Origin of the sequence: Bacillus sp. 2D03 (genome assembly GCF_003946765.1) — a bacterium.
GTDB lineage: Bacteria > Bacillota > Bacilli > Bacillales > Bacillaceae_G > Bacillus_A > Bacillus_A cereus.
Genome location: NZ_RPSJ01000006.1, coordinates 1 through 114,769 on the forward strand (window position 1 = coordinate 1; position 114,769 = coordinate 114,769).

A 114,769-nucleotide genomic window follows, 5' to 3' on the forward strand; every position below is an offset into this window, starting at 1 on the left:
ATATTCATTACTACAATCACAAAAGAATTAAAACAAAACTAAAAGGATTGTCCCCTGTGCAATACAGAGTTCAATCCTTAGTAGCTGCTTAATATATTTGTCTAATTTTTTGGGTTCAGTTCAAATTCAAGCGGTCTTTTCATTAGTTTGCTTTATAAAATTGTTGGATGGCTTCGTCGATGTAAACCCAGCCTTTCCAACCTAAGTGCATATGATCTTTTAAGAAGTATTTATCGTATTCATGATTTGAGAAGTCGGCAATTGGATAACCAGCTTTTTCAATTTGCTCATGAACTTTCTTATAGTATGCTTCGCGGCGTTCTTTTGGGAAGCCAGCGTAGTCGTACCAAGGACCTTTGACAGGAACAGAAATGAAGAGTGGTTTTGCACCAGATTGTTTTAATAAATCAAGTACAATTTGTAAATCTTCATATTCTGGCGATTGGTCATAAGCATCATTTTTTAAGTAACCTTCACGTTGCTTTAATTTTTTCTTAATTTTGCTATTGAAGTAACCATCTTCGATACCATATTCATTAGATCCAGATTCTGCTGCACCTGTTTGATCCGCATGTTTACGAGCCTCTTCCCAGTTCATTTGTTTTAATGAAGGGTCAAGCTTCTCTTTGTGCGGTTTAATATTAAACATAGCTGTAAATAAATCTTTACGATCTAAAATGTTACGGTAAATATAAGCGAAAGGTTTAGCAGCAAGTGCTTTTACTTTATACTTCGTATCATCATAAGCGATACCTTCAAGCGAGATTTTTAATAAAGTTTCTTTTTTTACAATCTCAAAGTTTAATAAACGCTTTGCAATTTGTTTTTTCATTTCAGGTTTTAAATCATTGTTGAAAATGAAGTGGTAACCTTGTTGTTTTGAAAAGTTAGGTGCAAAGTGCGTCTCGTCAATACCTTGTGGTACAAACCATTGCGGAGAAAGAACGAATACCATTTTCTTATCTTTCAATTGATCCATTGTAGATGCGAAGTTTAACACATGTACAAGGTCTTGTGTTCCGCCGCGTCCAAGAAGGAATGGCGTAAATCCTTCAGGCTTTACTTTAAAATAATTAGATGGATGGAAAGCATCCATACGTGCGAATTCCGATGAACCGTACATCGGAAGATATTTTGGATCTGCTAACATCTTTTGCTGTAAAATCATACTTTGAATTTTTTCTTCTTTTAAAGAAGTAGCAGCTTGTTCTACTTTTTCATCACTTAAAAGTGGAAGTAGGAAGCGCGTTGGAATAAGTAAGAATACAGCAAAAAGGGCCAATGCTAAAAGCATCGGACCAAATTTTGCTTTGTTCATCGGATTTCTTCCAACTTTTTAATAACCATGTTTGGTGTAGCCCACTCGTCACGGTCAAAATCAGAAATAGAAACTTCAATATCTAAACGCTCTTGGAATTCAACTAATAAAGATACTACAGCGAAAGAATCAAGGATACCTTCCTCAAATAATTGAACATCTAAGTTTTCTTTCACAATATCGTTTTCACATACTTCTTCTAAAATATCTAATACTTGCTCTTTGAATTCTGCCATTTTTAAAATCTCCTTTATATCCGAAATTATTATATGTGCAACTTCTTAATGGAATAAGAAGGGTGCATTAAAAGTATCTGTTAAGGTGTCCAGAGAAGATTAGGAAACCGAAACATACAACGTGGAACGTAATTACAATCGCAAGGACGTGTGTAAATTTATTGTTTGGCCAAAACTTATGCTTTTTGTTTTTTCGTTCGAAAATATCGAATAAAATGAACAGTGCGGCATGATAGAGACCATAAATAACATATTGTGCAACAGCGCTTCCTTGGATGTGCCAAATTCCCATAATGAAGAAGTTTAAAAATGCACCGATATACGAAATTGTGTAACGGTTCTTAATTAACTTTTTCTTCGTTGCAAAAAAGACGAAACGCATGTAAATAAAATCACGGAACCAGAATGATAAACTCATGTGCCAGCGGTTCCAGAAGTCTTTAATATTACGACTAAGGAATGGCTTATTAAAGTTTTCTGGCGTTTTAATTCCCATCATGTAACTGATACCAATTACGAACGCACTATAACCTGCAAAGTCAAAGAATAATTGCATGCTAGTAGCGTACATAAAAATCACATTAGATAAAAGTGTATCTTGATTGGCGAATACGGCCTTTACAAGATATGTTGTTATCAAGTGTGCAATTATAAATTTGTACAGAAAACCTTGGAAAATACGGTTAAGTCCTGTATATAGTAACTTTTGATATTCTTCACCGCTAGGTGGCTTTTGAATATCTTTTTGGAATCTACGGTAACGATCAATAGGTCCACTTGAAATCGCAGGGAAGAATAAAACAAACTCCCAGAAATTAAAGAAGGAAAGTTCTTTAATTAAATTATCACGAACTTCAAAGACCATTTGTACAGCTCTAAATGTTACGTAAGACATACCTGCGAAAACAATAAAATGTAATTCAGGTACAAACGGTGCAATTTTTGCCAAAATAAGAGGCAAAATCGATAAAATAACAGCTATGCAAAACATGAATGTACTATTATTTTGTTTTCTTAAAATTAAATAGCCTTTAATAAGGGCATATTGCCAAATAATAAATGCGGCTAACATAATCGCTTGCTTCGGTTTATCTGAGAAGATAATAGCAATCATGACTAATGTTAATACTGCATTATATTTACGCAACATTTTACCTTTTAATCCAGCTATGATAGTAGGTATTAATAAAATGCCCACTATAGCGAAAAAATAAAATGATCCATATGCGGTCATGCTGTAACCTCACTCAATAATTTTTTGCGATCTACCTTTCCATTTGGTGTCATTGGAATAGAAGATTGATACATGAATTTACGTGGAATCATGTAGTTTGGTAATCGCTCATTGAGTTCTTTTTTGATTGCAGATGTTAATTTGAATTCTTTTTCAAATGAATGTTCTCCAGGAACAACAACCGCTAATAAATAATCGTATTTTTCACCTTTTTTAATTGGAACGATAACTGCACCTTCTACGTAAGAACACGCACGAAGGTGATGCTCAATTTCTTCTAATTCCATTCGATAACCATGCAGCTTAATTTGGAAATCAAGACGACCATTATAGAATAGAAGACCATTTTCAACATAGCCAGCATCGCCTGTTTTATAGGCGCGCTCACCGTCAATCATAGTAAATGCTTTTTCTGTTAATTCAGGGCTTCCTAAATATCCAACGCTTACGCTTGGACCGACAATTACGATTTCGCCTTTTTCACCATCAGGTGCAATCGTACCATCTTCTTTCATAATAAGAAGGCGACAGTCTGATTTACAATAGCCAACTGGAAGTGATTTGTATTGATCAAGCACTTCTTCTGTAACGTGAATACCTGTTACAGCGACAGTAGCTTCTGTTGGACCGTAAGTATTCATAATTGTTGCTTTCGGGAAACGCTCAATTAATTTTCTAGCCACTTCATTTGGTAACACTTCACCGCAGAATAAGAATGTTTTCATGTTCGGTAGCATACTCTCAGAGAAAGATGCTTCCATTAAACACATTTCAGCGAAAGAAGGTGTGGAAGTCCATACTTGAATATCCGATTGCTTTAAAGAAGCAAACAAGTCTTTTGGACGCGCAATCATATCTTTATCGATTGCCCAAAGTGTACCACCTGTTACTAATGATGGGTAAATATCCATTACAGATAAATCGAATGAGAAAGGTGCTTGATTTAAGAATACTTGCCCTGTTTGTAAGTTGAAATCTTCTACAGCCCATTTTGTAAAGCTAACAAGGCAGTTATAAGTAATCTGAACCCCTTTCGGATTACCTGTGCTTCCTGATGTGTAAATAATGTAGAAGTTCTCATCACCTTTTACCGCATGTTCAGGATTTGGAGTGTTCCCTTTATGAGTAAAGAAAATATCTTTTAAGTTGTCTTCACTTACGATGCGAACTGGTAAATCAGTTACAGTTACTGCTGTTGCCGATAAAAGTAATTTCGCACCAGAATTTTCAGCAATACGTTGTACACGATCAGCTGGGATAGATAAATCTACAGGAATGTAAGCATGTCCAGCTTTTACACATCCTAAAAAGTTAATAATCATTTCAGGTTGCATATGGCCATACACCATAATTGGTGAACGATCGTCTGGATACTCAGAAGAAATCCAATGTGCTAACGCATCAGAATCTTCCTTTAATTGTTTGTACGTAATTTTCGCATCTCGCCAAACAAAAGCGGTTTGATCAGGCGTTTCTGCAGCCCACTTTTCAATTTGTTCTAATAACTTCATAACGTTCCCACCCTAGAATTCATTGTAAATAAATGTACTTGTGTTTGTATCATGGAATCCATACAACCAAAGTAATGCAAATAAAATTGCAAGATAATAAACCGTCTTTGCAACCCATTGTGTGAGTGGTCGAGACCATATCTCTTTTAATCTTTCCATGTCTTTCCCTCTCTTAATGAAATAATAGCTCTTTGTAGGTATCATGTCCTACATTATTGTGAAAAAAACAAAATCCCACATTTTAGGTAAAAATAAGTCAAAAGGCTCTTTTTTGATATTAGCACTAAATACTAAAAAAGAAAATCCCTAACTTAGCAATTATATTACATTCAGCATGAATTTGTAATGGGTTTGACATGTAAATAGAAAGTGGATTGTGTGAATACATAAAAGTGGACTATAAGAATACGTAAAAATACAGTATTTGTTTTTATTAATCATTCAAGACGGAGTAAACTTTTAAATTTCTAGTTCTTTTGAAAAGGAGGAAATTATCATGAATAGAGTGTGGAAGAATCTAATTTCGGAAGAAAATATCGTGAAATGGAGAAGGCACTTCCATAAGTATCCGGAATTATCATTTCATGAAAAAGAAACTTCGCAATTTATATATGATACATTATGCTCATTTTCTTCTTTTGAAGTAACGAGACCGACGAAGTATAGTGTACTAGCAATTAAAAGAGGTGTGAAGCAAGGGAAAGTAATTGCGATTCGAGCTGATATAGATGCTTTGCCAATTCAAGAGGAGACAAGTAAATCTTATACATCTGTGAATAAAGGAATGATGCATGCATGTGGGCACGATGCTCACACAGCTATTTTATTAAGCACAGCAGAGGTGCTATCAAATATAAAGGAAGATTTTGCAGGTGAGATTCGTCTATTCTTTCAGCACGCAGAAGAGGTGTATCCTGGCGGGGGACAAGAAATGGTTGAGGCAGGTGTAATGGACGGTGTTGATTATGTAATAGGTTTACATGTTATGTCTGGATTAGAAAGCGGAAAGATAGGAATTGTGTATGGGCCGATGATGGCGGCACCAGACGTATTTACAGTTGAAATTCAAGGCAAAGGAGGACATGCGGCGCGGCCAGAAGAAACGATAGACCCTATTGCTATCGGAGCACAGATTATTACAAATTTACAACATATCGTATCAAGAAATACGAGTGCTTTTATGCAAAGGGTTATTTCAGTTACACAATTTCATGGGGGAACGGCTGACAATATTATTCCTAGTACAGCAACTTTAATGGGAACCGTTCGTTCATTTAATCAAGCATTGAGGGTGGAAGCAGAAGGGAAAATCGAGAAAATTGTGAAAGGAATTACAGAAGCACATGGAGGATCGTATACATATACGTATCGATATGGATATGATCCGGTTATTAATGATGAATATATTACGAAAATAGTAGAAGAAAGTGCACTACATTTGTTTGGGAATGAGCGTGTTGTGAAGCTTGAACCTTCTATGGGTGGGGAAGATTTTTCAGCATATTTAAGAAAAGCACCCGGTTGTTTCATTAAATTAGGAACAGGTAATGAAAATATATATACTTGTTATCCACATCATCATCCGAAATTTGACGTGGATGAATCAGCATTAATTTGTGGAGTGGAGTTATTTTTAGAGACGACTATAAGATTACTAAAATCATAGAAAAACAAAAAAAGGCAACTGCACTCTATTGCAGTTGCTTTTATTTCTTTCCGTCAGAGAGGGCTGAGAAAGAACTATGCTCATTCATAGTATATGAATAGCTAACGGACAAGCTTGTACATTTTAATCATTTTTTAAAAAATAGTTGTTGACATTGATAATCAATGTCAATTAATCTAAATGTAGTTGAAATTGATAATTATTATCAATAGGATGGATGCGACATATTAATGAGAAAAAATTTTCACCTTCTGCGGAGGGGATTAAAAGATAAAAATAAAGATAAAGATGTTGATCAGCATATGGAATGGCAAAGAAATGTAATTCGGTCTGAATATGTAGATGAGAAGAAGAGCATTCAAACAGAAAAAGAGATACAAAGTAAAGGGAGAGGTTCAGTTGAGTAAGTTAGTAATGATTTTTGCAAGTATGAGTGGAAATACCGAGGAAATGGCTGACCACATTGCCGGCGTAATTCGTGAAACAGAAAATGAAATTGAAGTTATTGATATTATGGATTCACCAGAAGCTTCTATATTAGAACAGTATGATGGAATTATTTTAGGTGCATACACTTGGGGAGATGGTGATCTTCCTGATGATTTCTTAGATTTTTATGATGCAATGGATTCTATTGATTTAACTGGGAAAAAAGCGGCAGTATTCGGATCATGTGATTCGGCTTATCCGAAATACGGAGTGGCAGTTGACATTTTAATAGAAAAGCTACAAGAGCGCGGGGCAGCAATTGTGTTAGAAGGACTAAAAGTAGAATTAACGCCAGAAGATGAAGATGTAGAAAAATGTATACAGTTTGGAGCTGAATTTGTAAAATACCTTTCTTAATGGCAGAAGGGAGATGAAGAGCAAGTGCATGAGAAAATCTCAATCAAAACGATGACAGATTATCATTTGTATGATTTTATGCGTTGTCCGCATAAATTTTATTTTCGTCATATAAAAAGAAGAGAACCTTCTTCATTTGAATGGCAACAAATAGCACAAATGATTGTCAATCAAATTATTAACGAGTATTACATGCTACCTGCGGGTCAACAAACGAAAATTGTACTTTTAATATTAATAGAAAAGTATTGGAAAAAAGTAAGGATTAATATGTTTGCTTCGAAGACGGAGTACTATATTGTATTAGCGAAGCTAACAGATCACTTATTACAGTTTGTTGAAAAGGATGATAGTCAGACACCACCATTGTTTTTATACGAGAAGTTTCAAACATATATGGAAGAGTTAGGTGTCCACATGTCATTGACATTTGAAGTTGGTGAGTGGAGTGCTGAGTCGTTTGTAATTAAAAAGTATGTTGTCGATGCAGATGAGGAAATGCTTGCTCTTTGTCAGAAGCTAATGACAGTATTCGGTTATAAAGCTTTCGGCGTTCTTCCAGGAAAGATTGAAGTTATTAATTTAATAGAAGGAACTAAGTATGAGTACATTCCGAAACAGGAAGATATTATAACTGGAATGGCTGATTTATCTAGAATGAAAGAAATGTTGCAACAACCTGAGCATTATACAGAGCGTCATTTTCGTTCTGAGTGTATAAGTTGTGCATTTCGTAGTGAATGCCAAGGGGAAGAAGTAAAGAAAGAAGCGGAGCAGAAGAAAAATATCGTACATTAAAGGATGCAACTTTGCATCCTTTTTTGTTGTTGACATGAAAAGCTTTTCATCATTTACCGTATATTTGTAGCAGATTTTAATAAAGGGAGGAATAATCAATGAAAGATGAAACGAAAGTATTTCAATGGTTAAAAGAACAGAATGCTCCTTTTGAAATTCAACTGCAAATTTTACAGGCATTTCAATTGTATAAAGTCATTGTTGAAATGGATAAAAAGTTAATGTTGTATGAGGAGAGAGTATATAGGGAGAGAATGTAATCTCATCCCTGTAATCTCATCCCTGTAATATCGTTTTTAGCTGTTCTGTGCCTGTAATGAATTCGAGTTTATTCTCTGACTCAAAGTTATAAATAATATTATGTAGTAAAGGACTGTATTGATAAAAGATAGTAATGCGATGAATGAGTAATGGATCATGATGAGAAATAAGTGTACTGTACTGTTCATATACAGATGTAGTAAACTCATGTCCGAAATCATAATATAGTCCTGCAAAATCAAAAGCAGGATCGCCAATTTGCGCATCACCAAAATCGATAACACCTGAAATGCTTTTGTTATGCTTGTTAAATAAAATGTGATGATGAGTAAAATCAGCGTGAATGATTGTATTTTGAAAAGTGGATGTAGCTAAACATGCAAAGAAATTTTCAAATAAGCGATTTAAGGCTAGTTTCTGTAATGAAGTAAGGCTAGTAGTGAGATATTGGTTTAATTTTGTTTGTAGCTCTTTCCAGTAGGTACATGTTTTTTCAATAGGGAAACATAGCGTTGTAACTTGGTGTAAAGGAATGCTATGTAGTACCGCAAGGAAAGTAGCTAATTGTGTAATAATTGCTTTCAGCTCTGGATCCTCCAGCGTGGCAACTGTGTCTGTTTTTAATGGTTCACCATGAATGAGAGTATAGTAACTACAAAGAGGAACCTCATCAGATTCATTTTTATAAATTAGGTGATATTGTGGAACTTCGATTTCTTGTAGTGATTGAGTGAGAATTGCGCATAGTTCTTTTTCTAACGGAATTCGCATCGCATATTCCTGTTTTCGTGGGAAACGAAACAATAGCTCATCATTTACTATAATTGCTACATTATCCCATCCTTCTTCATTTTGTTTATATGAATGTATAGAAAGATTAGGCAAAGCTTCTTTTATATAATGTTTGTAAGAGTCCATAATTGTTCCTCGTTTCTAAGTTAAGTTATTCCACTTTATGATATCAGAATTTTCTTTCTATATGTTAAAATATAGCTATCATTATGAAGAAGGACGGGAGTATTACGAAAAAAAGACTGTTAATCAGTTCTCTATGTATCGCTTTTGTATTGTTTTGGTCATATAAAGAGGAGGTTTTTGCTACCTTTAAACCGATTGATCAGTACGAGTTAAATAAGGAGTTAAAGAACAAAAGTATAGAAAATTTAACTCATAATGAAATGAGAAAGGTAGGAGAGCATTTTGTGACCGAGCAACTATCAGTGTTTGGGTCTACTAATAAAGAAGATGTGAAACGAAAAGGTGAAGAACTATTTTTAAATAGAGGGTATGAACAATTAATGGGAAATTATTATCCAAATCGTTTTCGAGATTTAGAGTATAAATTTACAAACGAGGAGGTACGTGAAGAGACCGATGAGAGTTTTCTTTATCAAGCTGTAGCGTACGTTGCGGGTACTGAAAATGGTAAGAGAAGTGAAATGAAATTGAATTATGAAGTGAAAATTGTAAAGGTTAATAATATATTTATGGTGCTAGAACAAAAGCAGAGCGTACAATAAAGGAAATTCATTGCTCAATAGAACATTTGGGGGGTGTATTACTTAATGCGGAATAAAAAGGCCCTCAAGGAATAAAGGGCCTTTAAAGATTTTCATTTTGTTGACCAAGTTCTTTTTGAGCAATATATAAATTTCCTTGCTCGACTTGTTTAAGGGTATGAACAGAATCTCCTGCATATCCTTTTTGTGTTTTAACAGTTCTTTTTGAACGATTGGAATCTTGTTTCTTCATATAATAGGCCACCTTTCATCAAAAATAAACGAAAATGATAAGTATGAGTAATACAGCAGCGAAAATGGTAATGCCCATTAAAAACGAAGTGTTTTTATATTTAGGTGGCTTATGTACATCTTGCCGATATCCAGGTGAAATTTCAGGGGCAAATTCTTCATCGAATGATTGCTTTTTTTCTTTGTCGTCCATATGTACCCACCTTTCTTTTTCATTATATTATACGTTACAAGAAAAAATATGATAAAGAAAACAGCCGCTTTATTATTAGCGGCTGTTTTGTGTTGTATATTTTCGTTGTACTTGAAAGAGACGGATAAGTAGGAAGGCAGCGCCAAATGCTAGACCGATAATAAGACCGATCCAATAGCCTTTTGCGGCCCATTCTGTATACGTTGCTAATATATAACCTAGTGGTAGACCTATTATCCAATAAGCAATTAAAGTCATAATTAGAGCGACATTTACATCTTTATAACCACGCAGAGCTCCTTGTACAGGAGTTGCAATTGCATCTGAAATTTGAAATAAAATCGCAAAGATAAGAAATTCTTTTGCTAAATGATGAACTTTTGCATCTGTCGTATAAATAGAAGCAATTTGATCATCAAAGAAGTAGAGAAGAATCGAATATAATAAAGCAAAGGCAAGGGCTAATCCAATTCCAATCAGTCCGTATTGTTTTGCATTATCGAAACGTTTTGCACCAACTTCGAATCCGACCGCAATAGTCATTGCCATTGCTAAACTTAGCGGAGTCATATATAACAAGGAAGCAAAGTTCATAGCTGCTTGGTGAGCTGCAATAGTTGTCGTACTAAAATTACTCATCATAAGCGTTACCGCAGCGAAAATACTCGTTTCAAAAAAGATAGCAAATCCGATAGGGACGCCAAGCTTTAAGAATGCTGTCCAACTCGAAAGAGAAGGGCGGTATAATTGTTTGAAAATGTTGAAAGAGGCAAAAGGCTCTTTCGTCTGAATAATAATGACTGTAATAATTAAAATGCACCAATATGTTGCAGTGGAAGCAATTGCCGCTCCGACACCACCAAGCTTTGGGAAACCGAAGTTACCAAAGATTAATAAGTAATTTAATATTACGTTAATTGGTAATGATAGTAATGTAATAATCATCGTTGTTCGAGTTTTTCCTAATGCATCAATAAATCCACGTAAAACCGTGTAAGTGAATAAAGGTATAATTCCTATTGCGATAATACTTAAAAATTGAGCTGCAATACGTTCCACAGGTTCTTCTAAGCGCATGCCGTTTAAAATAGGTGAAACGACGAAGAAACCGATGAGGATAACAACGAAGCTAGCACAAATTGCTAAATAAACTGCTTGTATGACAACGTGAGGAACGTCCTCTTTTTTCTTGGACCCAACGAGCTGGGCAACAATGGGAGTCGTGGCCATTAAAATCCCTGTTAACCCAGTACTAACTGGAATCCATATACTTGTTCCAATTGCGACACCTGCTAAATCAGTTGGGCTTGCATGTCCTGACATTGTTGTATCGAAAAAGCTCATCGCAAATAATGACATTTGCGTTACGAAAATCGGAAAAAATAGTAATACAAATTGCTTTAACTTTTGTGAGAATGAAGTAGTTTCTTTCATAAAATCCCCTTTCCGTATAAAAAAACAAACTCTTACTATCATACAATTTAATCAAAGATTAGAAAAGAAATACGCGCCTACAACATATGAAACCAATAAAAAAAAGGATGCACTTTGAAAAGGGATAAGGTATTATGATAAGGTGTGAAAAAATTACATATTATTTGTTATTAAGGAGGCACTACTTGTGGCTGATTGGTTAATTGGTTTAATCATGGGTGCTGTTGAAGGGTTAACAGAGTTTCTACCAGTATCATCAACAGGACATATGATTTTAACAGGACATTTAATTGGATTTGACGATGAGAGAGCGAAAGTTTTTGAAGTTGTTATCCAATTGGGATCGATTTTAGCAGTTGTTGTTATATTTTGGAAGCGTCTATGGTCGTTAGTTGGAATAGGTAAAGTAACAGACGGACCATCGTTAAATTTATTACATATTATTATCGGGATGATTCCTGCCGGGGTACTTGGCGTATTATTCCATAGCACTATTAAAGAGGTTTTATTTGGTCCAGGACCAGTTGTTATTAGCTTAGTAGCCGGTGGTATTTTAATGATTGTTGCTGAGAAGTTTTCAAAACCAAGTACAGCAAGAACGTTAGATGAAATCACATATAAACAGGCATTTACAATTGGAATGTTCCAATGTTTAGCTCTTTGGCCAGGATTTTCTCGTTCTGGTTCTACAATAAGTGGTGGTTTATTAGCTCGCGTGTCGCATACAGCGGCAGCTGAATATACGTTCATTTTAGCGGTACCGATGATGGTAGCTGCAAGTGGCTTAGATTTAATTAAAAGCTGGGATGTATTAAGCTCAGCAGATATAACGCTATTTGTAACAGGATTTGTAACTGCATTCGTTGTTGCGATGCTTGCAATTGTTTCATTCTTGAAATTATTATCTCGTGTAAAACTAACACCGTTCGCTTATTATCGTTTCATTTTAGCTGCGGTATTCTATTTCTTCATTATGTAAAATAAAAACCTGCCGAGCTCGGCAGGTTTTTATTTTACTAATTTTTCTATCATGTTTTCCATTACATGTTCCCAAAGAGAAGTATCATCAGCTAATGTAGCACGGAAATTAGCATACATTTCTTTTTGTTTTTCTTCGAATGTTGGATCTTCTTTTTCAGGTAATGTAGCGCGCATTGAAGTTACTAATTCTTGTACTTTTGGAGCGCGTGGTCCAAAGACGGCTTGTTCATTTCCATCTTTATCAATGAAAATAAAGATTGGAATCGCACGTGCTGTTCCATTTGTTAAATATTGATCCATTAATTCTAAGTTTTCATCGCGAATTAATAAACGCATATCAATATTTGCAACTTCAGAAATTCGTTTCATAACAGGTACGCATAAAAGAGCATCGCCACACCAATCAGCAGTTAATACGATAACACGCCAGCCATCATTTTGACGTTCTTCTAATACAGGAAGTAATTCATTTGGAATTAAAAAATTATTGTAAATGTGTAGTAGCTCGTATTGGTTTACTTGCATTTCATTCACATATGTATCAAAGGACATACCTTTATCAGCCCATTGTTGTAAGTTCATAATTAACACCTCTTTAGTAAGATTTGCTTTCATTGTACCAACTTTTATATAGAAAAGCTTGTATTCTTACTCTTTCTTGTCACTTAATAATTTATTTAATAGAAAAAAGAATAGTACGACACATAATTCAGTTAAGTTGGACATTTGTACGCTTTCTATCCAATCATCAGCAGTATGAATGACGAACCAATCTAGTGTAATTTCAATGAATGAGAAAAGAGTGAGAGAAATCCAATTTGGCATGTTTTGAGTTAATGGATATAGCAGCGCTTTGAAGAAACTGAAAATAAATAATGTAATACCATCTAAGAAAGTGATTAATAGAAAAAAGAGAAGTAAAGCAGTACGTGAACTATACGCTATACCTGTAATTTGAAAGATTCCTACATATACAAAAAATATAAATGTAAAAACTATAATGAGAAAAAGAGCAATAATACTAATGATAATTGTTTTATCTTTTAGGCTGAGATTTGAGAACCTATCCTCCTCATGCATTAAAATACCCCTTTTTCTGGAAGTTGACTTCATTTTATCATGAAATACATATTAAAAAACTACGAATTATGGGAAAATAAGGTGACAAAAAGTAAGATTTCATGTAAAATTATTAATAAGGTTTTTATTTAACTAAATGAAATAAAAGGAGCTGTCAATGTTGTCTCAAAATCGAGAGCAATTAATGGAAGAACTATCGACAAATGTGTTTGCTATGTTTCGCACGTTGCGTAATGATATCGGAAAAATATTCGGTGGTTACATACCGTGGAATGAATTCATCGTCCTAAGAATATTAAATCGTACGAATAAAGAAATGGTATCGCGTGTAGCAAATGAATTAAATGTGTCGAATAGTCATATTACAGCTGTTACAGAAAAATTAATTAATAAAGGTTTTGTAACTCGTTCACGTTCTACATCAGATCGCCGAGTTGTGTATTTAGAGATTACAGAACAAGGGAAAGATTTAGTTGCGAAAATGGAAGATGCGAAAAAACAATATTTACAAGAAAGATTCTCTGCACTTTCAGAAGATGAAATGAATGTAATGATTTCAATTTCCAAAAAACTTATTTAAGTGATTATAAACAAGAAAACGCTTACGTGATAAAATAGAAGGTCTTCCTTATAGATGGGAGATCTTCTTTCGTGTGTAATAGATGTTAATAAATAAAATGTGTATGAAAAAAGATAGAGCGCCATACTACTAATACAAGGAAGGAGGGAGAAATATGACGAATCGTAACGGTAGTAAAGGGAGCGGTAATCAAGGATCACCAAAGTCCGGCCAATTTAATCAGGAATTTAGCACTGAATTTGAAACTGGTAATGATAATAAAGGAAAAGAATATCGTTCTAAAAAAGGGAGTAAATCAAAAAAGGAGTGAAATAATTCACTCCTTTTTTGATTTACGATGCTGCCGATTGATCCGTATTATATTTTTCTTCTGATTTTGCGACAATCATTGCGCAAATTGCATCCCCAGAAATGTTTACAGCTGTTCTAGACATATCTAGAATACGGTCAATACCGATAATTAAAGCGATACCTTCTACTGGTAGATTTACTTGATTTAAAACCATTGTAAGCATTACAAGTCCAACACCAGGTACACCAGCAGTACCGATACTAGCTAGTACAGCAGTTAATACGACCATAGCTAATTGCGGTAATGTAAGTTCAACTCCGTATACTTGAGCGATAAATACAGTGGCTACTCCTTGCATAATGGCAGTACCATCCATATTAATAGTTGCCCCTAGTGGTTGTACAAATGAGCTTATCGCTTTTGGAACGCCAAGCTTATCTTGTGCTGTTTTCATTGCAAATGGAAGCGATGCATTAGAGCTAGATGTACTAAATCCAATTGCCATTACTGGTCCGAAATGTTTAAAGAAACGAACAATACTTTCTTTTGCTAATACCTTTAATAAGCCGCCATATACAAAGACCCCGTGAATAATGAGTACTAACATAACGACAATCATATACTTGAACATCGCAGCGACGCCTGCAAGACCCATTTTACCAACGGATGAAGCGAGCAAACCGAATGTTCCAATTGGGGCTAATTTCATAACGAGATTAACAAGATACATCATTAATTCGTTGCCCTGTTCAAGTAATGAATGGATACCTTGAACTCGTTTTCCTAAAATAGCTATACCGAGTCCAATCAATACGGCAAAGGCAATGATTTGTAACATGTTTCCGTCAGCCATGGCTTTTGCTGGGTTATCTGGTACGATATTTAACAATGTGTCGACGAAAGATGTTTCAGTTTTTGCACCTTCATACTTAAGACCTTCTGTTTTAAAATTACCGCCAGCTCCTGGTTTTATAATAAGTGCAAATGTAACCGCTATAGAGATGGCAACCGCAGTTGTTACGAGAAAGAATGAAATTGATTTTAAACCGATTCTTCCAAGTTGTTTCGGATCTCCAAGACCGGCAGCACCAAGTACGATAGAAATGAACACAACAGGAACAACTAGCATTTTAATAAGTCGAATAAATAATTGACCAATTGGGTTGAACACATATTGATTTAGTGGCTCAAAGATAGATGGAGCAGCTAAATTTAGAGTGAGTCCAACAACTAGACCTAGGAATAATGCGATTAAGATTGCTTTTGTTTGTTTCAATAAAATCCCCCCTTTTGTTTTTGCAAAATTTCTTTCTAAAGTAATTATACCGAAAAAATACCTAATTTGACAATATTTTCTGAATTTTTCGTTTTAATTTAAGTGTAGATAGACTGATTTTGTGTTTGGAAAATAAAATAGACCATCACATAGGATGGTCTAGGGAAGGGGACAATTTATGTCAATTTAATTAGGGATGGAAGTTGCTTTAAGACACTGGGGAATGTCTTATAAATTAGGGAGGAACAACTTCGATACATATACTATAAAAGGTAGGTGTGACTCTCATGTGAACATAGGGTGAAAGAGAGAGGGAGTTTTAAATAAAAGGTAGAAAGACAAAAAAATAAGACCATCATTTATAAGATGGTCAAGGAAGGGGACAATTTATGTCAATTTAATTAGGGATGGAAGCTGTTCAAAGACACTGGGGAATGTCTTATAAATTAGGGAGGAACAACTTCGATACATATACTATAAAAGGTAGATGTGACCTCTGTGTGAACATAGAGTGAAAGAGAGAGGGAGTTTTAAATAAAATGAAAATTTAATGAGTGTTTTTTGTTCATCCCCTGTTGATTATTAGCTTTAACCAATCGGGCGTTTATTGCCCACAAATAGTGGAATAAAAGATAGAGCAAACAAAAAATAAGACCATCATTTATAAGATGGTCAAGGGAAGGGGACAATTTATGTCAATTTAATTAGGGATGGAAGCTATTCAAAGACACTGGGGAATGTCTTATAAATTAGGGAGGAACAGCTTCGATACATATACTATAAAAGGTGGATGTGACCTCTATGTGAACATAGAGTGAAAGATATGGGGATTTGAAAAATAGTACATATGAAATTGTTATTGCTAGCAATATTGAGTTAGGATATAGAGTTTTCCAGCATAAAAACGAAAAGGAATCTGAATATAAATAAAAGTTGTAATCTATGAAAAAAAAGATTATGCTCAACTATATTATGAGAATATAAGGTTTGTCCCAATTATTTAAGGGCTTTTAAAAAGCTTTTTATTTATGAGGGGAAAGTTTCACTTTAATAAGGGAGTTAGTGATATGAACGTAACAAAAAAACAAGGGCTGTATAATCGTCTTATACGATTAAACCCACCACAAATATTAGCATTAGGCTTTTTCTGCTTAATTGTGGTTGGCGGTTTGTTATTAAAATTACCATTCGCAACGAAAGCACATATTAGTTGGGTAGATGCTTTCTTTACAGCAACTTCAGCAGCGACCGTAACTGGTTTGGGAGTAGTGGATACAGCAAGTACATTTACGATGTTTGGCGAAATTGTTATTATGTTTTTAATTCAAACAGGTGGTCTAGGTCTTATGACAATTGCCATTTTAATTGTTTGGGTACTAGGTAAAAAAATCGGATTACGCCATCGTTTATTAATTGGAGAAGCATTTAATCAAACCAATATAGGTGGTCTTGTAAAATTAGTAAAGCGTGTCTTTATATTTTCGATTTGTATTGAACTTATTGGGGTCATTTTTTTATCGTTTCGCTTTATTCCAGAGTTTGGTTTTGGAAAAGGTTTATACTATAGTATTTTTCATGTAATTGCATCTTATAATAATGCAGGATTTGCTTTATGGCCAGATAATTTAACAAGATATGTAGGGGATCCCATTATTAATATTGGGATTTGCTCTTTAATTGTAATCGGAGGACTCGGTTTTACCGTATTAATTGATATATGGTATAGTCGCAGTTTTCGAAAATTATCACTTCACTCAAAAATAATGATTATTGGAACAGTAGTGCTAAATGTTATAGCAATGATTGTAATTTTTGTATTGGAATATAATAATGTGAAGACGTTAGGGAATTTATCTTTAAATGAAAAACTATGGGCTTCCTTCTTTCAAGGTATTACTCCGCGGACAGCTGGATTTAATACGGTTGACTATGGAGGTATGGAAGAATCATCTATATTATTTACGATGATTTTAATGTTTATTGGTGCAGGAAGTGTATCGACAGGTGGAGGAATTAAATTAACGACGTTTGTTATCTTAATTACATCTGTCCTTTCTTTCTTTAGAAAAAAGGAGGAAATTGTTTTATTTCAGCGTACAATTAAAATGTCGACAGTAACGAGGGCATTAGCAATTGCTGTTGCCAGTCAAATACTTATTTTAGCAGCGGTATTCATATTAATGCTTACAGAAAACTTCAGCTTTATTCAATTATTATTTGAGACAATATCAGCGTTTGGCACAGTCGGATTAACGATGGGAATTACTGCACAGCTATCGGCATTCGGAAAATGTATTATTATGTTTGTTATGTTCTGCGGATTAATTGGACCATTAACACTTGTGTTCTCTTTAGCGCGACCAGCAAAACAAAAAATAAAATATCCATCGGAAGATGTGTTTACAGGATAAGGTATCCCGCGTTAAGCGAGATACCTTTTTCTTTTTTAGAACAGGGAGAACAATAGACCAATAAGTGCTACTCGGAATAAAATTGCGATAAGTGCAGCAATTCCACCGACAACTGCAGCGATACCGCCAGTTACAGTAGCTCCGCGATTATAAGCGTAAATACCGAGTAAAACAGAAACAAGACCAAATAGTGTTGGAAATGTAAATAGCGATAAGATAGATAGCGCAAGAGCGATAAAACCAGCAGTTGATCCAGCAGCGGACGATTTTACAACATCTTTATCGTCTTTATCATCGTAATTATAATCAATGCGTTGTGGTGCAACCTCAGCGGCGTACTCTTCTTTATAGTCACTATAATCACTATCTATTCTATCTCTTCTTTTATAATCATCAAATTTCTCAGTCAAAGTCATGACTCCTTTCATAACAAGGTTCAATAGTAGTATGTATCTCTTTTTCTTTTTTATCCCGCTATTTGTGGGAGTCGAGCTACGTACACATCCCACTGATTAAAGTTTCACTATACCGGAGCATGTACAGGGAGTAGTATCTTTTAAAAGAAGGAAAATGTTTTTTTGAAATAGGAAAAGTTAGTATGACTTCCTCTATTTTGGAAAATATAAAAAGGAATAATGAGGAAAGGGTGCAATACATAATGGAACATCCAATTGAAAATTTAATGAAAACGGCAATGACAAATTTAAAAGAGATGGTAGATGTAAATACAATTGTTGGGAGCCCGGTTTCAACAGCTGACGGAAATGTAGTATTAACAGTATCTCAAGTGGCTTTTGGTTTTGGAGCTGGTGGAAGTGATTTTAAAGGGGATTTCATTGCTGAAAAACATAACGGTGGGCAAAATCAGCATAAAGAGAACAAACAAGGGCATCCATTTGGAGGAGGAAGCGGGGCTGGGGTTTCCATTAGTCCAGTAGCTTTTTTAGTAGTTGGTTCTAATGGGGTGCAAGTATTACATCTCAACAGCAGTACACATTTAATTGAAAAGGCTTTAAATACTGTACCAAGCACTGTAGATAAATTTGTGAATGGTCGTCAAAAGTGAACTTGCATTTTTTAGGAATTATGATATATTAGAAAAAGTGCGCTTTAGGATGATCGGAATAATTGAAATGTAAATATATATGATGTGTGGAATAAGGGAGAGGAATTTATGATTAATATCAAAAACTTAGTAGTTGGCTTATTTATGTTAGTAAGCGGCTTTGTTGTATATGTAATAAAAGAAAAAGCTCCATTCTAAAACAGACAAACCGTTAATGTCTGTTTTTAATTTACCGAAAAAAATTGACAAGTTATTGTATTGGTGTTATAATTTTAATTCGTGTCTCGGTTACAGCTAGTGTAAAGTAAATATCTCTTATGAATGCAATACGAAAAGTTTGCGAAAGATCGGGTAATTTTATCAACAACTTTTGTGAACAAACCCTATAAATTGTATTTGTAAGCTATATATGTATACTAGTGAATCAAGGAGCGGTCAGTGGAACCGTAATGATGAGAGAGAGGTAGGGCTTTCATCCAGTATATGTTACTTTCCCGTTAGGTGAATATAAAAAAGAGGACTCCTTTTAAAAGGAGTCCTCTTTCATTTTTTAAGTGCGACTTTCAACTTGTTGACAAATTTCATCCGTTGTTAAACCGTGAGCTGTAATGACTGATCCTTTAATTGATGTATCTGCAATGCCCATCACATTAGAATCTTGCCCAGTTACAACGCAACAATCACACCCTTGTGCATCCTGTTCTGAGTTAAGTGTAACAACTTCATGACCTTGTTGTTGAAGAGCTTGTTGAACGTCTGTTAATGAGTTTTCAACGCCAATTCTAGCCATAATTCTCACCTCCTACCATCTAATTGCTAGTATGCTCAAGTTCACTGCATATATTTATGAAAAGACGGTAGGAAGTAAATCTTTGTTTAGTCGTTATATACGCCAGTAAGCATTTGACTAACGAATTGATCGTTTAATGTATCTTGTGCTGAAGAAGTATTTGAATGGATGTCGATTGAAGCAATAAAATGATTATGTTCTTTCGTATTTGGTTCTACCTCTACGTAATTATCGAATTTACAAAAACCTTTCGTATCCATTAGATCAAATAATTGCAGCATTTCTACTACCTCTTGTCTCGTTCCTTTAATTTGTACACACGCCATATTTATTTCCTCCTTTATTTTGACAAATTGTTTTTTAAAAATAGGATTATGATTACGAAATGAAAAATATGAATGTTATTTTTAGACAGCGCTATTTTTGTTATTTCCCCCCTTTTTCAGCAAAAGTCGTTATATATTCCCAGATTTATAAAATCGGACGTCCGTTTATTGAATACAATAGATTCGTATCAATTGATGAAAATCCTTCTTTTAAACAAATATTTTTTTAGTGGAAATTAGCGAAAAAAATTTTTGGTTTTTTTGTAAACGTTAACAATGTTGTTAAATCAGTATAAGCAAAGAAGTACGTACGATTAAAAATTATAAATTTTCTAAAAATTCACTTGATTTATTTAGAAAGGAGAGTAAACTAGGAAACAATAAAAAATTCATAGAACATAGGAGGCGCTTCTAGTGAATGAGCAATGGATTTTCTTAAATGGAGAATTTGTTCCAAAAGATGAGGCAAAAGTTTCAGTATATGATCATGGCTATTTATATGGCGATGGAGTGTTTGAAGGAATTAGAGTTTATAGCGGTAATGTTTTCCGTTTGAGAGAGCATCTTGTCCGGCTGTATGAATCAGCAAAATCAATCCTTTTAGAAATTCCATATTCATTAGATGAAGTAACAAATATTGTTGTTGAGACGATTCGACAAAATAAATTATCTAATGGATACATTCGCCTTGTTGTATCAAGAGGAGCAGGAAATCTTGGATTGGATCCCGATTCATGTAAGAAGCCGAATGTAGTAGTAATTGCAGAACAATTATCTTTATTCCCGCAAGAATATTATGAGAAAGGGATTCCAGTTGTAACAGTTGCAACGCGCCGAAATCGTCCCGATGTTTTATCCCCTCAAGTAAAATCTTTAAATTACTTAAACAATATTTTAGTTCGTATTGAAGCGAAATTAGCTGGAGTACAAGAAGCACTTATGTTAAATGATCAAGGATATGTAGCTGAAGGATCAGGAGATAACGTGTTTATTGTTAAAGGAAATAAATTAATTACACCACCAAGTTCTGCTGGAGCGTTAGAAGGTATTACACGAAACGCTATTTTAGAAATCGGCGAAAAACTTGGGTATGACGTAAGAGAAGAGTTATTTACAAGACATGATGTATATGTAGCTGATGAAGTGTTTTTAACAGGAACAGCTGCTGAAGTGATTGCTGTTACGACAGTAGATGGTAGAACGATTGGCTTAGGGCAAACAGGTCCACATACGAACCGTTTATTAGAAGAGTTTCGTAAGTTAGTTGTAGAAGATGGAGAGAAAATTTACGAAGAAAATAAAGTTGGATAACAACTTTTTTAACATAAGAAAGCGTTGATAGGGAGGAGTAGTTGATTGTGAAGCCTCACAGAGAGTCGGTGGTTGCTGAAAACCGATGGTTCACGTCGACGAACATCGCCCTTGAGTGCTAAGCTAAAGCATTTGTCTAGGCTTAGACGGTAGCTCCGTTATTAGCTAGATCCATTTATGGATCACTGAGGCAAGAGTATTCTTGCGAAGAAGGGTGGTACCGCGAAATCTTTCGTCCCTTCAGCACATAGCTGGAGTGTGGACGTAGGATTTTTTTATTGTATAAAAGTTTGAAAAAGGGGGCTTATAAGAACAATGTCTTCAAAAACGGAAGAGAAACTGGCAACTGGTGCACAGCTATTGTTAGAAGCGCTAGAAAAGGAAGGGGTAGAAGTGATTTTCGGTTATCCGGGTGGTGCCGTTTTACCTCTCTATGATGCATTGTATGATTGTGAAATTCCGCATATTTTAACAAGGCATGAGCAAGGGGCAATTCACGCTGCTGAAGGATATGCCAGAATTACAGGGCATCCAGGGGTTGTAATTGCAACGAGTGGACCAGGTGCTACAAATGTAATTACGGGTCTAGCTGATGCAATGATTGATTCATTGCCACTTGTAGTATTTACAGGCCAAGTAGCAACAACGTTAATTGGGAGCGATGCTTTTCAAGAGGCAGATATTATGGGACTTACGATGCCAGTGACAAAACATAACTATCAAGTGCGAAAGGCCTCAGATTTACCTCGAATTATTAAAGAAGCATTTCATATTGCTAAAACAGGAAGACCAGGACCAGTCGTTATTGACCTTCCGAAAGATATGGTAGTCGAGAAAGGTGAGCGATGTAGCAATGTACAAATGGATTTACCAGGATATAACCCTAATTATGAACCGAATCTACTTCAAATAAACAAATTACTCAAAGTAATTGAAACCGCAAAAAAACCGTTAATTTTAGCTGGAGCGGGTATATTGCATGCGAAAGCTTCGAAAGAATTGACAAGTTTTGCTCGTAAATATGAAATTCCTGTTGTGCATACATTACTTGGTCTCGGTGGCTTTCCACCAGATGATGAACTATTTTTAGGAATGGGAGGAATGCACGGTTCTTATACAGCCAATATGGCGTTATATGAATGTGACTTACTCATTAATGTAGGTGCGAGATTTGATGATCGGCTTACAGGGAATTTAGCTTATTTTGCTAAAGGGGCTACTGTTGCACATATCGATATCGATCCAGCAGAAATCGGGAAAAATGTGCCGACTGAAATTCCTATTGTTGCAAGTGCTAAGCGGGCATTGGAAGTATTACTTGAACCAGAAGGGGGAAAAGAAAATCATCATGAATGGATCACTTTATTAAAGGGGAGAAAAGAACAATATCCATTCTCTTATAAAAGAAACTCTGAAAGTATTAAGCCTCAATACGCAATTGATATGTTATATGAAATTACGAAGGGAGAAGCGATTGTAACAACAGACGTTGGGCAACATCAAATGTGGGCAGCGCAATATTATCCGCTGAAAAATCCAGATAAATGGGTAACTTCTGGTGGATTAGGAACGATGGGGTTCGGATTTCCAGCAGCAATCGGTGCGCAAATTGCAAAGCCTGAGGAACTAGTTATTGCAATTGTCGGTGACGCCGGATTTCAAATGACCTTGCAAGAATTAAGTGTGTTAAAAGAACACTCGTTGCCTGTTAAAGTATTTATCTTAAATAATGAAGCTTTAGGAATGGTAAGACAATGGCAAGATGAATTTTATAATCAAAGATACTCGCACTCTTTATTGTCGTGTCAACCAGATTTCGTCGCTCTTGCGAATGCGTATGGCATAAAAGGAGTTCGCATAGAGGATCCACTTCTTGCAAAGAAGCAAATACAGCAGGCGATTGAATTACAAGGACCAGTCGTAATTGATTGCCGTGTACTTCAATCAGAAAAGGTAATGCCGATGGTTGCGCCAGGGAAAGGTGTTCACCAAATGGAGGGAGTGGAAAAAAGGTGAAGAGAATTGTTACAGCGACAGTTCGAAATCAAAGTGGTGTGTTAAACCGAATTACAGGGGTTATGACACGAAGACATTTTAATATTGAAAGTATTTCAGTAGGTCATACGGAATCATCGGACATATCGCGGATGACGATTGTTGTACACGTTGAAAATGAACAGCAAGTGGAGCAGTTAATTAAACAACTTCATAAGCAAATTGATGTTCTGAAAGTATCAGATATTACAGAAGAAGCGATGATTGCTAGAGAACTTGCACTTATTAAAGTAGCAACATCAGTAGCAAGAGCAGAATTATATAGTTTAATTGAACCGTTTCGAGCCGCTGTAATAGATGTTGGGAAGGATTCCATAGTTGTGCAAGTAACAGGTACGCAAGATAAAGTAGAAGCGTTAATCGAATTACTTCGTCCATACGGTCTGAAAGAAATTGCTAGAACAGGTGTAACAGCATTTACGCGTAGTATGAAAAAACAAGATAAGCAAGTTATGTTAATTCAATAATCATTTAAATATAGGGGGAAATGAAAATGACAAAAGTTTATTATGAGAAAGATGTAACGGTAAATGTATTAAAAGAAAAGAAAGTAGCAATCATTGGATATGGTTCGCAAGGTCATGCGCATGCGCAAAACTTACGTGATAACGGATTTGATGTAGTAGTAGGTTTAAGAAAAGGTAAGTCTTGGGATAAAGCGAATGAAGATGGATTTTCTGTATATACAGTAGCAGAAGCAGCGGAAAAAGCTGATGTAGTAATGATTCTACTGCCTGATGAATTACAACCAGAAGTATATGAAGCTGAAATTGCACCAAATTTACAGGCTGGAAACTCTCTCGTGTTCGCACATGGATTTAATGTTCACTTTGGTCAAGTAAAACCACCAGCTAATGTAGATGTATTTCTAGTAGCCCCAAAAGGACCGGGGCATCTCGTACGCCGTACGTTCGTCGAGGGCGGAGCTGTTCCTGCATTATTTGCAGTATACCAAGATGCAGCAGGAGTTGCGACTGAAAAGGCACTTTCTTATGCTGATGGGATTGGAGCGACGAGAGCTGGTGTATTAGAAACGACATTTAAAGAAGAAACAGAAACAGATTTATTTGGAGAGCAAGCTGTGCTTTGCGGCGGAGTAACTGCGCTAGTAAAAGCTGGGTTTGAAACGTTAGTTGATGCGGGATATCAGCCTGAACTTGCATATTTTGAATGTTTACATGAACTGAAGCTAATCGTTGACCTTATGTACGAAGGTGGACTTGAAAATATGAGATATTCAGTTTCTGATACAGCGCAGTGGGGAGACTTCGTATCAGGACCACGCGTTGTTACTGAAGATACGAAGAAAGCGATGGGGGCAGTATTAGCAGAAATTCAAGATGGTACATTTGCAAGAGGATGGATTGCAGAACATAAAGCAGGAAGACCAAATTTCCATGCGACAAATGAGAAAGAGAATAAACATGAAATCGAAGTAGTTGGACGTAAATTACGTGAAATGATGCCTTTCGTACAGCCGCGAGTAAAGGTAGGGGTTAAATAATATGAAGCAGGTTTTGTTCATGGATACAACGCTTCGTGATGGCGAACAATCACCAGGAGTAAATTTAAATGAACAAGAGAAATTACAAATTGCTAGGCAATTAGAGAGGCTTGGTATTCATGTAATGGAAGCTGGATTCGCGGCAGCTTCCGAAGGCGACTTCCAATCGGTAAAACGTATTGCGAATACAATTCAAAATGCTACGGTTATGAGTTTAGCTAGAGCGAAAGAAAGTGACATTCGAAGAGCATATGAAGCTGTGAAAGGTGCTGTATCCCCTCGTCTACACGTATTTCTAGCTACGAGTGATATTCATATGAAATATAAACTTTGTATGTCAAAAGAAGATGTGTTAAATAGTATTCATCGCTCGGTTACGCTTGGAAAATCATTATTTCCGACAGTACAATTTTCTGCAGAAGATGCGACAAGAACATCGAGAGCATTTTTAGCTGAAGCAGTAGAAATTGCGATTCGAGCAGGAGCGAATGTAATTAATATTCCGGATACAGTTGGATATACGAATCCGGAAGAGTATTATTCTCTTTTTAAATACTTACAAGAATCCGTTCCTTCATATGAAAAAGCAATTTTCTCTTGTCATTGTCATGATGATCTTGGGATGGCAGTAGCAAATTCATTAGCTGCGGTTGAAGGCGGAGCGTTGCAAGTAGAAGGAACAATTAATGGAATTGGAGAAAGAGCAGGTAATGCGGCGCTAGAAGAGGTCGCAGTTGCTCTTCATATTAGAAAAGATTTCTATAAGGCGGAGTCTTCTATGATGCTAAAAGAAATTAAAACGACGAGTACATTAGTAAGCAGATTAACAGGTATGGTTGTACCGAAAAATAAAGCGATCGTTGGAGCGAATGCTTTTGCTCATGAATCCGGAATTCATCAAGATGGTGTTTTAAAAGAAGTGACAACATATGAAATTATTGAACCAGCGCTAATAGGCGAATCTCAAAATCTATTCGTACTTGGAAAACATTCTGGACGTCACGCGTTTACAGAAAAAATGAAAGAGCTTGGCTATGAATTTACAAAGGAAGAACGAGATGCGGTGTTTGAAGCGTTCAAAAAATTAGCTGATCGTAAGAAGGAAATTACTGAGGAAGATTTACGTGCGCTTATGCTTGGTGAAGCAGCATTTGCAGCTCAGCAATATAACATTACGCAACTACAAGTTCATTTCGTATCAAATAGTACACAATGCGCGACAGTTGTACTAAAAGACGAAGAAGGAAATGCATACGAAGATGCAGCCACTGGTTCTGGTAGTATTGAGGCGATCTATAATGCAATCCAAAGAATTTTAGGATTAGAATGTGAATTGGTGGATTATCGCATACAATCTATTACACAAGGTCAAGACGCACTGGCTCATGTTCATGTTGAATTAAAAGAAGGAACGCATCAAGTATCAGGTTTTGGTGTTGCGCAAGATGTATTGGAAGCGTCGGCAAGAGCATATGTCCATGCAGCAGGGAAATTAAAATCTCTTATAGCGCTTGTGAAATAAATATTTGATAGGTGAGAGAAGCTTTCCTCACCTATCAAATTAAAGTTCTGAAAATTCGGTTAAAAGGAGTGTTAAAAATGGAAAAACGTATCGTTTGTTTAGCTGGTGATGGTGTTGGTCCAGAAGTAATGGAAAGTGCGAAGGAAGTATTGCATATGGTAGAAAGGCTATATGGACATCATTTTCATTTGCAAGATGAGTACTTTGGTGGTGTTGCTATCGATTTAACTGGGCAACCATTACCACAGCGAACACTTGCCGCCTGTTTAGCGAGTGATGCGGTTTTACTTGGAGCAGTAGGTGGACCAAGGTGGGATAGTGCGAAAGAAAGGCCTGAGAAAGGATTATTAGCATTAAGAAAAGGACTCGGTGTATTTGCGAATGTTCGCCCTGTAACGGTAGAAAGTGCAACTGCACATTTATCACCATTAAAAAACGCTGATGAAATTGATTTCGTTGTCGTTCGTGAATTAACAGGCGGAATTTATTTTTCTTATCCGAAAGAGCGAACGGAAGAAGTGGCGACAGATACACTTACGTATCATCGCCATGAAATTGAACGTATCGTTTCGTATGCTTTTCAATTAGCGAATAAGCGGAAGAAAAAAGTAACATCTATTGATAAAGCGAATGTTTTAGAGTCTAGTAAATTATGGAGAACTGTGACAGAAGAAGTAGCAATTCGCTACCCAAATGTGGAAGTAGAACACATTTTAGTAGATGCAGCAGCTATGGAATTAATTCGGAATCCAGGAAGATTTGACGTTATTGTAACGGAAAATTTATTTGGTGATATTTTAAGTGATGAGGCTTCAGTATTAGCTGGATCATTAGGAATGCTTCCATCAGCAAGTCACGCTGAAAAGGGACCTTCATTATACGAGCCTATTCACGGATCAGCACCGGATATTGCGGGGAAAAATAAGGCGAATCCAATTGCGATGATGCGTTCTGTTGCAATGATGCTTGGGCAATCGTTCGGATTAACGAGAGAAGGATATGCAATTGAAGAAGCAGTTTCTGCAGTCCTTAAATCAGGAAAATGTACAGCAGATATCGGGGGGACTGAAACGACAACTTCATTTACAAAGGCAGTTATTCAAGAAATGGAAGAGCAAGCGTTAGTAGGGAGAGGAAGATAATGGGGAAAAGGTTACTAGATAAGCTTTGGGAAAGACATGTAGTTGCGACTAATGAAAATGGATTGGATTTATTATATATCGATCTACATCTTGTTCATGAAGTAACGTCACCGCAAGCCTTTGAAGGCTTGCGGCTTACAAATCGAACAGTCCGCAGACCAGATTTAACATTTGCAACGATGGATCATAATATTCCAACGAAAGATGTTTGGAATATTACCGACCGCATTGCGAAGCAGCAACTAGATACACTTCGGGAAAACTGTAAACAATTTCAGGTGCCATTAGCGGATATCGGAGATGAAGAGCAAGGGATCGTTCATGTAATAGGACCAGAACTTGGGCTTACGCAGCCAGGAAAAACGATTGTTTGTGGTGATAGTCATACAGCAACACACGGTGCTTTTGGCGCACTAGCGTTTGGTATTGGTACGAGTGAAGTGGAACATGTATTGGCAACGCAAACGTTATGGCAACGAAAGCCGAAAGCGATGGGCATTGAGTTAAAAGGAAAGTTACCGCAAGGTGTTTATGCGAAAGATATTATTTTACACCTTCTTTCAAAGTACGGAGTAGCAGTTGGAACAGGTTACGTAATGGAATTTTACGGAGAGGCCATTCATGCTATGGATATGGAAGAGAGGATGACGCTTTGCAATATGGCAATTGAAGGGGGAGCAAAGGCTGGCATTATTGCACCAGATGAAAAAACGGTTACTTACGTAAAAGGGCGTAAATATGCACCGAAAGACTATGAATCTATTAAGAAAAAATGGTCAGAACTTTATACAGATTTAGATGCAGTTTATGATTTACATATTCTAGTAGATGTTACGGATTTAGCGCCGTACGTTACGTGGGGAACAAATCCTAGTATGGGCGTTCGGATTGATGAGAAATTGCCAGAAAAGCATGATGCAAATGACGAAAGAGCGTTTTCTTATATGGGATTGAGTCCCGGACAAAGTACGTATGACATTCCAGTTCAACATGTTTTCATTGGATCTTGTACAAATTCCAGGCTTTCTGACTTAGAAATTGCTGCATCTGTCGTGAAAGGTAAAAAAGTAAAAGAAGGTGTGCGAGCACTTGTTGTACCTGGATCTCAAAGGGTAAGAGAAGCAGCGATGCATAAAGGGTTACATCGCATATTTGAAGAAGCTGGATTTGAATGGAGAGAGCCCGGATGCTCAATGTGTCTAGGTATGAATCCAGATCAAGTGCCTGAAGGGGAACATTGTGCCTCTACGTCAAATCGCAATTTTGAAGGAAGACAAGGAAAGGGAGCACGAACGCATTTAGTTAGCCCGGCAATGGCGGCAGCGGCTGCGTTATATGGTCATTTTGTTGATATTAGAAAGGAGAGTTATGATGGAGCCATTTCGTATTCATAAAGGTACGGCCGCAGTACTGATGAATGATAACATTGATACAGATCAAATTATTCCGAAGCAATATTTAAAGAGAATTGAAAGAACTGGGTTTGGGAAGTTTTTATTTGATGAATGGCGATATGATAATAATCGCCAAGAAAACCCTAATTTCCCGCTTAATGCACAAGAAAGAAAAGGAGCCAGCATATTAATTACAGGTGATAATTTTGGATGTGGCTCATCTAGAGAACATGCTCCATGGGCACTTGCTGATTATGGTTTCCGCGTTATTATCGCTGGAGGATTTGCCGATATCTTTTATATGAATTGTATGAAAAATGGCATGTTACCGATTGTAATGGATAAAGATATGCGTGAACAACTTGCTAAAACAGATGCGGGGGAACAAATTACAGTTGATTTAGAAAATGAAATAATGACAACGAATACGCATAGATTCCATTTTACAATCGAGAAAATGTGGAAAGAGAAGTTATTAAATGGTTTAGATGAAATTAGTATTACAATGCAATATGAACAAGAAATAAAAGAGTATGAAAGAAAAGTGGCTTTACATTAAAAAAATGACGGAATATTAAAAATGTATTTACATTCAAAATTAACTGTTATATACTATGTGAAAATCAGAGGAGAAAGGGAGTAAGTATTATGAATATCGTGCAATCTATTACAATGCTTACACAACTACATCATCATACATGAAACCCTTGAACCTAGCGTGAAAACGTGTAGGTACAAGGGTTATTCCCGTTGTACCTACACTCTACTGAAGAGCCTTGTAGGTATTTTGTCTACAAGGCTCTTTTTATTTTCGGCTTAGGGGAATGAAATAGGCATACATTAGAAGGGGAAAGGTGTGAAAATTTAGATGACAAAATGGAAACGAGCAAACCCGAATGGAACGAGAGATTATTTATTCGAAGAATGTACGTTAATTGAAGAAGTAGAACAAAAACTAAGACTTACTTTTTTAGAGAGAGGTTATGAGGAAATAAGAACACCTACAATTGAATTTTATGATGTTTTTGCATTTCAAAATAGACCGATAGATGAAGAGAAGATGTATAAATTTTTTGATGAAAAGGGAAGGATTATCGTTTTACGTCCAGATATGACAATTCCTTTAGCGAGAGTTATTGGAACACAGAGACGGGATACGCCACTTAAAGTGACGTATAGCGGGAATGTATTTCGAGCGAATGAATCCCATTCTGGAAAATATAATGAAATCGTACAAAGTGGTATTGAAGTTATCGGGATTGATAATGTAAGAGCTGAAATTGAATGTGTAATAAGTGTCATTCAAGCACTTCAAAAGTTGAAGGTGCAATCTTTTACAATTGAGATTGGGCAAGTACAGTTATATAAATGTATTGTAAAAAAACTCTCCATCCATGATGAAGAAGAAAGGGTACTTAGAACATATATAGAAAGTAAAAATTATGCTGCCCTCTCAAATTTTATCGGAGAAAAGAAATTAGATCGATGCGATGAGACAGTAAGGTTACTTGAGAAATTGCCAAGGCTATTTGGAAATTTAGAAGTTATTGAGGAGGCAGAAAAGCTTGCTTCAAGTAATGAAATGAAAATGGCAATTGCAAGAATAAAAGAAATGTATGAAACAATTGAAACGTTAGGATATGGTTCTTACATATCAATTGATTTGGGCATGATTCAACACTTAGATTACTATACGGGTGTTATTTTCAAAGGATATATATATGAAATTGGAGAAGAAATCGTTAGTGGCGGAAGATACGATGAGCTAATTGGCAATTTTGGAGAAATGCTGCCAGCTGTTGGACTCGCGGTACAAGTAAATCAAATTGTGAAGGCGCTGCAAGAGCAGCAAGAACCATATGAACGAAATCAAATTGATATTGTGATTCATTATGAGTTAAATACAATAGCGGAAGCAGAAAGGCTACGAAATTTACTTCGAAAGGATGGAAAAAATGCTTGGTTATCTCTATTCTCTAATTTAAGCGATACCTTTCAATTCGCAAGAAAAAATAAAATAGGAACGGTCGTTGAGGCAAAGAATGAATACTTAGTGGAATATGTATGGAATGAGAAATGGGTAGTCCAGAAAGAAGGAGAGGCTTCATGCGTAACATTCAAATTGCGTTAACGAAAGGAAGATTAGAAAAACATGTCATTCCACTTTTTGAGCAGATTGGAATTGATTGTTCCGAGCTCAAAAATAAAGGTCGGAAGCTTGTATTTCAAAGTAAAAATACAAATATTTCATTTATTTTAGTAAAAGCGGTTGATGTTGCTACTTATGTAGAACATGGGGTAGCTGATATTGGCATTGTTGGAAAAGATATTTTAATGGAAAACGAGAAAGATATTTATGAAATGCTGGATTTAGGAGTGGGGATTTGTAAGTTTTGTGTGGCATCTATTCCTACGTATAATCCGAAGAGTTACCGGAAGAAAAGAATTGCTACGAAATACCCGCATATTACTTCTACTTATTTTCATGATAAGGGAGAGGATGTAGAAATTATTAAAATAGAAGGTTCTGTAGAAATCGCTCCTCTTCTTGGATTGGCGGATGCAATTGTAGATATTGTTGAAACAGGAAAAACATTACAAGAGAATGGACTCATTGTATTTGAGGAAATGCACTCTATATCGGCTCGGATGATTGTGAATAAGGCAGCTTTAAAAACTAAAAAAGACGAAATATTCAGTATTGTAAATATGATGGAGCAAGAAATCTTATCAGGGAAATAGGAGGATTTAAAGTGGAAATCATTTATGAAGATTTTAAGGAGGCATTATCTAAAATAAAAGTGCTAAGAGAAAACGCTAATATAATAGAAGAAACTGTTCAAAGAAGTGTAAGAGAAATCATTAGAAATGTAAGGGAAGGAAAAGATGAGGCTTTATCTTTCTATACAAAAAAGTTTGATGGTGTAGAGATGAAAGATTTTCGTGTAAGTGAAGAAGAAATACAGCAAGCGAGTATGTTTGTAGAGAATTCATTTTTAGAAGCTTTAAAAGAGGCGAAGAAAAACATTGTTTCGTATCACGAAAAGCAAAAGAAGCACTCAATATTCGATTGTGAAAGTAAAGGGATAATTAGAGGGCAACTCATTCGGTCGTTAGAAAATGTAGGTGTATATGTACCGGGTGGGACAGCCTCATATCCTTCTTCAGTATTAATGAATGTATTGCCGGCGAAACTCGCAGGTGTGAAAAAGATTGTAATGGTAACACCGCCGAGGAAAGGAGGAATTGATCCGCATATATTAGCTGCTGCAGATCTTGCGGGAGTAGATGAAATTTATACGATAGGTGGAGCACAAGCAATTGCTGCGTTAGCATACGGGACGGAATCGATTCCGAAAGTGGATAAAATAGTTGGACCGGGAAATTTGTACGTCGCTCTAGCGAAACGAGAAGTATACGGAATAGTAAATATCGATATGATTGCTGGTCCATCAGAAATTGTAGTTGTCGCGGATGAAACAGGTAATGCAAAATATATCGCAGCGGATTTATTATCGCAAGCAGAGCATGATGAGAGAGCAACGGCGATTTGTATTACAACGAATATGGAACTAGCTAAAGAAGTAGAAAAAGAGGTAGAAAGACAGTTAGAAACGTTACCAAGAAGTGAAATTGCACGTGAATCAATAAATAGAAATGGAGCCATCTTTATCGTTGCTTCTTTAGAGGAGGCACTAAAGTTATCAAATAAAATTGCTCCAGAACATTTAGAGTTACATATAAAAGAACCGATGAATGCTCTAGATTATGTGAAACATGCAGGCTCTATTTTCCTTGGGCCATATGCACCTGAAGCGCTCGGGGATTATTTGGCGGGACCGAATCATGTATTACCAACGAGCGGAACGGCAAGATTTTTTTCTCCGTTATCAGTCGATGATTTCGTGAAAAAATCAAGTTTTATTTCTTATACAGAGGAAGCATTAAAAAATGTACAGCATCATATTGTAGAGCTTGCAAATAAAGAAGGGTTACATGCACATGCGAGAGCAATCCAAATAAGGTTTGAGGAGGAAAAATAATGCGTCAGTCCAGTCAAGCACGTGAGACGACAGAAACAAAAATTAAATTAAGTTTGCAGCTTGATGAAAGTACGAGTGTATCTATTCAAACGGGGGTTGGTTTTTTCGATCATATGCTGACTTTATTTGCTAGACATGGAAGATTTGGATTGCAAGTTGAGGCAGAAGGTGATGTATTTGTCGATGCACATCACACCGTTGAAGATGTTGGAATTGTACTCGGAAATTGCTTGAAAGAAGCATTGCAAAATAAAGAAGGAATTAATCGTTACGGTTCCGCGTATGTACCGATGGATGAATCTTTAGGATTTGTTGCAATTGATATAAGTGGACGCTCATATTGTGTATTTCAAGGGGAATTAATAAATCCGAAGCTTGGGGATTTTGATACAGAATTGACGGAAGAATTTTTTAGAGCAGTTGCACATGCTGCCAATATTACATTACATGCGCGCGTTCTATACGGAAGTAATACACATCACAAAATTGAAGCATTATTTAAAGCTTTTGGTAGAGCGCTTAGAGAAGCGGTCGAAAAAAATGCCAACATTACTGGTGTAAATTCAACGAAAGGGATGTTGTAATTGATTGCCATTATAGATTATGGAATGGGGAATATTCGCAGTGTAGAGCAAGCATTAAAATATACTGGCGCAGAGTACATTGTAACGAGTGATAAAGAAGAGATATTGAGAAGCGATGGCGTGATTCTACCGGGAGTAGGTGCATTTCCGAAAGCGATGGAAGTATTAAAAGAAAGAGATTTAGTGTGTGTACTAAAAGAAGTTTGTGACATAGGAAAACCACTCCTCGGTATATGTTTGGGCATGCAACTTTTATTTGAACGAAGTGAGGAACTAAAAGATTGTAGCGGATTAGGTTTACTACCAGGTGAAATTCGTAAGTTAAAAGTTTCGTATAAAATTCCTCATATGGGATGGAATGAATTAAGGAAGGAAAGAGAATTTCCGCTTTGGAATGGATTAGTGGATGGTTCTTTCGTGTATTATGTTCACTCATATTACGCGGATTGTCCAGATGAAATTGTATGCGGAGTAAGTGATTATGGAATGCAAATACCAGGGTTTGTCGCGAAAGGAAATGTATTTGGTGCACAGTTTCATCCAGAAAAAAGTGGCGAAATAGGCATGCAAATATTAAAAAATTTTCAAGGAGTGGTAGAAGCATGGAAATCTTCCCAGCTATCGATTTAAAAGAAGGGCGATGCGTTAGACTTTATCAAGGAGAGTTTAGTAAAGAAACGGTGATGAATGAAGATCCGGTAGCGCAGGCGATCATATTTGAAAAGCTTGGAGCGGAAATACTACACATTGTTGATTTAGACGGTGCAATTGCTGGCGAGTCGTTAAATTTGCCCGTCATTGAAAAAATCTGCAAGGCGGTACGTATTCCTGTGCAAGTGGGAGGAGGAATTCGTTCACTTGTAACGGTGGAGAAGTTATTGTCAGCAGGTGTAGAAAAAGTGATTTTAGGAACAGCAGCTCTTTATGATAAGTCATTTTTAGAGGAAGCAGTTCGTCTATATAAAGAGAAAATCATTGTTGGAATTGATGCGAAAAATGGTTTCGTAGCAACGAGAGGTTGGCTTGATCTGTCTGAAATTTCTTACGTTAGTTTAGCGAAACAAATGGAAAGTTTAGGTGTTCAAACGATTGTGTTTACAGACATTTCGAAAGACGGGACGCTTGCAGGTCCAAATTTTGAACAATTAGCGATACTTCAAAAAAGTGTGGGCATTCGTCTCATCGCCTCTGGAGGAGTGGCATCTATTCAAGATGTGAAAAAGTTAAATGATATGAATATATATGGTGTCATAATTGGAAAGGCGCTTTACGAGAAAACGATTGATTTAGAAGAAGTGTTACAGGTAACGAAGTTATGTTAGCGAAACGAATCATTCCATGTCTAGATGTGAAAGAAGGGCGAGTCGTAAAGGGTGTAAATTTTATAGGATTACAAGATGTCGGTCATCCGGTTGAAATAGCTGAAGCATATAACGAGGCAGGGGCAGATGAAATCGTATTTTTAGATATTACAGCGACTCATGAAGGAAGAAAAACGATTATAGATGTTGTAGAAAAAACAGCAGCTAAAGTATTTATTCCTCTTACGGTTGGCGGGGGGATTTCAAGTGTGAAAGATATGTACAATTTACTAAGAGCTGGAGCAGACAAAGTTTCAATAAACTCAGCGGCAGTGCGAAACCCGAAGTTAATAGAAGAAGGGGCAGAACACTTTGGATCACAATGTATTGTCGTGGCAATTGATGCTAGAAAAGTAGCAGAAGGTAAATGGAACGTATATGTCAACGGCGGAAGAGTTGACACAGGAATGGATGCTATAGAATGGGCGAAGCGTGTTGTTAAACTTGGGGCAGGTGAAATTTTGTTAACGAGTATGGATGCAGACGGAACGAAAAGCGGATATGACCTTCGTTTAACAGAAGAAATTTCAAAAAGTGTTTCCATTCCAGTCATCGCATCAGGGGGCTGTGGTCATACGGATCATATTATAGAAGTTTTTCAAAAGACAACAGTTGATGCAGCGTTAGCGGCATCCATCTTTCATTATGGTGAGGCGACAGTGCAGAGTGTAAAGCGAAAATTAAGAGATGCAAATGTTGAGGTGCGGTTATGAAACCTAATTTTTCAAAAGGATTAATACCAGCAATTGTCATCGAAGAAGGTACGAAAGAAGTTTTAATGCTAGCTTATATGAATGAAGAAGCATATGAAAAAACGTTAGAGACGAAAAGAACATGGTTTTATTCTCGTTCGAGGCAGTCGTTATGGAATAAGGGGGAAACATCAGGGAATGTTCAATATGTGCAATCTTTATATTTAGATTGTGATCAAGATTCAATTGTTATGAATGTGAAACAAGTAGGACCTGCTTGTCATACGGGAGAGAAGACATGTTTTCACTATCAAATTATATAGGGGGATACATATGGAAAATGCCTTTAAGTTGCTGTATAAAACAATTGAAGAACGAAAGGAAAGCCCACTTCCTGAATCGTATACAAATTATTTATTTTCAAAAGGAGAAGATAAAATTTTAAAGAAAATTGGTGAAGAGTGTGCTGAAGTAATTATCGCATGTAAAAATAATGATAAAGAAGAAGTAGTGAAAGAAATGGTTGATGTATTTTATCACTGTTTCGTTTTATTAGCTGAAAAAAATATTACATTGGAAGATGTCATGCGAGAGGTGAAAGAACGAAATGGAAAGCTTTCGAAAGTTGGGGATAGAAGGGAAATAGATACATTATAAGGGGGAATGTATATGAAAGTAGATTATCATCTTCACTTAGAAGAAGGACCGTATTCAATAGGATGGCTTTCTAAAATAAATGAAGCGCTGGAACGTTATGAACCGCTTCAAGAAAGGCATTCTATTGATTGGCTTATGAAAACACAAGAGCGTTTGCAAAAGCGTGTGAAGGAAGGGCCATTTACAACAGAATGGATGGACCTCTATTTAGAAGAAGCTGTGCGAAAAGGTATAAAAGAAGTGGGAATTGTTGATCATCTATATCGTTTTCATGAAGCGAAAGGATATTATGAAAAATATGTAGATATTAGTGATTCTAAGCTCGGTCGTATACAGAAGGAATGGTTAGATCAAGTAAGGGTAGTTTCACTGTATGATTTTACAAAGGTTATTGAAGAGGCGAAAGAACGATGGAGTAAAAGAGGTGTCACGCTTAAACTTGGAATTGAAGCGGATTATTTTATTGGTTGTGAAGGAGAGTTAAAAGAATTATTAGCGCTAGGAGACTTTGATTATATAATTGGTTCTGTTCATTTTCTAAATGGCTGGGGATTTGATAATCCAGATACGAAAGAATATTTTGAGAAGCATGACCTACGCGCATTATATGATATGTTTTTTAAAACAGTTGAGAGTGCGATTCGTACCGAGTTATTTGATATTATCGCTCATCTTGATAATATAAAGGTATTTAATTATCGATTGGATGAGAATGAACAGCTTTCTTATTATGAGGAAATTGCCTGTGCGTTAGTAGAAACGAATACGGCAACAGAAATAAATGCAGGATTATACTATCGTTATCCTGTTCGTGAAATGTGCCCAAGTCCACTATATTTACAAGTATTAGCTAAGTATGGTGTTCCAATTACGATTTCTTCGGATGCCCATTATCCAAATGATTTAGGGAATTATGTACAAGAAAATGTACAAACATTACGAGCTCACGGTGTTACTCAGGTTGCAACATTTACGAAGCGAGCAAGAGTAATGAGGTCGCTTGAAGAAGAAGTAACAAATTCAAAATGAAACGCAATTTTTTGATGAAAACCGTCCTTTTTGTTCAAAATAAGAAAGAATGAAAAGGAGGGTAAGAAATGGCGAAACAACAAAATAAACAAAATGTACAAGGTGCACAGCAACAAGCTTATACTTCTGAAACGAATGCTGTATCTCAATCGGTTATTGAGGAGCAAATTAGCGATACGGTTGCAGAAGGAACGATTGATGTGAAGCTTGGAAAAGAATCGCAGGAAAAAGCGTAAGAAAAGGGGAGAGTTGCATCTCCTCTTTTTTCATGGAAAAGTGTCGATTTTTAAAACTATAATCAAATTCCTTGGTTTTTATATGTGGATTTCTTACAATGAAATATAAGAGATATCTTATTTTCTATAGAAGAGGTGTTAGTAGTGGCAAAAATATTAGTAGCGGGAAAAATTCCGGAAATTGGATTAGAACTATTAAAAGATCATGATGTAGAAATGTACGATAAAGAGGAGTTAATTTCTATAGATGAATTAACAGAGCGTGTAAAAGATAAAGATGCATTGTTAAGTTTACTTTCGACAAAGGTGCCAAAAGAAGTTATTGATGCAGCGCCTCATTTAAAGATTGTTGCAAACTATGGTGCTGGTTACGACAATATTGATTACACGTATGCGGGCGAAAAAGGAATTGCAGTTACGAATACACCGAAAGTATCAACGGAAGCGACTGCAGAATTAACATTTGCACTTCTTTTAGCAGCGGCGCGTAGAATTCCTGAAGGGGATACGTTATGTCGTACGACCGGATTTAACGGATGGGCACCGTTATTTTTCTTGGGACGAGAAGTCCATGGTAAGACAATCGGAGTTATAGGTCTTGGAGAAATCGGGAAGGCTGTTGCAAAACGTGCGAAAGCATTTGGAATGGATGTTTTATATACAGGGCCAAATCGTAAGCTTGAAGCTGAAAGTGAACTGGGAGCAACGTATGTGACGTTGGAAGAATTATTACAAACAGCAGACTTTATTACAATTAACTGTGCTTATAATCCAAAATTACATCATATGATTGATGAAGAGCAGTTTAAAATGATGAAGAAAACAGCGTATATTGTAAATGCTTCACGTGGACCAATTATGAATGAAGCAGCACTTGCTCATGCATTAAAAACGAATGAAATTGAAGGAGCAGCTCTTGACGTGTTTGAATTTGAACCGAAAATTACAGAAGAGTTAAAAGAATTAAAGAATGTAGTACTTGCTCCACACGTAGGGAATGCAACATTTGAAACTCGTGATGCGATGGCTGAAATGGCTGTTAGAAATATTTTAGCTGTATTAAACGGCGAAGAGCCAGTAACACCTGTAAATGAAAAGGTATTAGTCACAAAATAAAAAGAAACCTTCCGGACTCGGAAGGTTTTCTTATTTTTCTTTATTTGTTTTTTTAGACGGTCTTTGTCTAATGAATTGAGATAACATGTACAAAATATATAGTGGAATGGCAATGAATAAGAAAACAGAAAAATTTCCAAATCCTGTTTGATACATTGTAATAATGATTCCAACTAAAAATAGTGTAATAATGATGCTATATCGTGGAATTGGTACATCTTTTAAACTTGGGATACGAATGCGGCTCACCATTAAAAATGCGAACGTTACAAATACGGTAATAAGAACGATTTTTGGAATGGTATGTGAAAATAACGTTAAGAAAGCAACAAGCCCTCCCGCTGCTGTAATCGGTACTCCAGTGAAATATTTCATTGAAGTAGAAGATGGTGTTACATTAAATCGTGCTAAACGATATGCTCCGAAAAGAGGGAATAATCCCGCTATGTATAATCCGATGATTCCGTAGTTTGAGAAAGATGTGTAATACATTAAAACAGCTGGTGCTGCACCAAATGTTACGACATCTGCAAGCGAGTCGAGCTCTTTTCCCATTTGTGAATCAACACGTAATAAACGAGCAACACGACCATCAAGACTATCTAACATCATCCCGATAAGTACTAAAATAGCAGCTGATTTATAATATCCTAAAGATGCATAGCCGATTGATAAAAATCCGCTATATAAATTTCCGAGCGTAAATAAGTTTGGAATAGCTGCTCTATACAAAATCTGATCCCTTGCTTTCTGTAATAAATTCTTAATTAGTGTATGAAAGTTTACTTATTTTATCATACCATAAATTTATTCCTCATACGAAAGAAATTACCAATTTGTGAAAGATTTCATAGAAGGATGGTTTGAAAATTAAGTGAAAATAAAAAGAGGAAGCAACTTGTATAAAGTTGCTTCCTTTACTATTCAAATTTCGTTGTCATCGTTCCAGTTTTATATCGATTATTAGGATCGAAGCGTAATAAATCTCCATAAATTAATTTATCGGAGAGTTTTAATTCTGTTTTTGCTTTTTCAATATACGGCTGACATAGCGTCATGTCAGCTTCTTCACCCGTACTTCTTTTGTAGCACATATTTTTTGTATAAACATACTCTTCAGAAACAAAGCTACCATCACGCATTACCATAAGCGGGTCTTTCTCTTTAATAAATAAGTCAGTTCCAAATTCAACGGATTTATTTGTTTTAATACCAAGTAAATGAAGGAGCGTTGGCTTAATATCAATTTGACCGGATACTTTAGAAACAACTTTTCCTTCTTGGCCAGGCACATGAATAATAAGAGGGACTCGTTGTAATTGCATAGAATCGAATGGTGTAATAGTATCTTTTCCTAGGAACTGTGCCATAGCTGCGTTATGGTTTTCGGAAATACCGTAATGATCACCATAGATGACAATAACGGAATTATCATACAATCCTTCTTCTTTTAATTGTTTAATAAATAATTTAAGAGCTTCATCTGTGTAACGAACAGTTGGGAAGTAGCGGTTTACAACACCACTTTCCGAGTTGAATTCATCAACATATTGATCTTCCGGATTTAGAAGAAATGGAAAATGATTTGTTAATGTAATAAATTTTGTATAGAACGGTTGCGGTAAAGATTTTAACTTTGGAATAGATTGTTCAAAGAACTCTTTATCTTTTAATCCCCAACCGACAGACATTTGCTCCGTTCCTGCGTAATCATTTAAATTAAAGTAACGATCATATCCAAGCGCAGGATACATTACATCCCGATTCCAAAACGTTTTATCATTTGAATGGAAGACGGCAGAAGAATATCCGTATTTCTTTAATTGTTCTGGTGTCGCTGTGTATTCATTTGTTGCATGAGTAAAGAATACAGAACCACGATCTAGCGGATAAAGTGAGTTTTCAACGATAAATTCAGCATCAGAAGTTTTACCTTGTCCAGTTTGATGATAGAAGTTATCGAAATAGAAACTATCCTTAATAAATTCATTTAAAAATGGTGTAATTTCTTTTCCATTTATTTTTTTATTAATAACAAAGCTTTGTGTAGATTCCATTGAAATTAAAATTACATTTTTACCTTTTGCAGCTCCAAATAAGTTTTTATCAACTTGTTTGTCTTTTGAGTCTGTATAGTTTTTAATTTCAGAAAACCCATCCCCACTTGCAAATACACGCTCAGCTGAGGACTTGGATTGAAGCGTAATATCAAATAGATGATATGTGTATAAACCTAAATTCTTCACGACAGTTTGACGGTCAAATGAGCGTGAGAACATTTGTGGTTTATAAATAACTGATACAACAATTTGTAGTGCTAATAAAGCTGTTACACCGCTAAAGAAAGTTCGCTTCTCTGAGCGGGAAAGTGGTGTTTTGTCCCCAAATGATGGGAATTTACGCGAAATAAACATTAAAATAATTGCATCTGCAAATAAAAGTAATGTTTTGTACGTAAAGAGTTCTTTTATACTTGTCCCTAAATCAGCCATATTGTTTGTTTGGAATAAAACCGGGAAAGTAACGAAATCGTTATAGAACCCATAAAACATTGCGTTTCCAAATAAAATAAATGACAGTATAAAACTGATTCCAATTATAATTCGGTTTCGGTGCTTAGATGCAAGTAAAGCTAAGCCGAAAAATAAAAGTAACGCAGCTAGTGGATTGATAAAAAGCATGAATTCTTCAAAGAAATTATCAATTTTAATATCAAATGCTAGCTTGTACACAATATATGTTTTAATCCATAGTAAAACGACTGCAACGAGTGCAAATCGCAGTTTTGGAAACAGATGTTGTAGCATAATATACTCCTCTCCTAAAAAGCATGACAGTTCTTGAGAGTCAGTTTGCTTAACGACTCATTTTATATATACGAACAGTCCTTTGTTATTATGATTATTATACTATGAGTATCATTATACGAAAATAAAAGAAGGTTGTGGGCTTTTTTATAATAATCGAGTAGAAAAAGAGTGGTGGGAGACAATAAAACAGAATTTCTATGTATGATAATTATCGTACGCAGAAAGAATCGCGTGATAATACGGAGGTTATAATGCGAAAATTATTATGTTTTATAGCATGCAGTAGTGTTATATTTTTTACTTCACCGAGTGTGTCGGTAGCCCAATATGATGCACCTCTTATGGAAGATGCACTTTATTCTGTTTTATTTCCAAAAATAAATAAAGCAATTGAAAAACAATATGGAAGTTTGAAACCTTATCAATGTCCTAAAATTATTAGTTTAAAAAAAGTGTATAGCGGTACATATTTATTTCAAGCAAGTATTGAAGTGACAAAGTATGAACGTGTTGCTGGGAAAATTGCTCCACCATTTGAGAAGGTAACGATTACATTTAATAACGAAGAAGGCGAATGGGAAGTAACAAAGGTATTAGTAAAGCGCTTACCAGACGATACGAAATTAAACTGCAAAAAAACAATATAAAAAATTGTTTGACAAATAAAATGGTCCTTTGGTATTGTTAATAGCAACAATTAGATGTTTGAAAATTAAATAGACTTACCTCATCTACTCTCAAAGGTAGAGGCCGCGATAGGAAAGAGTAAGCTATGGGAGATTTAATGGAATCTGTGATCATAGGTTGAAAGGGACTATTGCCGAAATATAAGAATAACCATCTTATTCATATATTGGGACTGCATTGAATAAATGTAGTACTGTCATAATATTTATTTTATGGAGAGCTATTTGGAGATGTTGATGCGGTTTCTTATTTTGAGGAGATAACAACTCGTTTATTTTTTCAATATATATTTTTCCTAATAAGAAACGCGTGTGAACATTGTTCCGCGCGTTTTTTGTCTATCTAAAAGCGTGCTGCAATGAATAGAAGATTGGGGTTATGAGTTTTAGAGGAAATAAGGGAGGAATTTAAATGTATTTACACGGCACAAGCCGAATTAATGGGCAAGGACACTTAGAAATTGGAGGGTGCGATACGACGCAGCTAGCAAAGCAATACGGAACACCACTTTATGTATACGATGAAGAGTCTATCCGAGGAAAATGCCGAGCATTTCATCGTGCTTTTAAAGAAAGTGGTTTCTCTTATCAAGTAGCATATGCAAGCAAGGCGTTCTTGTGCATGGAGATGTGCCGAGTAGCTCGTGAAGAGAGTATGTCATTAGACGTTGTTTCTGGGGGAGAATTATATACTGCGCTCCAAGCAGGATTTCCGGCATCACGTATTCATTTTCATGGAAATAATAAAACAGAAGAAGAAATAGTGATGGCTCTTCAGGCGAATATCGGTTGTTTTGTCGTAGATAACTTCTTTGAATTAGAAGTTTTACACGATTTAGCGATGCAACATGGGAAATTTGTGAACATATTAATTCGTGTAACGCCTGGAGTAGAGGCGCACACACATGAATATATTACAACAGGTCAAGATGATTCGAAATTTGGATTTGGCGTTTCAAACGGTCAAGCGATGCAGGCAATTAGATTTGCTGTACAAAAATCCAATTATAATGTGCTAGGGATCCATTCACATATTGGATCACAAATATTTGAAACAGCTGGTTTTGTTCGAGCGATTGAAGTTCTTCGCCAATTTTTAGAAGAAGTGAGAGAGCAAACAAACTATGTAGTAAAAGTGTTAAATGTAGGCGGAGGATTTGGAATACGTTACACAGAGTCAGATACACCATTAACTCTTGAGACATATGTGCGAGCTGTAACAAGTGCAGTGAGAGAACAATTTACTGTATGTGAATATCCATTGCCAGAAATATGGGTTGAACCAGGCCGTAGCATTGTAGGTGATGCTGGGACAACACTTTATACAGTTGGATCTGTGAAAGATATTCCTGGTATTCGGAAATATGTATCAGTCGATGGTGGAATGACAGATAATTTAAGACCAGCTTTATATAGCGCGCGTTATGAAGCGATGTTAGCGAATCGAGGGAATGATGAGAATGAGGAACTCGTTTCGATTGCCGGGAAATGCTGTGAGAGTGGAGACATGTTGATTTGGGATATTCATTTACCGAAAGTCGCTGCTTCTGATTTACTAGCAGTTTCCTGTACAGGAGCATACGGGTACTCGATGGCGAATAATTACAATCGGATTCGAAGACCAGCCGTTGTCTTTGCAAAAGGCGGAACATCGCAAGTAGTTGTGGAACGTGAAACATATGAAAATATTATTGGGAACGATCGCATACGTATTAAAGAGCTTGTCTAAATAGGAAAAGGAGTTGTTCGTATGGGCAATTCCTTTTTTATAAAATAAAATAATTAAAATATATCGGAAAACTAGGATTGAAAAAAATCAGAATTGTGATAAAATACAAATACAAAGCTTATCAAGAGAAGCGGAGGGAACTGGCCCGAAGAAGCTCGGCAACCTGCTTATAGAAAGCAAGGTGCTAAATCCAGCAAAATGGGATCCATTTTGAAAGATAAGGTAAAATATATTACCGAACAGTCTTTTCGAAATGGGAAAGATTTTTTTTATGAATAAAAAGGGGGGCTGTTTGCGTGAGTGTACGGGAACATTTTGATGAAGTATCCGAGAAGATTGAAGCGATGCTTGCTGATATGAAATATGGTTCAATTACAATTGTTGTGCAAGATGGAAAAGTAATTCAGTTAGAGAAAAGTGAAAAAGTACGTTTAAAGTGAAAAGCGCTGACTAGAAAAACTAGAGGCGGTTTTAACCTATTTTCATTAGGTTAAAACCGTCTTTTTGCTTTTACAGGGGGAAAAAACATGTTGACGTATGAAACGTGGGAAGAAAATGTTGTTTCATTTTCGGAAGAAGACGAAACAAAAGGCGCACTATCAGTATTAAAGTGGGCTTATGGAGAGTATAAAGATGAAATTGTCTACGCATGTAGCTTTGGGGTGGAAGGTATGGTATTGCTGCACCTTATAAACCAAGTAAATCCATATGCTAAAGTCGTATTTTTGGATACAAATGTTCATTTTCAAGAAACGTATGAATTAATTCGGAAAGTGCGGGAAAGATTTCCTTCATTGAATATTATAGAAAAACAGCCAGAACTTACACTTGATGAACAGGCGAAGTTGCATGGTGAAAAACTGTGGGAGAGCAATCCGAATCTTTGTTGTAAGATTAGAAAAATTTTACCTTTAGAAAAATCATTAGTAGTGGAAAAAGCATGGATATCAGGCTTAAGAAGGGAACAATCAGAAACACGTAAGCATACAAAGTTTATAAATCAAGATCATCGTTTTCAATCTATTAAAGTTTGTCCACTCATTCATTGGACGTGGAAAGAAGTTTGGCGATATGTATACAAACATAGCTTGCCGTATAACCCGTTGCATGATATTGGTTATCCAAGTATTGGGTGTGAGAAATGTACGTTACCTGTTGGGGATGGTGGCGATTCAAGAGATGGTAGATGGGCTGGAAAAGTGAAAACTGAATGTGGTCTTCATTATCAATAAGATGAATCTTGAAATAAAGCTAAGAGAGGATATAGAAAAATGAGCATAGTAAACGAATTAGTAAACCGTATAGATGAGGCATATGACGTATCACAAATTGAAAAAGAAATTAAGTTAGACAATATTGCGTTAAGTGATTTAGAACTATTGGCGACAGGTGGATATAGCCCCCTTACTGGTTTTTTAGGGAAGGAAGATTATGATTCAGTCGTAGAAACGCTTCGTTTAGCAAATGGTAGTGTGTGGAGTATACCAATTACATTACCTGTAACAGAAAAAGTCGCAGAAAGCCTGAAAGTTGGAGAGGAAGTAAAGCTTGTCAACAATGGAAATATATATGGTGTCATTCAAATAGAAGATATTTTTGTACCAGATAAAGAAAAAGAAGCGTTACTTGTATATAAAACAACGGATGGGGCTCATCCAGGAGTGGAAAAATTATATGAACGACCAAACGTTTACGTTGGAGGAACTATTATTCTAACAAAACGCTTTGAAAATAATCAATTTCCTTCTTATCATTTAGACCCAATTGAAACGAGGGAAGAATTTAAAAAACGTGGGTGGAAAACAGTGGTCGGGTTTCAAACGAGAAACCCGGTACATCGTGCCCATGAGTATATCCAAAAGTCTGCTCTTGAAATTGTAGATGGTCTCTTTTTAAATCCGCTCGTTGGAGAAACGAAATCGGATGATATTCCTGCTGATGTAAGAATGGAAAGCTATGAAGTACTCCTTCAAAACTATTATCCGAAAAAGCGTGTCTTTTTAAGTGTATTTCCTGCTGCCATGCGTTACGCAGGACCAAGGGAAGCGATATTTCATGCGTTAGTAAGAAAGAATTTTGGATGTACCCACTTTATAGTAGGGCGCGATCATGCAGGGGTAGGAGATTATTACGGTACTTATGAAGCGCAAGAAATTTTCACGAATTTTACGATAGAAGAGTTAGGAATTACACCACTATTCTTTGAACATAGTTTTTACTGCACGAAATGTGAAGCGATGGCTTCAACGAAAACATGTCCGCACGGAAAAGAAGATCATGTTATTTTATCGGGTACAAAAGTAAGAGAATTATTAAGAAACGGTGAGATTCCGCCGAGTACATTTAGTCGTAAAGAAGTAGTGGAAGTACTAATTAAAGGATTGAAAAAAGCAGTAGTAACAGAATAGGGAGAGAACGAGATGGATACGAATATTACTTGGCATACAGCGTCGGTTTCAAAAGATGAGAGAAGAGCGAAGAATGGACATCACAGTTTTGTAATTTGGTTTACTGGTTTATCAGCTTCGGGTAAATCTACAGTAGCGAATGCGGTCGCTCGTAAACTGTTTGAAAAGAATATTGGAAATTATGTGCTGGATGGGGATAACATTCGTCACGGTTTAAATAAAGACTTAGGATTTTCTGAAAGTGATCGCATGGAAAATATAAGACGTATTGGCGAAGTGGCAAAGTTATTTGTAGATCAAGGAACAGTTGTCCTTACAGCATTTATTTCACCATTTCGAGTAGACCGTAAACAAGTAAGAGATTTATTAGCGGCAGATGAATTTATTGAAATTTTTGTGAAGTGTCCGATTGAAGAGTGTGAGAAACGTGATCCGAAAGGGCTTTATAAAAAGGCAAGAAAAGGTGACATTAAGGATTTCACAGGTATTGATTCGCCTTATGAAGAGCCAGAGCAAGCGGAATTAATTGTAGAAACGCACAAATATTCTATTGAAGAATGTGCAGAACAAATCGTGAAGTACTTACAAGAGCGTAGTTTTATATAGGGGGATAAACAATGAGTTATGAAAAAGTATGGGCTAACAATGAAAAATTAAATCAGACCGAGAAAAATAAATTAGAAAAAGATGGCTTAGAAATTTTTAATGATATTCCTTACTATGCGGAAAATGGTTTCGAATCTATTCCGAAAGAAGAGTGGGATGCCTTTAAATGGGCAGGCTTGTATTTACAAAGACCGAAAGAAGCTGGTTATTTTATGATGCGGGTAAATATTCCGTCAGGGATTATTACAAATGCACAGGCAGAAGTACTTGCTTCTATCGCTGAAGATTATGGACGTGATGTAATAGATATTACGACGAGACAAGCGATTCAGTTTCATTGGTTAGAAATTCATCAAATTCCAGATATTTTTAATAGATTAGCGAGAGTTGGATTGTCTTCAGCTGGAGCGTGTGGTGATATAACGCGTAATATTACAGGTAATCCGCTTGCTGGCATTGATGCAAATGAATTATTTGATACAACGCATATTGTAAAAGAAGTATACGATTACTTCCAGCATAATGAAGAGTTTTCTAATTTACCACGTAAATTTAAAATGTCTATTAGCTCTAATATTTATAACTCAGCAAACGCAGAGATTAACTGTGTTGCATTTACACCTGCTACGAAAGAAATAGATGGTGAGAAAAAAGTTGGTTTTCATATAAAAGTAGGTGGAGGATTATCAGCCCGTCCGTATTTAGCTGAGGAATTAGATGTATTCGTTTTACCAGAAGAAGTGAAGGCGGTGGCGATTGCGATTGCTACTATATTCCGTGATTTTGGATATCGTGAGAAACGTCATTTAGCTCGGTTGAAATTTCTTGTTGCGGACTGGGGAGCAGAGAAATTTAAAGAGAAACTAATAGAGTATACAGGGCCTTTACAAAGTAAAGGGGAAAGTGCACTCAAAGGATGGAATGCAGGCTATTTTTATGGTGTTCAAGACCAAAAACAAGAGGGATTAAAATATGTAGGTTTTAATGTACCGGTAGGTCGTTTACATGCAGAAGAAATGTTTGAGATTGCAAGAATCGCAAAGCAATATGGAAATGGACAAATTCGTACATGTAACTCGCAAAACTTCATTATTCCGAACGTTCCTCCGGAAAATGTAAAAGGATTACTTAGTGAACCGCTGTTTGAAGCGATATCTGCTAGCCCGAAATCATTTATTGGTCATGCGGTTTCATGTACCGGTATTGAATATTGTAATCTTGCACTAGTAGAAACGAAAGAAAGATTACGAAAAATTGCAGAATACTTAGATACACAAATTGCACTCGATGTTCCAGTTCGAATTCATATGGTAGGCTGCCCGAATTCATGTGGTCAACGTCAAATTGCTGACATTGGGTTACAAGGTGTGAAAATGAAAACGAAGGAAAAAGGCATTGTTGAAGCGTTTGAAATATACGTAGGTGGAACATTATTAGATGGCGGTGCCTACAATCAAAAGTTAAAAGGAAAAATAGATGGCGAGGATCTACCTGATGTACTCGCATCATTTATAAGTTATTTCAAAGAGAATAAATTACCAGCCGAAACATTTTATGATTTTGTAGGTCGTGTTGGTGTAGATACATTACAAATAGCGTTAAATAACGTGCTAGAAGAAGTAATAGCGTCTTAGGAGGGACGATATGGATTTATATCGATTTGAAGCTGTATTAGTGAGTGATATTGTTCCGATAGTTGTTGTTGCTCAAAGTGAAGAACAGGCATTTAAGCTTGCGGAGATTGAGCTTGAAAAGCATTTTTTACCGTTGCCAGAGGTAAAAGAGATTTCTTTGTTTGAAAAAAAGAAGATTCGAAAAGGTGCGGCATTTGTTATCCATGAGTAGAGATCAGTAATACGAAAAAATAAAAACTTCCATTCTTATATACGAATGGAAGTTTCATTTTAATAGAAGAAATGAGGAGAGATGATGGGAAAGGTTTATATTGTTGGAGCGGGTCCTGGCGATCCAGATTTAATTACTGTTAAAGGGTTGAAATGTATTGAGAAGGCAGATGTTATTTTATACGACCGACTTGTGAATAAAGAGCTGCTTTCACACGCAAAGCCTGACGCGGATTTAATTTATTGCGGAAAACTCCCGAATTATCACACGATGAAGCAAGAGACAATTAACACGTTTCTTATTAAGTATGCGAAAAAAGGAAAAGTTGTAACGAGGCTTAAGGGCGGCGATCCATTTGTGTTTGGTAGAGGGGGAGAAGAAGCTGAAGCATTAGCAAAGCAAGGTGTACCATTTGAAATCATTCCTGGTATTTCAGCTGGAATAGCTGCTCCTGCTTATGCGGGCATTCCAGTGACGCACCGTGATGCAAGTGCAAGTTTTGCTATTGTGACTGGGCATAGGAAAGAAGGTGCTGAAGAAGAAGTGAAATGGGAAAGTTTAGCGAAAGGTGTAGAGACTTTAGCGGTATATATGGGGGTTAGTAATTTGCCCTACATATGTGAGCAACTTATGAAGCATGGAAAAGATAAAAGTACGCCAGCTGCTATTATTGAGCAGGGGACGACGTCTATGCAACGCACAGTTGTTGGAACGTTAGGGACAATTGTAGATGTTGCGAAAAAAGAGCAAATTCAAAATCCGAGCATGATTGTAATTGGAGAAGTTGTCCGTTTTAGAGAAAAAATTCATTGGTTTGAGAAGCAGACAGAAAATGCTTATCAAGTAAGTGGAGTGTTGTAAAATGAAAGCCGTTTTATATATATGTCATGGAAGTCGTTTGAAGACAGCGAAAGAAGAGGCGATTCAATTTATTACATCGTGTATGAGCCGTATAGAAGCGACTATTCAAGAAGTTTGTTTTTTAGAGTTAGCGAATCCTTCTATTGAAGATGGTTTTCGTACATGTGTGAAGCGTGGGGCCACAGAGATTATTGCTATCCCTGTTTTTTTATTAGCGGCAGGTCATGTGAAGAAAGATATTCCGTTTGAATTGGTAAAGCTCAAGAATCAATATCCAAATGTTAAAGTGACTTATGGTAATCCGTTTGGTGTATCAGAAACACTTGTTAAATCGGTGTATAGCGGAAGTGGCATCGAACAGGAAGATAAAAATGAAGTGACGTTACTTCTCGTTGCAAGAGGGAGTAGTGATCCTGAAGTATTAAGAGATATAAACTGGATTGCTTCTTTATTTCAAACAAAAGAGAAGGTTAAAAAAGTAGAAGTTTGTTATTTAGCGGCTGCAGAGCCAAAATTTGAGAAGAAGTTAAAGGAAGTAGTAGAACGAAAAGAAAAGAACATCGTTGTACTGCCTTACTTGTTATTTACAGGTTTACTTATGAAACATATTGAGAAAGAAGTGCGCCAACATGAATTGGAAGAGATAAAAATCAGTCCATATTTAGGGAAGAATGAAGCGTTTCAAGATATGTTAATTCAGAAAACGACGGAGTTATTGAAAGGAGATCAGTATGTATCCACTTACAGTGCGAGTTAATGAGAAACGCGTTGTTGTTATTGGCGGGGGAAAAGTTGCAGGATTTAAAATTATTCCTTTACTCAAACAGGGTGCGGATATAGTTGTGATCAGTCCAGAATTAGATGCGAATTTAGTAAAACTTGTGGAAGAAAAGAAAATTCGTTGGTATCAAAGAGAATATGAAAAAAGTGATATTAAAAGTGCTTTTTTAGTTGTTGCAGCGAGTAGTGATTCAATATTAAATGAACAAGTTGCTGAAGATGCCGCTGAGAATCAATTAGTAAATGTTATTACAAATCCGGAAAGTGGTAATGTTCATTTTCCGGCAGCGATTCATCGTGGTTCACTTAATATAGCAGTTTCTACTGGGGGAGCGAGCCCGAAGCTCGCAAAAAAAATTCGAGATGATATTGCAAATAAATATGATGAGACATATGAATCGTATTTAGATTTTTTATATGAAGTAAGGTTGAAGTTAAAAGATTTACAGTTAGAAAAGAGGGAACGAAATATATTGCTCCAAGAAGTGTTGAAATCAGTATATGTGCAAAACGAGGGGAAAAGAGAAAGTTTTTTACGAGAATTAGAGGAAAAGATTTTAAAATAATAAAAGATAAAGTGCGCTTTACAAATATAAAAATATAATTTATAATCACAAGTAACTTCAATAGATGAAATCGATGAGCAAGAAGAGTACGTATATTTGATGCGTTCAGAGAGCTGGGGTTAGGTGGGAGCCCGGTACGATAAAATATACAGAATGGGCTTGCGAGAGGTATGTTGAACATTGTAGTAGGCAACCCGGGTTCCGCCGTTAAAAGGATAGAGTATCGGAATTATTCCTGTACTTGAACAAGTGGGATTTATCAATCCAATTGAGGTGGTACCACGGTATTTATATTACATATATCGTCCTCTACATGCATATTTGCGTGTAGGGGACTTTTTTATTTTCTAAAGGAGGTGTGCGAGTATGAAATGAAAGTGTATAATTAACAAAAGTTTAAATATTCAGAAAAGGAGAATTTATGATGAAAGAAACACAGCAATGGACGTCGAAAATAGGCTTTGTACTCGCAGCAGCCGGAGCCGCAGTAGGTCTTGGTGCGATATGGAAATTTCCATATGTTGCAGGTAATGGCGGGGGAGGCGCATTCTTCCTTGTATTTTTACTATTAACTTTATTTATAGGTATGCCTCTTTTAATAGCGGAGTTTGTTATTGGACGTAGCACGCAAAAAGAGGCCGTTACAGCTTATAAAGTACTAGTACCAAATAGCAAAGTATATCCTTGGATTGGTCGTATGGGAGTTGTTACTTGTTTTAGTGTACTATCTTTTTATAGTGTTGTAGGTGGATGGATTTTACTTTATTTATATTATAGTGTGACAGGAAGTTTCTGGAATAGAGCAGCTGATTATGGACAATTGTTCGGTGAAACGATTTCAAATCCGTTAAGTGCGATTGGAGCACAATTTATCTTTATGCTTTGTACAATTTTTGTCGTAAGTAAAGGTGTAGAGAAAGGTATAGAAAAGGCAAGTAAGTACATGATGCCGCTATTATTTATTTTATTTATTGCGATTATTGTTCGTGCGTTAACACTCGATGGTGCTTTTGCTGGAGTAGAGTTCTTCTTAAAGCCAGATTTTTCAAAGCTTACAGCAGATACGATTTTATACGCGATGGGACAATCTTTCTTCTCACTAACAGTAGGTGCCTCAGTAATGGTCACGTATAGTTCGTATTTAAAGAAAGAGGAACATTTAGCGAAATCAGCAACATCTATTGTAAGTTTAACTGTTTTTGTTACAGTACTTGCAGGATTAGCAATTTTCCCAGCGATTTTCGCATTAGGAGTAAAACCAACTGAAGGACCAGGATTACTGTTTATCGTCCTTCCGGCAGTATTTGCAAAAATACCATTTGGTCAATTTTTCTTTATTATGTTTTTAATTTTATTCTTCTTTGCGACTTTAACATCAGCAATTTCAATGCTTGAAATTGTAGTAGCATCTGTTGCGAAAGGTAATGAGAAGAAGCGTCCGTCAGCATCATTATTAATCGGTATTCTTATTTTTGCAGTCGGTATTCCATCAGCTTTATCATTTGGGATTATGAGTGACGTGAAAATATTCGGGAAAACATTCTTTGATTTAGTTGACTTTTCGGTAAGTAACGTATTGCTGCCGTTAGGAGTACTAGCTATTTCATTATTTGTACCAAATAAAATGAGTAAAGAGTTATTGATGAAAGAATTAGAAGTGACGGAAACGAAGGGGAAAACGTTATTTAACATTTGGTTCTTCTTACTTCGTTATGTTATTCCGGTAACTGTAATAATTGTATTTTTAAATGCGATAGGTGTATTTAAAATGTTTGCATAAAAAAAGGCGGGGATCTCCCGTCTTTTTTTATGTGGATGTTGATGAGTGTAATAAACGATTATATGCTTTATAGGCTGTAGTGACTGCAAGGAATGAACCGATTAAAAATAACACTGAGCCGCCAAATGTAAATATCCGGCCAATATACGTCTCTCTAGCTTCTTCTATTTTTTGTTGTAATTGCGTATTCATATTGATCACCCCGTAAACTATAGGCATTTAGTTATAGTCTATGTAGAATGCCTATATTGTGTGAAGTGTAAATAAAAAACCTCGGTAGGCACCGAGGTTTTTTATAATCCGATATAAGGAGATGGGTCAACTGCGTTTGTCTTGCCGACATTCCATTCTCCAAGATGAAGTTCGAAGTGTAAATGTTGTCCGTATGATTGGCCCGTGTTCCCCATAAATCCAAGCTGATCGCCTTGTTTTACAGTTTGTCCATTCGATACAGAACGGCTATTCATATGAGCATATACTGTCGTATATGTTTTTCCGTTTATACGGTGAGATAAATACACTACGTTTCCGTAACTAGATGATAATTCTGAACGAATAACAACGCCATCTGCAGCGGCGATAATTGGAACCGTTCCCGAAGCAGCGATGTCAATTCCTTTATGGTTATCTAAAGAACGTACACCAAATCCGGAAGTTTTTGATCCAGCTGCTGGTTTGATAAAGCCACCGATGTTTGTATCATGTGGTGTTGGAGCTGCTTGAGTTGCTTGAGCAGATTTAGTAGCTTGTTGTTTGCGGGCCTCTTCTGCCTGGCGGGCTTCTTCCGCTTTACGAGCTTCTTCGGCCCGTTTTTCTTCTTCAATTGCTTTTTGCACAGCTTGACGTTGATTTTCTAAAATGCCTTTGGATTCTTCTAATCCTTCAATCTCTGAATCTACTTTTGCTACTTTCGTATGTAGATCGTTAATAAGAGTTTGTTGCTGTTGTTGGTTATTTTGTAATTCTTGCTGTTTTTGTTCTAGTTTTTGCTCAGATTCTTTCAGTTGTTGTTCTTTTTTCTCAACAGCCTCTTTTTCTGTAGTTACAGCATTTTGATCAGATGTTTGTTTTTTTACAATATCTGTATCGTTGTTTAATATTAAACTTACGGAGTACATATTATCAACAAGATCGGCAATATTTGAAGAATTTGTTAGTACCTCTGTAATGATATTTGTACGAGGTTTTTCTTGCATAGATTGTAATCGTTGTTTAATAACTTCCTGACGTGTATCTATGTTTGTTTGTAATTGTTCTATATGTTTCTTTTTGTCAGCAATTACTTGTTGAGTTTTGCTAATTTCTTTTTTTGTATCGTTTAATTCAGCTTCGTTTTTATTAATAGAAGTAGTTAATTCATCAATTTTCTTCTGTAATTCTTGAATTTCTTTTTCTATTTGTTCTTTCTCGACTGATTTATTTTGTAAGTCACTTTGTTTGCCTTCTAATTCAGATTGAATGTTAGATAATTTATCTTGATTTGTTTCAGCGTATACGGGTGAAAGTAACGGGGAAGCAAAAATCGTTCCTGCTGCTAAAACACTAAACGCTGCAAATTTCTTTTTCATAGTTGTCTGACTCCTTTCTCTATGAATGTTATATATCATAAGAAGAAGAGTGTCTATCGTTGTAATCATAATGTAAAGAAAACTTTATAAAATTGCTAAGTTTTGTCGGAATTTATCATTTTTCAACTGTAATTGTCATAGTACATACATTTTATTCATATGTGTAACAAAGGTATATTTTGGAATTAATCTGTAAAATGAAGAAGGAAAGTAATCGTTTTTATGAGGTAAAATATTACTTGGAAAGCTAATAAAACACTAGTGAGGAATCGTTCTCATGTTAGGTTTTCTGACATAGGTCTGCTTTTTGTCAAGAAAATTATTTGTGTTCGGGCAAAGTTATTTTGTTGTCAGATTTAAATTTTTGATTTATGATTTTTAACAGGGACAAAATGTAGTGAATTGTCGAATAATATGTAATACTCTTAATTTCTTAGTTTTATAGAGATAGAATGAGAGATAGAGTGACACATCGAAGAGGGGGTTACAACAAATATGAAAAGAATAGGACTTGCATGGCAAATATTAATAGGGCTTGCGCTTGGTATTGCGGTTGGGGCGATTTTCTTTGATAATCCAGCTGTTGTGAAGTACTTACAACCAATTGGTGATATTTTCATCCGATTAATTAAAATGATCGTTGTACCGATTGTTGTAGCAAGTATTGTTGTTGGGGTTGCTGGTGTTGGCGATGTTAAAAAACTAGGTCGACTAGGCGGAAAAACAATTCTTTACTTTGAAATTATTACAACAATTGCAATTATTGTTGGTCTATTAATAGCGAATATTTTCCAACCAGGAAAAGGCGTAAATATGGAGCAGTTAACAAAGACAGATATTTCGAAATATACACATACGACAGAGCAAGTACAAAGTCATTCATTTGCAGATACGTTTGTAAATATTGTTCCAACGAACATTATGAAGTCATTGGCTGACGGAGATATGCTTGCTATTATCTTCTTCTCTGTACTATTTGGTTTAGGTGTAGCAGCAATTGGTGAAAGAGGAAGACCAGTTCTTCAATTTTTCCAAGGTGTAGCTGACGCAATGTTTTACGTAACAAACCAAGTTATGAAATTTGCACCATTTGGTGTGTTTGCACTAATTGGTGTTACAGTTTCTACATTTGGTCTTGCTTCATTAATTCCATTAGGGAAATTACTAATTGTCGTATATGGGGCAATGATCTTCTTCGTCGTAGTTGTCTTAGGACTTACAGCGAAAATATTTGGAATCAACATTTTCCAATTCTTTAAGATTTTAAAAGACGAGCTGATCTTAGCGTATTCTACAGCAAGCTCAGAAACAGTTTTACCAAAAATCATGGAGAAAATGGAGAAATTCGGTTGTCCGAAAGCAATTACATCTTTCGTTATTCCGACAGGTTATTCATTTAACTTAGATGGATCAACTTTATATCAAGCAATTGCGGCTATTTTCTTAGCGCAAATGTACGGTATTGATTTATCTATTACACAACAAATTACATTATTGCTTGTATTAATGGTTACATCAAAAGGTATCGCAGGTGTACCGGGCGTATCATTCGTTGTATTATTAGCGACACTTGGTACAGTAGGTATTCCACCTGAAGGCTTAGCGTTCATTGCTGGTATTGACCGTATTTTAGATATGGCTCGTACAGCAGTTAACGTTGTAGGAAACTCTTTAGCAGCTGTAGTTATGTCTAAGTGGGAAGGTCAATATGACGCTGAAAAAGGACAAGCTTATTTAAAAGAGATTTCTGAAAAGGGTCAAGCGGCTTAATTATAATATGAACAAGCTCTCACATAATATGTGGGAGCTTTTCTGTATATAGAAGAGGAGCAGACATAATGAAACGAAAATATGGTGACGGTTCTTCGTGGAAGAGACTAATAGAAAAGAGTTATACGGTTAAGCAAATGGAAGAGGGAATGCTCGGAATACTGGATATAAAAAAGGTGAGAGAGCCTAGTTGTAAAGAATATGATGGTGAAGAACTTTGTATTGCAGCGGATCAGTATACGTGGATTCAATATTTCATAGACGGGAAAAACTTTGCGATTACCGCTATGTTAGATGATCAGAAAAAATTAGTGCAATATTATATAGATGTGGCGAAAGAATATAAAATAGACGATCGTGGTTTACCGTATTTTGATGATTTATATTTAGATGTAGTATTATTACCTAGCGGTAAGGTGTATGTATTAGATGAAGAGGAGCTAGAGTATGCTTATAAAAGTGGCGATGTCACGAAGGAAGAGTATGAGTTAGCTTCGTATACTACGAAATGGATATTAGCAACAATAAAAAATAGTAAATTTTATTGGATTTCAATATTGAAAGAAGAAATAGAAAAGTTGAAATGATTGTTGTATTCAAATTTTTGTATAATTACCAAAAAAATCTATACAAAAAATAATTGACTTTTGTTTTGTAAGCGAGTAAAGTTAGGGAAGAAATTATTATTAAAAAATAAATATGAAACCTTCTTATAAAGAGAGGCGGAGGGACTGGCCCTACGATGCCTCGGCAGCGGACTCGATTTCAGAGTGCTGTGCCAAATCCAGCAAGCGTGTGCTTGAAAGATGAGAAGAGTGTTTCTTATAGATGTATAAGACCTCTTCTCATCGGAAGAGGTCTTTTGTTATTCATTAGAAAAAGGTTGAAACTAGGGAGAGATGGTACTTTGAAAGAAACGAGAGAAAATGGTTTAGCTTTATTACCACTTGGGATATTTTTGGCGCTATTTATTGGTTCTGGAATTATTACAGGTGATTTCTATAAATTGCCGATACTTGTAGCGATTTCAATTGCTGTAGGAGTCGCTTTAGTGATGAATCGTAAAGAAAGTTTTAATGTGAAAGTAGAGCGGTTCGCTAAAGGTGCAGGAAATCCGGATATTATGATTATGGTATTAATTTTTGTGCTTGCAGGTGCATTTTCTGAAACTGCTAAAGGAATGGGCGGAGTAGACTCAACTGTTAATTTAGCGTTAACTATTTTACCGCCAGGATTTATCGTAGCTGGAATCTTTGTTATTGGTGCATTTATTTCATTAGCGATGGGAACTTCAATGGGAACAATTGCAGCATTAGCGCCGATTGCTGTAGGTATTAGTGGTCAAACTGATATCTCAATTGCGCTTGCAATGGCTACTGTTGTTGGCGGAGCGATGTTTGGTGATAATTTATCATTTATTTCAGATACAACAATTGCAGCTGTTCGTTCACAAGGAACAGAAATGAAAGATAAGTTTAAAACGAACTTTTTAATTGTGTTACCAGCGGCTATTATTACAATTGTACTATTAGTAATAGTTACTTCAGGAAGTGACACGCACATTAAAGCACATAACTTTGATTGGATAAAGATTTTACCGTACGCAGGAGTACTTATTACAGCGCTACTTGGCTGGAATGTACTTATTGTATTAACTGGTGGAACTGTACTATCTGGTGTTATCGGTCTTATAGATGGAAGTTACACGTTAGAAAGTTTCTTTAAAAGTGTAACGACTGGAATGGGCGGTATGATGGAGTTAGTATTACTTGCTATATTAATTGGCGGTATGGTTGAATTAATCCAATATAATGGTGGTATTCAATATTTGATGAATGTATTAACACGTAATATTCGTTCGAAAAAAGGAGCGGAATTTGGTATTGCTGGTTTAGTGAGTATGACGAATATGTGTACAGCGAATAATACGATTTCAATTATCTTTACAGGACCCCTTGCAAAAAATATTGCAGATCAATATGAAATAGACCCTCGTAAATCAGCGAGTGTATTAGATCTTTTCTCATGTTGTGTGCAAGGATTAATTCCGTACGGTGCCCAAATGTTAACGGCAGCAGGATTTGCAGCGTTATCTCCGGTTGAATTGTTGCCATATGCATTTTATCCAATGTTAGTTGGAGTATGTGGGATTGTTTCTATTTTAATTGGGTTTCCAAGGTTTTCGAAAGTAGCTGAGAAAAAAGAGTATCATAAAACAGCTTAATTTAATATGAATGTTAGTAATTAAAAAACGTGCAGAGAATAGATTCTGCACGTTTTTTTGCGTAAAGGGCTGAATATGACTCGGTCTTAAGTCTGAGTTAAAAACGGTTCTTAAGCTCGTTATGGGAAGACGAAAAATTAGTTAAGATAAGAGTATCAAATCGAAGGGAGGCAAGCACAAGATGAAACAATTTCTAGCGTTTATCGCAGCCGGTATTTTGGCTTTAATTACTCTTGGTAGTCTTGCTGGTATTGTAGGATTCGCAATCGGAGCAGGAGTTGTATATTGGAGCTATAAATCATTTGTGCGAGCTAAATCATTTTTTGGAAAGTTAGCTTGGGGTATTGTTGGTTTAATCGGTTTATCCATTGCACTTTCTCATTCACCAGCATTAATCGGTATCGCTGCTTTAGTGGTTTTATACTACGGATACCGTGAGTGGAAAAAAGAAAAAGATGTAGTTGTTGAATCTGCTCCAGAAAGTTCTAAACCATATAGCAACTTTGAAGATGAGTGGAACAAATTAATGAAAAACTAAAACAATAAATCAAATTATAAATAAAGTAGAAGAGAGGAAGATTTATAATGAAACAATCTTTATTCGGACGTGTACGCGATGCAATTTTAGCTGATTTTCATAACGTGTTAGATGAGAAGGAAAGAAAAAATCCAATTGCGATGTTAAACCAATATTTACGTGATAGTGAGCGTGAAATAACAAAAATTGAGAAGTTAATTGGGCGTCATAAAACATTAAAATCTAATTTTGCTCGTGAGCTTGAGCAAGCACGTTATTTCGTTAATAAAAGATCAAAGCAAGCTATCATTGCTCAAGAAGCAGGCGAATTACAATTGCACGAACGTGCGTTAGAAGAGGTAGCTTATTATGAAGGGCAAGTAACTCGATTAGAAGAAATGTATGCAGGTGTTGTAGAGCAAATTGATGAGTTAGAGCGTCGTCTTTCTGAAATGAAAAATAAATTAAAAGAAATGCACGCAAAACGAATGGAACTAATGGCACGTGAAAATATGGCACATGCAAATCGTCGTATGAATACTGCGATGCATAAAATGGATGAAAATAATCCGTTCTTACGATTTGAAGAGATTGAAGATCATATTCGTGACTTAGAAACTCGTATGAATGAAGAGCATGAACGTGACACGTTTGATATGAAAATTGCAAAACTTGAGCGTGAAATGAAAGAAAAGAATGATGTATCGTTAACGAAAGAGTTAACAAAATAATAGTGGTATATTATAAAACAGGCTTATGATATAGTGATAGGAGAAAAGGTGTTGGAAAGCAATGCCTTTTCTTCTATGTATATGTGACAAGAAGGGGGGAGCTGAAATGAAGAAACATTTTTCAAAGACACAATTAATGGGGATGCTCCTCATCATATTTGGATTCGGTCTTTTTCTTGATATGATACTTGGACATTTTGAACCAGGTGGTCTCATTTTTGCATTTATTATGCTTATGTTTGGAAGGCATTATCGTAAAAAGAATCGTTATGTACGGGGAAATGTATTTTTATTTGTTGGTGGTATCGTATTTTTATTCTTCTTATTTTCATCAGCAGCATTTGTTCTTGTCGTATTTGCTTGTTTAGCTTTAATAGGTTATCAATTGATTCAACAAGGACATCAGCAAAAAGCAATGAAGGTTGAAATTAAAGAAAAAGGGATTATAGACGAAGAGAAGCAAATATATCGTACAGAAACATATTTAAAAAATATGTTTGTAGGCAATGTACGAATGATGGATCATATTTATGAACTTGAGGATATTAATGTTCAATATGGTGCCTGTGATGTGGAAATAGATTTAACGACTGCTATGATTCCAGAAGGGGAAACGGTAATTGTTATTCGGGGTGTCGTTGGCAATATTCGTTTATATGTGCCATATGATATTGAACTTTCTTTAAATCATTCTGTTATTGTCGGACGTGTGCTCTTGCCAGGTCATGAAGAGACAGGGTTTAACCGCAATGTTACATTTAGAACAGAGCAGTATAAAGAGGCTCCTCGTCGTATTAAAATTATTTCTTCGCTTGTCGTAGGCGACACGGAAGTGAGGAAAGTATAATGAAGAAACAAAAAAATATTTCGTGGATGTATATTCGTTATTCTATGTTGTCCTCTGTTAGTATCGCACTCATTTGTACAATTGTATATGTATGGAAAAGCGAGCAACAAGTGTATGATTTATTATGGAAGGAATCCATCGCTTCTGTTCCAATTGGCTTGTTTATTATGACTACAAGTTTACTTATCGGGGGAATTGTAGGATATGCAATCGGTTACTATATAGAGCAGCGTATACAAGGATTAAATACGTTTCTATTTGAAGTAGAGCGAGGGAATTTTCCGAGCGATGTTTCGTTTACTGCAGATGATGAATTTCATGAAGTGGAACGAAAAGTAATCGTTCTGGCTCGTCGATTAGAGGAGCAAGCTGGACTCTTTCAAAAAGTAACGAATGAACGAGCTCATTGGAATGAAGAGATGAGACAAGAAGCGATTTCTCAAGAAAGGCATCGTTTAGCAAGGGAGTTGCATGATTCAGTAAGTCAGCAGCTTTTCGCAATGTCGATGATGATGTCAGCTATTAATGAACAAGTAGCTGAAATTCCAGAAACGACAAAAAAGCAGTTGCAGCTCGTTGAAAATATGGTTGTAAATGCACAATCAGAAATGAGAGCGTTGCTTCTTCATTTACGGCCTGTACAATTAGAAGGTAAGAAACTGACAGAAGGTATAGAGGAATTATTGACGGAATTATCGCGAAAGCAACATATGAAAATTGAATGGCTTATTGAGCCAATAGAATTAAAAAAAGGTGTAGAAGATCATTTATTCCGTATTGTGCAAGAAGCGCTATCAAACACGTTGCGACACGCGAAGGCAAAGAAAACAGAAGTGCGCCTTCGAAAAATTGATCAATATGCGATTTTAAAAATCATTGATGACGGCGTTGGGTTTGAAGTAGGGGTTAATAAGGCTGGTTCATATGGCCTAAGATCGATGCAAGAGCGTGTTCATGAAATTGGTGGGACACTCAAGGTACTTAGTTTCCCAGCAAAAGGTACACAAATAGAAGTAAAAGTACCGATTATGATTGAGAGAGGGGGAGAAGTATGATAAAAGTATTGCTTGTCGATGATCATGAAATGGTTCGTATGGGTGTATCGGCATATTTATCTACACAGCCAGATATTGAAGTAGTAGGAGAAGCTGAGAATGGAAGAAAAGGATCAGAATTAGCATTGCAATTAAGACCGGATATTATTTTAATGGACCTTGTTATGGATGAGATGGATGGTGTCGAAGCAACACGTGCTATTATTCAAGAATGGCCAGAAGCAAAAATTGTAGTTGTAACAAGCTTTTTAGATGACGAAAAATTGTATCCTGTTATTGAGGCTGGGGCGACCAGTTACTTATTAAAAACATCAAGGGCAAGTGATATTGCTGATGCTGTACGAGCTACTTATGATGGAGAAACAGTATTAGAGCCAAAAGTTACCGGGAAAATGATGTCCCGTATGCGTCAAAAGAAAGAGCAACCTTTGCATGATGATTTAACGGAAAGAGAGTTTGAGATTTTGTTATTAATTGCAGAGGGGAAAAGTAATCAAGAGATTGCGGACGAGTTATTTATTGCACTGAAAACGGTAAAGACACATGTGAGTAATATATTAAATAAATTGAATGTAAGTGATCGTACTCAGGCGGTTATTTATGCATTTAGGCATCAATTAACGAAGTGATAAAGTGAAACTTTAATCAGTGGGAGGGATTCATCCCCCACTGATTATCAGCTCTCACCAATCGGGTTTTTACGGGCAGTTAATGCGGGATAAAGTGAAGCTTTAATTGGCGGGGAATTCCTCGCTGATTATTGGCTCGATACAATATAGATTTGGCGTTAAAACAATTGAATGTTTTTATTGACGATAAATAATGTAAGCGTTATCATCGAGGTGTTAACAGTACATATAAAGGGGAGAATGTATATGTTAGTTCAAACTATATTCGGAATGGATAAGTCTAAAAAATTAGGGGATTATGTGAACGCATTACAAGCGCTTTGTGAACAATATAATGTTGAAACAGATAAAATTGCGATTATTGAGGCAACAGAGGAATACTATTTATTTTTAGTAAAGCAAGAAGAGCACTATGATGTTGTCAAGGTAGAAACAGTTGATACGAATATTGAATATTATACGAAAGCTTATAAAATAAGCAGTTTTAATCATGCTGCGTATCAAATGTAAAAAAACTCCCTTTTGGGAGTTTTTTTAGGAGGCTTTTACTTCGTGAGAGTCGGTTACTAATGGAACTTTTTTCGTACCGCTTAGCTTAGCCATTGCAAGACCAATAAGAGCTCCTACTAATGCTGGTATTAGCCAGCCGATTCCTTCATTATATAAAGGGATAAATTCAAAATATGGTGTGATAAATGAAACTGAAATACCACCTTGTTTTAATCCATCAAATACGCTTACTACAGCTGCTCCGATTAAAGCACCTACATAAACAGAGCGATATCCACCGAAGTATTTATGAAGCAATGATAGTAGTACAAGTACAATTGCAATTGGATACACAACAAGCAGAATTGGAACAGAGATTGCGATAATTTTCGTTAAACCTAAGTTGGCAACTAGTAATCCTAATGCGCAAATGATACTCGCGAACGTTTTGTATGAAAATGTAGTCAATAATGTTGAAAAATATTGGCTGCACGCAGAGACGAGTCCAACGCATGTCGTTAAACAAGCGAGTGTAACGATAAGAGATAATAGGAGCAAACCATATGGACCGAATAATTGTTGTACGATAACAGTAAGTAGCTGTCCGCCATTTTTTGCATATCCGAGCGAGACGCTAGTTGCCCCAAGCCAGCCGAGTGCACCGTATACAAGTACGAGCCCTGTAGCGGCAATAAGCCCTGCTTTTGCTGTGGCGATGGCAATGGACTTACGATCATTCACACCTTTAGAGCGAATTGCATTTACAACGATAATTCCGAATGCAAGTGCTGAAATGGTGTCCATTGTTAAGTAGCCTTCCATAAAGCCTTTGAAGATTGGAGAAGTTTGATACTCTTGCATTGCTGGTCCTGATTGTCCAAGTGGTGTAAATACACTTTTAACAAACAATAAGAAAATAGAGAGTAATAAAATAGGTGTTAATACATTTCCAATACGATCAACAAGTTTAGATGGATTCAAACTCAGCCAAAATACGATAGTAAAGAAGATGATTGTATATACAAATAGTACTAGGCTGCTAGAGCGGATTGTTTCTGGCAAGAAAGAACTAACACCCATTTCATAAGCGACATTTGCAACACGTGGGATGCCCATGGATGGACCGATGGCAATGTATACAACCACTGTAAAGAAAATTCCGAATAATGGATGAACATGACTTGCAAGTTGTTGCATTCCATTTCCTGATAGAGAAATTGCGATAACAGTAAGTAGTGGTAAGCCAACTCCTGTTAGTAAAAATCCAATCATTGCTGGCCAAAAGTTTTCACCTGCGTTTTGCCCAAGCATGGGAGGGAAAATTAAATTACCTGCCCCAAAAAATAAAGAAAATAGCATAAGACCCGTGAAAAAAATATGTTTTTTTGATACAGTGTTCATTGTTTTTCCTCCTTTTTCATTCATTTGTAAGAACACAAAAAACTCGTCCCTAAAGAAAGGGACGAGTTATATTTACCCGCGATACCACCCTAATTTACACATGTAGAAATAAATCTATATGTATACGGCTTTGCAACGTACAACATGATACGTGTTCCTTGTAACGGGGGACGGCCGGTAAGAACTTACTGTAACATTCGGTTCTACTTCTCGGAGATGATTTTCGGTTACGCGCTGAACGTTGGCTTTCAGCAAATCGCCAACTCTCTGGGGAACAGTTCTATAACGTACTCGTTCTCGTCAATGAATTTTTATTCAAGTATTCTGACAGTATTGTTGCATGTTTTTTTTAGAAAGTCAATATGTTTTTTGAAAGATATATTTATATACGGAAATATCGAAAGTGATATTCGTTGTTGCAAAAGGAATAATGAATTGTAAAATGGAAGTAAAAATTTGCGGAGAATTGTAAAATTTATAGAGAAAGTTGATATTTATAGGAGTAAAGAAGGGATTGTTTGAATTTACAGAGAATAATACAACAATCCACTTGCTGGAAAGAACAAACCAAAAGAGGTGACTGAAATGCTTGCGATGGGAGTATTATTTGGCATTATTGCTATAATTGGTTTTATGTGGTTATATTATTCGCGTTCGTTTAAACAAGCAGAAGTTTTACTCTTTCAAAAAGGTAGTTTGTTGACAAATCAGTCTAGATATTTAGTATGTCCGAAGTGTGGAAGTGCACAGGCCAGAAGTGGAGGATATCAAGAGTGTTGCAAAATTAGGTTATGAAAAAAGGAAGCCTCACATTATTTTGTGAGGCTTCCTTCCTTACAACTTCATCGCGCTCCAAATTGTCCATCGATCTCTTTCAATAATAGGAGAGACGTTTTGTAATGCGGTCTGTATATGTTGTAGAAGTTGAGAAAGTTCATCATCTGTTAACTCATATAGAATGGATCGACCTGTTCGAGGAGATAAATCTTGCAATAATGCTTCTACAGAATCATGTATTTTTCGTATTTCCCATTGTGTTTGTGTGGGAAGTACATGAAGAGAATGTTTTTGCAATTCAGTCTGTATAGTGTTGGTTTTTGGACGTCTTTTTGACTCTATTTCAATAAGTTTTGGAAATAAAGAGAAAAAATATCCGCGAATATGTTCGGGACTTCCTGGAATTGTACAATCTTCAATTGTTCGATCTTGTAAAATAAGTACACCGTTTTTATTTAATATACGAGAAGCTTCACGTAAAAATGTAGGAATGTCTTGTAAATGATGAATAACTGCACGCGAAATAACTATGTCAAATGTTTCATTAGGGTATGGGATATTATGTGCATCACCGTGGATGAATGAAATGTTTGGAAAGTTGTTACAATTTTCTTTTGCAGCTTGTAATATTTCTTTTGAAAAATCAAGTCCCACAACATTATTGGCTCCCATAAGAGCGAGTTCTTTCGTATAAATCCCACCACCACAGCCGATATCAATTATTTGCTTGTTTTGTATTTCTGTAATGTTTTTTACCATTTCAGCCCAAGAAATATGAGCGTTTCTTGTTGCATATGTGTACTTATTATTTTCATCATGAAAATTAATGGACATGATAAAGACCTCCTTTCAATGATTAGTATAGCGTATTTAATAGGATGTCACGTTTTTGTTTTATGTATGAAGGTTATAAGGATTTCTTATCGTAAGAGGAGGATTAATTTGAAAGGGAAATATGTATTGGTGTTGTTGTTTGTTATGTTACTAGCAGCTTGTGGTCAAGTTGAGCCGAAAAAAGAAACAAAAAAAGTAGAAGAGACGGTGAATGAAGTGAAAGAAACAATAGGGGTAACCGTTATACAAAAAAAACATAAAGAGAAAAAGTTGCAGGAATCAGAAGCGAAGTTAGTAATAGACATTTTGAATAAAGCTGAGAAACAAGAAATAACAGGAAGCTTCGGTGAACCTGAATATGAAATACAAATTAGTAGAGATGGGAAAAAAGAAACTTATTATGCATGGTTAAGGGGAGAAGATAGACGAGGATGGGTGCAATATAAGAAAGCTATGTATATGTTGAATGAAAAAGATACGGAAAAGCTTTTGGATATATTTCCAAATGTCTCAGAACAAAAAGAAGATGAGATGCAGGTAAGCCCTTTAACGGAAGTAACAAAAAAAGATTTGCAGATTACCGCGTTTCATATTAAAACAGGCGATCAAAACGTGAATTATACAGTACGGTATACGATTTCACAATCACTATACAATAAGTTAGTGAAGGAGCAAGAATATTATTTGCAACTCAATTTTCCAGAAAAAGTTCAAAAATTAATTGGAGCAAAAGAGAGTGAAATGATTTTAGGTGAAAAAGTAAAGGAAGGGTATAAGCAATATGAATTACATGCTACTGTTCCGATAAAAAGCGCTTCAGAATCACAATTAAAATCATTAGAAACATATTACGAAAATTATGATTTGAAAATATTAAACAGTGAAAAAGAAAAAATAGGTGTGTTTCAAAATATAATTCAGATTGTTAAAGATTATGGTGAAAAAATGAATTTTCAAAGATAAAGTGAGACTTTAATTAGCCCTTACGGATTGGAATGAATGTAAACTCGTCAAATCTATATGACCTTTCCTAGGAAATGATAATAGAGAGGGGAAAGCACCCCTCTCTATTACTTTGCTTTTGTAGATGGCTCATTCATTGATTTTCGTGTAATAAGAAAAGAAATCATAAGAGCGGAAAGGATGACAAGGGCAATAAATACGTGATTGGGCAACAAATCTAATAATAATACGTAACTAACGGTATAAAAAATAAGAGTTGAAGCTAAAAACGATAGAGCACCTATTATAAGAGATTGTAAATTCATTTGTGTACACCTCCTTTTATTTATATTTTTGGCTGAAAATGGATTATATAAACATTATTTCTAACAATAGAAAAAAATATGTCATAATAGAGAAAAGAACAAGCTTTGATGAATGATATGATTCATTAATGAGAGATAAAGGAGAGGAATATGAAAAATAATAAAAAAGGATTATGGGGAATTATTGTTGCGATAGGTCTATTTTTACTGTCTAAGTTAAAGTGGGTATTTGCAATTTTTAAATTAGCAAAGTTTTCAACGGTATTTAGTATGTTTCTATCGCTTGGCGCATACGCAGTTCTATATGGTTGGAAATTTGGAGTGGCGCTCATTTATTTGTTGTTTGTTCATGAAATGGGCCATTTATGGGCTGCGAAAAGAAAGGGGATCCCAACATCGCCAGCAATCTTTATTCCATTTATGGGGGCTCTTATTGGAATGAAAGAGATGCCGAAAAATGCGAAAGATGAAGCTTACATTGCATATATGGGTCCGCTTTTCGGACTTCTGTCATTTTTACCAGCGATACCGCTTTATATAATGACGAAAGAGCCATTTTGGGCGCTTGTTATTTTGCTTGGAAGTATGATTAATTTCTTTAATTTAATTCCCGTTTCGCCGCTAGATGGTGGGCGAATTATTTCAGTTGTCAGTACTAAAATTTGGGGAGCAGGCCTTATTTTATTACTTGGCTATTCAATTTACTTTAAAAGTATTTTGGGAGGGTTTATTGTTATTATCGGTTGTATGGAGTTATATAGAGTAATAAAGAGAGATGAGCCGATTAAGGAATTAGGGCATAAAATTGATGGAATGAAAGAATATGTTACTAGGCTTGAAGAGGAATTAAAAGAAACGGGTGCTGTACATCGGACTATATACGTGATGCATCATGAGATGAATGCATTAAGACAAAGAGAACGGGAAAAAGAGTTACAAATAGGTGAACTTCAAAAAATGGAAGTGTTAGAGTATCTTTTACCAAAGTTCGAACCGTTAGATTATGTTCCATATGAAGATGAAAAAGATGAGTATACAATTCACATAAGGGAAGCATTTGAAGCGTCAGAAAGAAAATTAAATGAATGGAAAACAGAAAAGGAACAACAAGAAAACTATTATAAAGTGGATGCGAAAACGAAATGGACAGTATTTGCTTGTTATATTGGATTAATGGCTATACTCGGTTACACAGCTTATGAAGGATATATTGTTCTACAAGAACATTTGCCAACGAGAAATGTATAGAAAAATATTGTCGAAATGATAGGAAGAATTAATACAGGAATTATATTTCTACAAGAGAATGTTACAAGTATAGTCATACGTTGTAATATTTTTAGTAGAGAAGGAGTTCTGTATATGAAGAAATTGTTAAATGTATTAGGTATTATTATCGTGATGATTATTGCGAGTTATAGTCTTATGAATGTGCTGTTACATTATGCGAATAAGCCTGCTGAGGTAAATACAATAGCTCAAATAGAAGATGTGCAAGAAGAGACAAAAGTGCTAGATTTTATTCGAATGACACATGAAAGCTATAATAATTTCTTAAATTACGGTAAAGCAGAGAATTATACAGATGGGGATTGGAATCAATTTAAGCAATGGTTTCAACAGCAAGAACAATCTTTAAAAAATATACATATGGAAATAAAGAATGAAAAAATAAAACGCGATGTAAATAGAAGCTATGAAATTGTAAAAAAAGGTGTGGAACTTCAAAATATTGAGTATGTAGTGTATGCCCACCGTGTATATCATGACTTGGATATCATCGTAAATAAATATAGAGGTGAAACGAATATCTGGGGGTATACGGAGTTTGGCGATGGGAAAGATATAAAAGTAATTGAACAAGCTATACAAACAAAATAATAAGCTAGCTAGAATTCTAGTTAGCTTATTTTCTTTTGTAAATATAATGTTCATATATTATTCACAAAAACACCGTGTTAATAGTGATTAAAATCACAATCTGCATTATAAGATTCAGTTAAACTAAAAATAGTTAAGGAAATAGAGGAGTGGGATACAATGTTAAGTGTAAAAACAATTGAAATCGTAAAGTCAACAGTACCATTATTACAAGAAAAAGGCGTTGAAATTACAACGAGATTTTACGAAATTTTATTTTCGGAACATCCGGAGTTATTGAATATTTTCAACCATACAAATCAGAAAAAGGGAAGACAACAACAAGCGTTAGCGAATGCTGTTTATGCAGCTGCAACGTACATTGATAATTTAGAAGCTATTATTCCAGTTGTAAAACAAATTGGTCATAAGCATAGAAGTTTAGGTATTAAAGCAGAGCATTACCCGATTGTAGGTACATGTTTACTGCGTGCCATTAAAGAGGTCGCAGGTGCACCTGATGAAGTTTTAAACGCATGGGGAGAAGCATATGGTGTCATTGCTGATGCATTCATTAGCATTGAAGCAGAGATGTATGAAGAAGCTGCACATAAAGAAGGTGGATGGAAAGACTTCCGCAACTTTGTGATTGTTAAAAAAGTGAAGGAAAGCGATGTTATTACGTCATTTTATTTGAAACCTGAAGATGGAGGGAAAGTTTCTTCATTCATCCCAGGTCAATATGTAACGGTTCAAATCAATATTGAAGGTGAGACATATACACATAATCGTCAATACAGTTTATCCGATGCTCCTGGGAAAGAATATTATCGTATTAGTGTAAAAAAAGAAAAAGGTGTAGATACACCAGACGGTAAAGTGTCTAATTACTTACATGAACATGTAAAAGAAGGAGATGTTTTACCAGTAAGTGCACCAGCGGGAGATTTCGTGTTAAATATGGATTCAACATTACCAGTTGTACTAATTAGTGGTGGAGTAGGGATTACACCGATGATGAGTATGTTAAATACGTTAATTGAACAAGATTCAAAACGTAATGTATATTTTGTTCATGCAGCAATAAATAGTAATACACATGCAATGAAAGAAGACGTTAAGGCAGTAGAAAATGAATATGAACAAGTTAAAGCATATACTTGTTATTCTGCACCGACTGAAAAAGATTTAGAAATGAAGAACTTTGATAAAGAAGGTTTCATTGAAAGTGAATGGTTAAAAACTATTATTCCGACAACTGAAGCAGAGTTTTATTTCTGTGGTCCAGTAGCATTTATGAAGCATATAAATGCTGCACTAACTGATTTAGGTGTGAAACAAGAGCATATTCATTATGAATTTTTCGGCCCAGCAACAAGCTTACAATAAGCAAAAAAACGAGGTATTTATTTTACCTCGTTTTTTATTTGTTCTCGTAATAAACGGTTTACTGTTTCACGGCGTATACCTATCAGTTGACCAATTTCGGTTTGTGTTAATATTTCATATATAGGAATGTCACCTAAATATAGGGTGAACCATTCTTGTAAACGATGAAGACGTTCTTTCGGAGAGACGGTTGTCAATTGATCAATTCGTTGTTGCATCATTCTTAATTTAGATTGTAATTGCATAGCGATGTTAGCATACGATTCGGGATTTGCTTGAAGTCTCTCGTACCATTCACTACTAGTGATCGGTTCCACTTCTGTTTTTATTAAAGCGATAGCTGTACCGTGATATTCTTTCGGTGAAATTAAAGAATGATGAGGTATCGTTTCACCTGGAACGATAATGTTGAATAAAAATGGTGTTCCGTCTTCTTCTAGCCGAACTACTTTTAATAAGCCTGTTTTTATAAAGTATAAAGGACCGTCCTCGCCTTGACGGAATAGTACATCTCCTTTGTGTAGAATCAATGTTAGCCCCCCATTAATATGTTTCTATTTCTTCTATTTTAGCGTATATGTATATAGACAATATGCTATTTCAACAGCAATTTCATTGACGAAATGTATGCTATTACAGTAGTATACTATTTAGTGTGTAATAGTACTAGCAATGAATACGCTGTAGGGGGTTTAGTATATTGTTAGATGCGATGAGAATGACGGATATGAGAATTCCGGCGAATGCTATCATTCATGTAGAAGAGATGAAAGGTGGAGTCGTTTTATCCGTTGAAGTAGACGGCCAAATTATTTATACGATGGCTTATGATGAAGAAACAGATAGCTATGCTGAATTATATGATCGAAACGATAAGAGGGCGTGCCAAGTACATGAAGACTTCATGGGGTGGTCACTTCTTCATTAAAAAAGATGTCAATATGACATCTTTTTTTATTAAATCGATAGAATATACAAAGAAATGAAATATAAGGATAAAATTTGTAATAATTGATTTTGCATTGTTAGCACTCTGTAACTGCAAGTGAACTATTTTTTCGCTATCATAAAGATAACAGTCGCAGTTATAGGAGTGGTCAACTTGAAGAAAGTACATATTTCAAATTATATGTTATTATGTGTTTGTTTAATTTTATTTGTTCTCCTCGGAGGATTTTTATATTCATGTGTATAAGAAAAACGCATTCTAAAAAGAATACGTTATAAAAGGGAAATAATGATTAATCTAGTTCCAAGAATAATCAACGTAATACGTAATAAATTAATTACGGCGTTACCACTTAGTTTTGTATTAATGTAAGCCCCGATTTTTCCGCCAATCCATGCACCCGGAATCAGGATTAATGCATAAATCCAGCTGACATTTCCAAGTGAGATGTGAGTTGCAGAACTTACAATTGCTGATAGAAATACGATGAACATTGAAGTTGCTACTGCAATATGTGCTGGGAATGCAAAAAGAAGCATCATTGCTGGAACAAGTAAGGCACCGCCACCAATTCCAAATAATCCAGATATAAACCCAACTATAAAGGCGATAAAGATAGCAAGAAACGGTGGGAATTGGTAGTGTACAGTATTTCCATCATTATCTGTAAAAGAACGCTTAATTACAGACGTATTTGAGAGGGAAAGAGGTTTTAATTTGTCTCGAAGCATAAGTAGAATTGAGACGAATATAAGGAAAATCCCAAAGTATAAAGAAAATGTGTCTTGGTTTAAAAATTTATTTGCCCATGATCCGATAATACCACCAGGGCCGCTTCCGATAAATAAAATAAGTCCACTTTTATAATCTACTCGCTTATGCTTCATGTAAGTAAGGGTGGAAGATAGTCCTGTGAAAACGACTGTTACCATAGAAGTCCCTACTGCAAGTTGTGGTGATAAACTGTGTAATCCAATTAATAACGGAACAATAATAATTCCGCCTCCAAGCCCAACTAGGCTGCCGACTGTTCCGGCGATTAGTCCGATGAAAAGTAACATGATGTATTCCAAAATTGCCAACTCCTCTAAATAACTTATCCATCAATTATTATACACGCTTTTTAATGAGAAATAGGCTTGTTCACAAAAAAGTCGTCTTCCTAGAAAAATAAGGAAGACGACTTTTGATTAGAAAACAAAATGTAATAGGTAGTAAAACAGAGCAGCTAAAGAAGCTGAAATAGGAAGTGTAATAACCCATGTAATTAACATACGTTTTGCAGTTCCCCATTTTACCCCTTTCACACGGTGAGAAGCACCAACCCCTAAAATAGAAGAAGAGATAACGTGCGTCGTACTAACCGGTAAGTGAATGAATGTTGCACCGAAAATAACAAGTGATGATGATAAATCGGCAGCTACACCATTTACAGGACGAATTTTCATAATTTGTCCACCGACAGTTTTAATAATTTTCCATCCACCGACAGAAGTACCAAGCCCCATTGCGACAGCACAAGATAATTGTACCCAGAACGGGATATCGCTAGAAGTATGATAGTTATTAGCCATAAGTGCCATCGTAATGATCCCCATTGCTTTTTGTGCATCATTCGTACCGTGTGTGTAGGCTTGTAATGCTGCAGTGAAAATCTGGAATATACGGAAGTTCTTATTCGTTTTCGTTAAGTTAAAGTTTTTAAATACTACTTTAAAAATACTGTATACGATATAACCAATAACAAAAGCGATAATCGGTGAAATGATTAAAGCTTCAATAATTTTAATGAATCCTTTAAGATTTAGCGAGCTAATCCCAGCGGCCGCAATTGCAGCACCTGCGATTGCGCCGATAATTGCATGCGAAGAACTACTTGGAATACCGTAGTACCAAGTAATTAAGTTCCAAGCTATTGCCGCAAGCAAAGCAGCTAAAATTACAAGAGAACCATTTTGTAAGGCGAATGGATCAACGATATCTTTTGTAATCGTTTTTGCTACACCTGTAAATGTCATTGCGCCCAAAAAGTTCATAATAGCCGCCATAATAATGGCATGTCTAGGCTTTAGAGCTTTCGTTGAAACAGCCGTTGCAATAGCGTTTGCTGTATCGTGAAATCCATTGATAAAGTCAAAAGCTAAAGCGCAAATGACTACTAAAACGGTCAGTATCAAGAGTGTATCCATGATCAAACTCCTTACGCGTTCTTCATAATAATTGTTTCTAATACGTTTGCAACGCTTTGACAGCTATCAGCTACTTCTTCAAGCTCTTCGTAAATCTCTTTAAATTGAATAATCTTAATCGGATCTTTTTCACGAGAGAATAAGTGCTTAATCGCATGACGGCGAATATCATCACACTGTGATTCATAATCCTTAATCTTAATCGCATTTGTACGAATGTCGACTAATTTTTTGTTAGACATTAATTCAACAGAGTTTGCAATCTCAATCGCACATTGATTAATTGCTTCTACGAATTTAATCATGTATTCATCAGCTTCTGTAATAGAATACATTTCGAACAGACCTGCACTGTGATCTAATCCGTCTAATACATCATCCATACTCATTGCAAGTTGTAGGATGTCCTCACGCTCAATCGGAGTGATAAACGCTTTGTTTAACTCCATAATGATTTCGTGAATAAATGAGTCACCTTTTGACTCATACTCTTTCATGCGCATAGAAAACTCTTTTAAATCGCTAGCATTTTTAATTTTATACTCCACGAAAAACTGCGCGCCTTCTTTTAAATTTTCGGAAACATTCATTAACATTTCAGAAAATTTATCTTTTTTTGATTTAAAGACCATTATTGTTACCCCCACAAAAGTAATATATGTAAAATATATTGGCTAATCAATTCTAACAAAAAACTGTCGTTTTTTAAAACATTTTATCGAAAAGTTTACAAAAACTTAACATAACTCTCGTTGTTCTATTAATAATATTAATATCCAATAGTGAATATCTTACTTGTAGAATGTCCTTTTCTTGCAAAAAGTATGAATGCAAAAGAAAAGCTTTACACTATAGGAATGACTACGTTATTATAATAAATTTAAAAGGCGGTGTATTCTTCCTTTTAAAAAGAAGAGTGTAAATAAATGAAGGAAGTGAACGAATGAAATTGAAGAACACTCATTTTAAAAAAATGCTTGAGTGGTTCAATAAGAGGAAGAAACTTCGTAATTCATTAATTGTATTGGGAAGTGTACTCGTTACTCTATTTATTGCTGTAAATATAATAATTTCCATTCAAGACATATCTGAATTAAAACAAGCTGTTCCACAACCGACTTTAATTTATGATGCAAATAATGAGGTCGCAACTAAATTAGCTTCTTCGAAAACAGAAGGCGTTAAAAGAAAAGATATTCCTGATATTATGGTTCAGGCAATTGTTGCAGTAGAAGATAAGGAATTTTTTAACCATCATGGTATTTATTATAGTGGAATTATAAGTGCGGTTTTTAAAAATATTACAGCAGGAGAAGTTGTAGCAGGGGGAAGTACAATTACACAGCAGCTTGCGAAGAATGTATTTCTGACACAAGATCGTACATTTTCTCGTAAAATAAAGGAATACTTTTTAACAAAAAAAATAGAACGTACTTATACAAAAGATGAAATTATTGAAATGTATATGAATCAAATTTATTTTGGGGAAGGTGCTTGGGGTATAAAAAGGGCAGCAAAATCTTATTTTAATAAAGATGTAAAAGATTTATCAATTTCAGAAGCTGCAACGATTGCAGGCTTGATTAAAGCACCATCTGCATATTCACCTTATAAAAACTTTAACAAGTCAATTGAAAGACGTAATGTCGTATTAAGCTTAATGAAAGAGCAAGGGTATATTTCTGACGAACAGTATAATAAAGAAAAAGAGAGTGGTCTTGTATTAAAACGTGGTGTGGATGATAAATACAAGGGAAAATATTCTCAATATGTAGACTATATTGTTAGAGAAGCGATGGACAAATACGAATTGACACAAAATGAAATTTTAGCGGGTGGTTATCGTATTTATACAGAGCTTGACCCGAAAAAACAACAGGCTGTAGAAGACGTTGTGAATAATGATAGTTATTTCAAAGATAATGGCTCAGACCAACTGATGCAAACGGGTGTAGTTCTTATGAATCCAAAAACAGGTGGTGTACCAGCTTTAGTTGGAGGGAGAGGACCGTACCAGTTTTTACAGTTTAATCATGCAACCCAATTAAAAAGACAACCTGGCTCAACGTTAAAGCCTTTAGCTGTATATGTACCCGCGTTAGAGCAAGGGTATGAAGTATACGATATATTGAAAGATGAACCATTTAATATTAAAGAATATAAACCACAAAATAGCGATCATACTTTTCACGGTGATGTGACAATGTATGAAGCTGTGGCAAAGTCGTACAATGTTTCGGCTGTTTGGCTATTGGAACAGATTGGATTAGATAAAGGATTGAAATCTTTAGAGCGATTTGGTATTCCATTAGTGCCAGAAGATCGTACGTATCCAATCGCTTTAGGCGGTATGCATGTAGGAACATCCCCATTTGTAATGGCTCAAGCGTATAGTACATTTGCAAATGATGGTGTTCAAGTGGAAGCTCATGCGATTAGAGAGATACAAAATGCGGAAGGTGAAACGATTGGAAAGTGGTATAAGAAAGAGACACGAGTGACAAGCGAGAAAATTTCTCAAAAGATGACATATTTATTAAAAGGCGTTGTCGAAAAGGGAACGGGCGAAAAGGCGAAAGTTAATAATGTTGATACGGCCGGTAAGACAGGAACTACTCAAATTGTAAATGGCCCAAGCACCGGCGCAAAGGATTCATGGTTTGTTGGATACACACCAGATTTGGTAGGTGCGATTTGGGTAGGATATGATAAAACAGATAGCGATCATTATGTTCCGGGTGGTAGTCAAATTACGACGACAATGTTCCGGGATATTATGAAAAAAGCGAACGCAAATCCAGCTCAAAAAGCATTTCAGTTATCGCTCATATCTGAGGCTGATTATAAAAAACAATTGACTACAATAGAAGAGGAAAAACGAAGAAAAGAAGAAGAGAAGAGAAGGAAAGAAGAGGAACAACAAAGAAAAAAAGAGCAACAAGAGTGGATTGATAAAGTGAAAGAATGGATTCCTTCATTTTGGTAAAAGAAAGAGGCGAATAATGAAATTCGCCTCTTTTTTGTATGAAAAACAAAATGAAATTTTAAACGATTGAAATTATCCCTTCTCCGTACTAGTTACTACTCGTTAAGTATAATGTTCGTATTGCCAAAGGATTGAGAATCGTATGTGACAATTATTTTTCCTTTACTAATAGGTTCGTAAGGTAATTCTTCTTCGTAATTACCATTATTTTCATTGTGGATAGAAAGTGTAATTTCATCGATTTTTTTATTTGTATACTGATCTTTAATCGTTTCAGCAATTTGAAGTAACGCTTCGGAACTAGAAGCTTTCGTAATAAGCATTCCCGTTATAACTTTCTTTTCATTTTTTGTTGCATTGGAATAAGGGATGTTGCTTTGTTTCGTATACAAAATTTTGTATGGAACAGTTTTTCTATCTGCTTTTGAAATAGTGGAATATTTTAGAGTTAAAAAAAATCCTACACATAAAATAATGCATACCATAAGAGCAATCCAAATGCGTATTAGTGACATAACTCTCATTTTCATCCCTCTTTCATATCTTTGACTTCACTATTTATCATACAAAATGAGGATTAAGATAGAGTAAATTTGAGGTAAAGAAACGTAAAGAAGGAGCACTTATCCTCCCAAATAAGTGCTCCTTTCTATATAAAGAGAGATTTAATGCACGGTTAATCAATACATACAATTATCAATATACTTATTGAGTGAAAATTAGTAAATTCGGAATATAGATAGTGTTGCAGTTGTATCGCCTGTGTTAGGAATAGAAATAGTGTTTGCCGTAGGCTGTATAGAAATTGTTGTACCAGCTTGTAAAGTAACGATTGTAGAGAACGAAACAGCACTACCGATAACATTAGTTGAGAAATTACGAGTAGGTGGTTGACCATTGAATGAAATACCGAATCCAAATGGTGAAGATCCTGGGAAAGTTGTAGACGCTGAGAAACTAATATCATATACTCCTGTTTCTAAAATTGTTAAAGTATCTGAAGTATCGTTGAAAGAGATATTAGTTAATTCAAAAACTTGATTGAATTGGAGGTTTGTTCCAGGAGATATAGTTTGTGGATTGGAGTTTCCAATTGCAGCGATAGTTACAGGAATTGGAGTACCCGCTGGTCCTTGAGCACCAGTAGCACCTGTTGCGCCCGCTGGTCCTTGAATACCTTGAGGTCCGGTAGCACCTGTTGCGCCCGCTGGCCCTTGAGGTCCAGTAGCACCAGTAGCACCTGTTGCTCCCCCTCCAAGGCAACCTGATCCGTATTGAACTAGGATAGTTTGGATTTCTGTTATAAGTTTAACTAATTTGTCGATCGTACAACAATCTACTTTGAATAATTTAGCGATATACAGTAAATAATTAAGCAGACTTTGTAGCTCAACGTACAATGCTCCGCATGAGAAAGGTGTTGTTCTTAAAATAGTTAATAGATTAGCAATAATAGAATTTCCAATTTGTTTTTGTGCTGGAGATAAATCTAAGCAATTAAGGAATTTTTGTAGATTATTTAGGGCCGCGATTAAGTTGTCGATATTATTTTGAGAAGGGTTTTGAAAGACAGCTTGAATAGCTTGACCAAGAGCTTGAAGAAGTCTAACAAATTCTGTAAGTTCTGACTTAGGGATGTTAATATGGCTACATGCTCTTACTTCGCAACAATCATTACCATAAAATACTTTTCCTTTATTTTTATTGTTCATCTTTTCATTCTTTTCTTTCATAGAATCATTAGTCATTACTATATATTAAAATGAAATTTATACTAAATTCGTGATGGACAAACTACCATTTCTAAAAAAATAAGAAATTGGCCCACCTACGAAAGAAATAAGTAAGATATAGAGAAAGGTTTATATAATGTAAAGAAGAAAAGTGCAACATAAAAAACTACATGCTAATTGTTGGGAGTGTTTAACAATTGGCATGTAGTTCGTGGATTAGTCCTCTATTTACATTGATTTAATTTTTCAAGGGTTGTTTTAGGTAAGATTGGAATTGAAATAGTGAAAGTTGTACCATCTTCATTACTAGTCATTTTTAATGTGCCGTTATGATTTTGGATGATTTTTTTTGTTACTGACAAGCCTAGTCCTGTTCCCGAATCCTTCGTTGAGAAGAATGGGTCAAAGATATATTCTTGAATAGCTGGAGGAATACCAATTCCATTATCTGTGAAAGTAATCCGAATGAAGTTATTAAGGCGATAACTAGTAATTTGAATAGAAAGAGGTTTGTCGCCTTGAGCATCGACGGCATTTTGAAATAGATTTAAAAACACTTGAACAAGTTCATGTCGATCAATATTGACTAAAATATCATCTAATTCATTAGAGAAGTTATAATCAATTGAAATATTATGCAAGGAAACTTCACTAGCTAGTAACTGTTGAATATAGTCACGTAAAAATGTATTGATGGGAAACGGTTCTCTTGTAAATTCCCGTGTTTTTGAAATGGCTAAAAATTTTGTAATAATATTATTTGCACGATCTAATTCAGGGATAAGCAAGTTTTTAAATAACTCTTTATTTGATGGAGAAACGCTTTCTTGTAAAAATTGTAAGTATCCTCGTACTGTTGTAAGAGGATTTCGTACTTCGTGTGCAATTCCAGCTGCGATTCGCCCTGCTAACGAAAACTTCTCTGCATCACGTTCTGTATTTAAATAATGAAAGACACTAATAACTCTAAAAATCTCCCCGTTATAATCGCGAATAATTCGGTTATTTATAATGCCATAGTTTTTGTCTAAAACTTCTTCATTATATATTTCTGTTCCCGTTTTTAATGTTTCAATCGCTTTAATTTTTTCTTCCGGCAAGTTTAGTAATTGTTGAATCGGTTTTCCGATAATATCATTTCGTATTATACCGAAATCATCTGCAGCAACTTGATTACATAAAGTAATATTCCCTTTACTATCGATAAAGGTTACATGATGTGAAAAGGCATCAAAAATATGTACAAAGTGTTTTTCAAGTTGTTCAAATAAAAATAATGAATCACAAGTAAGTTGAAAATGAGCCTCTTTATTCTCTTTTGGTATTTCTTGAATGGAATGAGTCGTTCTAGTTTTCTTTATTCGTAAACCAATATGTGGATTTTTGTATGTGAAATGATGTGGTAATTGATTCACAAGTTCTTCATAAAAACGTACTTTATTTTCTAGTTCTTCAATTCGTTTTTCATGAGATACAGTAGCATCGTTTGGAAGCATAAATAAATAACCCCTCATTTTAAAAATTCTTCCATATAGTATATCATATTTTTATAAGGATACCCTTAAAGAAAAGGCTACATGATGCAAAGTGAATAGAAGATGAAGTTAAAAAGGGAGGGGTATATGTGCTGTTTATTGGAGTGACAGGATGGGGAGATCATGATTCTTTATACATAAATCCCTATGAAAATAGAAATAAATTACGAACATACAGCGAGTATTTTCCTATTGTGGAAGTGGATAGTTCATTTTACGCAATGCAACCTGCACGAAATTATATAAAATGGGCAATGGAAACGCCGAAAGATTTTTCTTTTGTCGTAAAAGCGTATCAAGGAATGACAGGACATATGAAAGGTGAAATTCCTTTTTCTACGTTCGATGAGATGTTTAATGTGTATAAACAGTCTATTCTTCCTTTAATAGAAGCTGATAAATTAAAAACAATTTTATTTCAATATCCACCATGGTTTGATTGCAAAAAGAAAAATGTAGATTTTCTTCGATATACGAAAGAAAAAATGGAAGGTTTACCATGTGCAATAGAATTTCGAAATCAAACATGGTTTTATCCAGAAATGAGAGATAAGACGTTACAGTTTCTAGAACAGGAGAAATGGATTCATACAATTTGTGATGAACCACAGGCTGGGATAGGTTCTGTGCCACTCGTGTTAGAGGTTACGAATTCAGACATGGCATTAATACGTTTTCACGGTCGAAATGTTCATGGTTGGCTTGAGAAAGGGGAAAATTGGAGAGCGGTTCGCTGTTTATATCGCTACAACAATAAAGAACTGGAAGAATGGGTTGAACGACTAGAGCAATTAAAAAAGAAAACAAAGGATATATACGTACTGTTTAACAACAATTCAGGTGGGGATGCAGCAGATAATGCGAAACAGCTTATGAAAATGATGAACATTACATATGGTGAGCCGAAGCCGGAGCAATTAAATTTTTTTGAATGATAATAAACAAGAAAGGCACTGTACAAACAGGGGGAATGTACAGTGCCTTTCTATATGAAAAAGAGGGGTAACAATGTTACTGAGCGTTTGGTTGATTCATCAATTGTTGGCTTCATAATAAATGATAATGGTTATCATTATCATTGTCAATGGTTTTTCTAAAAATATATAAAAAACTTTGTGTATTTTAAATAGAGATAAAAAAAGAACAGCGATTAATGCTGTTCTTTTCCATTGACGAATTGTTGTAAATCAAAAGGAGTTATCGCTTGGATAAATTCTTTTGAGATAAGTGTTTGAACGAGAGTGCTCTCAGAGATAGAAGCACCTGTTTTCTTTTCATAAGCTTGTTTTAATAAATCAAGTTTTTCAGCCGTTTCTTTTGGTAATTCAATTGTAAGTGTGTTCATAATTTCTCCCCCTTATTATTAGAGTACCACTACAGTATAGGAGAGACAAGAAAAGAGAATATGAAATATAAAAAAGGTTACCAAATTTTAAAATGGTAACCTTTTTTATGTATAAGAGTTATTAAGCAATACCGATATACTTTAAAGTTTTTGATGGAGTACTGTGATCAAAGAAGTGTTGTAAAAACGCAATATCAACACCTGATTTGTATGCACAATAACCCCAAGTTTTTCGAAGTGTATGTGAGCTAATCCCTTCTAATCCAACTTCTTTTGCAGCTTTGTTTAAAATGTACCATGCATGTTGTCTCGTAATAGATTTTGTTCCTTTTTGAGATTTTAACAATGGTTCATTACGTTTCCAAGTTTTACGTTCTTTCATGTAGTCTTCGATTGCGTGCTGTAAGTCTTCATTTACAGCAAACCATTTATGTTTCTTCACTTTTTCATTGTAAAATAAAATGGAATGGCGAACATTTTCATTTTCATCGATTACATCACTAACTTTTAATTGTAAGATTTCACTTACTTTTAAGCCAGAATTTACAGCTAATACGAATAATAAGCCATCACGTTTCGAAGATTGTAAAAGTATATTTTTGATAGTTTCTAATTGTTTTTCATTTTGAATAGGTTGTCCTGCTTGTTTCATTTCACGCACTCTCCTCTTTTATATGTGTAAAGGAAAGGATTAACTTGTTTCTTACTATAAAGGGAGAGTGTGAATTTCATGTGAACTCCTAGTGAAATTAAGACAAATTATTTGACTTCTTTTACTTTTTGTAAATTGAAATAGAATACAACACTGTTAGTCGTATTATACACACCATACTCGGCATGATGGAGGTCTAAAATGTTTTTTACAATAGATAATCCGAGACCGGTACCTCCGGTGTGACGGCTACGTGATGCATCTAGACGATAGAAGCGATCCCAAATTTTTTCAAGGCTTTCTTCAGGGATAGGGTTTCCTGTATTTTCGATTTCGACTTTTACGGTATCTTCTGCTTCTATAATGGAGACTTGTATTTTTTCTCCCTCTGGCGTATAACGGATTGCATTACTTAGTAAGTTCACAACTACTTGTTCAATGCGACTGCGATTTGCTGTAACAAGTATAGAAGGGTCTGCATCGATGTTCACTTGTAAATGTTTTTCTTCCATGCTAAATAATAATTTTGTGTAGACTTGTTGCGTTAATTCACCGATTGAGAACGTCGTCATATCTAGTTTGTAAGTACCAGATTCCAACTTTGCTAATTCTAACATTTCAACAATCAGCCTGTTCATATTTTCTGTTTCTTCTAAAATAACATCAGTATAATACGAAGTATCCTTACTAACACCATCTTTAATTCCTTCTGCAAAACTTCTAATTACACTTAGCGGTGTTTTTAATTCGTGTGATACGCCAGAAATGAATTCTTTTCTTGTTTTTTCTAATTGACGTTCACGTTCAATATCTTGTTGTAACTTTGTATTAGCAACATTTAATCGATCGATTCGATCTTTTAAATTTACAGATAATGTATTGATACTGCCAGAAAGCCCGCCAATTTCATCGTCAGCTGTAACAGGTAATTTCTCGCTGAAATCAAAATTAGCCATTTTTTTTGTAACACGATTTATTTTAATTAATGGCTTTACAATAATTTTTGAGTAGTAGAAGGATAACAAAATAATTACGAGAAACACGATGATTAAGGCATAGACATAATAATCTTTTAAAACGAGCATCGCTTCATTAACAGGCTGCAAAGATGCTATCGCAAAAGCATATTCTGTAATCCTTCCATTTTCTATAATCGGTTTTACAAAGATACTATTTTTTATATTTTCTCCACCATCTAATATGAAAGTACTTAATTGGTTCGAGTTAGAAGTGCCCTCTCTAATCATATCAGCAAAATATTGAACGGCTTGTAATGTTTCAATATCATTTGCAAGACGAACCTCAGCTTTGGATGGGAGCTGTAACTTAGTTATAACACCTGTAAAGACGATTCGAGTTGTAGATTTGTATCGGCTTGCAAGTCTATTCTTAGAAGGGTTACCATTAATTGACTGAAAATCCGAATAGAAATGTTCGTTCTGCCATTGATTATAATTCGTTCCTAATTTTTGTGGTGTGATTATATTATTCTCTTGTACGACTCCATCAACATTGATTATTACATCTTTTTTTAAACCTAAATTTTCGAATTTATTATATTCTTCTGGTGTTAAAAGATTATTGAGTGGAATGGAATACTGTTTATTATTGTTGGGATTAAATACATCGATATAGTAATTGTTATCACTTTTAATAATACCGTTAGAGTCCAAAAACTGCATATCGGCATTTGTTTTATCATGAAATTCTTGTTTTAGTTTTCTAACCTGCTCATAACTTTTATCACTTTTATCATAATTATCTACGAATTTTTCAAAAGCAGTTTGGACTGTTTTTACTTTCTTATTAATATAAAATTTCTCTAAAAATAGAGATTGTCCTAGGAAAAAAAGTAGGAATATGATTGTAAATAAAGTGGATGTTAATAAAAATAGTTTAAAGACGATACTTCTGTTTTTCACTACGTCACCTCTTATGAGAAATACTGTAAATGATTTCTTTATCCCGCTTTAACGGGCAATAAGACTCCCACTTCAAAATTCGGCGAATACAAGGGAGTTAAGTGGGAAATCAATTGCCCGTAAAATCCGATTGGTTCAACTAATAATCAGTGGGGGATGGAAAAAACCTCCACTGATTAAAGTTTCACTTTATTATAACAAACGTTACAAGAAAGTAGAGGGGAGAAATCTGTCTCTTTATAAAGTAGTTATTTATAAAAAGTCACATAAAAAGAACTCGCCAGACGTATGACAAGTTCTTTAGTGTATTATTGTTGAATTGCTGCATCTAAAGCGATTTCAATCATTTCGTTAAATGTAGTTTGACGCTCTTCAGATGTTGTTTCTTCGCCAGTGAAGATGTGATCGCTAACTGTTAATACAGATAATGCATTTACACCGTATTTCGCTGCTAATGTGTAAAGAGCAGTTGTTTCCATTTCTACTGCTAATACACCGTAATCTCCAAGTTTTTTAACCATGTCCATGCTTTCACGATAAAACACATCTGCTGTTAAAACGTTACCGACACGAACGTGTAATCCTTTTTCAGTTCCAGCATCATAAGCTTTCTTTAAAAGGTCAAAGTTTGCAGCTGGTGCAAAATCAAATCCTGGGAATGTTAAACGGTTCATATTAGAATCAGTACAAGCCGTCATTGCGATAATAACATCACGAACTTTTACATCTTTTTGAATTGCACCGCAAGTTCCAACGCGAATTAAATTTTTAACTCCGTAGCTTTGGATTAATTCGTTTACATAAATAGAAATAGAAGGAACACCCATACCTGTACCTTGAACAGATACACGTTTTCCTTTATAAGTTCCAGTGAAACCTAACATACCACGCACATTATTATAGCAAGTAACGTCCTCTAGAAATGTTTCAGCGATATATTTTGCACGTAATGGATCACCAGGTAATAGAATAGATTCAGCGATTTCGCCTTGTTTTGCTTCGATATGTACACTCATAAAAAAGTCCTCCTTATAGTGTATTGATAGAAATCAATATCATTTGCATTATACACTACGAATCCTTTCAATTAAAATCTTTTTATTATTTGTAATATGTGCAAAATAGGAGGATTTCATAAATCATAATCTAGAATATATATCTTAAGAAGTTTTGTATGAATAGAGACAATAAAAATGGTAGGTGATGTTTTGAAAAATCTTGTCATCGGGCTTATTGCGTTAGTACTTATTGTGGCAGGAGGATTTTACATAAAAAAATATCAAGAAAACGAAGAGACTGTAGGAGATGTTCAGGAAGTAAAGTGGGATGTTTCAAATGGAAAGGGAAATGAGAAAGTAGATATTGTATTTTAGTTGTTAAACAACAAGAATAATGAAATTCGTGGTGTAAATGATCAAATGCGGGCAGTGATTGTAGATGGACAGTTAAAAAACATACAACAAATTAAACCCACATTTGCAGGGAACGGGTCATATAAGTTATCTTCCAAAATAGCGAAAGACGAAGAATATACAATATTTTTATACGAAGATAAAAATAAGTCCGTAGAGTCATTCGCTAGGAAGAATTTTGGTAGAACGAAAGAGGAGAACAATAAGAAAAAAGTGAAATTTCCAATCGACAGTGTACTTACAAAAAAAATAGGAGAGTATGAAGTTTCTCTTTTATTTGGCGCATTACATCCGAATGAACCAGTTACGTTAACATTTCAGTTTCAAGCGAAAAAGGGTGAAAAATTGAAATTGCATTCAGAGAGAGGAGAAGTAGAGTCACTCTATATAGTGGATGAAACGAAGGAGAATTTTTTATACGCTATGCCTGTAGATACGGATGAACAATTACAATACCGAATTACATTTCCTGCCGAGGGCACGTATAAAATGTGGGGGAATTTCTATATAAATGGTAAGAAGTATGAAAAAGAATTTATTGTACAAGTTCAAAAAAGAAAAAACAGCTAAGAATTTAGCTGTTTTTTCTTTTTCCTATTAATTTTGTTACAGAGAGCATTGTAATTGGTAAAGAATGATTCTTTCTAAATGCTAAATATTTACCGCTCCATGCTGGTTTATATTTTTCTTTAAAATGTCGTAATCCGCTGAAACTATACGTATAACGAACGTTATTAAAGATTGCAGCAGCCACTCGTTCAGACCAGAAAGACTGTGTGGATAAACCAACATTTGAAAGTGGTGCCATACCGATATTAAAGGAGTGGTATTCATTTTCTTTTGCCCACTGGAATAAGTGGATGAAAATTGCGTCCATAATGCCGCTAGGCGCATCTGGATAATATCGCATTAAATCGACAGATAATGATCCGTTTTGATATACAGGCATGAATGTTGTGAATGCAATAATTTTTCCATCCGAATCAGATAATGTTGCGATAGGAGCGCGACTAATATATTCACGATCGAAGTATCCGAGTGAAAAACCTTTCTCTTTTTTTCCACCAAGCCATGCATCTGAAACTTTTCTTAACTCTTCATATAATTCGTCGGAGAAAGGTGGCTCATGAATAGAGAATGTATAGCCTTCTCTTTCAAAACGGTTGAAAGTAGCTCGCATGCCAGCGCGTTTCTTTCCTGTTATTGTAAAGGTATTTAAATCAACAACAGCTTCTTCACCAAGCTTAAAGAAGTTATAACCAAAATCGTGGTATAAACTCATCCATTTACTTTCAATTTGATAGAATACACAAATGTATCCAAATCGATCAGCCTCAGCTAAAAACTCTTGCAATACAGTACGATAGGAGGAAGGGTCCCCAATTGGATCACCTAGTACAATAAGTCGTTTTCCAGTTATTGAGAAGAGAATGAGTGCTTTTCCATCACTACTGAAAAAGAACTGTTTATCTCCTAAAAAACCTAAATGACTAAGTACATTTCCACCATGTTCATCTAAGAAGTTTTGTAATCGTTTATCATTAGCTGGTTGCCCGGGAAATTCATTTCGATAACGATTTGCAATGAGTGAACCAATTAGTAAAAAAGTAGGAACAAAAAAGGCAGCTGCTAATGCACTTCGTTTCACTTGTGTAATATTACGAACGACAAAATCAGGTTTGAAAGCTTCTTTTGCACCTGCAAATAAAATACCTAAGTTTTTATATAAATATAACGTTACAAGTAGGAATATAAAAACTTTTACGATATCGGAAAGTGAGACTTCCATTTTCTCACGTACAAACCTTTTACGAAGCATATACAATACAGCGAGTACGATTAATAAAATAAAAGTTTCTTCAACATCAATTCCTTTTAGTGTGTTAAAAATAGCCGCTCCAATTAAAGAAACAATCGTCATATAATAAGAACGTTTTGTTCCGTAATATATCCCCCGCGAAAGAATGAGGAGGAGAATACCGAATGTTAGCGATAAGCTAAAAGAAAATTGAATAAGATGTTTTGGAGCTAGAATATGTAAGGCGTGTGCCCGATTTATACTTGTCGGTAGAATGGTTGATAAAATAACCATTAAGCCAGCAAATACTGTTAAAGCAGCAGATGCCCAAGAACCTAACTTTCCTAGAAAGTCACGCTGCAAAGTCCATATAACACCAGTTGTCTCTAATGCAGGCGCAATAAAAGGTTTATCTTCAAACTTTTTAATGGCTACTCCTGTCATTTCAAAAGCTGCAAAAATGAGACCAAGGCAGAAGGGCAAGATGTAATAGACGAGACGATATAATAACATAGCAGGGAGTAAAACACCTGTATCGATGCCGTATTGCCCAAGCCCAGTTAAGAAGACAAGATCAAATGATCCAAGGCCACCAGGAACAAGACTAACGACACCAGCTAAAGCAGCAATAACATATACGCCTAAAAACTTTTGGAATTCGATTTCAATGCCAAATAATAGTAATATGACGTACATAACAATACCAGCGGATACCCACTCGACTAATGAAACTAATGAGTATAAAACAGTTGGGTTTTTCTCCTCTTCTTCTTGTTCCTCTGTTTGCGTCGCTTTTCTATTTTTTAATTTAGAAAATCCGATATATATAGGGACGAAAAGAGCGAAGAAGATAAGAACAGGCCATAGCCATGGTTTTTCATGCAAAATAAATCTCGTGTCTAATATTCCGATGAGACCAAGAAATGAAAGAATGGCTAATCCATTAATAAAGGCAGTTGTCATCCAAGCGATACTTTTAATAAGTTTTCCATTTTCTTTTATATATGGACGATAAAGCATTGTGCGTACGCCGGCTCCAACAAGACCACCAAACCCGATAAATCCATTTAAAGTATTAGCAATCCACGAGATACGGAAAATCTTTTGGACAGGGATATCAGCTTTTAAGTAACGAAGCATAACATAGTCATAAAAGAACATTGTTGATACAGCGAATGCACCAAGTGTAATTGCTAAAAAGACTCCTCCAGTTGGAATGTTTTTAATTGTATCAATCGCTTCTAAAAAAGAAATGCCCGCTAATTCTTTTTTTGCTTGAAAGAATACAATTGTTAATACAACAAATGGGAAGACAATTTTCCCGATTTGTAAGAAACGTTTCCATGAAAACGACATAAATACAACTCTCCTTGTATAAGAAAACTGAGACAATAATATTATTATGACAAACTTCAAGAAAAATAAAAAGGTAAATTCCTGTATAGGCGAGCTATTTTTTATATAGGTATATTTAAAAGAATATTTTGTTTATCAGAAAATTAAGTTAGAATAAGATGAAAGAGGGGGAGGGGAGTATATGATTATAAAAGGTTACGTAGGATATGAGTTAGAAAAAGCGAAACCTAATACATCAGAAGATTTTTTTAACAGATCTGAAGTGACATATATATTAAATGGTAAAGAGAAAACTTTTTCGGTTGTATACGTTCGATATTTTGAAGAAGTTTTACAAGAAATTACTCCTTTTGAAGGAAATCCAGTGTATAAAGTAGAAGAACAAAACATATATTTGCGTGATATTGTAGCGATATGTTGTTTAGTGAAAGATAAGGAGCTTCGTGCGCAAAAACGTTTGTATTTAAATAATATGGAAGAATTTCAACAATATTTTGATGAGGGAACGGTGTCGAAAGTACAAGAAATATTGGCTGAATTACATAAAAATAAAAGAGTAGAAATAGCGTGAAATGGCAAAGGAGAGAGAAAAATGTCTAATTTGATGGTTGAAAATCAAACAGAACAAGTTTCTATATTTTTAGAAGATGCTATTAATTTGATAACTAATTATGTAAATTATCATACGTTACCTTCTTTATTAGAGGAAACACCAGCAGGGAATGAGCAATATTATAAAGGGGTATTAGCATCAATGAGACGACTTCTCGTTTTTTGCGAAGAAGGACAGGATGCATGTTTTGTTTTGTTGAATAGCCAGCCATTTCGAAAAACAGCAGCTGAAAAAATTTTATATAAGATTTACCATCAAGTAATTGCAGAGTTTTTTTCACCGAAGAGTGATCATTGGTATGAAAATAGTCGGTCTGCATATACAGGGAAAAATTCTATCGTTTTTCAACAAACACCACCTGCATCTTTGGAGCAGGTGATGAAGAGTTTAGAAGGTAAATTTCAATTGATGCGTGAAGAACTAGAATATTATGAGACGGATTATCAGACAAAGATGTTACACAAATATTGATTGAGGAAAAGAAGCTAAGGTGACTTAGCTTCTTTTCCTTTTGTACAGTTATATAAGGGATTTTCATTGAATATAGTTAAGTGGATAGCATTAGGGAGGTGCAACATGAATCAGCAAGGTGTATTTACAGATTACTTTCATGAAGTAGAAAATTGGTGTGAAAGTGTTCTTCACGTATTAGATAGCCGCGCAATGGAAGTGTATGATGTCCATATGCTTGCTTATAAAATTCAGACGTTATTAGAGCGTATGAAAGAGCATGAGTATGAAACAGATGCAGAGTTTATGTATGAAATAAGCGATGATGTAGAACATATTCAGCATCACTTGCAGGAAGTATTTATGCAAGAAGAAGAGGAATATGAATTATATGAAAGAGGGGATAGTGAACGAGCTGTCCCAATTGGAGGACATACACTCCCGCCATTACCTTATCCGTATAATGCATTAGAACCGTATATTTCTAAAGAAATTATGATGTTACATCATGATAAACATCATCGGAGTTACGTGGAAGGGTTAAATAAAGCAGAGAAGATGATGGAAGAAGCGAGAAAAACAAATAAATTTGATTTAATTAAGCATTGGGAAAGGGAAGCGGCTTTTCATGGGTCAGGTCATTACTTACACACGATATTTTGGAATAACATGAAAAAAGACGGTGGTGGAAGTCCAAGAGGAGCTTTTTCACAACAAATTGAACAAGATTTTGGGAGCTTTTTACGTTTCCAAAAACATTTTACAGAAGCGGCCTCTAAAGTAGAAGGTTCAGGCTGGGCAATTCTCGTTTGGGTACCCCGGTCTGGAAGGTTAGAAATTTTGCAAAGTACACTTCATCAATTATTTACACAATGGGATACGATACCGCTCCTTGTACTAGATGTCTGGGAACATGCGTATTATTTACAATACCAAAATCGAAAAGATGAATATATTAAAAACTGGTGGAATGTTGTAAATTGGCCTGATGTAGAAAAAAGGTTTGAAACTGCGAAACAAATTGAATGGACACCATATTAGACGCAAATTCTCTGCGTCTTTTTTAATGGAAGTAGAAGGAAGATTTCGTTCATATTTTAAAAGGCCAAGCATACACTTGTACAAAAAGTGCCAAAAGGACGTGGGGGGAAATATGAGACGAATTTGTGTAATCATTACGCTTCTTATGATGTATGCAAGCGTTATGCCGATTCCTACATATGCAAAGATGAACAGCAATGTCAGTGCTCGAAATGCTGTATTAATGGAGCAACAGTCTGGTCGTGTATTATACGGAAAAGCAGAACATGAGCCTCAAAAAATTGCTAGTATAACAAAAATTATGACCGCCTTATTAGCTGCTGAATCAGGGAAGATGAAAGAAATGGTATCAGTTAGTAATGAAGCGGTGAGGGTGGAAGGATCGGCAATCTATTTAAAGCCTGGACAAAAAGTGAAGTTAGAAGATTTAGTATACGGACTCATGCTTAGATCTGGTAATGACGCAGCGCAAGTAATTGCTGAAAGTGTGGGTGGGAGTATAGATGGATTCGTATATTTAATGAATCAAAAAGCGAAAGAAATTGGAATGAAAGATACGCACTTCTCAAACCCTCATGGCTTAGATGGAGATGGATCACATTATTCGTCGGCTTACGATATGGCATTATTAACGAAATATGCAATGGGAAACGAGACATTTAAGAAAATCTTTGGAACCAAAACATATAAATCAGATTCTTGGGATTACCCGTGGAAAAATAAACATAAGCTGGTAACGTCTTATTATGAATTTGCAACAGGAGGAAAAACAGGCTTTACGAAGAAAGCTGGGCGAACGCTTGTGACAACGGCATCAAAAGATGGACTAGATTTAATTGTCGTAACTTTGAGTGCCTCTAGTGATTGGGATGATCATATGAATTTGTTTGATAAAGGTTTTGAACGTTTCAAACAAACGAAAGTTTTAGGACAAGGAGCAATTGCTGAAATAAATGAAAAGAAGTATGCCAACCATGTTTATACGAAAAATAGTTTTTCGGTACCGTTAACTGAAGAAGAAAAAAAGAACGTAGTATTAAAAGTTGAACTCCATAAAAGTACAAAACTTACGGATGGAGTAAAGGTTGGGAAGACAGACATTTATGTTGGTAATGAAAAAGTTGGAGAACGGAATTTATTTTATAGTAAACGGAAGTTAGTAGCTACAACGGGACTTTACTGGAATAATGTGAAAGAAATTTTTTCTTACATGATAGGTGTTGGGAACGATGGTTAATCTCGTATGGGTAGCGATGGCTGTCATTGGGATTGTATACGCCATGATAAATGGCACGATGGAAGAAGTGAATAAAGCTGTATTTGACGGAGCAAAAGATGCGGTAACGATTTGTATAGGACTTATTAGTGTTTTAGTATTTTGGCTCGGTTTAATGAAAATTGCAGAGGAAGCCGGATTGTTAAAAAAATTAGTTACACTTTTTATGCCGATAGTAAAAAGGTTGTTTCCAGAAATACCAAAGGATCATCCGTCCATGGGATTTATTCTATCAAATATGATGGCAAACTTTTTTGGTCTAGGTAATGCAGCAACCCCTCTTGGTATTAAAGCGATGGAACAACTGAAAGAGTTAAATGGAGGAAAGGATTCGGCGAGCCGTTCTATGGTGACGTTTCTAGCATTAAATACATCAGCCATTACATTAATTCCTACGACAGTCATTTCCATTCGAATGACGTATGAATCAGCGAATCCTACTGAAATTGTTGGGGTAACATTTATTGCACAAGTACTTTCTATGATTGGAGCAATTTGGATTGACCGCTATTTTTACCGAAGAAGGAGTAGAAAGGGGCGGAAAAAATGAGTATTGTAAATACAATTTCTTTATGGGTAATTCCTTGTGTAATTGGTTTTATCCTTTTATATGGCACAATAAAGAAAGTACCGACGTATGAATCGTTCGTTGAGGGAGGAAAAGAAGGGATTCAAATTGCAATTTCCATCTTACCGTTTATGGTTGGAATGCTTGTGTCTATTTCTATATTCCGGTCTTCAGGTGCGTTAGATGCAATGATATCGGTAATGAAGCCAATGTTAGATTTGATCCATGTTCCAGCAGAAATTGTTCCACTAGCACTTATACGCCCTATTTCAGGCTCTGCTGGTTTAAGTATTACGACCGATTTAATTGCCACATATGGGCCAGATTCGTTTATTGGGAGATTGGCTTCTACGATGCAGGGAAGCACAGATACGACTTTCTATATTTTAACTGTATATTTTGGCGCGGTCGGGATTAGAAAAATGGGTGATGCACTAAAAGTAGGACTTTTTGCAGATTTAATAGGGATTATATGCTCAATTGTGTTCGTTTCTTTATTGTTTCAGTAATACTATTCATTTTTTACGCTATTTCGCTTATAATACGTATACGACCACTATTAAGGTGTAGCTTAATAGTGGTTTTTTTATGTGGTATTTTTGACAAAATGATGAACTTTTATTGTGAGAAATATGAAAAATATGGACAATAATAAAGGGTAAAAACATGATTTGACCTTTATATGTTTATTATCATCGCTATGTTGTTTAAGTAAGATGAAGCGAATAGCCGTAAAGCGTATGCGGTTGCCAAGTCTTTCTAATGTAAGGTAAGATAAATTCGAGGTGAAAAAAAGAAATGGAACGATTACAAAAAGTGATTGCGCAAGCAGGTATTGCATCGAGAAGAAAGGCTGAGGAATTAATTCAGCAAGGAAAAGTGAAAGTTAATGGAAAAATAGTGAAGGAGTTAGGGACAAAAGTAACTCCTCAAGATAAAGTAGAAGTAAATAACATCCCTCTTGAAAAAGAAGAACCTGTTTATTTTTTACTATATAAACCAACTGGCGTAATTTCAAGTGTATCAGACGATAAAGGAAGAAGTGTTGTAACGGACTTTTTCCCGGAAATTACACAACGTTTATTCCCAATCGGACGCTTAGATTATGATACGTCTGGCGTATTATTAATGACAAACGATGGGGACTTCGCAAACGTATTAATGCATCCTAGATATAAAGTTGAAAAAACATATGTTGCAAAAATAAAAGGTCCATTAACAGGTGAGAAAATTCGCATGTTAGAACGCGGTGTTACGTTAGAAGACGGTAAAACAGCGCCAGCGCGTGTGAAAATTATTTCTTGGGACAAGCGTAAAGAGATGGCTATTGTACAGTTAACAATTCATGAAGGACGTAATCGTCAAGTACGTCGTATGTTTGAAGCGTTAGACTGTAAAGTAGTGAAATTAAAACGTGAACGTTATGCTTTCTTAGAAGTAGGAAGCCTGCGACCTGGTGATGCGAGAGAATTGACACCACATGAGGTGAAACAATTACGCGCGCTTGCTTCTACAAAGCCAAGATAAGCTATAGAGTTAAAAATTCACCAGTGGAGTGCTCTGCTGGTGATTTATTCAATACAACATTTACAGAAGATAATACATAACATTTATCGAGGAGAGGAGAGGTAATATGAAGAAACATCGCTTATTATTTCGCGTTATTATTCTACTCATTTTATGTGGTGCTGTAGGATTTACCCTTTATCAAGGATTCTTTGCTAATAAAGAGAAAATGCAAATCGGAAAAGAAGCACCTAACTTTGTTGTGACGGATTTAGAAGGGAAGAAAATTGAACTAAAAGATTTAAAGGGAAAAGGTGTATTTTTAAACTTTTGGGGCACGTGGTGTAAACCTTGTGAAAAAGAAATGCCTTATATGAATGAATTATATCCAAAGTATAAAGAAAAAGGTGTTGAAATCATAGCGTTAGATGCAGATGAAACGGATATTGCAGTAAAGAACTTTGTGAACCAGTATGGTTTGAAATTCCCAGTTGCCATTGATAAAGGACAAAAGATTATAGGAACATATGGAGTAGGTCCATTACCGACAAGCTTTTTGATTGATAAAGATGGAAAAGTAGTGGAGCAAATTATAGGTGAACAAACGAAAGAACAGTTAGAAGGGTATTTAAAGAAAATTACTCCGTAATAAAGAAAGCCTTTACATAAGGGGTGCGTGTCTATAGTGCCTCTGGTTTAAAAATTCTGAGTATTGTGGTAACTTGAGGTTAGAATATACAATAGTACATATAGATACAGGGGCGGTGAGAGTGTTGAAAGAAATTAAATGTGAATGTGGACATGTTAATCCGATAGGAACCGTTTTTTGTGAAGCTTGCGGGAAACCATTTGAAAGCAATGAAAATGCAAAACTATTGGATATGCGCTATGAGGGGAGTGCACGGAGATCTCTCACGCAGACAAAAACGATAGTCGATAAAATTTGGAGCTTTTTCTCTTCTGTAAAAGTGGGTGTATGGCTAATCGTAATAACTTTAGCTGCATCAGCGATAGGAACTATTTTTCCGCAAGAAATGTACATAACTCCAGGGATTGCACCAGCTGAATATTATAAACAAGAATACGGATTTTTAGGACAATTATACTATCAATTAGGATTTAATAATTTATACGGTTCATGGTGGTATATGATTTTGATTGCTTCTATCGGTATTTCACTTGTGATATGTAGTTTAGACCGCGTTATTCCACTTTATAAAGCTTTAAAAAAGCAAGGTGTAAAAAGACATCCTAGCTTTTTAAAGAGACAGAGATTATATGGGACTGGTACACCGCAAGATGGTGACCTGGAAAGAGTGCAAAAGAATTTAAAGAAAAGAAACTATAACGTGAAAGTGGAAGACGGAAACGTTTTAGCAGAAAAGGGACGCTTCTCGCGTTGGGGTCCATATGTAAATCATATCGGCCTTATTATCTTTTTATTCGGTGCGATGCTTCGTTTTTTACCGAGTATGTACGTAGACGAAGCACTTTGGTTACGTGATGGTGAAACGAAAGAAATACCAGGGACGGATGGACAGTACTACTTAAAAAACGAGAAATTTATAAAAGAAGTTTATGATAAAAGTAAGGACAAAGAAGTTTTTGAGGAAGCGATTGATCGTGTAGGCGATAAAATGATTGCGAAAAACTTCCAAACGAATGCCGTATTATATAAAGCAGTAGGAGAAAATATAGCAGGACAAAAACCGAAATTAGAAAAAGTAAAAGAAGCGGAAATTCGAGTGAATGAACCACTGAAATTTGATCAATTTGCAGTGTATCAAGTGGATTATAAAGAAAGTGAATTTAAAAGTATGTCCTTTAACTTGCAAAATAAAGAAAATAATCAAAAGTGGGGACCGATTAAAGTAGATTTAACGAATCCTAAGGAAAAATATGATTTAGGAAATGGTTATTCTCTAGAACTATTAAGCTATTTTCCTGATTTTTATTTTGATGAGAATGGAAAACCAAATACAAAAACGAAATTACCAAACAATCCTGCATTTGTATTTAAAATGTTTACACCTGAAACACCAGATGGTGAAGTGAGTTTTGTTGGTATTCAGCAAAATATAGAACCAGATGGAAACAACAAATATAAAATGTCGTTTGCAGGTGTTGAAATGCAAAATGCAACAGCACTTACTGTAAGAAAAGATTTAACGCTTTGGATTCTCGGTATTGGAGGATTTATATTTATGGTTGGTGTCATTCAAGGTATGTATTGGAATCATCGCCGTATTTGGATACAACGTGTTAATGATGAATGGTGGATTGCAGGGCATACAAATAAAAATTGGTTCGGTTTAAAGAAAGATATTGAAAGAGTAATAGAAGGTACAGCAATTCCACAGCCAAATGATAAAGTAATTGATAAAAAAATTAGTTAAGGTGGGGAAACGATATGGTGCAAATAAGTAGTAACTTTCTCTTTACCGCATTTATTTTATATTTAATTGCGACTCTATTTTTTGGGGGAGCCATTAAAGAAAAGGGTCATAAATGGGCAAATGTAGGAATAACGATTACAATTTTAGGGTTTATAGCACAAACAGTATATTTTGTTACAAGGTGGATTGCATCAGGGCATGCGCCAGTTAGTAACTTTTTTGAATTCGGTACATTTTTCGGCATGATGCTTGTAGGAGCATTTATTGTCATGTATTTTATGTACCGTGTAAGCATAATCGGACTATTTGCATTACCAGTTGCGCTTTTATTAATTGCCTATGCAAGTATGTTTCCGAGGGAAATATCTCCGCTTATTCCATCTTTAAAAAGTAATTGGTTACATATTCACGTGACGACTGCAGCAGCAGGACAAGCCATTTTAGCGATTAGTTTTATTACAGGCGTTATGTATTTATTGAAAAATGTAGATCAATCGACGAGAAGTAAACGTACATTTTGGCTAGAGACGGTAGTATTTACACTTGTTTGTACAGTTGGATTTATTGGAGTAACAACGGTATTTTCTAGTATGAAATATGAAGCGAAGTTTCAATGGATTGATAAAAATGAACAACAACTGGAAATGAAGTACAATCTTCCGGCTTTAGTTGGACCGCATGAAGGGAAGTTACTGACAGAAAATAAATTAGAACCGGCAGTTGAAGTTCCAGCAATTGTAAATGCAAAAAAATTAAATACTGTTATTTGGTCAGTGTTAGTTGGAACATTACTGTATATTGTATTAAGACTCGTTTTACGGAAGCGAGTATCGGCGGCACTTCAGCCGTTAGTAAAGAATACGAATAGTGATCTACTAGATGAAATCGGATATCGATCTATTGCAATTGGATTCCCAGTTTTCACATTAGGTGCATTAATTTTTGCGATGATTTGGGCTCAAATAGCGTGGACGCGCTTTTGGGGCTGGGATCCGAAAGAGGTTTGGGCACTTATAACGTGGCTCTTTTATGCTGCAGTACTACATTTACGATTATCTAAAGGGTGGCATGGAGAGAAATCAGCTTGGCTTGCAGTAATTGGTTTTGCAATCATTATGTTTAACTTTATTGTAGTAAACTTAATTATTGCCGGTTTACATTCATATGCATAGAGAAATAAAATAGGAGAGTGTATGTCACTTTCCTATTTTATTTTTGTCAACTTTTCTTCTTTTTTGAGAAAAACATGACAAAGTAGCGGTTGATTTTGTAAAATGATGTCGAGGACATTATATACAGTTCAAAAAAAATACATAGTTTTGGAAAAAAATTGAACAAAATTTATTATTCTTGTGAAGCATAATATGGGAAGTGAAACATTTAGAAGATTGCTTAAATAAACGAGAATAGCGCAACATAATAGTTAAAGAAGGGTAGGTGTGAACCGCTGAGGTGAGAGTACGCAGCGGGTAGAGATGGCAAATGAATCAAGAATTTTAATTGTAGATGATGAGGATCGTATTCGTCGTTTATTGAAAATGTACTTAGAAAGAGAACAATATACGATTGAAGAAGCAGATAATGGTGATACAGCTTTAGAAATGGCGTTGCAAAATGATTACGATTTAATCTTATTAGATCTTATGATGCCTGGTAAAGATGGCATTGAAGTATGTAAAGGGGTTCGTGAGAAGAAAGCGACACCAATTATTATGCTGACAGCAAAAGGTGAAGAAGTAAATAGAGTACAAGGATTTGAAGTTGGAACAGATGATTATATTGTAAAGCCGTTTAGTCCACGTGAGGTCGTGCTACGTGTGAAAGCGGTATTACGTCGTGCTGTACCAACAACATTCTTTACACAAGATACAACGACAAAAGATGTTACTGTATTCCCTCACTTAACAATTGATAACGATGCACACCGTGTTACTGCAGATGGCAATGAAGTAAACTTAACGCCGAAAGAATATGAGTTACTATTATTTTTAGCGAAAGCTCCTGATAAAGTATTCGATCGTGAGCAGCTGTTAAAAGAAGTATGGCAATATGAATTCTTCGGAGATTTACGTACAGTTGATACACATGTAAAGCGTTTACGTGAGAAGTTGAGCAAAAAATCACCAGATGCAGCGAAAATGATTGTTACTGTTTGGGGTGTAGGTTACAAATTTGAGGTTGTGAACGACTGATGCTTTGGAGAAGTGTAGTAGGGAAGTTATGGATGACCATATTACTTCTCGTTTCGTTTGTTCTTGGATTTGTTGCGATTTTACTTTCACAATTTTTTAGAACGTATTATGTTGATATGAGTGAAAATAGACTTCAAAAAGTCGCAACAAGTGTTACGGAATTAATTGAAGAAGGTGCCGATGTAAAAACGATTGAGAACATCGCGTACAAATTCTCTGATCCACTTTCAAGGATTATTATTGTAGAAGATGGCAAGGAAATCTCTTCTTCACCGAAACAAGAAGGGTTAGTCACTCTTACAATGGATGATTTAAAAGAAGATAAAGAATTAGCCGCTGTTTTTACGGACAAAAAAGAAATTAAGAACAACATTAGAAAAGCTTCTGATAGTAGAAAGAATAAAAGCACTGAAAATGATATTGTGATCGTTGGGAAACCAGTGCAATCAAAAAATCAAAGCGCAGTGTTCGTATATGAATCTTTACAAGTGCCAATAAAAGATATGGAGAGAACGACTGATTTCATTTTCTTAGCCGCTGGGATTGCGATTATATTAACAACTTTCTTTGCGTTCTTCTTATCTACTCGGATTACAGCACCGCTTCGTAAAATGCGTGAGGTTGCTTTTGAAGTGTCACGTGGGAAATTTGATGCAAAGGCTCCTATGGTATCTCAGGACGAAATTGGTGAGCTGGCAACGGCCTTAAATCAAATGGGTAAACAGTTGAAGTTTAATATGAATGCTTTGCAGCAAGAAAAAGAACAGTTAGCCAGTATTTTGAGTAGTATGGCAGATGGAGTTATTACGTTAAATCAAGAAGGTGAAGTCGTAGTTATTAATCCACCGGCTGAACATTTCTTACAAGTTTGGCAAGAAGAAAAAGAGATAGAGTTAAGAAAAAAATTACCTTCTGAACTTGTGGAACTATTCCATCTCGTTGTAGAAAGCGAGCAACAACAAGTTGTTGAAATTAATTTACAAAAAGGGAACTATGTAGTTCTTATGACACCACTTTACAATCAAACGAAAATTCGTGGGGCTGTAGCGGTACTGCGAGATATGACGGAAGAACGTCGTCTTGAGAAAATGCGTCAAGACTTTATTGCGAATGTATCACATGAACTTCGTACACCGATGGTCATGCTGCAAGGGTATAGTGAAGCGATTTTAGATGATATTGTGCAAACGAAAGAGGAAATAGATGAGTTTGTTCAAATCATTTATGATGAATCCGTTCGTTTAGGTAAACTTGTAAATGAATTGTTAGATTTAGCTCGTATGGAAAGCGGTCACGTAGAGTTACATATTGGTGAAGTCGACATACATCCATTTGTGGAAAAAATTGGTCGTAAATTCCAAGGGATTGCAAAGGATAAAGAAGTTGAACTAACAGTTGATTTCCGGAATCAGATTGAAGAATATGCGTTTGATGCAGATCGGATGGAACAAGTGTTGACGAACTTGATTGATAACGCAATTCGTCATACGAATGCGGGTGGACATGTAACGCTTGTAATTGATACAAAAAATAATGGCCTCATTTTTGAAGTACAAGATTCGGGTGCAGGCATTCCAGAAGAGGATATTCCATTTTTATTTGATCGTTTCTATAAAGCTGATAAAGCAAGAACACGTGGGAAAAAGGGTGGAACAGGACTTGGGCTTGCGATTGCGAAAAATATTGTTCAAGGCCATGACGGTAAAATTTCTGTATCAAGTGTTGTTGGAGAAGGAACTACATTCTCTGTATATTTACCGAATCGTATAATTTAGATATGTGTTTTTAAAGTTGATAATGAATAAAGTTCTGCTGTTTTTTATTTTTTTGTAAACTCAATTAAATAAAGAATGGTAGAACTTTTTTCTATCTTGATCGAATCAAGAATAACAAGAGAGGGTGCTGTGAAGAAATGAAATTATATACAAAAACAGGAGATAAAGGAACGACAAGTGTAATAGGTGGCAGGGTTGATAAAGATGATATCCGTGTGGAAGCGTATGGAACAATAGACGAGGCAAATTCTCATATTGGATATGCAATGACTAAGGTTCAAGGCGGGGCTTTTAGAGATATTTACAATGAGCTCGAAAATATTCAACATGAACTATTTGATTGCGGAGGAGACTTGGCAATAGTGGAACAAAAAATTCCTTATAAAGTGACAATTGAGATGGTTGAAAGTTTAGAAAGAAAGATTGATTTATATATAGAAGAAGCCCCGCCATTAGAACGCTTTATTTTGCCAGGTGGTAGCGAGGCGGCGGCTACTATTCATATTGCACGTACTGTTGTAAGGAGAGCAGAACGCTCTATAGTATCATTGCAAAAAGAAGTGAAAATAAATGAAGTTGTCTTAAAGTATGTAAATAGATTATCTGATTATTTGTTTGCGATAGCTCGAGTAATAAATGCCCGATTACAAGTGAAAGATGTGGAGTATAACCGTAGTGCATTAGTTTTTCGTGATAAGAAAGAGAAGGAAGTGGAGTAATTCACTTTCTTTTTTTGTATACTTTTTTCTGTAATATACCAAAATAGAGAAGGTATGGTGGTAATTAGAAAACGGAGGATGTATATGAAAGTTTTAAAATGCGGCGTCATGTTATTGAGTATACTGTTTGTATCTCAATTACATGTTTATGCAGAAGAAAATCGATGGACATGGCCTGTTGAAGGTCAGATAAGTGATTATTTTGGGACAAGGCATGGAAAACACTATGGTATTGATGTAGCTGCGCCGATTGGAACGCCTGTGGTAGCTATTCAAGATGGTAGGGTAACGAAGTCTTATTATTCAAGTAGTTATGGAAATGTTGTATTTATTAAACACGGAGAATATGAGGCTGTATATGCACATTTAAATAAGAGATATGTGGGGCAAGGAGATTATATTTCCAAAGGAGAAAAAATTGGAGAAGTAGGGAACACGGGAGAATCGCGAGGTGCACACTTACATCTAGAGCTTCATCAAGGAAGATGGACGATGGCGAAAAAGAATGCGATGAACCCATTGCTTGTTTTAAATGAACAAAGAAATGAAGTTGTTTCTTCATCATTATATGTCGTACAAAAAGGGGATACTTTAGTTAGTATTGCACGGAAATTTAGTATGACACTTAAGGAAATTAAAGAAAAAAATGGATTGCAGCAAGAGCTAATTTATCCTAATCAACAATTATATGTTAAGTGAAGGAAACATCTCAAAAATTAAACTTTGAACAAATTTATGTTCTTCTTAAATAAGGTTCAATGTAAATGAAATTATATGGGCGCTTTTGCTAGAACTATTGAGTGAATCAGAGCATCTATATCTAAAAGAAAACCGTCCCAAAATTTATTTTGGGACGGCTTCTTTTACCAAAAAATAAAGACACATATAAATCCAGAAATAGCTAAATAGCTATATAAGTAAAAAACTTTTGTTCTTGTTTTCTCTTTTGTTCGAAACAGTACGATAGTCGGTTCAATTAAACCGATTGTCAAACAAAGTAGGCCAAGAAGCATACAACCAATCGAAATAGAATACAGGGCGATTTGTGGTGCTTGAAATGGAATCATCCATTTTAATAAAAATGCAATAAGTGCAGTGTAACAAATACTACCGATGTATTTATTCAGTGGTGTATTAGAACGAAAACCAGGAAGTTTTTTTAAGAAAGAGCGGGAAACAACTTCTGTTTGTAAAGATGTATGCTCTTCAATAATTTTTTGAGCTTCTTTTCCTTTTTGAAAAAGAGATAAGATCCAATTTCGCTCACCCTGAAAAATAAATTGAGAAGTTGTCAAATAGTGATCAATCTTCACTTTATTCCAACTCTTCCACGGATGACGCTCACACAATTTTAATTTACTTTCTGTTTTTTTATCATACTGATAAATACTGATGCCATCTTCATCGAAAGTAGCATAGTATGTCTCGTTTGAGAATGTGCCTAAATCAATTGGGCAATAGAAAAGTAATTCTTTTTTTAAGTAAAAGTATTCTTTTCTTAAGTTTTTTTTCATTGCTTCTCGAATAGAATGTCTCTTGTCTTTTTTCATGACATTTCCTCCATAACTCAGAAAATGTTCTTATCTTAACAATTCAATATCTTATCACTTTTAATTATATATGACTAGGTAATTCAAAAGAGAAATGCCGAATAATAAAAAATATGGATTGTATTGTAAAATATCTCGCAATTTATTTTTTGTTACGAAAAATAAATAACTAATTTTAAATAAGTTACAATTTTTTAGTTCACAATGTTATGAGGTTGTTGTATAATGAAGGGGAAAATAGAATATCGGTCTATCTTCGGGGCAGGGTGAAAATCCCGACCGGCGGTGATGAACTATTTATGATTTTGTTCTAAGCCCGCGAGCCGTTAAGGCAGGATTTGGTGTGATTCCAAAGCCGACAGTATAGTCTGGATGGGAGAAGATGGAGGTTCAAGCGTTCAAAAAAGATATGGATTTGAACGTCTGTTTGATGTGCCTTAAATTCTCCCTTTGTGTAAAACACAAAGGGTTTTTTCGTTCTATGAAAAAATAGGCATAGCAGAACCTTTCCACTTTCCATGAGATGATCGATGGAAAAGGAGAGAGAAAGATGAAACAAAAAAACAGTGTAGTGCAGATGGTGAGTGTAGCGATGCTAAGTAGTATTGCATATTTACTAATGATGTTAGATTTCCCGTTCCCAGGGCTTCCGCCATTTTTGAAAATTGATTTTAGTGATGTACCAGCTCTAATTGCAGCAATTATCTTTGGACCAGTAGCAGGAGTGATTGTAGAGGCGATAAAGAACATTTTACATTACGGGATTCAAGGAAGTTTAACGGGAGTACCAGTTGGAGAAATTGCAAACTTTATTGCAGGATGTTTATTTATTGGACCAGCAGCTTTCTTATTTAGAAAGTATCGTACTGTGAAGAGTTTAACTACAGGATTAATGCTAGGGACAATTACAATGGCACTTATTATGAGTGTATTAAACTACATCATCATATTCCCGGCTTACACTTGGTTTTTAAATTCACCGGCTATGTCTAGCGAAGCTATAAGAACAACGGTTGTAACGGCAATCTTACCATTTAATTTAATTAAAGGGATTGTTGTAACAATTGTATTTGTAGCATTATTCTCACGCCTGAAAGTATGGGTGTTTGCAAAAATGAAAAATGCATAATATATATTAAAACCATTAGTAGTGTGAAACTACTAATGGTTTTTTATTAAGGAAAATAAAATTTAGATACAAAAAATGCCCCTCATCAATATGAGGGGCATTTTTTGAAGTTAATAAAAGACTATTCGAATTTTAAAGCGTCTCCGTCGAATGATTCGTCAGCAACTTTAATTGAGTCAGTTGGACAGCCTTCGAATGCATCCATCATATCTTCAATTAATACATCTGGAATTTCAACGATACCTTGGTTATCATCTAATGTTACAAATGCAATACCTTCATCATCATAGTCATAAATGTCTGGTGCAGCAGCGCCACAAGCACCACATGCAATACAAGTATCTTTATCAACGATTGTATATTTTGCCATCTTTTTTCCCTCCTGATAATATGTATGTGAAAAGCTCGCCATAAAAATTATAACCTTATTGTAAAACGGTTTGTAAAACTTTTCAACATAAAATTATAATGATAATGCTTATCAATTAGAGTGTCAACTTATTTTTGAATTATGTCATAAGATTTTCAAAATACGTAAATATGATTTCGTTTGATACAATAGAATATATACAAGTATATAGTTCTTATATGATAAGTTTAATGAGCGAAAGTAGATAGTGTAATTGTACTGAAAAGAATGAAGTTAAGATTGGAAGGTGGAAGCGGTCATGCAAATACAATATACTTTGTTGCATTGTTTAAAACAATTGAATGGTGAAAGAACCGTTTCTTCTATTTATTATTTACTAAAGGGCAAACGTTCTTCGCAAACTTTACAAGATGGAAATATGTTCCGAATTTCTTTTTTGTTCGGAATATACAAATCGTTGAATAGAAATGACTATGATGGTGAAGTTGCAAAGTTGTTGCAAGCGAATTTTATTCAAGAAATACATGAAAATACATATGTGTTAACACCTACGGGTAAAATGCAGTTACATAAATGGGAGGAAGTTTATGCTTTTCCGGCGCATTTGCATGGTTTACATTATGGTGAATTAGGTGAAACATTTTGGAAAAGATTATCATTAATTATTCAAACTATATCAAATTTACAACAGAATAATACGAAGTTTATCCCAATTCAGCAAGATACAGAAATAATGATGTGGGTGAAACGTTTTCTAACAGGAATACCATATAAGAGAAGTGAGTTGGCGAGAAAACTATGGACGGAAGTACATAATCTTTTAGAAAAGAGCAATACGATAGAAGCGACGATTGTAACATATCGGCTAACGGGTTATGAACGTATTGGTTGTACATTGCAACAATTAGCAGAAATTACGAAACAAGATATATTCAGGGTGTATTTTTTATTTTGGGGTACAATGCATTTCTTTATACAAGAAGTTCGTGATAAAGAAAATGAATTTCCACTATTAGCTGAAATTATATCTTATCCAAATGAGAGAGCTGAATTATTTAGTTTATCGACGAAAAAAACATATAATTTTTGGAGACAAGGACGTTCTTTAGAAGAAATAGCGACGATTCGGAATTTAAAGGTTGCAACGATAGAAGATCATTTTGTTGAAATTGCTTTGCGAGAAAAAGATTTTTCTATTGAAATGTTTATGGAAAAAGAAAAGATAGACAAAGTAATAAAAGTAATTGAAGCATTGCAAACGCGGAAGTTACGTGTTTTGAAACAAGCGGTTGGAGAAGATATCTCTTATTTTGAAGTTCGTCTTGTATTAGCGCGGATGGAGGGTGTAAATGAAACTTGAAGAATATTTATATAAGTGGTTTGGATATTCTGAATTTCGTCCAGGTCAAAAAGGAGTTATTACAGATTTATTAGAAGGAAAAGATGTGATAGCGATGCTTCCGACTGGAAGAGGGAAATCTATGTGCTATCAGTTTCCGGGGCTTATGCGAGAAGGAACAGTGCTTGTTGTATCACCGTTATTATCTTTAATGGAAGATCAAGTGACACAATTAAAGTATGTTGTGAAAAACCGAGTAATAGCATTTAATAGTTTTCGGACATTAAATGAAAAAAGAGAAGCGATGAAAAAATTATCTTCATATAAATTTATTTTTGTTTCACCAGAGATGTTACAGTCGGAGTTATTAATTAGAGAATTGAAGAAAATTCATATTTCATTATTTGTTGTTGATGAGGCTCATTGTATTTCTCAATGGGGTTATGATTTTAGACCAGACTATAAAAAACTAAATGTAGTTATTGAAAATATTGGTTCTCCTACAGTATTAGCATTGACAGCCACAGCGACAAAAGGGGTACTGCAGGATATCGCAAATAGTTTAAATTTAAAGGGTGCCGCGGAACATGTATACTCTATTGACCGTCCTAATATTGCAATGGATGTGCAATTTGTAGAGACGATAGAAGAAAAGAAAGAGGCGCTTTTAGAGCAGGTGATGTATTTACAAGGGCCGGGGATTGTATATTGCTCAAGTAGAGCGTGGACAGAAAGGTTAACGGAATACTTGAGAGGGAAAGGTGTTACTGGTGTAGCTTTTTATCATGGTGGTATGGAACATGAAGAGCGTATGTTAATTCAACAGCAGTTTATGAACGATCAATTGCAACTTGTAATATGCACAAGCGCATTTGGTATGGGGGTAAATAAGGCGAATACGCGATATATTATTCATTTTCATTATCCAACTAATATAGCTTCTTACTTACAAGAAATCGGAAGAGCTGGAAGAGATGGCGAACCGAGTATAGCTATTTTATTATGTAGTCCGTTGGATCATGATTTACCAATTTCAATCATTGAGGATGAATTGCCGAGTAAGTCACAAATACAATTTTTATTTTCTTTACTACAAGAAAGAATGTTTCAAACGAAAGAATTACCAATAGAAGATGTAGAAGAAATTTGTTATAATGCAGCAAGATTTAATGAGCAATATTGGCGTTTCGTTCGTTATCATCTCGAACAGGTTGGAATTATACAACAACGAAGATTATTATTAGAAGGTTTGTCAGATGAAATCATGAACCGATTAATAGCTGAAGTAGAAATAAGGTTGCGTAATAAATATAGTGAGCTAGAAAATATGAAGTCATGGATACAAGTTAAAGGATGTAGACGTGAATATGTGCTGCAACAGTTCGGTTATAGGAAAGAGCAAGAGTTAATTAATTGCTGCGATTATTGCGGTATTACAAAAGAAGATTATAAAAAAAGACGAGCGCAACAATCGGATTTCGACTATAATTGGGAAACAGAGTTACAAAAGCTTTTCGGCCTAGAAAAGATGGAGGAATGATGAACATTCAAAGGCATAATGTTGAAGATATGAGTCCGCAGGAAATAAGGCTGAATCTATATATAACACAGTTAATTATTATCGGTATTGGCTGTTTACTGGCATATATATTATTTCAAGATGTAAAAGAAGTCTTTAATTTATGGAAGTGGGAACCAGTATCTATACTTATTATAGGTGGTTTGTTAGCGATTGGTATTGTGTTATTAGATTATGTTGCAATGCGAGTGTTTCCGGAGTCTTGGTTTGATGATGGTGGTATTAACGATAAGATGTTTCGAGGAATGTCCGTTCTGCATTTACTCGTTATTACGTTCTTAATTGGTTTTGCAGAAGAATTTTTATTTAGAGGTGTAGTACAGACTCATTTTGGAATTGTAATTGCGAGCTTCGTATTTGCAGTGTTACATATTCGTTATATAACAAAGCCATTTTTGTTTTGTTTCGTCTGTTTCATTAGTTTTGTCTTTGGTTATGTATTTGAATGGACAGGAAATTTGTTTATAACAATCTTTGCACACTTTCTTGTTGATTTTATAATGGGACTCCAATTAAGAAAATAAATGGAAGGTGGTGGTGAACAACATGAGGAAACGAATTCCTGATTTTGAAGAGGAATTAGAAGTTGAGCGAGTGGAAGAAAAAGAAAGTTTACCGCCGCGTAGTGAAATTCATAGAAATAAAGAAAAAAAACAAAAGTTTAAAATAAATCACATTTTCGTCCGGGTTTTAACATTTCTATTCATTCTGCTGCCAATTAGTATTTTGTGGTATACGGATAAATATATTCAGGTGAAGGGTGATAGTAATAATGCCGGAAAAAGTGCGTTTGAAGTAATCTTCTTTGATTCAGCTAAATCTGAGTCACAGAAACATTCTGAAAAAGTAATAACGCATACTGTGAAAGAGGGAGAAACTTTAGAAAGTATAGCGAAGCAATATTTTTCAGATGGAAATGGAATTGAAGTAATTAAAAAGTATAATAACTTGCAAGAAGATGAAGTGAGTGCAGGTCAAGAATTAAAAATTCCGATAAAAGATAAGTCCACAAAGCAAGAAAGCTAGTGAGTTAAGCGATCACAGTTTGTTATAAAAGCCTAGGATTATCTTTATGAGGAGGGGAGTCAAAAATATGATATGGATTATATTATTCAGTACTCTCATAGGCATGGGGATTTTATTGCTTCTTGTGATGTATAAAGAAGCGATGCGTAATACGGTGTTGGAACATACTTTAGTATTTAAAGAATTTCCGAAAAGTTTTCAAAAAGTAAATGTGTTTTTTATTTCTGATATTCATAGAAGAGTCATTTCGAATTTGTTAATTGAACAAGTAAAAGGAAAAGTAGATCTCGTAATTATCGGAGGAGATTTAGCGGAGAAAGGTGTCTCTTTATCAAAAATCTCTGCGAATATTCAAAAGTTAAGAGAGATAGCTCCTGTATATTTTGTGTGGGGAAACAATGATTATGAGATAGAATATCATGAATTAGATGCGTTATTATTAGAAAATAACGTAAAAGTTTTAGATAATACAAGAGTGGTATTTGAGTCTGAATTAGGCGAGAAAATTTGTTTGCTCGGTATAGATGATGTTGGATTGCACCGTGATCGTCTAGATTTGGCATTGGCGGATTGTAAAGAAGATGGTTTTCGTATCCTAGTTAGTCACAACCCTGATATAATAAAAAAAATGTCTGGAAATGAACAGATTTCACTTGTCTTAAGTGGACATACGCATGGAGGGCAAATCCGATTATTCCCATCTAAAAAATATTTAAAAGGTGGCGTATATAACCATTTAAATACGATTCTCTTTGTTAGTAATGGGTATGGAACAACATTGATACCACTTCGTTTCCGAGCACCTGCTCAAACACACATCATTACATTGTGCGGAGGGAAATGATGCCAACTCTTAATGGGAAATACAATATAAAAGCCGTTTCGAATATAATTGGAGTTCAGCCGAGTACGCTTCGTGCATGGGAAAGACGATATCAAATTATTGCCCCAAAGCGGAATCAAGCTGGGCATCGTTTATATACAGAAGAGCATATTCAAATTTTAAAATGGTTAATGGAAAAAGTTTCTTCCGGTATGATGATTGGACAAGCAGTTCAATTATTAGAAGAGAATCGTTTGCAGAGTACAGTTCAAAAAGAGATACATTTCGATAAAGAAGTTGTTTTAGTGGACGATTTGCTACAAGCTTTGTTAAAATTTGATGAAATTACAATTGCTGCATTATTAAACGAAGCTTTTAGTATATATTCAACAGAGAAGGTTGTTGCCAGTATTGTTCTTCGAGTGACAGACAAATTATTAACGTCAAAAAATAATAATGAGATTTCAATGGTGCAATTTCAATATGCACTATCATTTTTACAAACGCGTCTAGGGATGGTGTATCACAATGCCTCAATGTTTTCCTCTTTACACAAAGTTATTGTGTTAGAAAAGGATGCATTGAAAGGATTTATTTTTTCAACTTATTTACGCTTAAAAGGATATGAGGCGATATATATTAGGACAAGCTTAGCTGAAGATGGTATGTTATCAGCGGTAGAGGAAATACAGCCGAAATATGTATTTGTATCTTTTGCTGACGAACAAGAAATGAAAAAGACGATGAACTTTATAAATTTATTACAAGAAAAAAGGGAATCTCTTTCAGTTGGATTTATCGGAAAGCTAGGCGTTCTAAACCAGTTGGACATTGAAACAATCTTAATTGGTGATACGAAAGAAGAATGGGATGGATGGTTAAAAATGTCGGAATAGTTGTTCGAAAAGAACCATCTATTTTCTATTTCATATAATAAAAATTAGATGCATTGGTTACGTAGGGAGGGTATGAGATGAGGCTGGAACGATTAAATTACAATAAGATAAAAATTTTTCTAACATTTGATGATTTATCTGAACGAGGATTAACGAAAGAAGATTTATGGAGAAATGCACCGAAAGTACAGCAATTATTTCGTGATATGATGCAAGAAGCAAATAAGGAATTAGGGTTTGAAGCAGATGGTCCGATTGCAGTTGAAGTGTTTTCTCTACAAGCACAAGGAATGGTTGTAATTGTAACGAAAGAAAATCAAGAAATGGATACAGATGATGAGTTCCGTGACGAGTTTATTGAAATGCAAGTGACTCTAGATGAAAGTGAGCATATATTATATGAGTTTGCTACGCTAGATGACGTAATTAACCTGTCGAATCGCTTATATAACCTTGGTGTAACTGGCGGAAAGCTATATACGTGGGATGAGCGCTTCTATCTTTGGGTGGAAGAAGAGGAACAAATTCAATTGTTAAAGGCGGATTTTATAGCTATTTTAGCGGAATACGGTAATCCGTCTACAGCAACCATTTATCGCATCATGGAGTACGGTAAAGAATTAATGGATGTTAACGCGATAGAGCAAATACACAATTACTTTGTGAAAAAACAAAACCTCAGCTAATACAACATAGCTGAGGTTTTGTTTTTATTTGGAGAAGGGAAGGGATGATTGTAAATACTCGAACATACTTTTTGAAAATAAAATATGCAGTTTTATAGGAGTGTGGTTGATGAAAATAAAAAACATTTAAATATTTAAGTATTTTACTTTTCTAAAAGTAATAAAAGGACTATAATAATAGTGAAAACGCTTGCAACAGAAAATAGTTTGTATATATTTGTTAGCGTTTTCTATTGCATTCCAAATTTAAGGGTGTATACTAGGCAATGAAGGTTTACTAAACAAGTGAAATTACAGGGGGTTTACTTACTATGGTAGCCGAAAAGGGAACTCAAACAAAAACACAACAACAAAGGGAACAACATTTTGAACTATTGAATTCAACACAAATTGTTATTAGTGAAGCGTTAGAAAAATTGGGTTATCCAAACGAAGTATATGAATTATTAAAAGAACCAATTCGTATGATGACAGTGAAAATACCAGTTCGTATGGATGACGGGACTGTTAAAATATTTACAGGATATCGTGCACAACATAATGATGCTGTTGGTCCAACGAAAGGTGGGATTCGCTTCCATCCGAATGTAACAGAAAATGAAGTGAAAGCACTTTCAATCTGGATGAGTTTAAAATGTGGTATTGTTGATTTACCATATGGTGGAGGTAAGGGTGGAATTATTTGTGATCCACGTGAAATGTCATTCCGTGAGTTAGAAAGATTAAGCCGCGGTTATGTACGAGCAATTAGCCAAATCGTAGGACCGACGAAAGATATTCCAGCTCCAGATGTATTCACAAACTCTCAAATTATGGCATGGATGATGGATGAGTATAGCCGTATTGATGAATTTAATTCACCAGGATTTATTACAGGTAAACCGCTTGTATTAGGTGGATCACATGGACGTGAAACAGCAACAGCGAAAGGTGTAACAATTTGTATTCGCGAAGCTGCGAAAAAACGTGGCATTGATATTAAGGGTGCACGCGTTGTTGTTCAAGGATTCGGTAATGCTGGTAGCTTCTTAGCTAAATTTATGCATGATGCAGGTGCGAAAGTTATTGCAATCTCAGATGCTTACGGCGCGTTACATGATCCAAATGGATTAGATATTGATTATTTATTAGACCGTCGTGATAGCTTCGGTACAGTAACAAAGCTATTTAACAATACAATTTCAAACAAAGAATTGTTAGAACTTGATTGCGATATTTTAGTTCCAGCTGCAATTGAGAACCAAATTACAGAAGAAAATGCTAATGATATTAAAGCGAAAATCGTTGTTGAAGCTGCAAATGGTCCAACAACATTAGAAGCGACTAAAATTTTAACAGATCGCGGAATTTTACTTGTTCCAGACGTGTTAGCAAGTGCTGGTGGTGTAACAGTATCTTACTTTGAGTGGGTACAAAATAACCAAGGTTACTACTGGACTGAAGAAGAAGTAGAACAACGTTTAGAAAAAGTAATGGTAAGATCATTTGATTCTATTTATGAAACAGCACAAGTTCGTAAAGTGAACATGCGCTTAGCGGCGTACATGGTTGGTGTTCGTAAAATGGCTGAAGCAAGCCGCTTCAGAGGTTGGGTATAAAATATTATATCTTGAGAAAACGTGATTTCCTTTCGAGGGAATCACGTTTTTTTGTTGAAGTATTAAATGAGGTGTTGTATATGGAGAATAAAATGCTGGAGCGAGTAGAACAATTAGAAGAAAAGGTTAAGAGGTTAGAGGGAGAACTCGCAAGAACGATGAAAGCTCGAAAAATAAGTACCATTCGGATGTTCGGGGAAGGGCTACTGTTTCTGATATTTGGTGTGGTTGTAGTAGGGCCGATTATTGCCGTTGTAATCTCAATTTTTACTTGGCTTGCTGAAAAATAAAATAAAAATAAAAAAAGAACGCTTGTTCTATACGAACAAACGTGCTATACTCTCCTTAGATAAACAAAACGGAAATGATTTTAAGGAGAGATAAATGATGAAAATGACAGTAGACCAAAGATTTATGATGCCAGCAGATGTTGTAGAGCGAGTGGAAGTATTACGAAACAAACAAAGCAAGCGTGGCACATTATTACAATCGGTAAATAAATTTTTCGGTTTAGATACGAAAGAAGATTGTGTTTGGTTTTACGGTTTTTATGGAGTGGCTGTAAGTATCTTGTTGTTTATGGTGTTCACTTCAAATATTTTCGATTTTCTCTTCGCGTAAGAAATATGCGATAAGGACATTGCTACCGAATACATATATAAGGAAGTAAGGTAATCTTCTAGAGCGGGAGTTGGTAGCAATGGCGATGTTTCCTATAGAGCGCAATTATATTGGATATGGAAGTTCACGACCGGGGATTCCTCTGACTAAAGTGAGATTTATCGTAAGCCATGATACAGGGAATCCTGGAAGCAATGCGATAGGGAATCGAGATTACTTTAATGAATTACAACCGAAAGCTTCGGCGCATACATTTATAGATGATAAAACAATATTGGAGATTATTCCTATAAATGAAGTTGCGTATCATGTTCGATATGGTGTGCCGACGGATAATGACTTATATGGCTATGACGCAAATAAGGCGGCCATTGGAGTGGAACTTTGTTATGGTGGCGATGTTAACTTTTGGGAAGCGTATAATCGTTTTACATGGTATCATGCGTATTTATGCCAAAACTTTGGCTTAAATCCGAAAAAAGATATCGTGTCACATAAAACGCTTGATCCAGCTAGAAAGATTGATCCTGAGAATGTATTAGGGAAACAAGGTATTAAATTTCAGCAGTTTTTAGCAGATGTCTATCGGATGTACGTTTCGTTTAGATGACAAATATATGAAAAATGAATACAATAAAGATAGGTGCCTACTGCTGTAAGTAGGTTTTTTCTTGTTTTTATAAATAGTGCATTGGTAGAAGACTAGGAGTGGACGAGTATGCAGAAAGAAACAGTTATTATAATCGGAGGCGGTCCGTGCGGATTAGCGGCTGCAATTTCGTTGCAAAAGGTAGGGATAAATCCGTTAGTAATTGAAAAAGGAAACATTGTAAATGCCATTTATAATTATCCAACTCATCAAACATTTTTCTCTTCTAGTGAAAAATTAGAAATTGGTGATGTAGCTTTTATTACAGAAAATCGTAAGCCAGTTCGAAATCAAGCGCTTGCGTATTATCGTGAAGTAGTAAAACGTAAATCTGTACGTGTAAATGCTTTTGAGCGAGTGGAGAAAGTTCAAAAAGATGGAGAAGTTTTTCAGGTTGAGACGACAAAGCGTGACGGAAGTAAGGAAATGTATATAGCGAAATATATTGTTGTAGCAACTGGATATTATGATAATCCAAATTATATGAATGTTCCAGGTGAGGAATTGAAGAAAGTAGCTCACTATTTTAAAGAGGGGCATCCTTATTTTGATCGAGATGTAGTAGTTATAGGTGGGAAAAACTCGAGTGTAGATGCCGCGTTAGAACTTGTTAAATCTGGTGCACGTGTAACGGTACTGTATCGTGGAAGTGAGTATTCACCAAGCATAAAGCCTTGGATTTTGCCGGAATTTGAGGCGTTAGTACGAAACGGTACAATTCAAATGCATTTTGGAGCTCATGTGAAAGAGATTGCTGAGCATACATTAACGTTTACAGTTGATGGTGAAGCTTTTACAATCCAAAACGATTTTGTATTTGCGATGACTGGTTATCATCCTGATCATAGCTTCTTAACGAAGATGGGTGTTCAGATTGATGAAGAAACAGGACGTCCAATTTATACAGAGGATAGAATGGAAACGAATGCTGAAAATATTTTCATTGCAGGTGTCATTGCTGCTGGAAATAATGCAAATGAAATATTTATCGAGAACGGTAGATTTCATGGAGATGCGATTGCGCAAACCATTGCATCAAGAGAAAAATAAAAAGGAGCTGTCGGGAAAATCTCGACAGCTCCTTTTTATTCGTGCATAAACATATTTTGAATGGATTCATGGGAATTTGTATTCTCTAATGCAACAAGTAATTTAATGCGTGCTTTTTGTGCATTTAAGCCGTATGTGAATACAATGCCCATATCTTTTAAGTGTTTACCGCCACCTTCATACGAATATACGTCTTGAACGATACCGTTGAAACAGCGAGAAACTAATACGACAGGAATACCTTTATTTAATAATCTTTCTAGGCTAGGTAGTGTTCTTGGAGGGAGATTACCTTGTCCAAGAGCTTCGATAACAATGCCGTCTACAGGAAGATTTTCGATTGCTGCTAATAATGTATCATCCATGCCAGCATATGCTTTTAGAACAACTACATTTTTAGACACTTTGTTTATCGTATATGATTCGCGATGTACTAAAGCGTGATGGAAGACAACGCCGCGTTTTGTTACCATTCCAATTGGTCCGTATTGTGGACTTTGGAATGTTGCGACATTACTTGTATGTGTTTTCGTTACATTTGTAGCGCAATGAATTTCGTCGTTTAATACGACTAAAACACCTTTTTCTGCAGCTTCATCAAAACTAGCAACTTTTACAGCTGATAAGAAGTTATATAGACCATCAGCACCTAACTCATTGCTAGAGCGCATTGCACCTGTCACTACGATCGGAATAGTTGCTTGTACTGTTAAATCTAAGAAATAAGCTGTTTCTTCTAATGTATCCGTACCATGCGTAATAACTACGCCATGAATGTTGTCTTGTTTTACTCTTTCATCAATGATGACTTGTAATTGTAACATTTCGCTCGGTGTCATATGAGGAGATGGTAGATGGAACACATCTTCAACGATTAAATCAACATCGCCTTCTAAATCAGGAATGAATTTTAA

At 35.4% G+C, this 114,769-nt stretch carries 126 protein-coding genes, 1 pseudogene, 4 riboswitches and 3 other annotated features (1 of these 134 cut by a window edge); of the genes and pseudogenes, 90 read left to right on the forward strand and 37 right to left on the reverse strand.

Features of this window, described 5'->3' with window-relative positions; translation table 11 throughout:
• The coding region (locus EBQ15_RS14670) for an IS3 family transposase (RefSeq protein WP_164514457.1) at nt 1–92 on the forward strand (92 nt) is incomplete at its 5' end.
• 50 nt (nt 93–142) lie between these two features.
• Here EBQ15_RS14670 and dltD read toward each other — a convergent pair.
• The 5 genes from dltD to EBQ15_RS14695 form a co-directional block, all read right to left on the reverse strand.
• Complete coding sequence (gene dltD / locus EBQ15_RS14675; protein ID WP_001030268.1) at nt 143–1,318, reverse strand: D-alanyl-lipoteichoic acid biosynthesis protein DltD; 1,176 nt, start codon at nt 1,316–1,318, stop codon at nt 143–145.
• Entirely contained in the window at nt 1,315–1,554 is a 240-nt protein-coding gene (gene dltC / locus EBQ15_RS14680) for a D-alanine--poly(phosphoribitol) ligase subunit DltC (RefSeq protein WP_000807310.1), read from the reverse strand. Before dltC ends, dltD begins: the two co-directional genes overlap by 4 nt.
• Before the next feature lie 67 nt (nt 1,555–1,621).
• Entirely contained in the window at nt 1,622–2,788 is a 1,167-nt protein-coding gene (gene dltB, locus EBQ15_RS14685; protein ID WP_000127925.1) for a D-alanyl-lipoteichoic acid biosynthesis protein DltB, read from the reverse strand.
• On the reverse strand, nt 2,785–4,299 hold the full coding sequence (gene dltA / locus EBQ15_RS14690) for a D-alanine--poly(phosphoribitol) ligase subunit DltA (RefSeq protein ID WP_000770508.1): 1,515 nt from the start codon (nt 4,297–4,299) through the stop codon (nt 2,785–2,787). The genes dltB and dltA overlap by 4 nt, the downstream gene beginning before the upstream one ends.
• Before the next feature lie 12 nt (nt 4,300–4,311).
• Nucleotides 4,312–4,458 (reverse strand): teichoic acid D-Ala incorporation-associated protein DltX, encoded by a 147-nt coding sequence (locus EBQ15_RS14695; RefSeq protein ID WP_000440293.1) that lies wholly within the window; start codon nt 4,456–4,458, stop codon nt 4,312–4,314.
• Between the two features lie 337 nt (nt 4,459–4,795).
• On the opposite strand from EBQ15_RS14695, the gene amaA reads away from it, so the two are divergent.
• The 5 genes from amaA (at nt 4,796) to EBQ15_RS31155 (ending at nt 7,869) form a co-directional block, all read left to right on the forward strand.
• Nucleotides 4,796–5,965 (forward strand): N-acyl-aliphatic-L-amino acid amidohydrolase, encoded by a 1,170-nt coding sequence (amaA, locus tag EBQ15_RS14700; RefSeq protein WP_001082787.1) that lies wholly within the window; start codon nt 4,796–4,798, stop codon nt 5,963–5,965.
• 224 nt (nt 5,966–6,189) lie between these two features.
• Nucleotides 6,190–6,372, forward strand: a complete 183-nt coding sequence (locus EBQ15_RS14705; protein WP_000929021.1) for a hypothetical protein — start codon at nt 6,190–6,192, stop codon at nt 6,370–6,372.
• Entirely contained in the window at nt 6,365–6,811 is a 447-nt protein-coding gene (locus EBQ15_RS14710; protein WP_000041152.1) for a flavodoxin, read from the forward strand. The genes EBQ15_RS14705 and EBQ15_RS14710 overlap by 8 nt, the downstream gene beginning before the upstream one ends.
• 24 nt (nt 6,812–6,835) lie before the next feature.
• Nucleotides 6,836–7,609, forward strand: coding sequence for a hypothetical protein (locus EBQ15_RS14715; protein ID WP_000544567.1), 774 nt, complete (start codon nt 6,836–6,838; stop codon nt 7,607–7,609).
• A gap of 98 nt (nt 7,610–7,707) precedes the next feature.
• On the forward strand, nt 7,708–7,869 hold the full coding sequence (locus EBQ15_RS31155; RefSeq protein WP_000651084.1) for a hypothetical protein: 162 nt from the start codon (nt 7,708–7,710) through the stop codon (nt 7,867–7,869).
• Between the two features lie 16 nt (nt 7,870–7,885).
• On the opposite strand, the gene EBQ15_RS14720 is transcribed toward EBQ15_RS31155, so the two are convergent.
• On the reverse strand, nt 7,886–8,788 hold the full coding sequence (locus tag EBQ15_RS14720; RefSeq protein WP_000378975.1) for an aminoglycoside phosphotransferase family protein: 903 nt from the start codon (nt 8,786–8,788) through the stop codon (nt 7,886–7,888).
• 83 nt (nt 8,789–8,871) lie between these two features.
• Here EBQ15_RS14720 and EBQ15_RS14725 point away from each other — a divergent pair, with 83 nt between their 5' ends.
• Nucleotides 8,872–9,390, forward strand: coding sequence for a hypothetical protein (locus tag EBQ15_RS14725; RefSeq protein ID WP_000710751.1), 519 nt, complete (start codon nt 8,872–8,874; stop codon nt 9,388–9,390).
• Nucleotides 9,391–9,472: 82 nt separating this feature from the next.
• On the opposite strand, the gene EBQ15_RS31160 is transcribed toward EBQ15_RS14725, so the two are convergent.
• The 3 genes from EBQ15_RS31160 to EBQ15_RS14735 all read right to left on the reverse strand — a co-directional run bounded on the left by EBQ15_RS31160 (nt 9,473) and on the right by EBQ15_RS14735 (nt 11,248).
• Nucleotides 9,473–9,622, reverse strand: coding sequence for a hypothetical protein (locus EBQ15_RS31160; RefSeq protein WP_000743742.1), 150 nt, complete (start codon nt 9,620–9,622; stop codon nt 9,473–9,475).
• Nucleotides 9,623–9,640: 18 nt separating this feature from the next.
• Nucleotides 9,641–9,814, reverse strand: coding sequence for a hypothetical protein (locus EBQ15_RS14730; protein ID WP_000341062.1), 174 nt, complete (start codon nt 9,812–9,814; stop codon nt 9,641–9,643).
• Between the two features lie 75 nt (nt 9,815–9,889).
• A complete protein-coding gene (locus EBQ15_RS14735; RefSeq protein ID WP_000665550.1) occupies nt 9,890–11,248 on the reverse strand; it encodes an MATE family efflux transporter in 1,359 nt (452 codons plus the stop codon).
• A 187-nt stretch (nt 11,249–11,435) separates the two neighbouring features.
• Here EBQ15_RS14735 and uppP point away from each other — a divergent pair, with 187 nt between their 5' ends.
• Nucleotides 11,436–12,227, forward strand: a complete 792-nt coding sequence (uppP, locus tag EBQ15_RS14740) for a bacitracin resistance undecaprenyl-diphosphatase (RefSeq protein ID WP_000796256.1) — start codon at nt 11,436–11,438, stop codon at nt 12,225–12,227.
• A gap of 29 nt (nt 12,228–12,256) precedes the next feature.
• Here the strand turns inward: uppP and EBQ15_RS14745 are convergent, their stop codons facing one another.
• Both EBQ15_RS14745 and EBQ15_RS14750 read right to left on the reverse strand, forming a co-directional pair.
• A complete protein-coding gene (locus EBQ15_RS14745; RefSeq protein WP_001999429.1) occupies nt 12,257–12,844 on the reverse strand; it encodes a thioredoxin family protein in 588 nt (195 codons plus the stop codon).
• 33 nt (nt 12,845–12,877) lie between these two features.
• On the reverse strand, nt 12,878–13,309 hold the full coding sequence (locus EBQ15_RS14750) for a regulatory YrvL family protein (protein ID WP_000544068.1): 432 nt from the start codon (nt 13,307–13,309) through the stop codon (nt 12,878–12,880).
• Between the two features lie 160 nt (nt 13,310–13,469).
• Between EBQ15_RS14750 and EBQ15_RS14755 the strand changes: the two genes are divergently transcribed.
• Both EBQ15_RS14755 and EBQ15_RS14760 read left to right on the forward strand, forming a co-directional pair.
• On the forward strand, nt 13,470–13,889 hold the full coding sequence (locus tag EBQ15_RS14755) for a MarR family winged helix-turn-helix transcriptional regulator (protein ID WP_000081432.1): 420 nt from the start codon (nt 13,470–13,472) through the stop codon (nt 13,887–13,889).
• Between the two features lie 154 nt (nt 13,890–14,043).
• Nucleotides 14,044–14,199 (forward strand): hypothetical protein, encoded by a 156-nt coding sequence (locus tag EBQ15_RS14760; protein WP_000184928.1) that lies wholly within the window; start codon nt 14,044–14,046, stop codon nt 14,197–14,199.
• A gap of 22 nt (nt 14,200–14,221) precedes the next feature.
• Here EBQ15_RS14760 and EBQ15_RS14765 read toward each other — a convergent pair whose 3' ends face one another.
• Nucleotides 14,222–15,457: a dicarboxylate/amino acid:cation symporter gene (locus EBQ15_RS14765; protein ID WP_000814809.1), complete on the reverse strand. Its 1,236-nt coding sequence runs from the start codon at nt 15,455–15,457 to the stop codon at nt 14,222–14,224.
• A 1,067-nt stretch (nt 15,458–16,524) separates the two neighbouring features.
• Here EBQ15_RS14765 and EBQ15_RS14770 point away from each other — a divergent pair.
• Entirely contained in the window at nt 16,525–17,868 is a 1,344-nt protein-coding gene (locus EBQ15_RS14770; RefSeq protein ID WP_001103324.1) for a TrkH family potassium uptake protein, read from the forward strand.
• 35 nt (nt 17,869–17,903) lie between these two features.
• Here EBQ15_RS14770 and EBQ15_RS14775 read toward each other — a convergent pair whose 3' ends face one another.
• Nucleotides 17,904–18,278: a hypothetical protein gene (locus EBQ15_RS14775; RefSeq protein WP_000136550.1), complete on the reverse strand. Its 375-nt coding sequence runs from the start codon at nt 18,276–18,278 to the stop codon at nt 17,904–17,906.
• A 188-nt stretch (nt 18,279–18,466) separates the two neighbouring features.
• Here EBQ15_RS14775 and ytfJ point away from each other — a divergent pair, with 188 nt between their 5' ends.
• Together ytfJ and EBQ15_RS14785 are read left to right on the forward strand one after the other, a co-directional pair.
• Nucleotides 18,467–18,934 carry a GerW family sporulation protein gene (ytfJ, locus tag EBQ15_RS14780; RefSeq protein ID WP_001999427.1) on the forward strand — a complete coding sequence of 156 codons (468 nt, stop codon included), beginning with the start codon at nt 18,467–18,469 and terminating at the stop codon, nt 18,932–18,934.
• A 108-nt stretch (nt 18,935–19,042) separates the two neighbouring features.
• Nucleotides 19,043–19,132, forward strand: a complete 90-nt coding sequence (locus EBQ15_RS14785; RefSeq protein WP_000608227.1) for a hypothetical protein — start codon at nt 19,043–19,045, stop codon at nt 19,130–19,132.
• A 352-nt stretch (nt 19,133–19,484) separates the two neighbouring features.
• Here the strand turns inward: EBQ15_RS14785 and EBQ15_RS14790 are convergent, their stop codons facing one another.
• Together EBQ15_RS14790 and EBQ15_RS14795 are read right to left on the reverse strand one after the other, a co-directional pair.
• Nucleotides 19,485–19,724 (reverse strand): YkuS family protein, encoded by a 240-nt coding sequence (locus EBQ15_RS14790; protein ID WP_000101022.1) that lies wholly within the window; start codon nt 19,722–19,724, stop codon nt 19,485–19,487.
• A gap of 86 nt (nt 19,725–19,810) precedes the next feature.
• Nucleotides 19,811–20,050 (reverse strand): DUF3911 family protein, encoded by a 240-nt coding sequence (locus tag EBQ15_RS14795; protein WP_000752512.1) that lies wholly within the window; start codon nt 20,048–20,050, stop codon nt 19,811–19,813.
• A gap of 414 nt (nt 20,051–20,464) precedes the next feature.
• Here EBQ15_RS14795 and ilvE point away from each other — a divergent pair, with 414 nt between their 5' ends.
• From ilvE to EBQ15_RS14895, 20 genes are all read left to right on the forward strand, one after another.
• Nucleotides 20,465–21,361, forward strand: a complete 897-nt coding sequence (ilvE, locus tag EBQ15_RS14800) for a branched-chain-amino-acid transaminase (RefSeq protein ID WP_001005486.1) — start codon at nt 20,465–20,467, stop codon at nt 21,359–21,361.
• A gap of 15 nt (nt 21,362–21,376) precedes the next feature.
• Nucleotides 21,377–21,604, forward strand: a binding site (T-box leader).
• A gap of 72 nt (nt 21,605–21,676) precedes the next feature.
• The gene (gene ilvB, locus EBQ15_RS14805) at nt 21,677–23,377 is read left to right on the forward strand and encodes an acetolactate synthase large subunit (protein ID WP_000095835.1); all 1,701 of its coding nucleotides are present in this window, start codon (nt 21,677–21,679) and stop codon (nt 23,375–23,377) included.
• Nucleotides 23,374–23,883 carry an acetolactate synthase small subunit gene (gene ilvN, locus EBQ15_RS14810; protein ID WP_000822946.1) on the forward strand — a complete coding sequence of 170 codons (510 nt, stop codon included), beginning with the start codon at nt 23,374–23,376 and terminating at the stop codon, nt 23,881–23,883. The genes ilvB and ilvN overlap by 4 nt, the downstream gene beginning before the upstream one ends.
• Before the next feature lie 20 nt (nt 23,884–23,903).
• Nucleotides 23,904–24,920: a ketol-acid reductoisomerase gene (ilvC, locus tag EBQ15_RS14815; protein ID WP_001999424.1), complete on the forward strand. Its 1,017-nt coding sequence runs from the start codon at nt 23,904–23,906 to the stop codon at nt 24,918–24,920.
• A gap of 1 nt (nt 24,921) precedes the next feature.
• Nucleotides 24,922–26,442 carry a 2-isopropylmalate synthase gene (gene leuA / locus EBQ15_RS14820; RefSeq protein ID WP_000815754.1) on the forward strand — a complete coding sequence of 507 codons (1,521 nt, stop codon included), beginning with the start codon at nt 24,922–24,924 and terminating at the stop codon, nt 26,440–26,442.
• 77 nt (nt 26,443–26,519) lie between these two features.
• Complete coding sequence (gene leuB, locus EBQ15_RS14825; RefSeq protein ID WP_000415380.1) at nt 26,520–27,584, forward strand: 3-isopropylmalate dehydrogenase; 1,065 nt, start codon at nt 26,520–26,522, stop codon at nt 27,582–27,584.
• Nucleotides 27,584–28,978 carry a 3-isopropylmalate dehydratase large subunit gene (leuC, locus tag EBQ15_RS14830; RefSeq protein ID WP_000518104.1) on the forward strand — a complete coding sequence of 465 codons (1,395 nt, stop codon included), beginning with the start codon at nt 27,584–27,586 and terminating at the stop codon, nt 28,976–28,978. Before leuB ends, leuC begins: the two co-directional genes overlap by 1 nt.
• Nucleotides 28,956–29,537, forward strand: a complete 582-nt coding sequence (gene leuD / locus EBQ15_RS14835) for a 3-isopropylmalate dehydratase small subunit (protein ID WP_000433183.1) — start codon at nt 28,956–28,958, stop codon at nt 29,535–29,537. The genes leuC and leuD overlap by 23 nt, the downstream gene beginning before the upstream one ends.
• A 309-nt stretch (nt 29,538–29,846) precedes the next feature.
• Nucleotides 29,847–31,109, forward strand: a complete 1,263-nt coding sequence (locus EBQ15_RS14840; protein ID WP_000170290.1) for an ATP phosphoribosyltransferase regulatory subunit — start codon at nt 29,847–29,849, stop codon at nt 31,107–31,109.
• Nucleotides 31,085–31,720 carry an ATP phosphoribosyltransferase gene (gene hisG, locus EBQ15_RS14845; protein ID WP_001244486.1) on the forward strand — a complete coding sequence of 212 codons (636 nt, stop codon included), beginning with the start codon at nt 31,085–31,087 and terminating at the stop codon, nt 31,718–31,720. Before EBQ15_RS14840 ends, hisG begins: the two co-directional genes overlap by 25 nt.
• A gap of 11 nt (nt 31,721–31,731) precedes the next feature.
• Entirely contained in the window at nt 31,732–33,021 is a 1,290-nt protein-coding gene (hisD, locus tag EBQ15_RS14850; RefSeq protein WP_000402917.1) for a histidinol dehydrogenase, read from the forward strand.
• The gene (gene hisB / locus EBQ15_RS14855; protein ID WP_001249950.1) at nt 33,021–33,605 is read left to right on the forward strand and encodes an imidazoleglycerol-phosphate dehydratase HisB; all 585 of its coding nucleotides are present in this window, start codon (nt 33,021–33,023) and stop codon (nt 33,603–33,605) included. The genes hisD and hisB overlap by 1 nt, the downstream gene beginning before the upstream one ends.
• Nucleotides 33,606–34,235 carry an imidazole glycerol phosphate synthase subunit HisH gene (gene hisH / locus EBQ15_RS14860; protein WP_000560362.1) on the forward strand — a complete coding sequence of 210 codons (630 nt, stop codon included), beginning with the start codon at nt 33,606–33,608 and terminating at the stop codon, nt 34,233–34,235.
• Nucleotides 34,208–34,927 carry a 1-(5-phosphoribosyl)-5-[(5-phosphoribosylamino)methylideneamino]imidazole-4-carboxamide isomerase gene (gene hisA / locus EBQ15_RS14865; protein WP_000402298.1) on the forward strand — a complete coding sequence of 240 codons (720 nt, stop codon included), beginning with the start codon at nt 34,208–34,210 and terminating at the stop codon, nt 34,925–34,927. Before hisH ends, hisA begins: the two co-directional genes overlap by 28 nt.
• Nucleotides 34,921–35,679, forward strand: coding sequence for an imidazoleglycerol phosphate synthase cyclase subunit (gene hisF / locus EBQ15_RS14870; protein WP_000880115.1), 759 nt, complete (start codon nt 34,921–34,923; stop codon nt 35,677–35,679). The genes hisA and hisF overlap by 7 nt, the downstream gene beginning before the upstream one ends.
• On the forward strand, nt 35,676–35,981 hold the full coding sequence (gene hisI, locus EBQ15_RS14875; protein ID WP_000803963.1) for a phosphoribosyl-AMP cyclohydrolase: 306 nt from the start codon (nt 35,676–35,678) through the stop codon (nt 35,979–35,981). The genes hisF and hisI overlap by 4 nt, the downstream gene beginning before the upstream one ends.
• Nucleotides 35,982–35,991: 10 nt before the next feature.
• Entirely contained in the window at nt 35,992–36,315 is a 324-nt protein-coding gene (gene hisE, locus EBQ15_RS14880; protein WP_000426356.1) for a phosphoribosyl-ATP diphosphatase, read from the forward strand.
• A gap of 12 nt (nt 36,316–36,327) precedes the next feature.
• Nucleotides 36,328–37,344 (forward strand): histidinol phosphate phosphatase domain-containing protein, encoded by a 1,017-nt coding sequence (locus EBQ15_RS14885; protein ID WP_000861856.1) that lies wholly within the window; start codon nt 36,328–36,330, stop codon nt 37,342–37,344.
• Nucleotides 37,345–37,412: 68 nt separating this feature from the next.
• The gene (locus EBQ15_RS14890; RefSeq protein WP_001118882.1) at nt 37,413–37,580 is read left to right on the forward strand and encodes a YozQ family protein; all 168 of its coding nucleotides are present in this window, start codon (nt 37,413–37,415) and stop codon (nt 37,578–37,580) included.
• A gap of 144 nt (nt 37,581–37,724) precedes the next feature.
• Nucleotides 37,725–38,696: a 2-hydroxyacid dehydrogenase family protein gene (locus tag EBQ15_RS14895; RefSeq protein ID WP_001062840.1), complete on the forward strand. Its 972-nt coding sequence runs from the start codon at nt 37,725–37,727 to the stop codon at nt 38,694–38,696.
• Between the two features lie 30 nt (nt 38,697–38,726).
• On the opposite strand, the gene pssA is transcribed toward EBQ15_RS14895, so the two are convergent.
• Nucleotides 38,727–39,428, reverse strand: coding sequence for a CDP-diacylglycerol--serine O-phosphatidyltransferase (pssA, locus tag EBQ15_RS14900; protein WP_000285418.1), 702 nt, complete (start codon nt 39,426–39,428; stop codon nt 38,727–38,729).
• A 188-nt stretch (nt 39,429–39,616) separates the two neighbouring features.
• Nucleotides 39,617–41,503, reverse strand: a complete 1,887-nt coding sequence (locus tag EBQ15_RS14905) for an LTA synthase family protein (protein WP_000939082.1) — start codon at nt 41,501–41,503, stop codon at nt 39,617–39,619.
• A 254-nt stretch (nt 41,504–41,757) separates the two neighbouring features.
• On the opposite strand from EBQ15_RS14905, the gene EBQ15_RS14910 reads away from it, so the two are divergent.
• The 12 genes from EBQ15_RS14910 to EBQ15_RS14965 all read left to right on the forward strand — a co-directional run bounded on the left by EBQ15_RS14910 (nt 41,758) and on the right by EBQ15_RS14965 (nt 52,767).
• Nucleotides 41,758–42,153 (forward strand): DUF3888 domain-containing protein, encoded by a 396-nt coding sequence (locus EBQ15_RS14910; protein ID WP_001228751.1) that lies wholly within the window; start codon nt 41,758–41,760, stop codon nt 42,151–42,153.
• 89 nt (nt 42,154–42,242) lie between these two features.
• A riboswitch (Lysine riboswitch) is annotated at nt 42,243–42,424 on the forward strand.
• A 180-nt stretch (nt 42,425–42,604) separates the two neighbouring features.
• On the forward strand, nt 42,605–43,921 hold the full coding sequence (gene lysA, locus EBQ15_RS14915) for a diaminopimelate decarboxylase (RefSeq protein ID WP_000280678.1): 1,317 nt from the start codon (nt 42,605–42,607) through the stop codon (nt 43,919–43,921).
• Nucleotides 43,922–44,036: 115 nt separating this feature from the next.
• A riboswitch (SAM riboswitch) is annotated at nt 44,037–44,145 on the forward strand.
• Nucleotides 44,146–44,217: 72 nt separating this feature from the next.
• Complete coding sequence (locus EBQ15_RS14920; protein ID WP_000116158.1) at nt 44,218–44,361, forward strand: YezD family protein; 144 nt, start codon at nt 44,218–44,220, stop codon at nt 44,359–44,361.
• An 87-nt stretch (nt 44,362–44,448) separates the two neighbouring features.
• Complete coding sequence (locus EBQ15_RS14925; protein ID WP_000959010.1) at nt 44,449–45,153, forward strand: phosphoadenylyl-sulfate reductase; 705 nt, start codon at nt 44,449–44,451, stop codon at nt 45,151–45,153.
• A 39-nt stretch (nt 45,154–45,192) separates the two neighbouring features.
• Complete coding sequence (gene sat, locus EBQ15_RS14930) at nt 45,193–46,329, forward strand: sulfate adenylyltransferase (RefSeq protein ID WP_000029483.1); 1,137 nt, start codon at nt 45,193–45,195, stop codon at nt 46,327–46,329.
• Between the two features lie 12 nt (nt 46,330–46,341).
• Complete coding sequence (gene cysC, locus EBQ15_RS14935; protein ID WP_000380494.1) at nt 46,342–46,935, forward strand: adenylyl-sulfate kinase; 594 nt, start codon at nt 46,342–46,344, stop codon at nt 46,933–46,935.
• A gap of 11 nt (nt 46,936–46,946) precedes the next feature.
• Nucleotides 46,947–48,569 carry a nitrite/sulfite reductase gene (locus tag EBQ15_RS14940; protein WP_000119607.1) on the forward strand — a complete coding sequence of 541 codons (1,623 nt, stop codon included), beginning with the start codon at nt 46,947–46,949 and terminating at the stop codon, nt 48,567–48,569.
• Between the two features lie 10 nt (nt 48,570–48,579).
• On the forward strand, nt 48,580–48,780 hold the full coding sequence (locus EBQ15_RS14945; protein ID WP_000366918.1) for a DUF3906 family protein: 201 nt from the start codon (nt 48,580–48,582) through the stop codon (nt 48,778–48,780).
• Nucleotides 48,781–48,864: 84 nt separating this feature from the next.
• Nucleotides 48,865–49,641 carry a uroporphyrinogen-III C-methyltransferase gene (cobA, locus tag EBQ15_RS14950; RefSeq protein ID WP_000521255.1) on the forward strand — a complete coding sequence of 259 codons (777 nt, stop codon included), beginning with the start codon at nt 48,865–48,867 and terminating at the stop codon, nt 49,639–49,641.
• Nucleotide 49,642: 1 nt separating this feature from the next.
• A complete protein-coding gene (locus EBQ15_RS14955; protein WP_000648890.1) occupies nt 49,643–50,398 on the forward strand; it encodes a sirohydrochlorin chelatase in 756 nt (251 codons plus the stop codon).
• Nucleotides 50,373–50,987, forward strand: a complete 615-nt coding sequence (locus EBQ15_RS14960) for an NAD(P)-binding protein (RefSeq protein WP_000283365.1) — start codon at nt 50,373–50,375, stop codon at nt 50,985–50,987. The genes EBQ15_RS14955 and EBQ15_RS14960 overlap by 26 nt, the downstream gene beginning before the upstream one ends.
• Before the next feature lie 64 nt (nt 50,988–51,051).
• Nucleotides 51,052–51,300 (forward strand) — a binding site (T-box leader).
• Nucleotides 51,301–51,411: 111 nt separating this feature from the next.
• Nucleotides 51,412–52,767 carry a sodium-dependent transporter gene (locus EBQ15_RS14965; RefSeq protein WP_000665441.1) on the forward strand — a complete coding sequence of 452 codons (1,356 nt, stop codon included), beginning with the start codon at nt 51,412–51,414 and terminating at the stop codon, nt 52,765–52,767.
• 27 nt (nt 52,768–52,794) lie between these two features.
• On the opposite strand, the gene EBQ15_RS31165 is transcribed toward EBQ15_RS14965, so the two are convergent.
• Both EBQ15_RS31165 and EBQ15_RS14970 read right to left on the reverse strand, forming a co-directional pair.
• Entirely contained in the window at nt 52,795–52,959 is a 165-nt protein-coding gene (locus EBQ15_RS31165; protein WP_001096002.1) for a hypothetical protein, read from the reverse strand.
• A gap of 101 nt (nt 52,960–53,060) precedes the next feature.
• A complete protein-coding gene (locus EBQ15_RS14970; protein WP_000726081.1) occupies nt 53,061–54,335 on the reverse strand; it encodes a murein hydrolase activator EnvC family protein in 1,275 nt (424 codons plus the stop codon).
• Between the two features lie 495 nt (nt 54,336–54,830).
• On the opposite strand from EBQ15_RS14970, the gene gltP reads away from it, so the two are divergent.
• The 9 genes from gltP (at nt 54,831) to EBQ15_RS15015 (ending at nt 62,618) form a co-directional block, all read left to right on the forward strand.
• On the forward strand, nt 54,831–56,105 hold the full coding sequence (gltP, locus tag EBQ15_RS14975) for a glutamate/aspartate:proton symporter GltP (RefSeq protein ID WP_000821130.1): 1,275 nt from the start codon (nt 54,831–54,833) through the stop codon (nt 56,103–56,105).
• Nucleotides 56,106–56,173: 68 nt separating this feature from the next.
• Complete coding sequence (locus EBQ15_RS14980) at nt 56,174–56,692, forward strand: ribonuclease FAU-1 family protein (RefSeq protein WP_000824655.1); 519 nt, start codon at nt 56,174–56,176, stop codon at nt 56,690–56,692.
• Nucleotides 56,693–56,812: 120 nt separating this feature from the next.
• A riboswitch (SAM riboswitch) is annotated at nt 56,813–56,918 on the forward strand.
• Nucleotides 56,919–57,012: 94 nt separating this feature from the next.
• Nucleotides 57,013–58,329 (forward strand): Na+/H+ antiporter NhaC family protein, encoded by a 1,317-nt coding sequence (locus EBQ15_RS14985; protein WP_000665465.1) that lies wholly within the window; start codon nt 57,013–57,015, stop codon nt 58,327–58,329.
• Between the two features lie 181 nt (nt 58,330–58,510).
• Nucleotides 58,511–58,867 carry a lmo0954 family membrane protein gene (locus EBQ15_RS14990; RefSeq protein WP_000808650.1) on the forward strand — a complete coding sequence of 119 codons (357 nt, stop codon included), beginning with the start codon at nt 58,511–58,513 and terminating at the stop codon, nt 58,865–58,867.
• A gap of 47 nt (nt 58,868–58,914) precedes the next feature.
• Nucleotides 58,915–59,577, forward strand: a complete 663-nt coding sequence (locus tag EBQ15_RS14995) for a PspA/IM30 family protein (RefSeq protein ID WP_000814133.1) — start codon at nt 58,915–58,917, stop codon at nt 59,575–59,577.
• A 106-nt stretch (nt 59,578–59,683) separates the two neighbouring features.
• Nucleotides 59,684–60,424 carry a cell wall-active antibiotics response protein LiaF gene (liaF, locus tag EBQ15_RS15000; protein WP_000716095.1) on the forward strand — a complete coding sequence of 247 codons (741 nt, stop codon included), beginning with the start codon at nt 59,684–59,686 and terminating at the stop codon, nt 60,422–60,424.
• Nucleotides 60,424–61,479, forward strand: coding sequence for a sensor histidine kinase (locus tag EBQ15_RS15005; protein WP_000744334.1), 1,056 nt, complete (start codon nt 60,424–60,426; stop codon nt 61,477–61,479). Before liaF ends, EBQ15_RS15005 begins: the two co-directional genes overlap by 1 nt.
• Nucleotides 61,476–62,108, forward strand: coding sequence for a response regulator (locus EBQ15_RS15010; RefSeq protein ID WP_000598707.1), 633 nt, complete (start codon nt 61,476–61,478; stop codon nt 62,106–62,108). Before EBQ15_RS15005 ends, EBQ15_RS15010 begins: the two co-directional genes overlap by 4 nt.
• Nucleotides 62,109–62,279: 171 nt before the next feature.
• Nucleotides 62,280–62,618: a DUF3922 domain-containing protein gene (locus EBQ15_RS15015; protein ID WP_115735452.1), complete on the forward strand. Its 339-nt coding sequence runs from the start codon at nt 62,280–62,282 to the stop codon at nt 62,616–62,618.
• Between the two features lie 24 nt (nt 62,619–62,642).
• On the opposite strand, the gene brnQ3 is transcribed toward EBQ15_RS15015, so the two are convergent.
• On the reverse strand, nt 62,643–63,998 hold the full coding sequence (gene brnQ3, locus EBQ15_RS15020; RefSeq protein WP_001099175.1) for a branched-chain amino acid transport system II carrier protein BrnQ3: 1,356 nt from the start codon (nt 63,996–63,998) through the stop codon (nt 62,643–62,645).
• A gap of 54 nt (nt 63,999–64,052) precedes the next feature.
• Nucleotides 64,053–64,311, reverse strand: a binding site (T-box leader).
• A 272-nt stretch (nt 64,312–64,583) separates the two neighbouring features.
• Here brnQ3 and EBQ15_RS15025 point away from each other — a divergent pair.
• On the forward strand, nt 64,584–64,793 hold the full coding sequence (locus tag EBQ15_RS15025; protein ID WP_000880630.1) for a hypothetical protein: 210 nt from the start codon (nt 64,584–64,586) through the stop codon (nt 64,791–64,793).
• Between the two features lie 39 nt (nt 64,794–64,832).
• On the opposite strand, the gene EBQ15_RS15030 is transcribed toward EBQ15_RS15025, so the two are convergent.
• On the reverse strand, nt 64,833–65,609 hold the full coding sequence (locus tag EBQ15_RS15030; RefSeq protein WP_000026283.1) for a class I SAM-dependent methyltransferase: 777 nt from the start codon (nt 65,607–65,609) through the stop codon (nt 64,833–64,835).
• A gap of 108 nt (nt 65,610–65,717) precedes the next feature.
• Between EBQ15_RS15030 and EBQ15_RS15035 the strand changes: the two genes are divergently transcribed.
• Nucleotides 65,718–66,572 carry a YhfM domain-containing protein gene (locus tag EBQ15_RS15035; RefSeq protein WP_000677063.1) on the forward strand — a complete coding sequence of 285 codons (855 nt, stop codon included), beginning with the start codon at nt 65,718–65,720 and terminating at the stop codon, nt 66,570–66,572.
• 107 nt (nt 66,573–66,679) lie between these two features.
• On the opposite strand, the gene EBQ15_RS15040 is transcribed toward EBQ15_RS15035, so the two are convergent.
• The gene (locus EBQ15_RS15040) at nt 66,680–66,877 is read right to left on the reverse strand and encodes a hypothetical protein (RefSeq protein WP_001053357.1); all 198 of its coding nucleotides are present in this window, start codon (nt 66,875–66,877) and stop codon (nt 66,680–66,682) included.
• A gap of 150 nt (nt 66,878–67,027) precedes the next feature.
• Here EBQ15_RS15040 and EBQ15_RS15045 point away from each other — a divergent pair, with 150 nt between their 5' ends.
• The 3 genes from EBQ15_RS15045 (at nt 67,028) to hmpA (ending at nt 70,126) form a co-directional block, all read left to right on the forward strand.
• The gene (locus EBQ15_RS15045) at nt 67,028–68,125 is read left to right on the forward strand and encodes a site-2 protease family protein (RefSeq protein WP_000794491.1); all 1,098 of its coding nucleotides are present in this window, start codon (nt 67,028–67,030) and stop codon (nt 68,123–68,125) included.
• Between the two features lie 114 nt (nt 68,126–68,239).
• The gene (locus tag EBQ15_RS15050; RefSeq protein ID WP_000735229.1) at nt 68,240–68,758 is read left to right on the forward strand and encodes a hypothetical protein; all 519 of its coding nucleotides are present in this window, start codon (nt 68,240–68,242) and stop codon (nt 68,756–68,758) included.
• 159 nt (nt 68,759–68,917) lie between these two features.
• Nucleotides 68,918–70,126: an NO-inducible flavohemoprotein gene (gene hmpA / locus EBQ15_RS15055; protein WP_000953763.1), complete on the forward strand. Its 1,209-nt coding sequence runs from the start codon at nt 68,918–68,920 to the stop codon at nt 70,124–70,126.
• A 17-nt stretch (nt 70,127–70,143) separates the two neighbouring features.
• Here the strand turns inward: hmpA and EBQ15_RS15060 are convergent, their stop codons facing one another.
• Nucleotides 70,144–70,656 (reverse strand): Crp/Fnr family transcriptional regulator, encoded by a 513-nt coding sequence (locus tag EBQ15_RS15060; RefSeq protein ID WP_000600585.1) that lies wholly within the window; start codon nt 70,654–70,656, stop codon nt 70,144–70,146.
• 170 nt (nt 70,657–70,826) lie between these two features.
• Here EBQ15_RS15060 and EBQ15_RS15065 point away from each other — a divergent pair, with 170 nt between their 5' ends.
• Entirely contained in the window at nt 70,827–71,054 is a 228-nt protein-coding gene (locus tag EBQ15_RS15065) for a hypothetical protein (protein ID WP_000883009.1), read from the forward strand.
• A gap of 293 nt (nt 71,055–71,347) precedes the next feature.
• Here EBQ15_RS15065 and EBQ15_RS15070 read toward each other — a convergent pair whose 3' ends face one another.
• The 3 genes from EBQ15_RS15070 to EBQ15_RS15080 all read right to left on the reverse strand — a co-directional run bounded on the left by EBQ15_RS15070 (nt 71,348) and on the right by EBQ15_RS15080 (nt 73,896).
• Nucleotides 71,348–72,148 (reverse strand): sulfite exporter TauE/SafE family protein, encoded by an 801-nt coding sequence (locus tag EBQ15_RS15070; protein WP_000455762.1) that lies wholly within the window; start codon nt 72,146–72,148, stop codon nt 71,348–71,350.
• 117 nt (nt 72,149–72,265) lie between these two features.
• Nucleotides 72,266–73,264 (reverse strand): inorganic phosphate transporter, encoded by a 999-nt coding sequence (locus EBQ15_RS15075; RefSeq protein WP_000380270.1) that lies wholly within the window; start codon nt 73,262–73,264, stop codon nt 72,266–72,268.
• An 11-nt stretch (nt 73,265–73,275) separates the two neighbouring features.
• Complete coding sequence (locus tag EBQ15_RS15080; RefSeq protein ID WP_000231447.1) at nt 73,276–73,896, reverse strand: DUF47 domain-containing protein; 621 nt, start codon at nt 73,894–73,896, stop codon at nt 73,276–73,278.
• A 311-nt stretch (nt 73,897–74,207) separates the two neighbouring features.
• Here EBQ15_RS15080 and EBQ15_RS15085 point away from each other — a divergent pair, with 311 nt between their 5' ends.
• Nucleotides 74,208–76,250 (forward strand): transglycosylase domain-containing protein, encoded by a 2,043-nt coding sequence (locus EBQ15_RS15085; RefSeq protein ID WP_000769252.1) that lies wholly within the window; start codon nt 74,208–74,210, stop codon nt 76,248–76,250.
• Between the two features lie 95 nt (nt 76,251–76,345).
• On the opposite strand, the gene EBQ15_RS15090 is transcribed toward EBQ15_RS15085, so the two are convergent.
• From EBQ15_RS15090 to EBQ15_RS15100, 3 genes are all read right to left on the reverse strand, one after another.
• Complete coding sequence (locus tag EBQ15_RS15090; protein ID WP_001265577.1) at nt 76,346–76,774, reverse strand: hypothetical protein; 429 nt, start codon at nt 76,772–76,774, stop codon at nt 76,346–76,348.
• A gap of 195 nt (nt 76,775–76,969) precedes the next feature.
• A complete protein-coding gene (locus EBQ15_RS15095) occupies nt 76,970–77,983 on the reverse strand; it encodes a Gly-Xaa-Xaa repeat protein (protein ID WP_001999397.1) in 1,014 nt (337 codons plus the stop codon).
• Nucleotides 77,984–78,207: 224 nt separating this feature from the next.
• Nucleotides 78,208–79,479, reverse strand: a complete 1,272-nt coding sequence (locus EBQ15_RS15100) for an ATP-binding protein (protein WP_000937238.1) — start codon at nt 79,477–79,479, stop codon at nt 78,208–78,210.
• Between the two features lie 128 nt (nt 79,480–79,607).
• On the opposite strand from EBQ15_RS15100, the gene EBQ15_RS15105 reads away from it, so the two are divergent.
• Nucleotides 79,608–80,453 (forward strand): DUF72 domain-containing protein, encoded by an 846-nt coding sequence (locus tag EBQ15_RS15105; protein WP_000897356.1) that lies wholly within the window; start codon nt 79,608–79,610, stop codon nt 80,451–80,453.
• 215 nt (nt 80,454–80,668) lie between these two features.
• Here the strand turns inward: EBQ15_RS15105 and EBQ15_RS15110 are convergent, their stop codons facing one another.
• The 4 genes from EBQ15_RS15110 to deoD form a co-directional block, all read right to left on the reverse strand.
• The gene (locus EBQ15_RS15110) at nt 80,669–80,863 is read right to left on the reverse strand and encodes a DUF3924 domain-containing protein (RefSeq protein ID WP_001094860.1); all 195 of its coding nucleotides are present in this window, start codon (nt 80,861–80,863) and stop codon (nt 80,669–80,671) included.
• A 121-nt stretch (nt 80,864–80,984) separates the two neighbouring features.
• Nucleotides 80,985–81,515 carry a tyrosine-type recombinase/integrase gene (locus EBQ15_RS15115; RefSeq protein WP_000806236.1) on the reverse strand — a complete coding sequence of 177 codons (531 nt, stop codon included), beginning with the start codon at nt 81,513–81,515 and terminating at the stop codon, nt 80,985–80,987.
• Nucleotides 81,516–81,622: 107 nt separating this feature from the next.
• The gene (locus tag EBQ15_RS15120; RefSeq protein WP_000797517.1) at nt 81,623–83,437 is read right to left on the reverse strand and encodes a sensor histidine kinase; all 1,815 of its coding nucleotides are present in this window, start codon (nt 83,435–83,437) and stop codon (nt 81,623–81,625) included.
• Nucleotides 83,438–83,745: 308 nt separating this feature from the next.
• Entirely contained in the window at nt 83,746–84,453 is a 708-nt protein-coding gene (gene deoD, locus EBQ15_RS15130) for a purine-nucleoside phosphorylase (RefSeq protein WP_000110707.1), read from the reverse strand.
• A gap of 177 nt (nt 84,454–84,630) precedes the next feature.
• Between deoD and EBQ15_RS15135 the strand changes: the two are divergent.
• Nucleotides 84,631–85,419 (forward strand): annotated as a pseudogene (locus EBQ15_RS15135) (hypothetical protein).
• 4 nt (nt 85,420–85,423) lie between these two features.
• Here EBQ15_RS15135 and mprF read toward each other — a convergent pair.
• The gene (mprF, locus tag EBQ15_RS15140; RefSeq protein WP_000010893.1) at nt 85,424–88,003 is read right to left on the reverse strand and encodes a bifunctional lysylphosphatidylglycerol flippase/synthetase MprF; all 2,580 of its coding nucleotides are present in this window, start codon (nt 88,001–88,003) and stop codon (nt 85,424–85,426) included.
• A 181-nt stretch (nt 88,004–88,184) separates the two neighbouring features.
• Here mprF and EBQ15_RS15145 point away from each other — a divergent pair, with 181 nt between their 5' ends.
• From EBQ15_RS15145 to EBQ15_RS15210, 14 genes are all read left to right on the forward strand, one after another.
• On the forward strand, nt 88,185–88,574 hold the full coding sequence (locus EBQ15_RS15145) for a hypothetical protein (RefSeq protein WP_000584365.1): 390 nt from the start codon (nt 88,185–88,187) through the stop codon (nt 88,572–88,574).
• Nucleotides 88,575–88,595: 21 nt separating this feature from the next.
• On the forward strand, nt 88,596–89,087 hold the full coding sequence (locus tag EBQ15_RS15150) for a YpuI family protein (protein WP_000067556.1): 492 nt from the start codon (nt 88,596–88,598) through the stop codon (nt 89,085–89,087).
• A 105-nt stretch (nt 89,088–89,192) separates the two neighbouring features.
• Entirely contained in the window at nt 89,193–90,107 is a 915-nt protein-coding gene (locus EBQ15_RS15155) for a superoxide dismutase (RefSeq protein ID WP_001075739.1), read from the forward strand.
• A 112-nt stretch (nt 90,108–90,219) separates the two neighbouring features.
• Nucleotides 90,220–91,344, forward strand: coding sequence for a D-alanyl-D-alanine carboxypeptidase family protein (locus EBQ15_RS15160; protein ID WP_001252637.1), 1,125 nt, complete (start codon nt 90,220–90,222; stop codon nt 91,342–91,344).
• Complete coding sequence (gene spmA / locus EBQ15_RS15165) at nt 91,337–91,933, forward strand: spore maturation protein SpmA (RefSeq protein ID WP_000247811.1); 597 nt, start codon at nt 91,337–91,339, stop codon at nt 91,931–91,933. The genes EBQ15_RS15160 and spmA overlap by 8 nt, the downstream gene beginning before the upstream one ends.
• Entirely contained in the window at nt 91,930–92,460 is a 531-nt protein-coding gene (spmB, locus tag EBQ15_RS15170) for a spore maturation protein SpmB (protein ID WP_000029514.1), read from the forward strand. Before spmA ends, spmB begins: the two co-directional genes overlap by 4 nt.
• Before the next feature lie 289 nt (nt 92,461–92,749).
• A complete protein-coding gene (gene rluB, locus EBQ15_RS15175; protein ID WP_000440556.1) occupies nt 92,750–93,478 on the forward strand; it encodes a 23S rRNA pseudouridine(2605) synthase RluB in 729 nt (242 codons plus the stop codon).
• Between the two features lie 106 nt (nt 93,479–93,584).
• Nucleotides 93,585–94,106 carry a thiol-disulfide oxidoreductase ResA gene (resA, locus tag EBQ15_RS15180; RefSeq protein ID WP_000716609.1) on the forward strand — a complete coding sequence of 174 codons (522 nt, stop codon included), beginning with the start codon at nt 93,585–93,587 and terminating at the stop codon, nt 94,104–94,106.
• A gap of 121 nt (nt 94,107–94,227) precedes the next feature.
• Nucleotides 94,228–95,853, forward strand: coding sequence for a cytochrome c biogenesis protein ResB (resB, locus tag EBQ15_RS15185; RefSeq protein WP_000910521.1), 1,626 nt, complete (start codon nt 94,228–94,230; stop codon nt 95,851–95,853).
• Nucleotides 95,854–95,867: 14 nt separating this feature from the next.
• Entirely contained in the window at nt 95,868–97,025 is a 1,158-nt protein-coding gene (gene resC / locus EBQ15_RS15190) for a cytochrome c biogenesis protein ResC (RefSeq protein ID WP_000250081.1), read from the forward strand.
• A 303-nt stretch (nt 97,026–97,328) separates the two neighbouring features.
• Nucleotides 97,329–98,045 carry a DNA-binding response regulator ResD gene (gene resD / locus EBQ15_RS15195; protein WP_001262938.1) on the forward strand — a complete coding sequence of 239 codons (717 nt, stop codon included), beginning with the start codon at nt 97,329–97,331 and terminating at the stop codon, nt 98,043–98,045.
• Nucleotides 98,045–99,820: a sensor histidine kinase ResE gene (gene resE, locus EBQ15_RS15200; RefSeq protein WP_000964695.1), complete on the forward strand. Its 1,776-nt coding sequence runs from the start codon at nt 98,045–98,047 to the stop codon at nt 99,818–99,820. The genes resD and resE overlap by 1 nt, the downstream gene beginning before the upstream one ends.
• 137 nt (nt 99,821–99,957) lie before the next feature.
• Complete coding sequence (locus EBQ15_RS15205) at nt 99,958–100,539, forward strand: cob(I)yrinic acid a,c-diamide adenosyltransferase (protein WP_000781277.1); 582 nt, start codon at nt 99,958–99,960, stop codon at nt 100,537–100,539.
• A gap of 84 nt (nt 100,540–100,623) precedes the next feature.
• Complete coding sequence (locus EBQ15_RS15210) at nt 100,624–101,238, forward strand: peptidoglycan DD-metalloendopeptidase family protein (protein WP_000866122.1); 615 nt, start codon at nt 100,624–100,626, stop codon at nt 101,236–101,238.
• A 164-nt stretch (nt 101,239–101,402) separates the two neighbouring features.
• Here EBQ15_RS15210 and EBQ15_RS15215 read toward each other — a convergent pair whose 3' ends face one another.
• The gene (locus EBQ15_RS15215; RefSeq protein WP_000710837.1) at nt 101,403–102,089 is read right to left on the reverse strand and encodes a hypothetical protein; all 687 of its coding nucleotides are present in this window, start codon (nt 102,087–102,089) and stop codon (nt 101,403–101,405) included.
• A 248-nt stretch (nt 102,090–102,337) separates the two neighbouring features.
• Nucleotides 102,338–102,477, forward strand: a riboswitch (FMN riboswitch).
• 162 nt (nt 102,478–102,639) lie between these two features.
• Between EBQ15_RS15215 and EBQ15_RS15220 the strand changes: the two genes are divergently transcribed.
• Nucleotides 102,640–103,218 carry an ECF transporter S component gene (locus EBQ15_RS15220; protein ID WP_000810856.1) on the forward strand — a complete coding sequence of 193 codons (579 nt, stop codon included), beginning with the start codon at nt 102,640–102,642 and terminating at the stop codon, nt 103,216–103,218.
• A 121-nt stretch (nt 103,219–103,339) separates the two neighbouring features.
• On the opposite strand, the gene EBQ15_RS15225 is transcribed toward EBQ15_RS15220, so the two are convergent.
• Nucleotides 103,340–103,588 carry a ferredoxin gene (locus EBQ15_RS15225; protein WP_001151993.1) on the reverse strand — a complete coding sequence of 83 codons (249 nt, stop codon included), beginning with the start codon at nt 103,586–103,588 and terminating at the stop codon, nt 103,340–103,342.
• Nucleotides 103,589–103,886: 298 nt separating this feature from the next.
• Here EBQ15_RS15225 and EBQ15_RS15230 point away from each other — a divergent pair, with 298 nt between their 5' ends.
• The 12 genes from EBQ15_RS15230 to EBQ15_RS15285 all read left to right on the forward strand — a co-directional run bounded on the left by EBQ15_RS15230 (nt 103,887) and on the right by EBQ15_RS15285 (nt 113,855).
• On the forward strand, nt 103,887–104,948 hold the full coding sequence (locus EBQ15_RS15230) for a YpbB family protein (protein WP_001167008.1): 1,062 nt from the start codon (nt 103,887–103,889) through the stop codon (nt 104,946–104,948).
• Nucleotides 104,938–106,467: an ATP-dependent DNA helicase RecQ gene (gene recQ / locus EBQ15_RS15235; protein WP_000762980.1), complete on the forward strand. Its 1,530-nt coding sequence runs from the start codon at nt 104,938–104,940 to the stop codon at nt 106,465–106,467. Before EBQ15_RS15230 ends, recQ begins: the two co-directional genes overlap by 11 nt.
• Nucleotides 106,467–107,030: a CPBP family intramembrane glutamic endopeptidase gene (locus EBQ15_RS15240; protein ID WP_001025780.1), complete on the forward strand. Its 564-nt coding sequence runs from the start codon at nt 106,467–106,469 to the stop codon at nt 107,028–107,030. Before recQ ends, EBQ15_RS15240 begins: the two co-directional genes overlap by 1 nt.
• 22 nt (nt 107,031–107,052) lie before the next feature.
• Complete coding sequence (locus EBQ15_RS15245) at nt 107,053–107,532, forward strand: LysM peptidoglycan-binding domain-containing protein (protein WP_001231553.1); 480 nt, start codon at nt 107,053–107,055, stop codon at nt 107,530–107,532.
• A gap of 67 nt (nt 107,533–107,599) precedes the next feature.
• Entirely contained in the window at nt 107,600–108,376 is a 777-nt protein-coding gene (locus EBQ15_RS15250; RefSeq protein WP_000637796.1) for a metallophosphoesterase, read from the forward strand.
• A complete protein-coding gene (locus EBQ15_RS15255; protein WP_001142651.1) occupies nt 108,376–109,251 on the forward strand; it encodes a MerR family transcriptional regulator in 876 nt (291 codons plus the stop codon). Before EBQ15_RS15250 ends, EBQ15_RS15255 begins: the two co-directional genes overlap by 1 nt.
• Before the next feature lie 77 nt (nt 109,252–109,328).
• On the forward strand, nt 109,329–109,937 hold the full coding sequence (locus EBQ15_RS15260; protein ID WP_001235402.1) for a genetic competence negative regulator: 609 nt from the start codon (nt 109,329–109,331) through the stop codon (nt 109,935–109,937).
• A gap of 311 nt (nt 109,938–110,248) precedes the next feature.
• Nucleotides 110,249–111,535: an NAD-specific glutamate dehydrogenase gene (gene gudB / locus EBQ15_RS15265; protein ID WP_000225173.1), complete on the forward strand. Its 1,287-nt coding sequence runs from the start codon at nt 110,249–110,251 to the stop codon at nt 111,533–111,535.
• 80 nt (nt 111,536–111,615) lie between these two features.
• Nucleotides 111,616–111,825 (forward strand): hypothetical protein, encoded by a 210-nt coding sequence (locus EBQ15_RS15270; protein WP_000428473.1) that lies wholly within the window; start codon nt 111,616–111,618, stop codon nt 111,823–111,825.
• 94 nt (nt 111,826–111,919) lie between these two features.
• Nucleotides 111,920–112,156, forward strand: a complete 237-nt coding sequence (locus EBQ15_RS15275) for a DUF3961 domain-containing protein (protein ID WP_001983018.1) — start codon at nt 111,920–111,922, stop codon at nt 112,154–112,156.
• Between the two features lie 79 nt (nt 112,157–112,235).
• A complete protein-coding gene (locus EBQ15_RS15280; protein WP_001240655.1) occupies nt 112,236–112,766 on the forward strand; it encodes a peptidoglycan recognition protein family protein in 531 nt (176 codons plus the stop codon).
• 108 nt (nt 112,767–112,874) lie between these two features.
• Entirely contained in the window at nt 112,875–113,855 is a 981-nt protein-coding gene (locus EBQ15_RS15285; RefSeq protein WP_001168515.1) for a YpdA family putative bacillithiol disulfide reductase, read from the forward strand.
• 35 nt (nt 113,856–113,890) lie between these two features.
• Here the strand turns inward: EBQ15_RS15285 and ansA are convergent, their stop codons facing one another.
• A protein-coding gene (gene ansA / locus EBQ15_RS15290; protein ID WP_000822027.1) for an asparaginase crosses the window boundary here: on the reverse strand, nt 113,891–114,769 show its 3' portion. It continues 96 nt past the right edge of the window; the window shows 879 of its 975 coding nt (coding positions 97–975); its start codon lies off the right edge, out of view — the gene reads right to left on this strand; it ends in the stop codon at nt 113,891–113,893.

Excerpts from the sequence above, each read along its gene's own strand:
- dltD (WP_001030268.1), bottom strand. The coding sequence starts at position 1,318 with ATGAACAAAGCAAAATTTGGTCCGATGCTTTTAGCATTGGCCCTTTTT.
- dltC (WP_000807310.1), bottom strand. The coding sequence starts at position 1,554 with ATGGCAGAATTCAAAGAGCAAGTATTAGATATTTTAGAAGAAGTATGT.
- dltB (WP_000127925.1), bottom strand. The coding sequence starts at position 2,788 with ATGACCGCATATGGATCATTTTATTTTTTCGCTATAGTGGGCATTTTA.
- dltA (WP_000770508.1), bottom strand. The coding sequence starts at position 4,299 with ATGAAGTTATTAGAACAAATTGAAAAGTGGGCTGCAGAAACGCCTGAT.
- EBQ15_RS14695 (WP_000440293.1), bottom strand. The coding sequence starts at position 4,458 with ATGGAAAGATTAAAAGAGATATGGTCTCGACCACTCACACAATGGGTT.
- amaA (WP_001082787.1), top strand. The coding sequence starts at position 4,796 with ATGAATAGAGTGTGGAAGAATCTAATTTCGGAAGAAAATATCGTGAAA.
- EBQ15_RS31155 (WP_000651084.1), top strand. The coding sequence starts at position 7,708 with ATGAAAGATGAAACGAAAGTATTTCAATGGTTAAAAGAACAGAATGCT.
- EBQ15_RS14720 (WP_000378975.1), bottom strand. The coding sequence starts at position 8,788 with ATGGACTCTTACAAACATTATATAAAAGAAGCTTTGCCTAATCTTTCT.
- EBQ15_RS14725 (WP_000710751.1), top strand. The coding sequence starts at position 8,872 with ATGAAGAAGGACGGGAGTATTACGAAAAAAAGACTGTTAATCAGTTCT.
- EBQ15_RS31160 (WP_000743742.1), bottom strand. The coding sequence starts at position 9,622 with ATGAAGAAACAAGATTCCAATCGTTCAAAAAGAACTGTTAAAACACAA.
- EBQ15_RS14730 (WP_000341062.1), bottom strand. The coding sequence starts at position 9,814 with ATGGACGACAAAGAAAAAAAGCAATCATTCGATGAAGAATTTGCCCCT.
- EBQ15_RS14735 (WP_000665550.1), bottom strand. The coding sequence starts at position 11,248 with ATGAAAGAAACTACTTCATTCTCACAAAAGTTAAAGCAATTTGTATTA.
- EBQ15_RS14745 (WP_001999429.1), bottom strand. The coding sequence starts at position 12,844 with ATGAAAGCAAATCTTACTAAAGAGGTGTTAATTATGAACTTACAACAA.
- EBQ15_RS14750 (WP_000544068.1), bottom strand. The coding sequence starts at position 13,309 with ATGCATGAGGAGGATAGGTTCTCAAATCTCAGCCTAAAAGATAAAACA.
- EBQ15_RS14760 (WP_000184928.1), top strand. The coding sequence starts at position 14,044 with ATGACGAATCGTAACGGTAGTAAAGGGAGCGGTAATCAAGGATCACCA.
- EBQ15_RS14770 (WP_001103324.1), top strand. The coding sequence starts at position 16,525 with ATGAACGTAACAAAAAAACAAGGGCTGTATAATCGTCTTATACGATTA.
- ytfJ (WP_001999427.1), top strand. The coding sequence starts at position 18,467 with ATGACTTCCTCTATTTTGGAAAATATAAAAAGGAATAATGAGGAAAGG.
- EBQ15_RS14785 (WP_000608227.1), top strand. The coding sequence starts at position 19,043 with ATGATTAATATCAAAAACTTAGTAGTTGGCTTATTTATGTTAGTAAGC.
- EBQ15_RS14790 (WP_000101022.1), bottom strand. The coding sequence starts at position 19,724 with ATGGCTAGAATTGGCGTTGAAAACTCATTAACAGACGTTCAACAAGCT.
- EBQ15_RS14795 (WP_000752512.1), bottom strand. The coding sequence starts at position 20,050 with ATGGCGTGTGTACAAATTAAAGGAACGAGACAAGAGGTAGTAGAAATG.
- ilvB (WP_000095835.1), top strand. The coding sequence starts at position 21,677 with ATGTCTTCAAAAACGGAAGAGAAACTGGCAACTGGTGCACAGCTATTG.
- ilvC (WP_001999424.1), top strand. The coding sequence starts at position 23,904 with ATGAAAATGACAAAAGTTTATTATGAGAAAGATGTAACGGTAAATGTA.
- leuA (WP_000815754.1), top strand. The coding sequence starts at position 24,922 with ATGAAGCAGGTTTTGTTCATGGATACAACGCTTCGTGATGGCGAACAA.
- leuB (WP_000415380.1), top strand. The coding sequence starts at position 26,520 with ATGGAAAAACGTATCGTTTGTTTAGCTGGTGATGGTGTTGGTCCAGAA.
- leuC (WP_000518104.1), top strand. The coding sequence starts at position 27,584 with ATGGGGAAAAGGTTACTAGATAAGCTTTGGGAAAGACATGTAGTTGCG.
- leuD (WP_000433183.1), top strand. The coding sequence starts at position 28,956 with ATGGAGCCATTTCGTATTCATAAAGGTACGGCCGCAGTACTGATGAAT.
- EBQ15_RS14840 (WP_000170290.1), top strand. The coding sequence starts at position 29,847 with ATGACAAAATGGAAACGAGCAAACCCGAATGGAACGAGAGATTATTTA.
- hisG (WP_001244486.1), top strand. The coding sequence starts at position 31,085 with ATGCGTAACATTCAAATTGCGTTAACGAAAGGAAGATTAGAAAAACAT.
- hisB (WP_001249950.1), top strand. The coding sequence starts at position 33,021 with ATGCGTCAGTCCAGTCAAGCACGTGAGACGACAGAAACAAAAATTAAA.
- hisA (WP_000402298.1), top strand. The coding sequence starts at position 34,208 with ATGGAAATCTTCCCAGCTATCGATTTAAAAGAAGGGCGATGCGTTAGA.
- hisF (WP_000880115.1), top strand. The coding sequence starts at position 34,921 with ATGTTAGCGAAACGAATCATTCCATGTCTAGATGTGAAAGAAGGGCGA.
- hisI (WP_000803963.1), top strand. The coding sequence starts at position 35,676 with ATGAAACCTAATTTTTCAAAAGGATTAATACCAGCAATTGTCATCGAA.
- hisE (WP_000426356.1), top strand. The coding sequence starts at position 35,992 with ATGGAAAATGCCTTTAAGTTGCTGTATAAAACAATTGAAGAACGAAAG.
- EBQ15_RS14885 (WP_000861856.1), top strand. The coding sequence starts at position 36,328 with ATGAAAGTAGATTATCATCTTCACTTAGAAGAAGGACCGTATTCAATA.
- EBQ15_RS14890 (WP_001118882.1), top strand. The coding sequence starts at position 37,413 with ATGGCGAAACAACAAAATAAACAAAATGTACAAGGTGCACAGCAACAA.
- EBQ15_RS14905 (WP_000939082.1), bottom strand. The coding sequence starts at position 41,503 with ATGCTACAACATCTGTTTCCAAAACTGCGATTTGCACTCGTTGCAGTC.
- EBQ15_RS14910 (WP_001228751.1), top strand. The coding sequence starts at position 41,758 with ATGCGAAAATTATTATGTTTTATAGCATGCAGTAGTGTTATATTTTTT.
- lysA (WP_000280678.1), top strand. The coding sequence starts at position 42,605 with ATGTATTTACACGGCACAAGCCGAATTAATGGGCAAGGACACTTAGAA.
- EBQ15_RS14925 (WP_000959010.1), top strand. The coding sequence starts at position 44,449 with ATGTTGACGTATGAAACGTGGGAAGAAAATGTTGTTTCATTTTCGGAA.
- sat (WP_000029483.1), top strand. The coding sequence starts at position 45,193 with ATGAGCATAGTAAACGAATTAGTAAACCGTATAGATGAGGCATATGAC.
- cysC (WP_000380494.1), top strand. The coding sequence starts at position 46,342 with ATGGATACGAATATTACTTGGCATACAGCGTCGGTTTCAAAAGATGAG.
- EBQ15_RS14940 (WP_000119607.1), top strand. The coding sequence starts at position 46,947 with ATGAGTTATGAAAAAGTATGGGCTAACAATGAAAAATTAAATCAGACC.
- EBQ15_RS14945 (WP_000366918.1), top strand. The coding sequence starts at position 48,580 with ATGGATTTATATCGATTTGAAGCTGTATTAGTGAGTGATATTGTTCCG.
- cobA (WP_000521255.1), top strand. The coding sequence starts at position 48,865 with ATGGGAAAGGTTTATATTGTTGGAGCGGGTCCTGGCGATCCAGATTTA.
- EBQ15_RS14955 (WP_000648890.1), top strand. The coding sequence starts at position 49,643 with ATGAAAGCCGTTTTATATATATGTCATGGAAGTCGTTTGAAGACAGCG.
- EBQ15_RS14960 (WP_000283365.1), top strand. The coding sequence starts at position 50,373 with ATGTATCCACTTACAGTGCGAGTTAATGAGAAACGCGTTGTTGTTATT.
- EBQ15_RS14965 (WP_000665441.1), top strand. The coding sequence starts at position 51,412 with ATGAAAGAAACACAGCAATGGACGTCGAAAATAGGCTTTGTACTCGCA.
- EBQ15_RS31165 (WP_001096002.1), bottom strand. The coding sequence starts at position 52,959 with ATGAATACGCAATTACAACAAAAAATAGAAGAAGCTAGAGAGACGTAT.
- EBQ15_RS14970 (WP_000726081.1), bottom strand. The coding sequence starts at position 54,335 with ATGAAAAAGAAATTTGCAGCGTTTAGTGTTTTAGCAGCAGGAACGATT.
- gltP (WP_000821130.1), top strand. The coding sequence starts at position 54,831 with ATGAAAAGAATAGGACTTGCATGGCAAATATTAATAGGGCTTGCGCTT.
- EBQ15_RS14980 (WP_000824655.1), top strand. The coding sequence starts at position 56,174 with ATGAAACGAAAATATGGTGACGGTTCTTCGTGGAAGAGACTAATAGAA.
- EBQ15_RS14990 (WP_000808650.1), top strand. The coding sequence starts at position 58,511 with ATGAAACAATTTCTAGCGTTTATCGCAGCCGGTATTTTGGCTTTAATT.
- EBQ15_RS14995 (WP_000814133.1), top strand. The coding sequence starts at position 58,915 with ATGAAACAATCTTTATTCGGACGTGTACGCGATGCAATTTTAGCTGAT.
- liaF (WP_000716095.1), top strand. The coding sequence starts at position 59,684 with ATGAAGAAACATTTTTCAAAGACACAATTAATGGGGATGCTCCTCATC.
- EBQ15_RS15005 (WP_000744334.1), top strand. The coding sequence starts at position 60,424 with ATGAAGAAACAAAAAAATATTTCGTGGATGTATATTCGTTATTCTATG.
- EBQ15_RS15010 (WP_000598707.1), top strand. The coding sequence starts at position 61,476 with ATGATAAAAGTATTGCTTGTCGATGATCATGAAATGGTTCGTATGGGT.
- EBQ15_RS15015 (WP_115735452.1), top strand. The coding sequence starts at position 62,280 with ATGTTTTTATTGACGATAAATAATGTAAGCGTTATCATCGAGGTGTTA.
- brnQ3 (WP_001099175.1), bottom strand. The coding sequence starts at position 63,998 with ATGAACACTGTATCAAAAAAACATATTTTTTTCACGGGTCTTATGCTA.
- EBQ15_RS15025 (WP_000880630.1), top strand. The coding sequence starts at position 64,584 with ATGCTTGCGATGGGAGTATTATTTGGCATTATTGCTATAATTGGTTTT.
- EBQ15_RS15030 (WP_000026283.1), bottom strand. The coding sequence starts at position 65,609 with ATGTCCATTAATTTTCATGATGAAAATAATAAGTACACATATGCAACA.
- EBQ15_RS15040 (WP_001053357.1), bottom strand. The coding sequence starts at position 66,877 with ATGAATTTACAATCTCTTATAATAGGTGCTCTATCGTTTTTAGCTTCA.
- EBQ15_RS15045 (WP_000794491.1), top strand. The coding sequence starts at position 67,028 with ATGAAAAATAATAAAAAAGGATTATGGGGAATTATTGTTGCGATAGGT.
- EBQ15_RS15050 (WP_000735229.1), top strand. The coding sequence starts at position 68,240 with ATGAAGAAATTGTTAAATGTATTAGGTATTATTATCGTGATGATTATT.
- hmpA (WP_000953763.1), top strand. The coding sequence starts at position 68,918 with ATGTTAAGTGTAAAAACAATTGAAATCGTAAAGTCAACAGTACCATTA.
- EBQ15_RS15075 (WP_000380270.1), bottom strand. The coding sequence starts at position 73,264 with ATGGATACACTCTTGATACTGACCGTTTTAGTAGTCATTTGCGCTTTA.
- EBQ15_RS15080 (WP_000231447.1), bottom strand. The coding sequence starts at position 73,896 with ATGGTCTTTAAATCAAAAAAAGATAAATTTTCTGAAATGTTAATGAAT.
- EBQ15_RS15085 (WP_000769252.1), top strand. The coding sequence starts at position 74,208 with ATGAAATTGAAGAACACTCATTTTAAAAAAATGCTTGAGTGGTTCAAT.
- EBQ15_RS15090 (WP_001265577.1), bottom strand. The coding sequence starts at position 76,774 with ATGAGAGTTATGTCACTAATACGCATTTGGATTGCTCTTATGGTATGC.
- EBQ15_RS15095 (WP_001999397.1), bottom strand. The coding sequence starts at position 77,983 with ATGAAAGAAAAGAATGAAAAGATGAACAATAAAAATAAAGGAAAAGTA.
- EBQ15_RS15100 (WP_000937238.1), bottom strand. The coding sequence starts at position 79,479 with ATGCTTCCAAACGATGCTACTGTATCTCATGAAAAACGAATTGAAGAA.
- EBQ15_RS15110 (WP_001094860.1), bottom strand. The coding sequence starts at position 80,863 with ATGAACACACTTACAATTGAATTACCAAAAGAAACGGCTGAAAAACTT.
- EBQ15_RS15115 (WP_000806236.1), bottom strand. The coding sequence starts at position 81,515 with ATGAAACAAGCAGGACAACCTATTCAAAATGAAAAACAATTAGAAACT.
- deoD (WP_000110707.1), bottom strand. The coding sequence starts at position 84,453 with ATGAGTGTACATATCGAAGCAAAACAAGGCGAAATCGCTGAATCTATT.
- mprF (WP_000010893.1), bottom strand. The coding sequence starts at position 88,003 with ATGTCGTTTTCATGGAAACGTTTCTTACAAATCGGGAAAATTGTCTTC.
- EBQ15_RS15145 (WP_000584365.1), top strand. The coding sequence starts at position 88,185 with ATGATTATAAAAGGTTACGTAGGATATGAGTTAGAAAAAGCGAAACCT.
- EBQ15_RS15150 (WP_000067556.1), top strand. The coding sequence starts at position 88,596 with ATGTCTAATTTGATGGTTGAAAATCAAACAGAACAAGTTTCTATATTT.
- EBQ15_RS15155 (WP_001075739.1), top strand. The coding sequence starts at position 89,193 with ATGAATCAGCAAGGTGTATTTACAGATTACTTTCATGAAGTAGAAAAT.
- EBQ15_RS15160 (WP_001252637.1), top strand. The coding sequence starts at position 90,220 with ATGAGACGAATTTGTGTAATCATTACGCTTCTTATGATGTATGCAAGC.
- spmA (WP_000247811.1), top strand. The coding sequence starts at position 91,337 with ATGGTTAATCTCGTATGGGTAGCGATGGCTGTCATTGGGATTGTATAC.
- spmB (WP_000029514.1), top strand. The coding sequence starts at position 91,930 with ATGAGTATTGTAAATACAATTTCTTTATGGGTAATTCCTTGTGTAATT.
- rluB (WP_000440556.1), top strand. The coding sequence starts at position 92,750 with ATGGAACGATTACAAAAAGTGATTGCGCAAGCAGGTATTGCATCGAGA.
- resA (WP_000716609.1), top strand. The coding sequence starts at position 93,585 with ATGAAGAAACATCGCTTATTATTTCGCGTTATTATTCTACTCATTTTA.
- resC (WP_000250081.1), top strand. The coding sequence starts at position 95,868 with ATGGTGCAAATAAGTAGTAACTTTCTCTTTACCGCATTTATTTTATAT.
- resD (WP_001262938.1), top strand. The coding sequence starts at position 97,329 with ATGGCAAATGAATCAAGAATTTTAATTGTAGATGATGAGGATCGTATT.
- resE (WP_000964695.1), top strand. The coding sequence starts at position 98,045 with ATGCTTTGGAGAAGTGTAGTAGGGAAGTTATGGATGACCATATTACTT.
- EBQ15_RS15205 (WP_000781277.1), top strand. The coding sequence starts at position 99,958 with ATGAAATTATATACAAAAACAGGAGATAAAGGAACGACAAGTGTAATA.
- EBQ15_RS15210 (WP_000866122.1), top strand. The coding sequence starts at position 100,624 with ATGAAAGTTTTAAAATGCGGCGTCATGTTATTGAGTATACTGTTTGTA.
- EBQ15_RS15215 (WP_000710837.1), bottom strand. The coding sequence starts at position 102,089 with ATGAAAAAAGACAAGAGACATTCTATTCGAGAAGCAATGAAAAAAAAC.
- EBQ15_RS15220 (WP_000810856.1), top strand. The coding sequence starts at position 102,640 with ATGAAACAAAAAAACAGTGTAGTGCAGATGGTGAGTGTAGCGATGCTA.
- EBQ15_RS15225 (WP_001151993.1), bottom strand. The coding sequence starts at position 103,588 with ATGGCAAAATATACAATCGTTGATAAAGATACTTGTATTGCATGTGGT.
- EBQ15_RS15230 (WP_001167008.1), top strand. The coding sequence starts at position 103,887 with ATGCAAATACAATATACTTTGTTGCATTGTTTAAAACAATTGAATGGT.
- recQ (WP_000762980.1), top strand. The coding sequence starts at position 104,938 with ATGAAACTTGAAGAATATTTATATAAGTGGTTTGGATATTCTGAATTT.
- EBQ15_RS15240 (WP_001025780.1), top strand. The coding sequence starts at position 106,467 with ATGAACATTCAAAGGCATAATGTTGAAGATATGAGTCCGCAGGAAATA.
- EBQ15_RS15245 (WP_001231553.1), top strand. The coding sequence starts at position 107,053 with ATGAGGAAACGAATTCCTGATTTTGAAGAGGAATTAGAAGTTGAGCGA.
- EBQ15_RS15250 (WP_000637796.1), top strand. The coding sequence starts at position 107,600 with ATGATATGGATTATATTATTCAGTACTCTCATAGGCATGGGGATTTTA.
- EBQ15_RS15255 (WP_001142651.1), top strand. The coding sequence starts at position 108,376 with ATGCCAACTCTTAATGGGAAATACAATATAAAAGCCGTTTCGAATATA.
- EBQ15_RS15260 (WP_001235402.1), top strand. The coding sequence starts at position 109,329 with ATGAGGCTGGAACGATTAAATTACAATAAGATAAAAATTTTTCTAACA.
- gudB (WP_000225173.1), top strand. The coding sequence starts at position 110,249 with ATGGTAGCCGAAAAGGGAACTCAAACAAAAACACAACAACAAAGGGAA.
- EBQ15_RS15270 (WP_000428473.1), top strand. The coding sequence starts at position 111,616 with ATGGAGAATAAAATGCTGGAGCGAGTAGAACAATTAGAAGAAAAGGTT.
- EBQ15_RS15275 (WP_001983018.1), top strand. The coding sequence starts at position 111,920 with ATGATGAAAATGACAGTAGACCAAAGATTTATGATGCCAGCAGATGTT.
- EBQ15_RS15280 (WP_001240655.1), top strand. The coding sequence starts at position 112,236 with ATGGCGATGTTTCCTATAGAGCGCAATTATATTGGATATGGAAGTTCA.
- EBQ15_RS15285 (WP_001168515.1), top strand. The coding sequence starts at position 112,875 with ATGCAGAAAGAAACAGTTATTATAATCGGAGGCGGTCCGTGCGGATTA.